Below are 115,343 nucleotides of genomic sequence, written 5' to 3' on the forward strand. Positions count from 1 at the left end.
TGCGCACCGGGGTGCTGACGTTCTGCGAGTAGAAGATCGCGGTCACGCCGTTCTTCGTGAGCGCGTTGCCGTGACTCTTGAAGTCAGGATCTGTCGTCCAACCGTCGGCTTGCAGCCGCCGCATCATGTCGGCGCGCTCGGCATCGGCCTGCTGGAGATCCTCGGCGAGTGGGTAGAACATTTCCACGGTCCCCCGGAACGGGGCTTCGCCCTGGTCGTTGCACGAAGTGTGGCGGAAGTTCGCAGTCATGCCGGGAATCTGCAGGGTCCTGGCGATGTCGCGGGCCGCATCGACCACCTGCGCTTTGGACTCTTCTGGTGTCATCGGGTTTGAATCTCCATCATTGAAGAAGGCCAGCCCACCGCAACTCGCGAGAACCAGCGCGATGGCCGGCACTATCACCGTCATCAGAAACCTTTTGTAGCGCAATGCCTTATCTCCGATGCTCAGTCATCTAGTGGTAGTGGCCGTCAGTCCCCGGACGGAACAGCTCCGGATCCCATCGAGGTGGCTGGACCACGGGGATCGGAATGACCGGCGGGAGAAGGCGTTCTCGATGGTCCGCAGTCATCCCATGATCTTCCAGCAAGTCGCCGTGCCCTGACGCGATATCGGCAATGCCATACAGGGATTCGGAGCCCCGCTCGAAGTAGGACGTGTGATCGGTGATGGGGTCGGTGAGCCCGGGCACCTCGGCCTTGAACCTCGTGGAGCCGTAGCCGTCCAGCGACGGGTCCTCGCCCAACCCGACGGTGATATCGGTGCCGGCGATGTGTGATTGATTGGGGCTGCCCAGCAAGGACACCGGGTCGGTCGAGGCCGCGCCGACGAACAAGTGGCCGCCCTCGGGTAGATGGAAATCCGCCGCGCTCTTGGCCAGGTCGGTCCCGGGGCAGCCGACCAGAACGATGTCGTCAGCCCGCATTCCGGATCCCGCGGCGGCATCGGCGACGGTCGTCGACCCGTACGAGTGACCGATCACGGTGACGTGGGAATCGCCGAGATTCGTCGTTTCGAGCGCGTTGACATCGGATGCCAACAGGTCGCCGCCCTGACGTGCGTTGCCGGTCTGCCCCACCTGCGGGTCGGCCATGCTGTCGGGAGCGTTGTAGCCCATCCACGCCACCACTGCGGTCTTCTTGGACGGGTCGGCTTCTGCAGTCTCCTTGAATACGTTGGCGGCATCGGGTGCGCTCAACCACCCGTCGCGGACACTGCTCGTCGTACCCGGCACCATCACCGCGGTGTTGTCCGCCTCATCGGGATTGCCGATCGCGATCGCCGCCCTACCCTGCCCGTCGAATGCCTCGGGCTCGTACACCTGCAGAAACGTTGTCTGCCCGGTGCTCTTCGAGTTCTCGGTGAGGCCCTTGCGCACCTGCGTGGCATTGGTGTGGCGGGTGATGTCCGACGGTGCGAGGCCGTACTTGCCGGGGTTGGCCGTGATTTCGTCGACGCTCACGTGGTATTTGGCGGCAGCGTCGTTGACCAGATTCAAGTCCTGCTGCATGACGTTCTTGTTGGCAACACTACGCGCCCACACCGGAACTCCATTGAGATTCCCGAGTTCCTTCGGGTACTTGGCCACCAACTCCTTGCGCTGTTCGGGTGTCAGAGAATTCCACCAGTCTCTGACTTGAACGGGGTCTTTCCCCAGTGGCAGTGGTGGATCGGGCTCCTTGCCGCCCGGCGATCCATTGTCGGGGCCGAAGTGCAACGGCTTGCCGTCCAAGCCGGCTACCGCACGACGCAGGCCCTCGTCGACCTTCCGGTCCGACCTTTCGAACTCCGCCAGGAGTTCCTTGACCGTCACACTGTTACGGGCCGCCAATGCCCGAATCATCATGGCGCCCACCGGGCTCAACATCGCGTACTGGTCCAGTGCACTACCTGGGCGCACCGACACCGCGCCGTCGGGGGCGACGCGCCATCCCTGCTGACCCAACTGCCCGACGGTGTTCATGATGGTCGACCGGGTTTGCGTGAGACTCGTGCCCCCATCGCGCATGACGGTCTGCGCGTGCAGCATCGCATCGCGCAACCGATCGAGCCGCGCCAGCGTGGGCTTGGCTTTCGCCGCGGCGGCCTCAGACGCTGTTCCCTGCCAGCCTGCCGACAGATTCTCAATGGCCGTCTGCTGCTTGGTGATCTGCGCGGCGAGGACACCGGTTTTGACACCGAGCTGGTCTGCAGCTTGGGTGAGCGACCCGGGGGTGGACGCTTCGACCTGCGGAATGGTGACAGTCATGCGGAAGCACCACCCCGGGCGGTCATTTCAATTCCATGATCTTCGTCAGCTGCTGACCCGACTCGGCGTCACGTTCCTCGTACTTCCGCACGGCACGCAGCAGGCTGTCGGAGTGCTCGGCCAGCTCGCCACTGGCCTGCGTGATGACGGCGTCGAACGACGTACCCGCGAACCGGCAACCTTCGGCGCTGCGCAGCCCAGCCATGGCGGACGCCGCAGCGGCCAACGGCGCGCCTGCATCGGTCCGGGAAACCTCGCCGCCCACCTGAGCCTCCGCGTGGGCCGTCGCGCGCACTGCGTCAAGGTTCACCTGCAGGAACGAAGACATGAAAGAAGACTAACCGCTGTGCAACACGGCTCCGTGCAGAGATTTTCCTGCCGGTCTGCTCCGCGAAGCTCAGGCGTCGCGCCTGTTCAGCACCACCACAGCGGCGATGAACACCGCGGCAACCCACGCTACGAAGTACACCAGAGATCCGACCTCACCCCACGGCATGCTGTAGGTCGGGAACAACCATTCCACGCCGAGAAACCGGAGCATGTTCGCGAACGGCAACCAGGGTCCGATCTCCAGGTTGGGCATGTTTCCGAGCAGTGGCTCGGCGACCAACGGCCACAACAACAGCGCCGCGACGGCACCTGCCGCGAATCTGACCAGCGCACCGACCCCTACCCCGAGCACCGCGGCAAGCGCGGCATACAGCGCGAAGCCGCCTGCCACCTGCCAGGTCGCCGGGTTGGTCGGCGACAGTTCGGCACCGACGACAGGTTCGGCGAACAACCGCGCCACCAGCACCGCACCCAGCACCATCACCACCGCGCACACCGAGGAAAACGCTGCGCACACAACGGCTTTCGCGATCAACACCGTGGTGCGATTGGGTGTGGCCAAGAACGTCGTCCGGATCAGGCCGGTGCGGTATTCGCCGGTAACGGACATCGACGCCAGGACCATCAGCACCGGCACACCGAACACCGCGACGCCCAGCGCGGCCTTCCCGGGCGCCAGTGGCGTGTAGCCGTAGGCCGACCAGCCCTGCAGTGCGGCCACGCCGAAGCTGAGCACGGCCGCCCCCACCACCGACCACAGCGGCGAGCGCGTGGTGGACAGTTTGATCCGTTCGGCGTCGAATGCCGCGAGCGCGCTCATGGCTGCACCGCCCGGTAGTCGACGGCGTCGTCGGTGAGTTTCAGGTACGCCTCCTCCAGAGAAGCCTGGCGCGCACTCAACTCGTGCAGGGTGATCGAGTTCCGGGCCGCCAGGTCACCGATCACCTCGATCGCGACGCCGTGCACCGTCAGCGCCGACCCGTCCGGCTCGGCAGCGATTTCCAGCCCGGCGTCATCGAGCAACTCGCGAAGGGTCTCCAACTGCGGGCTGCGCACTCGCACGGTGCCTGCTGCTGTGCCACTGACGAATTCGGCGACGGTGGTGGAGGCGATCAGCTTGCCCTGCCCGATCACCACCAGGCGGTCGGCGGTGTTGGCCATCTCGGCCAGCAGGTGGCTGGACACGAATACCGTGCGCCCTTCACCCGCCAACTGGCGCATGAGGGTGCGCACCCAGTGGATGCCTTCCGGGTCCAACCCGTTCACCGGTTCGTCGAACAGCAGCACCGGTGGATCGCCGAGCAGTGCCGCGGCGATCCCCAGCCGCTGGCTCATGCCGAGCGACAGCATTCCGGCGTTGCGCTCGCCCACCGCGGTCAACCCCACCATCTCGAGAACCTCGTCGACCCGGGCGGCCGGAATGCGGTTGGCGGCCGCGATCCAGCGCAGATGGTTGCGGGCACTGCGGTTCGGGTGCGCCTGACGCGCGTCGAGCAGTGCGCCGACTGTGCGCAGTGGGTCGTGAAGGTCCCGGTACCGCTTGCCGTCGATGGTTGCGCTGCCCGCGGTGGGATGGTCCAGGCCGAGGATCAGCCTCATGGTGGTGGTCTTGCCCGCGCCGTTGGGGCCGAGAAAGCCGGTGACCACGCCAGGTTCGACGCTGAAGGTCAGGTCGTCGACAGCGCGGTTGGATCCGTAGAGCTTCGTCAGCCCCGCAAGTTCGATCATCGCCCCCATGATCTCAGCCGGCCTGGTCTGCCACCAGGTCCGCGACCGCCCGCATACCGGCCGCATTGGGGTGCAACGGCGCCGGACGACCAGGCCACGGCAAACCCGGCCCGGTCGTCCAGGGCAGTGTTGACCAGGCGTGATGGCCACGACTGGCCTGGGCCGCGCGCACCCACCCGGCGCTGGTTTCGGTGGCCGCCGTACCGGTGTGCCTCTCCAGCGTGTCGGCGACGTGTCTGCCGAGTTCGACGTGTTCGGCGGCCAGTGGTGGCGCAGGCGCACCGGCCGGGGGCAACAGCGTGAGGTAGTCGACGAACAGCACCGTGGCGCGCGGGGCCCGCTCGCGGACGGCCTGCCCGACATCGACCAGCGATGCCGCCACCTGCTGCAGCGCCGTCTCCCGCGCACCGGCGTCGAGCAGGTCACGCAGCCGCGGCCCGAGTATCGGCAGCGCCCGCAGCAGCCGAGGCAGGCCGGCGGCCATCAGCAGTGGTACGTAGCCGACGTCGTTGCCACCGATGGTGACGGTGACGAGAGATTCGGAGCCGTCCAGCACGTCGATCTGTGGCGCCACGCCGTTCTGCTTGTCGCGCAGCACATGGGCGGTGGTGGCGCCCGAGTACGTCACGTCGACGAGGTTCAGTCCGAGCTGCGCTGCGACGAGGTGCGGATAGTTACGGGCCGAGCGGCCCGCCCGAAACGGCGCGCCCGCGGCCGACGGTTTGATTCCGGGCCCCGCAGCCATCGAACTGCCCAGGGCGACATAGCGTTTACCCTGCATGACGAGCGTGCGTACAGATCGTGTTTTCCCGCGGTTTCGCGATCTCACCGCACAGTCCACGAAGCATCACAGCGCGGGGCTCGATGCCTGGGCCCAGAACCGCTTCGGGATTCGGCCGGCTTGCCGCGCCAGGTATCCGGCGGTGACGGCGGCGGACATGGCCGCGGCCATAGTGGGCGGATCGGCGGCCCGGGTGACGGCGGTGGCCAGTAGCACCGCGTCACAACCCAATTCCATCGCAAGGGCAGCGTCGCTGGCGGTGCCGATACCGGCGTCGAGCACCACCGGCACCCCGGCCTGCTCGACGATCATCTCGATGTTGTGCGGGTTGGAGATGCCCAGCCCGGTCCCGATCGGTGAGCCCAGCGGCATCACCGCGGCACAACCGGTGTCCTCCAGCCTGCGGGCCAGCACCGGGTCGTCGTTGGTGTAGGGCAGCACGATGAACCCGTCATCAACCAATTGCTCTGCGGCCTTGACCAATTCGATGGCATCGGGCAGCAGTGTGCGGTCATCGGCGATGACTTCGAGCTTGACCATGTCGGTGCCCAGTGCCTCGCGGGCCAGCTGTGCTGTCAGCACGGCCTCGGCAGCGCCCCGGCAACCCGCGGTGTTGGGCAATGCCGCGATACCAAGCCGGTTGAGCAGATCCAGCACGCCGGTTCCGGCCTCGGCATCGACCCGGCGCATCGCCACCGTCGTCAGCTCGGTGCCTGAAGCGACCAGCGCCTCCTCCAGCACAGCGAGATTCGGTGCGCCGCCGGTGCCCATGATCAGCCGGGAGCCGAACTCGCGGCCGCCAATAGTGAGTTTTTGGGCCGATGAGCCGCTTGCGCGAAGAGCAACAGCACTAGCCACCCTGCACCGCCGTCACCACTTCCACCCGCGCCCCGTCGGACAGCGTGCGGTCCCACTCCGACCGCGGCAGCACCGACCAGTCCAGCGCGACGGCGATGCCGTTGTCCGGGAAGCCCCGGGTTTCCAGTAGACCCTCGACGGTGGTTTCTGCGTCCACCTCGATGGTCTCGTCGTTGACCGTGATGGTGATCATTTGGCTCCCACGCTCACCTCGAGTTCGGCCGCGATCCGCTCAGCGGTCCACGGCGCCAATAGAAATCCGTTGCGGCCGTGCCCGGCCGCCACCAATGTGCGATCGTCGACGCGTTCGACGATCGGCACGCCGTCGGGGGTCATCGGCCGCAGCCCGGCGGCGGCCTCGGCGAGCTCGTACTCGGCGAGCGCGGGTATCACCGCGCACGCGTCGTCGAGCAGATCGCGTACCCCGGAGACCACCGGAGCGGTGTCCCGGCCGTGTTCGTACTGGGTGGCACCGACCACGACCCCGTCGGCCCGGGGCACCAGGTACACCTGCCGACCGTGCACGCGGGCCCGGATCACCCGGTGTGGCACCGGCATACAGCCCTTGCGCCACCGCAGCCGCAGCACCTCACCCTTGACCGGACGCACCGGCAGACCAGGCCACAACCGCGGGGCGTCGATCCCGTTGGCGATCACCACCGCGTCCGCTTCCAGGTCTTTCAGATCGTCGACCCGTCCCGCCCAACGCACGGACAGCCGCTCGCATTGCGCGGCCAGCGCGTCGACCACGGCGCGGTTGTCCACGGCCAGCTCCGTCGTCGCCAGGAACCCGTGCCGGATTCCCTGCGCCAGCAGTGGTTCCACGTCGCGGGCCGCTGTGGTCACCTCGACGGGGTGGCCTTGGGCGGCCAGCCACTCGGCGACCGTGCGCAGGTCGGCAGCGTCGGCGCGGTCCACCGCGACCACCAGGGATTCCCGCGCGGTCACCACTTCGGGAGGCATGCCGTCCAGGAACCCCGAATGCCACAGCCGCAGCGATTCCAGGCCGATGCGCAGCAGTCGCTCCTCGCCGGGCCAGCCTTCACTGTGCGGCGCGAGCATGCCGCCCGCCACCCACGAAGCCCCGTGTTCGGTGGTGCAGTGCAGCCGCACCGTCCAACCGTCCAGCGCGGCGCGCCGGGCGATCGACAGCCCGATCACGCCGCCGCCGATGACGGCGAGTGTGCGTGCCATGTCTGCTCCCTTCGCCGGCATGACCCGGATCAGGTGTGACGGTAAGGGCTGGTCCGTTGGCCCACTCTCAGCCCCGCGTTCCCGGGACTCCCGTATTGCCTGTCCAGGGTACTCGGCGGGCACGCGCTACCGTCGCGGTGTGGAATCGCCCCGGAATCGACTGCAGCACGCCACGCTGTACCTGTGCACCGACGCCCGCCGCGAGCGCGGTGACCTGGCCGAATTTGCCGATGCCGCGCTGGCCGGCGGGGTGGATCTCATCCAGCTGCGCGACAAGGGCTCACCCGGGGAGCAGCAGTTCGGACCGCTGGAGGCACGTCAGGAGTTGGCGGCGCTGGAGATATTGGCCGACGCCGCCCGCAGGCACGGGGCATTGCTGGCCGTCAACGATCGTGCCGACATCGCCCTGGCCGCCGGCGCCGACGTGCTGCACCTCGGCCAGGACGATCTGCCGCTGGACCTCGCCCGCGGCATCATCGGTGACCGGCCGGTGATCGGCCGGTCCACCCATGACGCCGACCAGGTGGCCGCGGCTTTGGAGGGCACAGACGGAGGCGTCGACTACTTCTGCGTCGGGCCGTGCTGGCCGACGCCCACCAAGCCCGGCCGCCACGCCCCTGGGCTGGATCTGGTGCGGGCGACCGCCGCGCTGAACCCGACCAAGCCGTGGTTCGCCATCGGCGGAATCGATGAGCAGCGGCTGCCCGAGGTGCTCGCCGCCGGTGCCCGGCGCATCGTGGTGGTGCGCGCGATCACCGCGGCCGACGATCCGCGCGCGGCCGCCGAAGAGCTGAAAGCTCGCCTTATTGAAGCGGGTTGACCTGCAGCGGGATCGACGCCGTCACGGCTCGCAGCTGCTGCCAACTGGCCGCGAACCCGGGGTGCAACGGCAACTCGGCGACCTGATCCTCAGCCACCCAGCGCAGCTCCGAGCTTTCCCGATTGGGGATGGTGTCGAGCAACTCGGGAGCGTCGGCGATCACCGTCGTGTACGTCCACCGCGTGCCGCCCAATCCGGTGACCTCGGCGGTCACCACAGTGGTCCGCACGGTCAGCTGTTCAGCCGGTAATCCGGCCTCCTCGTGGGCTTCCCGGACTGCTGCCTGCTCTGCGGTTTCGTGGCTGTCGCGGGCGCCGCCGGGTAGCGCCCAGGTTCCGCCCTGGTGACTCCACGGCGCCCGGTGCTGCAGCAGTACCGCGGAAGATCCGTCGGGCGAGGGTGCCCGCAGGAGCAATCCGGCCGCGCCGTGGCGGCCCCAGAACCGGGCGCCGTTGTCCGACATCACCCAGCCGTCACCGTCGCCACGCACCCGTACAGGATAGGGAACGCCGCTCAAAAAGGTGGACCCCGAAACCAGCGCGAGCCGCCCACTAACTCTTAGAATTCTTTTATAGAGTTGAAACAGCCTTTACCTAGACCAAAGCAAAGTCGGAAGCACCGAAACTAAATGAGGTCCGCGCGCAGGTGACAGTGGAGTTGGCACATCCATCGACCGAACCGCTCGCGTCCAGGTCGCCGACCACTCCTGCCCATCCCCGCTGGTGGTTTCTGTGGACCACGCCCGGTCGCATTCTCACCATCGGGCTGGCACTTTCAGGGCTCGTGATCGCCAGCGCCTTCGCGACATCGACCACGATCAACGACCGTCAGCAGGCCCTCACCACGGTGCTCGACCACACCGAGCCGTTGGCGTTCGCGGCAGGCCAGCTCTACACCACGCTGTCCGTCGCCGATGCCGCCGCCGCCACCGCGTTCATCGCCGGCGCCGAGCCCCGCGATGTCCGGCAGCGCTATGAACAGGCGATCACCGACGCGTCCGTGGCGGTCACCCGGGCGTCGAGTGGGCTGACCGACGAAGCGCTGGTGCAATTGCTCGGCCAGATCAACGCCCGGCTGACGGTCTACACCGGGCTGGTCGAAACCGCCCGCACCAACAACCGGGCGGGCAACCCGGTCGGGTCGTCCTATCTCTCCGAGGCGTCGGCGATGATGCAGACGCAGATCCTGCCCGACGCGCAACGCCTGTACGAACAGACGTCGGCGCGCGTCGATGCGGAGACCTCGGCGTCCACCCAGATCCCGACGCCGGTGATGTTGATCGTGCTGGCGACGCTACTGTTCGGGGCTTTCGCGAACCGCTGGCTGGCGCGGCGCACCCGGCGGCGCGTGAACATCGGGTTCGTGGCGGGCGGTCTGGCCGTCCTGATCATGCTGATCTGGGTGACCACCGCCCTGGTGATCTCGACCTCGGACAGCCGCAGTGCCAAGGAAACCGCCGCACAATCGCTGAAGACCGTGACGAACCTGGCCATCACCGCGCAGCAGGCCCGCGCCGACGAGACGCTCGCGCTGATCCGGCGCGGCGACGAGAACGTGCGGAAGCAGTCCTACTACCAACGCATCGACATGATGAAGCAGCAACTCTCGGACTATCTGGCGCGCGACGTCGGGATCGACAAGAGCGATCTGGCCGGCGCCGAGCAGTTGCTCACCCGGTGGCGGGCAGCGGACGACCGGATCAACGCCTACATCGCAGTCGGCAACTATCAGGCCGCAACCCAGGTGGCGCTGGGGACCGGCGAGGACGATTCCACACCCGCGTTCGACAAGCTCGATGCCGCGCTGTCCAAGGGCATCGAGGAGAGCCGCAACCAGTTGCGCAGTGACATCGGCAATGCCCGCCGCGTGCTGTCCGGAGCGACCGTCGGCGCCGCGCTGCTCAGCGTGGCCGCGGCCGTCGCGGTGGCACTCGGATTGTGGCCCAGACTCAGTGAGTACAGATGATTCGCAAACTTCTCATTGTCCTCGCGACGGTTCTGATGGTGGCCGGTTGCGGTCACACCGCGCCCGCGCTGGTCCAGCCGACACTGACGCTGGCGCCGCCCACCCCAGCCGGCATGGATGAACTCCCGCCCGAACCGGTGCGCGCGCCGGTCCCCGAGGATGACGACTGCAACCGCACCGCGAGCCTGCGCCCGTTCAGCGACCAGGCAGAAGCCGACGCTGCCGTGGCTGCCATCAAGGCTCGCGGCAGGTTGATCGTCGGCCTCGACATCGGCAGCAACCTCTTCTCGTTCCGGGATCCGATCACCGGCCAGATCAACGGATTCGACGTCGACATCGCGGGCGAGGTGGCCAGGGACATATTCGGAACGCCATCCCAGGTGGATTACCGCATCCTGTCGTCGGCCGACCGGATTGCCGCCCTGCAGAACAAGCAGGTCGACATCGTCGTCAAGACCATGACGATCACCTGTGAACGCAAGAAGCAGGTGAACTTCTCCACCGTGTATCTGATGGCCAATCAGCGCATCCTGGCCGCGCGGGATTCCAACATCAACCAGGCTTCGGACCTGTCCGGAAAGCGGGTGTGCGTCGTCGACGGCACCACCTCCCTCGAGCGGATCCAGCAGATCAGCCCGTCACCGATCATCGTGTCGGTGGTGACCTGGGCCGACTGCCTGGTGGCGCTGCAGCAGCGACAGGCCGACGCGGTCAGCACCGACGACTCCATCCTGGCCGGGTTGGTCGCCCAGGATCCGTACCTGCACATCGTGGGACCGAGCCTCAACCAGGAGCCGTACGGGATCGGGGTGAACCTGCACGACACGGGGTTGGTGCGAGTTGTCAACGCGACGCTGGAGCGCATCCGCCGCGACGGCACCTGGTACACGCTGTACCGCAAATGGTTGACGGTGCTCGGCCCGGCGCCGGCCCCACCGGCTGCGAGGTACGTGGACTGATGACAGACCCCGAGAAAGACGACACCGACACCCCCGGCACCCACGACATCGACGAGGGACCGGGGACCCAACCGGCCAGCCTGGAAGACCTCGACTTCGACTCGCTGGCGACCTTGCGGCCGATGGCCACCCAAGCGGTGTATCGACCCGAGTTCGACGATTCGGACGGCACGTCGATGAGCTCGGGTGACACCGAACCGCACGACCATCCCACCATGGCCACCCGCATGCTGTCGCCGATCCGTCGGCTGGGTGGCGGGTTGGTGGAGATTCCCCGCGTGCCCGAACGGGATCCGTTGGCCGCGTTGATGACCAACCCGGTGGTGGCCGAGTCGAAGCGGTTCTGCTGGAACTGTGGAAAGCCGGTGGGCCGCTCCACCGCTGACGGCCGGGCATTGTCGGAGGGCTGGTGCCCGCACTGTGGCAGCGCGTATTCGTTTCTGCCGCAACTGTCGCCGGGTGAGATCGTGGCCGAGCAGTACGAGATCAAAGGCTGCATCGCCCACGGCGGGCTGGGCTGGGTGTATCTGGCTTTCGACAAGAACGTCAACGACCGCCCCGTCGTGCTCAAGGGTTTGGTGCATTCCGGCGACGCCGAGGCGCAGGCCATCGCCATGGCCGAGCGCCAGTTCCTGGCCGAGGTGACGCATCCGGGGATCGTGAAGATCTACAACTTCGTCGAGCATGACGACAAGCACGGCAACCCGGTCGGCTACATCGTGATGGAGTACGTCGGCGGAACATCGCTCAAACAGGCCAGGGGGCAGTGGCTTCCGGTGGCCGAGGCGATCGGCTACATGCTGGAGATCCTGCCCGCCCTTGGGTATCTGCATTCGATCGGGCTGGCCTACAACGACCTCAAGCCGGAAAACATCATGATCACCGAGGCGCAGCTGAAGCTGATCGACCTCGGGGCGGTATCGCGGCTCAGCTCTTACGGATACCTTTACGGCACACCGGGTTACCAGGCTCCCGAGATCGTGCGGACCGGCCCGACGGTGGCCACCGACATCTACACCGTGGGCCGGACAATCGCCTCGTTGACCCTGAATCTGCGCACGCGTCGGGGGCGGTACGTCGACGGCCTGCCGTCCGATGATCCGGTGCTGGCCACCTACGATTCGTTCAGCCGGCTGCTGCACCGGGCCATCGACCCCGACCCGCGGCGCCGCTTCGCCAGCTCCGACGAGATGTCCGCACAGTTGCTCGGCGTGCTGCGCGAGGTGGTCGCCAGCGACAGCGGCATGCCGCGCCCCGGCCTGTCGACGGTGTTCAGCCCGTCGCGGTCGACGTTCGGGGTGGACCTGCTGGTGGCCCATACCGACGTTTATGTTGACGGCCAGGTACATTCGGAGAAGTTGACCGCCCAAGAGATCGTCCGGGCGCTGCCGGTGCCGTTGGTCGACCGCGCAGATGTCGGGGCGCCGATGCTGGCGGCCAGTGTGCTCAGCCAACCCGTACACACGTTGGATCAGCTGCGGGCCGCCCGGCACGGCGCCCTGGATTCGGAAGGCATCGACCTTTCCCAATCCGTGGAGCTTCCGTTGATGGAGGTCCGTGCCCTGCTGGACCTCGGCGACGTCGCCAAGGCCACCCGCAAGCTCGACGATCTCGCTGTCCGGGCCGGCTGGCGTTGGCGGCTGATCTGGTTCCGGGCCGTGGCGGAGATGTTGTCCGCTGACTATGACTCGGCGATAAAGCATTTCACCGAGGTGTTGGACACCCTGCCCGGGGAGTTGGCTCCCAAGCTCGCACTGGCAGCGACGGCCGAACTGGCCGGCACTGCCGACGAGCTGAAGTTCTACAAAACCGTGTGGAGCACCGACAACGGCGTGATCTCGGCTGGGTTCGGGTTGGCCAGGGCCGAGTCGGTGGCCGGCGACCGCGATAAGGCGGTGCGAACGCTCGACGAAGTTCCGCCCACCTCAAGGCATTTCACCACCGCTCGGCTCACCAGCGCGGTAACCCTGCTGTCCGGCCGCTCGGCCAGTGAGATCACCGAGCAACAGATCCGGGACGCCGCGCGCCGGGTGGAGGCGCTGCCCGACTCCGAGCCGCGCGTGTTGCAGATCCGCGCACTGGTGCTGGGCACCGCGATGGACTGGCTGGCCGACAACTCCGCCAGCAGCAACCACATTCTCGGATTCCCCTTCACCGAGCATGGTCTCAAGCTCGGCGTCGAGGCCTCACTGCGGGCACTGGCCAGGGTGGCGCCCACCCAGGCGCATCGCTACGCCCTGATCGACCTGGCCAACAGCGTGCGGCCGATGAGTACGTTCTGATCTCCCGCGAGCGCTTAGGTGGTGACCACGTCGGCACACGCTCGGGCGATGGCCAGCTCCTCATTGGTGGGCACCACCAGCACCGCCGTCTGCGAGTCCGGCGTCGAGATGCGTCGCGCTTCCTTAGACCGTTCGGCGTTGAGCGTCTCGTCGAGTTCGATCCCCAGGCCGGTCAGGCCGGACAGCGCGTCGCGGCGGACCGCCTGATCGTTCTCGCCGACGCCCGCGGTGAAGCTGATGACGTCGGTGTGGCCCAACACCGCCAGATACGCGCCGACATACTTCCGCAGCCGGTGGATGTACACGTCGTAGGCCAATTGCGCTGACTCATCACCGGATCCGATGCGCTCGTGCAGCTTTCGGAAGTCGCTCTCCCCGCCGAGCCCGAGTACCCCGGAGCCGCGGTTGAGCATCGACTCGATGTCCTCGACACTCATCTTCGCGGTCCGCCACAGGTACATGATGATGCCGGGGTCGATGTCACCACTGCGGGTGCCCATCACCAGACCCTCCATCGGCGTCAGGCCCATCGAGGTGTCGACCGGCCGTCCGCCTGCGATCGCCGAGGCCGATGCACCGTTACCGAGGTGCAGCACAATCTGATTCAGCGAGTCGTATGGCCGCCCCACGAACGCCGCGGCCTGCCGGCTGACGTACTCGTGGGAGGTGCCGTGGAAACCATAGCGGCGGATCTTCCATTGCCGCGCCAACTCGTCGTCCATCGCATACGTGGCTGCGGCGGCAGGAAGATCATGGAAGAACGCGGTGTCGAACACCGCGATGTGCGGCAGGTCCGGCAGCAGTTTGCGGGCCACCTTGATGCCCAGCAGCGCGGGCGGATTATGCAGCGGCGCCAGCGGTCCGAGTTCCTCGACCTTGGCCAGTAAGGCGTCGTCGATGGGAGTAGGCCGGTAGAAGGTCTCGCCGCCGTGGACCACCCGATGCCCCACGGCCACCAGCCCCAGCGTGTCCAGGTCCAGCCCCTGGTCGGCCAGCGCATCGAACGCCGCCCGCAGCGCGGCATCGTGATCGGGCACCGACCCCGAACCTATCTCCTCGACGATCCCGTCGGCCAGGAACTCCCCCGAATCGGGCTTCACCACCGCATATTTCAGCGACGACGAGCCGGAGTTGACCACCAGGACCGTTGTTGTCATGGCTTGTCCTGCGCCTGGATCGCCGTGATCGCAACGGTGTTGACGATGTCCTCGACCAGCGCTCCCCGGGACAGGTCGTTGACGGGCTTCTTGAGGCCCTGCAGCACCGGGCCGATCGCGATGGCACCGGCACTGCGCTGCACCGCCTTGTAGGTGTTGTTGCCGGTGTTGAGGTCGGGGAAGATCAGCACCGTGGCCCGGCCCGCCACATCCGAATCGGGCATCTTGGTCTTGGCCACCGATGGTTCCACGGCGGCGTCGTATTGGATCGGGCCCTCCACCAGAAGTGCGGGGTCCCGTTGCCGCACCAATTGGGTTGCGGCCCTGACCTTGTCGACGTCGGCGCCGGTACCCGACGTCCCGGTCGAGTACGAAAGCATCGCCACCCGCGGGCTGATGCCGAACTGCGCCGCGGTGCGCGCCGAGGAGATCGCGATGTCGGCGAGCTGCTCGGAGGTCGGGTCCGGCACGATCGCGCAGTCGCCGTAGGCGAGCACGCGGTCCTCCAGGCACATCAGGAAGATGCTGGACACCGTAGACACATCCGGCAGCGTCTTGATGATCTCGAACGCCGGACGCACGGTATGTGCGGTGGTGTGCGTGGCGCCGGACACCATGCCGTCGACCATGTCGTTGTAGACGAGCATGGTACCGAAGTACGACACATCGTGGATGACCTCGCGGGCCTGCTCGACGGTCATCCCCTTGTGCTTGCGCAACTCGGCGTACTGCTGGGCGAATTGGTCGCACAGCTCGCTGGTTCGCGGGTTGAGCACCGTGGCCGCTGCCAGGTCGACACCGAGTTCTGCTGCTCTGGAACGGATCTGGCTCTCCTCACCGAGGATGGTGAGATCGGCGACGCTCCGCTGCAGCAGCCGCCCGGCAGCCTTAAGGATCCGGTCGTCTTCCCCCTCGGGGAGCACGATGCGCCGGCGGTCCGAGCGGGCGCGGTCCACCAGCTGATAGGTGAACATCTGCGGCGTGGTCACCGCGGGTATCGAAATGCGCAGCTGCGCAAGAAGATCGTTGACGTCGACGTGTTCGTCCATCAACGCCAGCGCGGTGTCGATCTTGCGTTGTGACGCCGCGGTGACCCGTCCGCGGGTGCCCGCCACGCGGCTGGCGGTCTCGAATGTGCCGTACGGGGTCGCCACGACCGGCAACCGCAGGCCCAGGCCGGAAACCAGCGCTGCGATGGCCGGATGCAGTTCCAGCCCGCCGTTCAGGATGATCCCGGACAGCGACGGAAACCCTTCGGCGGCATGGGCACTCACCACCGCGAGCACGACGTCCGACCGGTCTCCCGGGGTGATGACGGCGACGCCTTCGGTGAGCCGTTCCAGCACGTGCTCGGCGGTCATGCCTGCCACCAACACACCCATCGCCTCACGGGACAACAATTCCGGATCGCCCGCGATCACCGTGCCGTCGACCGCCTTCTGCAGTTCGGCCACCGACGGCGCGACCAGAAGCGGTTCCTCGGGCAGCACATACGCCGGGGGTCCTAGCGGTTGGAGCGCGTCGGCAACCGCCGTCAGCTGCGCCGGATCGCACCGGTTGGCGACCACGGCGGCCGCGTGGGCGTGCTGGCCAGCCAACTCGGCCAGACAGATCTCAACGACATGGGCGACCTCGCCGGGCGTACGGTCGGCCGCCTTCACCGCCAGCACCACGGGTGCCCCGAGGTTTACCGAGATCCGCGCATTCATGCTCAGCTCACTGGGAGTGGCCACGTCGGTGTAATCGCTGCCGACGATGAGCACCGCATCGCACTGCTCGGCGACCCGATGGAAGCGGTCCACGATGTCGGCGATCGCAGCGTCGGGATCCTCGTGAACCTGCTGGTAGCTGACCCCGACACACTCCTCATACGCCAGCCCGGCCGTCGTCCCGGCCAGCAACAGCTCCAGGATGTAGTCGCGCTCCTGCCCGCTGAGCCGAGTGATGGGCCGAAACACCCCGACCTTCGGCACGGTCGCAGCCAGCCGGTGCAGGATTCCCAACGCAATGGTCGACTTACCGGTGTCGCCTTCGGGTGAGGCAATGTAGATAGCGGTCGCGATGTTTCCATCCGGCACCGCCCCAGCATTCCTTACATCAGGGCAGCTCCGCCAGCGCTGCGGAGAACTCCGTGCAGAACCAGTCGACATCGGCCATCGAGAACACCAGCGGCGGCCGCACCTTGAGTACGTTGCCCTCCGTCCCGGACACGGAGATGAGCACGCGGCGATCCCGCATCGCGTTGACCAGATCATGGGCGCCGGCCCGATCCGGCGTAGCGGTATCGCTGTTGACCACCTCGACACCCACATACAGCCCGCATCCCCGCACATCCCCGATCCGGGGATGGCCCGCGCTGACGCGCTCGAGCTCGTCGCGCAGCGCGCCGCCGACCCGCTGTGCGTTCGACACGAGTTGCTCGTCCTCGATCACGTCGAGCACCGCGGCAGCGGCTGCCATCGACACCGGGTTGCCGCCGAAGGTGTTGAAGTACGGAACAGCGCGGGCAAATGACTCCAGCACGGGACTGCGGGCGGCCATCGCCGCCACCGGAAGGCCGTTGCCCATCGGCTTGCCCATGGTGACCAGGTCGGGCACCACACCGTGGCGGTCAAAGCCCCACATCCCCTCACCGGTGCGGCCGAACCCCGGCTGCACTTCGTCGGCGATGAACACTCCGCGCGCACCGCGCTCACCGCCGGGCCGAGCACCGACGGATCCGGATAGATGCCGTCGGACGCGAAGATGGTGTCGACGATCAGCGTGCTCACCCCGTGACCGGCGGCCTGCAGGTCGGCGATCGCGGCTTCCACGTCGGCGCGGAAGCGCTCGGCCACCTGCGCGCCGGCGCGGTAGCTGTCAGGGGCAGCCACTGTGCGGACATGCGGACCGATGACCGTGGCACCGCCGATGGACGGCGAAATCGCCGTCACCGCTTCGGTATTGCCGTGGTACGCATCGCGAGTCACGATGACGCCGGTGGCCCCGGTGTACATCCGCGCCACCCGCAGCGCGAGGTCGTTGGCCTCCGAACCGGTGCACGCGTACATCACCTGGTCCACTGCCTCCGGCATGGTGGCGAGCATCCGGCGCGAGTAGTCCACGATGCCCTCGTGCAGATACCGGGTGTGGGTGTTGAGGGTTTGCATCTGACGGGTCACCGCCGCGACGACGTGCGGATGGCAGTGCCCGACGCTGACGACGTTGTTGTAGGCGTCCAGGTAACGCACGCCGTCCACGTCGAACATGTGACTGCCCTCGCCGCGGACCAGGTGTACCGGCCGTTCATAGAACAGCCGGTACGCCGGTCCGAGCATGCGGGTGCGGGCCGCGATCAACTGTTGGGTATCGGGATCGGCCGACAGCTCTCCGGTGTAGCTGTTGGAATCCATGATGTTGGAAAACCCCATGCCCCCGACCCCTTTTCGGTGTGTTCAGCCGAGTTTGCGCAGCCGCGGCTCGAGGTCGTTCTTGAACAGATCGAGGAAACGACGCTGATCGTGGCCCGGCGCGTGGAACACCAGGTGGTTCAGGCCCCACTTCACGTACTGGCCGACCTTTTCGACGGCCTCGTCGGGGTCTGACGCGACGATCCAGCGCTTGGCCACCTGCTCGATGGGCAGTGCGTCGGCGGCCTTCTCCATCTCGATCGGGTCGTCAATGCTGTGCTTCTGCTCGGCGGTCAGCGACAGCGGCGCCCAGAACCGGGTGTTTTCCAGTGCTGCCTCGGGATCGGGGTCGTAGGAGATCTTGATCTCGATCATCCGGTCGATGTCGTCGGAGTTGCGGCCCGCGGCCTCGGCGCCATCTTTCACCGCGGGGATGAGCTTGTCCTTGTAGAGCTCCTCGCCCTTGCCCGAGGTGCAGATGAACCCGTCACCCGCCCGGCCCGCGTACTTGGCCACCACCGGCCCGCCCGCGGCGATGTACACCGGGATGCCGCCTTCGGGCACGTCGTAGATCGAGGCGCCCTTGGTCTTGTAGTACTCGCCCTGAAAGTCGACGCGGTCGCCCAGCCACAGCTCACGCATCAGCTTGACCGATTCCCGCAACCGCGCGAAGCGCTCTTTGAACTCCGGCCACTCGCCCTCATACCCGGTGGCGATCTCGTTGAGCGCCTCACCGGTACCCACGCCGAGGAAGATCCGGCCTGGGTACAGGCAGCCCATCGTCGCGAAGGCCTGCGCGATGACGGCCGGGTTGTACCGGAAGGTCGGGGTCAGCACCGACGTGCCCAAAACCAGCCGCTCGGTGCGCTCACCGACCGCGGTCATCCACGCCAGCGAGAACGGCGCATGGCCGCCTTCGTGGCGCCACGGCTGGAAGTGGTCGCTGACCGTCGCACTGTCCATACCGGCCGCTTCGGCGGCCACTGCCAGTTCGACCAGTTCGCGCGGGGCAAACTGCTCCGCTGATGCCTTGTATCCGAGTTTCAAGTCCACGAGTTCGTTTCTACTCCTGTGCCTAAACTCGCGGCATGGCAGCAGCCCTGAGCGCGATCACCGACCGGGTGCACTTCGCGTACACCGACCTGGTCAACTGGACGCTGGTGACCGACGGCGACGGAGTCATGCTCATCGACGCCGGGTTCCCCGGCCAGCGCGAGGACGTGTTGGGATCGGTGCGCCAGCTGGGTTTCGGGATCGACGACATCAAGGCGGTCCTACTCACCCACGCGCACATCGACCATCTCGGAACTGCCATCTGGCTCGCGAAAACCCATGGCACACAGGTTTTTTGCCACGCAAACGAAGTCGGGCACGCCAAGCGCGAGTACCTGGAGCAGGCGTCACCGGCCGATGTGGTGCGCCATATCTGGCAGCCACGCTGGCTCAAGTGGTCGGCCACCATCACCGCGAAAGGCGGGATGAACCACGCAGGCATCCCCAGCACCCAGGCACTCAGCTCCGAGGTGGCGGCCGGGCTGCCCGGCTCCCCGGTGGCCATCCCGACGCCCGGGCACACCGGCGGGCACTGCTCGTTCATCGTCGACGGAGTCCTGGTGAGCGGCGACGCCCTGGTCACCGGCCATCCGCTGCTGGGCCAGACCGGGCCGCAGCTGCTGCCAGCGCTGTTCAACCACGACGAGGACGGCTGCGTGCGCAGCCTCGGCGCGCTGGGCATGCTCGATACGGACGTGTTGCTGCCCGGGCACGGCCCGGTGTGGCGCGGGGCGATTTCCGAGGCGGCCCAACAGGCGACCGATCGGGCGTTATGACTTCTCACAACGTCACCTGCCCGCTGTGCGAGGCGATGTGCGGATTGCGCGTCACGGTCACCGACGGCCGGGTTGATGGCATCCGCGCCAACACCGACGACGTCTGGTCCCGAGGCCACATCTGCCCGAAAGGTGTGTCGCTCGGGCACATTCACGACGATCCCGACCGGCTGCGCCAACCCATGGTGCGCCGACCCGACGGGAGCCATGTCGCGGTGTCCTGGGACGACGCGTTCGCCGAGACCGAGCGGGTGCTGCGGCCCGTACTCGACAGCGACGGCGCTCGGGCGCTCACCGTCTACGTCGGCAATCCGGTCGCGCACAACAGCGACCTGTCGTCGTACATCGGTGCGCTGATCGGGTTCGCCGAGGCGGCAGGCATGAAGGGCTACTACTCGCCGGGCACCGTCGACCAGTGGCCGTTGAACGTCGTGAGCACACTGGTGTTCGGCGGCATGTGGAACGGTCCCATCCCCGACCTGCACCGCACCGATCACCTCGTGATCCTCGGCGCGAATCCGGCGGCGTCACAGGGTTCGATGCTGTCGGCGCCCGACATCATGGGATTGTTGTCCGACATCGCGAAACGTGGCCGCGTCGTGGTGGTCGACCCCCGGCGCACCGGCACCGCACAACGCGCCAGTGAGTGGGTGCCGATCCAGCCCGGCACCGACGCGCTGCTGTTGTTCGCGATCCTGCGCACCCTGGCGGAGAACGGCTGGGTGCGCCGTCCCGAGCACCTGCGCGGCAAGGTGTCCGGATTGGACGAGGTCATCGCGTTGGCCGAGCCGTTCACGCCCGAGCGGGTTGCGGCCGCCACCGGCATCGCGCCCGCCACGATCCGCCGGCTGGCCGCCGAGCTCGGCCAAGCGCACAATCCGGTGCTCTACAGCCGAATCGGTGCTTGCACACAGGAATTCGGGACGCTCGCCACCTGGCTGGTGTTCGTGATCAACACCGCCCTCGGTGCCCTGGACCGCCCCGGTGGGTCGCTGTTCGCCAAACCGGCCGTCTGGACGCCGATGTTCAGCAAGCCGCCCGACCAGGACGGCCCGGGGTGGCGGTTCGGCCGCTATCGCAGCCGCGTCCGCGGCGCGCCCGAGGTGCTGAACAGTTTTCCGGTGGGCTGTCTGGCCGAGGAGATCGACACCCCCGGCGAGGGCCGGATCCGCGCGCTGATCACCGTCGCCGGCAACCCTGCGGTCTCCGTTCCGGGTGCCGGGCGGCTGTCGGAGGCTTTCGGCCGGCTCGACGCGCTCATCGCCATCGACAACTGGCTCAACGAGACCACCCGGCACGCGCACGTGATCCTGCCGGGATTGTCACCGTTGGAACTTCCACACATCGACGACCTGTACTGGATGTATTCCGTCGCCTCGTGCATCAAGTACGCCGAGCCGGTCTTCGCCCCACCACCCGAGCGCCCGCGCGAATGGGAGCTGTTGCTGCGGCTGGGTGGCGCCATGTTCGGCACTGCGGTGCCCGACGTCGACGTCACCGCGCTCGACGAGCTCTATGTCGCGGGCATGGTGGCCACCATGTCGGCCATCCCCGACAACCCGCTGACAGGCCGCGATCCCGAGGCGGTGATGGCCGCGTTGCATGGAAGGGGCCCGGAACGCCTGGCGGATCTCGGCATCCGAGTCGGCCCCTGGGGCGATCAGCTCGGTGACCGACCTGCCGGCCTCACCCTCGCGGAGGTCAGGCGCCACCCCGACGGACTGCGGCTGGCCGAACTCGAAGGCGGACGGCTCGACGACACCGTCACGACACCCTCGGGGAAGGTCGAATTACTGCACGACCACCTGACCGACGACATTCCACGGCTCGTGGCACGCATGGGACGCACCAATCCCGAGCTCGTGTTGACAAGCCGGCGGCACCTGCGGTCCAACAACTCGTGGCTGCACAACGTGCCCGCGCTCATGCGCGGACGGGATCGTTGCACCCTGCTCATCAACCCGGTCGACGCCGCCCGCCTCGGCGTGGCCAGCGGCGCCGGCGCGCATGTCAAGACCTCCGAAGGTGCCGTCACCGTGATCGCCGAAGTGTCCGACGAGGTCATGCCCGGAGTGGTGTCCCTTCCGCACGGGTGGGGTCACGGACTCGACGGCACGAACCTGACCGTCGCCAACAGTCGTCCCGGGATCAACAACAACCTGCTCAACCCGACCGACATGATTGACATTCCCAGCAACACCCACGCCATCAACGGGGTGCCTTGCCAGGTAAGCCCCGCCGATTGAGTCCATCTTCGGGTGGCGTGCGAGAAGTCCGATGATGTCGAACAAGAGGGGGTCGGCCGAATGGCCTGTCCCCGTCCTGGGCACCTTCTCCCCCGGCAGACCCAGCAACGCGCCGAACGCGGCGTACTCGTCGTCGCCCCATCCGTCGGCGGCCAGCGGTACCAGGAGCGGCCCGTCGCTTTGCGCACCGGTCATGTCCTTCGCCCTCCGTTGACACCGATGACTTGCCCTGTCACATAGGAGGATTCGTCCTGACACAGGAAGATGGCAGCATTGGCGATGTCCTCCGGTCGGCCCGCGCGTCGCACCGGGGTGGCCTTGGCGAAATGGTCCAGTGACGCCGTGAACCGGCCTTCGTCGATCGCCTTCTCCAACATCGGGGTGACGACCATGCCGGGAGGAATGGTGTTCACAGTGATCCCCATCGGACCCAGTTCGAGGGCGAGGCTCTTGGTGAATCCGATGACCCCGGCCTTCGAGCTGACGTACGCGGCCATTCGCGACTGACCACCTTGAGCGCTCGACGACGAGATGTTGACGATGCGGCCCCAGTGGGCGTCCACCATGTCGGACAGCACCTCCTGGGTGCAGATGAACGGCCCCCTCAGGTTGATCGCCATCACTCGATCCCAATTTTCGTCGGTGATGTCGGTGAACTTGCCGAACTGCTCGATCCCGGCGTTGTTGATCAGAATGAGCACCCGACCCAGGTCGGTCCGCACCTGGCCGACTGCTGCCCTGACCTGTGTGCGGTCGGAGACGTCGACGGTGTAGCCGTTGACGGTGCCGCCCTGCCTTCGCAGTCGGTCGACCTCGGCGCAGATCTGGTCGGTGACGAGATCGAAGATGGCGACCTTGGTGCCGCGGGCGGCGAGCGCCTCGGCGATGGCGAGGCCGAGGCCCTGTGCACCGCCGGTGACGATGGCGGTGGTGTTTTCGAAAGGCATTGCTGCGGAACTCCTACGAGAACTCGATGTGCAGACGGGTGAGACCGCGCAGGATGAACGTGGGCAGATATCTGTAGCGCCGGGACCCGGGCGGTCCGTGCTTGTCCTCGTCGATCTTGATGTCGGAGGTTCGGTCCAGGAGGCGGTTGAGGCTGACCTTCGCCTCGGCACGGGCGAGTGGCGCACCGGGACAACTGTGCGGACCACGCCCGAAGGCGATGTGCTGTCGGGCATTCGGCCGTTGGAGGTCGAAGGTGTCGGGGTCGGCGAACCTGCGAGGATCCCGGTTGGCTGCCGCGTTGTTCAGCATCACCGTGGTCCCTGCGGGTAGCTCCACCCCGCCGACGGTGACCGGCACCTTGGACAGCCGGAAGTCGCCGCGGATCGGACTCTCGACCCGAAGCGCCTCCTCGATGAAGCCGGGGATCAGACTGCGGTCAGCCCGCAACTTCGCCTGCAGCTCAGCGTCGTCGGCGATCATCATCACCGCGGTGCTGAGCAGGCGGACCGTGGTCTCCTGTCCGGCAGCGAACAAGTTCGCCGCGACACACACGACATCGGTCACCGGTGGGGTCCGGCCGTCCGGGAAGAGCGCGGACGCGAGGCCGGTCAGCACGTCGTCGACCGGATTTGCGCGGCGGTCGGTGATGTACTCGGTGAATTTTCCGTAGAGGTATTCCAGCGGCGAGTGGTGCATCGCGTCTCCGCTGCTGCTGCCGATGGTGCCGGTGGAGGTGAGGAGTTGGTCCTTGAAGTCGTTGTGGTCGGATTCGGGCACACCGAGTAGATCGGCGATGACGAGCATCGCGAACGGATTGCCGAAGTCACCGACGAATTCGCAACGTCCATCGGTGAGCGCGTCGTCGTACTGCCGGTCGGCCAACCGCCACATGAACTCCTCGTTCTCCTTGAGGCGTTTGGGCGTGATCATCCGTGACAGCAGTGCCCGGTGATCGGTGTGCAGAGGCGGGTCCAGGGTCGGCAGCTGATCGTTGAACGGCAGCTCGTCACGGTGCCGCACAATCAGTTCCGAGACGTCGTTGCCCTCGAGGGGAACCGGGAAGCCCGGGAACGGACCGGTGACCGCGGTGCAGGAGGAGAATCGCACGTTGTCGTTGTAGACGGCGACGGCTTCCTCGTAGCCGGTGATCATCACGACGTCGTGGTGTGGCTCGCGACGCACCGGGCACTCGTTGCGCACCGCCGCCAAGTACTCGTACGGATCGTGCAGCACCGAGTCGTCGGTGAAGAAGTCGACTGCGTCGATGTTGGCCGGTGTCAGCTGGTCGGTCACTCAGTGCCCCCGGCATTGTCGAAACTGGGTAGCGCGGCCGGGTCCGGCAGTTGCATCTGGAGGTAGACCGCAACGTAGGTGATCTTGTCGTCCGCGTTGAACTCATACACCGAGGCGGTGTTGACGACGCTGCTGAAATCACCGATGGTGCTGCGCTCTTCGAGTTCGAGGAACGCCACGTCATCGGTCTCGGTGAGGCGCTTGAACGAGCAGTCCCAATCCGAGGACTTCGCCCAGTTGGTAAGGAACTCGGTGTATTCCGCCCAGCACATCACCTCCTTGAACGGGCCGATACGGACGAACTCTTCTACCGCGATCAACTCGGCCAGCGGCGCCCAACTGTCGACCGAGAAGCCGGGATCCTTCGCACTTTTCACCAGGCGGCTCATCGTTTGGCTGTACTCCAGCACCACCCGTGACCGTCCGGTGGTCTCGCCGATGGCATCGTCGATCGTCGTCACACCGTCACCCCCGCGGCGGCGAGTGTCCGCTCCAGGGCCTCGACGTACTCGCCGGTGCCGTGGAACGGCCCGTGCACACCGATGGCGACATCGAGGAAGGTGCTGTATTCGTCGTTGACGTGGGTCTCCCATCTGGTGAGTTCACCTTTGTCGTTCGTCTGTATGAAGCTGTAGGAGTAGAAGCCCATCTTCACCCCCGCTTCTGTGTGCCCCTCCCACCGTGTCTTCATGGTCAGGCCGTTCGACGCAGGCCAGTAGTCGAAGCCGGCCGGCTTCCAGTCCGGGAACTTCAGGGAGTAGGCCTTTGCCTCCATGGTCGAGGCTTTGGCGGTGTCGGTGGGGAACTCGCTGAACGGAAACACCTGGTCTCCGGTGAAGTACGGCGACACGTAGACGCCATCCTCGGCGAACTTCCATGTGTCAGCGAATGCTTCGCCGTCCTGCACGCCTTGGCGCAGATAGGCGTCGCGATACGCCTCGGCCATGCGGGCGTGATGGGCGATGCGTTGTTCGAGATTCAAGTCGTCCTTCTTCCAGAGCCGTAACGGGGATGGTGGGGGGTCAGCGGTTCGCGGTGTCGGCCATGTAGCGGTCGACGACCGAGTGGAAGTGCGCGATGACAACTTCCTCCTTGACCAGCGAGATGTGGTCGAGCCGGTCGTTACGCAGGCCCTTCTGCTGGCGAGGCATCTGCTCGTAATCCTGCTGAAGCGCCTCGAAATACTTGTGGCTCCCCGGCGTATCCACCACGATCGCCTCCGCCCGGACTGCGTCGCGGAACTCCTGCGGGAGATACATGTAGCTGGCCACATGCCAGATGCAGCGGTTCGGGTCGCCGTCGGGATGCGGCCTCGCCATGATGACGTGGCATTCGCCGGCGCGCACGGTCATGAAGTAGTTGGGGAAGAGCACCCAGCCCTGGTTGTCGACCATCTGACTGTCCGTCAGGCCGCTGACATCGAGCCCCATGCCGGTCAGCACCTCGCGGGTCGCTTGTTGCAGCAGTATGCGGGCGGTGATGCCGTCCGGGAACACCACGTTCCCGTCGGCGTCCTGGTAGGGCGCGATCAGCTCCTGGAAACGCGGAATCACCGCAACCGTCCCGGGGAAGGTTTCGGGTAGGGCCAGGATCCCAGCGACCTGATCCTGCACGCCGGCACCCACCACCTCGAACGGAGCCATTGCAGCGCTGTGGTTTTCGAAGAACCGGTACCGGGCCGTCCGCGGGTTGATGTGCAGCACCTGAAGCAACTGAGGATGGATGCCGTTGATGTGATAGCCCTCTTCGAAAGCATCCATGACGACTTTCCAGTTGCACTCGATCGCCTCCGTGACATCCATGACGGTGGTGAACGTCTCGATGTTGTAGGGCTCGAGAAGGGCGACGACTTCCTCGCCGAGGTAGTCACGCAGAGGAGGGGCCTCAGGATCCGGGTTGAGGAAGATGAAACCCGCGAAGGTGTCGACCGAGACCTGAAGTAGCGAGTTCTCGGTCTTGTCGATCGGGCCGGCGAGGTTCTCGCGCAGCATGCCCTTCAATCTGCCGTCGAGGTCGTAGGACCACAGGTGGTACTGGCAGAGGAACCCGCGCTTCGCGTTACCGGTCTCGGTGATGCACAGTGCGTTGCCGCGATGCCGGCAGGCGTTGACGAAACCTCGGAGCAGGTCGTCTTTTCCCCGGACGATGATGAAGGACTGGTCGAGAATCTCGTATTTTTTCCAGTCGCCGGGTTTGGGTAGGTCCTCGACCCGGCCCACGATCTGCCAGGTCCGCTTCCAGATCGCTTCCCGCTCGCGCGCAGCGTACTCCGGAGAGGTGTAGCGCTCGGTGGGGATGGTCATGTTCAACGTCCCGGACTGGACGTCATCCATTCCCAAGCCGAGGCCCGAAGCGGGGTCGACCCATTCTCCGGGCCGGGTTGATGCTGGCATCAGTGGAGTTCTCCTCAGTCGGCGGTGTCACGGAGTCGAGGGGTGCGTCGGACGAGGGCCGTCAGTCGAGCCAGTGAATGGCGCAGTTCCCATGTCCGCACTGTGTGTGACCCGACTCACGATATACACGTGTGTTTTAACGATGCAAGTGTGTATAAATGTGTGCAGCATCACGTCCGTGTACGAGAGAGGTCCACCGTGAATTATCAGCTCGACGTGGTCACCGCCGGAGTGGCGGAGGCGGTTCGCCGCGTCGGCGGGCTGATGTTTGACCGTGGCCTGGCGGGTTGGCGCGGGGGAACATGAAAACCGAGCCACCAGCGGAACTTCTCCTCTGGGGACGGCCTGCGAACAGTGAGCTGACCGGCCTCCTGCACCCCGTGCGGTACGGAATCAGCGTGGCAGCTAGGAGATTCAAAGAAGAAGCGCTTCGCTGCGCCGCCCTCGACGGCCCCGTCGAGCCCTGGGAGGAGTTCTGGGCGAGCGGCGTCCTCGACCAGCCCCCGTTGGGGCATCTCCGGCGCGCAGAGCCCGGGTTGGAAGGCGCCGGGCCTTGGAACGGCGTTGCAGCCCGCGCGCATGAGCCCTCAGCGAAAGTGGTGGGAGGATCCCCCCATGGCTGAACGATGGACCAAAGAGCGTCGAATCGAACACACCCGCCAAATCCTGCTCGACGCCGCTGAGGAAGTCTTCGCCCGCAAGGGTCTCACCGGTGCGGCGCTCGAAGAGATCGCCGATGCCGCGGGTTTCACCCGCGGCATCATCTACTCCCAATTCGGAGCCAAGGAGAAGTTGTTCCTCGCGGTCGTCGACCGCCAACGTCAGCGCTTCTTGGACGGGTTCTCCGAGGTGATGATGTCCTTTCATAGCCACAGTGACGTCGACGTCCAGGAACTTGCGCAACGATGGCGCGAATTGAGCAGCGGGACAGACCGTGCGGCACTGGGATACGAGCTGACGTTGTTTTTGCTGCGCAATCCCGACGCCCGCGACCGAGTGGCCGCCCAACGGCTCGAAACCATCCGCGCGCTCGGTGAATTCATCAGCAAGAACGTCGCCCGAATCGGAGGAACCCTGACCATTGATGCCGAGACTTTGGCCCGCGTGGTCCTAGCCGCCAACGATGGCATCACCCTCGACAGCCATATCGACGGCGAGGACCTCTATCGCCCCTATCTGCAGCTGGTGATGTCCGCCATCGAGGCTCCGCGATAACCGCAACCCGGCTACCCGCCGACCCGACACGAAAAGGCTACTGATAAATGCCGACGATCTGATTCTGGTGTGCATCGACGGCAAGGATCAGCGACCAAACTGCGGCGTCCCGATCAACTGAGCACCTTGTAGCCCAACAGAAAGAACCCGGTCAGGCACAGCCCGCACGCCAGCACGATGGTCGGCATCAGGATCATCTGGTCAAGTTCGTCAGGATCGAACACCTCGTCGTCGTCCACCGCTCCGAAGAACACCCGGGCGAACGCGGTCCGGCGGAACGCGTGCATGCGCCGACGCATACTCGCCGAATCCGCCCGCCGGCCGATGAACAGCCGCAGCGCCACTCCGGTCGCGAACACCGCCACCGCGCCTATCAGCAGCAGCGATCCCACGAGGACCTGCGAACTCGGCAAACGTACCTCCAGCCGGTGTCGGACACCTTCGGGCCAGCCTATCGGCCGAAATCGTCACAATCCCCAACGCTTGGCAATCAGTTCATGTGATCGCAGCCGGTCCTCGTGGCCATGTGTGACCGACGTGATGACCAGTTCGTCGGCGCCGCTGAGCCGCTGCAGCGCCTGCAACCGGTCCGCCACCTGATCCGGATCTCCCACGAACTGTGTTGCGGTGCGATCCTTCACCACCTCGAGTTGCTCATCGGTGAGCGCCGGGAGCTCGGCCGAGTCCGGGTAGGGCACCGCACCGTCGCCGGCCCGGATCGAATACACCCAGTGCCCGTAACCGGCGGCCAGTCGGCGGGCCGTAGCTTCGTCGTCAGCCACCACGACATCTGCCGAGACCACCACGTACGGTTCGGACAACTGTGCTGATGGGGTGAATCCGTTGCGGTACACCTCGATTGCCTCCAGCGCCGTGGCCGGGGTGAGGTGGTAGCTCGCGACGAACGGCAAACCGCGCGCCGCCGCGACACGCGCGCTCTGTCCCTTGCTGCTACCGAAAACCCATGGCGTCAGACCACTTCCGGCACCTGGAACCGCGGTGCCGACCTCATACCGGCCGTCCAGCATCGCCAGTATGTCGTCGACCTGATCCGCGAAATCCGGTGCGACTGCTTCGGGTTGCTGAAGCACCGCCATCTGGGCCCGCAGCCGAGGATTGCGCAGCAGCGCTGACACGTCGAACGGCGTCGGGATCACGACACCGTCAACCTCATGCCATTCCCTAGGCGGCCTGGGCACTTTCGGCTTCTCCCGGGCAGCTTCAGCGCGACGCTGCCCGGAACGGCCAATCCCCAAGTCGATCCGCCCAGGATGGAAAGCCGCCAGCGTGCCGAAGCTTTCGACCACCGCCACCGCGGTGTTATGACCGAGCTGGACGGCCGCGCTGCCGACCCGGATCCGGTCAGTGGCCGACGCGATCTGACCCACCAGCACCGCGGGCGACGAACTCGCCACCGCCACGAAATGGTGCTCAGCCACCCAAAACCGTTTGTAGCCCCACTGTTCGGCGTGCCGGGCCAGATCGACCGTGTTGCGCAGCGCGGTTGCGGCGTCGCTGCCCGCGCTGATCGGGGCGAGGTCGAGAATCGAGAGGGGCACGCTCATGTCGGCAGGACCTTCTCGAACGCAATCGGAAAGACGGCACCCTCGCCCTCGGCAGGCAGCGGCTCGCTCAGCCGGGTGTAGCCCGCTGACGTATACAGCGCCTCGGCCTCTGGCTGGAGATGCCCGGTCATCAGATAGATCCGCTGGTACCCGCGCGCGGCGATCTCGGTTTCCAGGTGCACCAGCAGTGTTTTGGCCAGACCACGCCTCCGGTGCCGGCTATCTGTCCAGATGCGCTTGAGTTCGGCGGTGTCGGCGTCGAAACGCTGGAACGCGCCGCCCGTGACCGGGAGTCCGTCGAGCAATCCGATGAACAGACCGCCCCCGGGCGGGGCCAGTTCATCCGGCGGCTCGCTGCGCAACCAGGCCATGACGCCCTCCGGCGTTCCGCCATACCGGTCCGAATACTCCACCGCCAACTCCGCCAGCAGCGGCGCGGCCAGTGGATCATCCAGGCCGACCGCGACGAACTGCACGGGTTCAGACATCACCACCGTTTCTATACGCACGGAAGGTTCAACGCTGACGGATCGCGGGTATGCCCGGCCGACTCAGCGTGATTTGAAATCTGGGTGTAGCTACGGGCCGGTCAGCACGTCCAACGAAAACTCAATTTCGGCGGGTTCGCGCACACGTATGCGGTCTCCGTCGAACGCTTCGACCCGTCGATAGATTTCACCGTCGAGGCGGTACGCGAAGAACCGGTCGCCAGTCGGCGCGTCGGGATCGACGATCCAGTAGTGCGGTATGCCCGCCTTGGCGTACTCGTGCAGCTTCATCACGTTGTCCGTTCCGCGCGAGCCTGGCGAGACGATTTCGATGACGAGCACAACGTCGGCTGCGGGGACCCGGGAAACGCGACGGCCGAACAGGCGATCCGGAATCACGGCGATATCGGGGTCGCGGACACTCGGCGGGAATGCGGCGCTCGTCGTCACCTCGATCTCGGGAACCGCTTCAAGTCCGTCCGGCAGGTGGTCGTCGAGGAGGCGGGTAAGCCGTTTCGAGATGCGTTGGTGCCCTAGTTGCGGACGGGGCGACATGATGAGGGTTCCCTCACTGAGTTCCCACCGTCGCGTCGGGTCGAGTTCGAGCGAGTCCCACTGCTCCAGGCTCAGCAGACCGCGTGGCAGGTGCGCGAGGTCGGTCACGGCGCACCTCCTTCCGACTCGAATAATTGCAGATTACGCGCACTGGCGATCGGATCGGAGTCTGCCGAGGCCCACCGACAAGTCGCCCTTCCCCGCAAAACTTGACACGTGTAAAGTTCGCCGCCATGGACAACATCAGGGGCAAGACCATCGCGATCACCGGCGCCGCTCGCGGTATCGGTTATGCCACCGCCAAGGCCCTGCTGGCGCGCGGGGCCCGCATCGTCATCGGCGACCGTGACGTCGCGCTACAAGAGTCGGCGGTCGTCGAACTCACCAAGCTCGGCCAGGTCTCCGGCTACCCGCTCGACGTCACCGACCGGGAATCGTTCGCGACGTTCCTGGACAAGGCCCGCACTGACGGTGGTGGCCACATCGACGTGCTCATCAACAACGCCGGAGTCATGCCGATCGGCCCGTTCCTCCAACAGAGCGAGCAGTCGATCCGATCCTCCATCGAGGTCAACTTCTACGGTGTGCTCGCCGGCTGCCAGCTCGCGCTGCCTGACATGGTCAAGCGTCGCAGCGGTCACGTCATCAATATCGCCTCGCTGTCCGGTCTGATTCCGGTGCCCGGCCAGGTGGTTTACGTCGGCGCCAAGTACGCCGTCGTCGGCCTGTCGACTGCGCTGGCCGACGAGATGGCCCCGCACGGCGTCGACGTCTCGGTGATCATGCCGCCGTTCACCAACACCGACCTGATCTCGGGAACGAAGTCCAGCGGTGCGCTCAAGCCGGTCGAACCGGAGGACATCGCCGCCGCGATCGTCAAGACGCTCGACAAGCCCAAGACGCACGTGTCCGTGCCGCCGCCGTTGCGGTTCACCGCCCAGGCTGCGCAGATGCTGCCGCCGAAGGGCCGCCGTTGGCTCAACAAGAAGCTCGGTCTCGACAACGTCTTCATGGAATTCGATTCCGCCAAACGCAAGAGCTACGAGGATCGCGCGCAGGCCGTGCAGGGCGTCATCGAGTCGGACGGCAAAAACTGACAACCGCGCCAGTAACGCGGTTGGCGGTTTGGGCCGCGATTTTCCGCCACAGCGTTACTGGCGTGGATTGCGCCTTCCGCATCAATACCGTTGGCTGTCAGAAATTGGCAGAAAGGATTGAGGTGACTCACGGAGTGGGCCAGCGTGGCTAGCGTTGCGCCTGAAGCGTATTCAGCGACTTTGTCACTAACAGCTCCTTGCAGTGCCCGACATTCCGTGGCGACCTAGGAAAACTCCGGCTGAGCACCACCGACGCGGTAGGCCTCGATCGCGTCGAGGTGTTCGAACAGTTCGTCATGGGTGAACTCGTACCGCTCGACGGTGCCGACGAACACGACCCGGACGATCGCACCGTCTTCGGCGGCATCGAGCCACAACGATGTGACGGGCAAGCCGTCGTCCACCTCGGCGCCGGACGGCTCGAAGAACCACACGGCGTAATCGTCGTTCGACTGTTCTTCGTCGAATTCCCAGCCGCGCTGGGTGATTCGCTCGTCGAACTCAGCCAGGTCGGCGACGACACCGTCCTCGACGGCCGCCATGTCCTGCACAATCTCATCGGGGACCCGGTGTACAGCGCGGGCCGCCTGCCGCTTCTTTCGGCGAGCCTTCTTCGCCGCGCTGTCCCGGGACACGGCTAGCCCAGCGCCTGTTCCAGATCGGCGATCAGATCCTCGGTGCCCTCCAGCCCGATGGAGACCCGTACCACGCCGTCGCCGAGGCCGATGGACGCGCGACCCTCCGGGCCCATGGCCCGGTGGGTGGTGGTGGCCGGGTGGGTGATCAGCGACTTGGCGTCGCCCAGATTGTTGGAGATGTCGATGAGGCGCAGCTTGTCGAGGACCTCGAAGGCGCGCGCCTTGCCATCGGCGGCATCCAGTTCGAAGGTGACGACGGTGCCGCCGCCGCGCATCTGGCGCTTGGCCAGGTCGAACTGCGGATGCGATTCCAGGAACGGGTATTTCACCCAGCTCACCGCGGAGTGGCCTTCCAGGAACTCAGCGACGCGCTGTGCCGAGCGGTTCGAGTAATCCACCCGAACGGCAAGTGTTTCAAGTCCTTTCAGCAGCGTCCAGGCGTTGAACGCACTGATCGCCGGGCCGGTGTGACGCATGAGTTTCTGCACCGGACCGTCGATGTACTCCTGGTCACCCAGGATCGCCCCGCCGAGCACGCGGCCCTGCCCGTCGATGTGTTTGGTGCCGGAGTACACCACCACATCAGCCCCGAGCGGCATGCCCTGCTGCAGCAGCGGAGTGGCGAAGACGTTGTCCAGCACCACCTTTGCGCCGGCCGCGTGGGCCATCTCGGACACCGCGGCAATATCCACCAACGACTGCATGGGGTTGGACGGTGTCTCGAAGAACACCGCCTGGGTCGGTACCGACAGCGCTTGCTCCCACTGTGAGAGATCGTCGCCGTCGACGAACACCGTCTCCACACCCCAGCGCGGCAGGATCTCGCTACACACCACGAAGCACGAACCGAACAGGCTGCGCGCGGCGACCAGACGATCGCCGGCACCCAGCAACGCGCCCAGCGACGTGAACACCGCGGCCATGCCGGTTGCGGTGGCGAAGCAGGCCGGCGCCCCTTCGATGAGCCGCAGCCGTTCCTCGAACATCGAGATCGTCGGGTTGCCGTAGCGCGAGTACACGTAGCGGTCGATCTCGCCGGTGAACGCCTTCTCCGCGTCGCCCGCCGTCTCGTAGACGTATCCCGACGTCAGATACATGGCCTCGGCGGTTTCCTCGAAACCGGAGCGCAGCAGGCCGCCGCGGACACCGATGGTGGCCTGGCCGACGCCGTCGGGCAACGCAGCCGGGGTCCGAACCGATGGCACGTCAGAACTCATGACTGCCTCCAGGGCAGGCCGACCGCCTTCCAACCCGTGCTACCGCGATGCCGGTTCTCGTCGAGGTTGCCCTCGAAACCGTCGAGCACGTTGTAGGACGGTCCGATACCCACCGCGGTCGCGGCCTCGGCAGCACCGATCGAGCGATTGCCGGAGCGACACAGGAAGACCACCGGCCGGTCCCCCGGCGTCACGCCGGACGCCTGCAGATCGTCGACGAATGCGTCGTTATGGCTGCCGTCGGTCCGGTTCCACTCGACGTACACCACGTCGCGCTGAATCGAGGCCAGATCCGGCACACCGACGAACCGCCACTCGGCATCGGTGCGGCAGTCCACCAGAACGGCCGCTGGATCCTCGCTCAGAAGTTTCCAAGCCTCCTCAGGCGTGATGTCTCCTGCATAGCTCACGGCGGTGAGTCTCCCACACTCGAACAGACCCGCCATTGGCCGTCCTCACGCACAAACGGCGTCTCGACGTTGACTTTGGTATCCGGCGCCTTGTCGAAGTGGTACACCACGGTGGCGGTGGCCCGGTCCCCGTCGATGCGCACGGAGGTGACGCCGTCGATGAATCGGGCACCATGTTCTGCCGTCGAATCACGTTGACGGGCAAGGAAATCGGCTTCGGTTCCGCGCTGCTCGGCGCAGGTGTAGTCGGCGAATTCAGAGTAACTCTCACGCTGGATGGCGTCGTTCTGCCCAACCGCCGCCCGGCCCACCTGTTGTTCGTCGGACAGCCCGTCGCCCTGGAACAGGTTGACCAGCGCAATGCCGATCACCACGAGCACAATGACGGCAAGGGCCGCCAAGAACGGCGTGATGGTGGGCCGATCCTGCGCCGAGTCCTCTGGGTTCGTTACGTCGTCGGCCATGACTACCAGAGCTTGCGCAGGGCGGCGCCCACCCGGCGGGCTCGGTCACGCGCAACGATCACGTCGGGAGCAGTGGCAATCGCCACGCCGAGCCGTCGGGGCGTGTCGGACTCGTCCGGGCGGCCGAACAGCCGAACGTCGCTTTCCGAGGTGGCCAGCGCCTCGGCCAGCACCGCGGTGGCGTTGGCGGTCAGCTCGCCGGCGGTTTCGGCATCGGCACCGCCGTAGGTGACCTCGGCGGCGGCCGGAGAAACCATGATGGTGTCGCAGGCCAGGCCGAGGATGGCCCTTGCGTGCAGCTCGAATTCGGAGAGCCGTTGGGACCGCAGGGTGACCAGGCCGCTGTCGTGCGGCCGGATCCGGACGTCGGAGAAATACACGTCGTCGCCCTGGACCAGCAGTTCGACACCGAACACGCCGCGCCCACCCAGCGAATTGACGATGCGCGCCGCGATGGACTTCGCGGCATCGAGGGCAGCGCGCGGCATCTGCTGGGGCTGCCAGGCCTCCAACACGTCACTGTCGACCTGCCGGTGCCCGATCGGCTCGCAGAACTGCACGCCCGGCCCGCCCGGCCCGCCGGTGCGGATCGCCAACAGGGTGACCTCGTAGTCCACCTCGACCACGGATTCGGCCAACACGCGGTTCTGCGCGATCCGGCCCGCGGTGGTCGCACGCTGCCATGCCGGCTCGATGTCCTCCGGGCGCAACAGCACCGATTCGCCGTCGCGCAGAGCGCCCACGACGGGCTTGACCACCAGCGGGTACCCGGCGTGCCCGGCGACGGCCGTCAGCTCCTCCACGGACCCCGCGAACCAGAACGGCACGGTCGGGAGGCCGAGTTCGTCGGAAGCCAGCCGACGCATGCCCTCGCGGTCCTGGCTGAGCCGGATGCTGCGCGGCGTGGGGAGCACCTCGGTGTCGCCACGCTCGGACGCCGAGAGCAATGCGTCGGCGGCGATCACCCCGGACTCGGCCACCACGTATTGCGGCTTCTCCCGCTCGATCAGCGCGGCGAGTTCCTCGGCGTCGTTCATCTTGATCACCGCCGACCGGTCGGCGACACCGTGCGCGGGTGCGTAGTACCGGTCCACCGCGACGACGACGCCACCCAGGCGCTGGAAAGCCAGCGCGAGTTCGCGGCTCAGCTCACCGGCGCCCAGCAACATCACGGTGGCCCTCGGATCTGCGGGCTTCCCGTCATCCTGCGGTTCCGGGGCGCCCGGCGGATCCGTGGCCGCCGCTTCCGGTTCGGTTTCCGCTATGGATTCCGCGGCCTCGGCCGGGTCATCCACAGTGCCGTCCTGCAGGGCATCCTCAATCGATTCACTCATCGCATCCCCCAGCCTGCCAGATCGTCAACCAACGCGATGGTCGATATAACACCACCGCCAACTCTCGCCGGGTTCGGCCGAACGCATGACGGGATGATCGCTCGACTGAAAGTGCTTGGTGGCATGTTGGTGCGGGCTGGAGTCACAGCAACCGACGTGACCGCATGTCATGCACATCCTCAGATGCGCCCAGTTACTCTCGCCGAGTTCCTCGCACTCCTGACAATGTCCCGGAGTGAGTGGTTGCGGCTCGGCGACTTCAGCGCGGAGGTGTTCACAAGTTCGAGGCGTCGAGCTCTGCTCGCGCCGGCGTGATCTCCTCAACATGTTGATCAAGGATAAGGACGGCACGCGAAGGAGGTCTGACCATGGGTGCCTCACTGCTGGCTGCACTGGTGGCGGCCGTGCTGCTGGCCGCCGTGGCACGCCGCTTCGACGTGTCGGCCCCGCTGGCACTGGTGGTTGCCGGGCTGGCCGGCAGCGCGATCCCCGGTCTGGACGATGTGCATCTCGAGCCGGAACTGATCCTGTTCGTGATCCTGCCCCCACTGCTGTGGTCGGCGGGTCTGGAAAGCAGCTATGTGGCGCTGCGCCGCAACATCCGTCCGATCGGATTTCTCGCGGTCGGACTGCCTCTGGCCACCACGTTCGTCGTCGGAGTCGTAGCCTTTCACACCGTGCCGGAGTTGACGCTCGCCGCGGCCCTGACCCTCGGTGCGATCGTGGCGCCGCCCGATGCGGTGTCGGCCACCGCCGTAGGCCGGCGGCTCGGTCTGCCCCGCCGCACCATGACCCTGCTGGGCGGGGAAAGTTTGCTCAACGACGCGACCGCGCTGACCGCCTACAAGGTGGCGCTGGCTGCAGCCATTGGAACGGCGACCGGCTGGGGCACCGCGCTTGGCACGTTCGCGCTGGCCGCGGTCGGCGGTGTGGTGGTCGGCGGCGCGCTCGGGATGGTGGTGCACTACATCCGGTTGCGGCTCGACGATCCACTGGTCGAGAGCGCCATCGGCCTGGTGGCCCCGTTCTTCATCTACCTGGTCGCCGAGGAGGTGCACGGCTCCGGCGTGATCGCCGTGGTGGTGGCGGCCTTGCTGCTCGGGCAGCGCGAGACCCAGGCCAGCTACGCCACCCGGCTACAGGACAAGGCCGTGTGGAAGGCGCTGCAGCTGATCCTGGAGTCGTTCGCGTTCCTGCTCATCGGTCTGCAGCTGCCGAAGGTCATCAGCGAACTCGCCGGCATCTCCGCGGCCACGCTGGCGATCTCGTCGGCCGCGGTGTTCCTCACGGTGATCGCGGTGCGGATGGTGTGGGTGTACGTCTCCACCTACCTACCGCGGCTTCTCTTCAGGCAAATCCGGGCACACGAGCCTGCGCCGCCGCCCGCCCAGGTGTTCGTTGTGGCGTGGGCGGGTATGCGGGGGGTCGTGTCGCTGGCGGCCGCATTCGCCGTACCGCTCACAACACTGTCCGGGGAGGCGTTTCCGGGTCGGCCGCAACTGGTGTTCCTGACCTTCGTGGTCGTGGTCGGAACGTTGCTGCTGCACGGATTGACGCTGCCGTGGTTGATCCGAGTGCTGGGTGCGCAGGGCGACGAGGCGCACAGCGACGCGATCGCAACCGCGGCTGCCCAGGACAAAGCGGCCAGGGCGGCCGCCGAACGACTCGACGAACTGCTGGCGGAGCAACCCGCCGGCGGCGATGTACCGGAACGCGCCGCGGACGTGTTGCGGGCGTGGAACACCCGGCGCCGCAACGCCGCATGGGAAAGGTTGGGACGCGATGACGAGGACATCGGCGAAAGCCCCACTTCGGCGTTCCGGCGGCTACGGCTGGAAATGCTTGCGGCTGAACGGGAGACGTTCATCGCCGAACGCGACGCCGGACATATCGACGACGAGGTGCTACGGGCAGTGCTGCATGGACTCGACTTGGAAGAGGCGACGCTGAACCGTGATTAAACTCCTCTCCTGGCTTGCCGCGCTGGTTGTCGTGGCCTCCGGTGTACTCCTGGGATTGCTCAGTGGCGGTGATGCGGCTTCACAATCTCCGGTGGCGGTTCCGGCCGACGCCGAATCGGCACGGGCGGATGCGTTGCGCGCCGATTTCCCGGGTGGTGACCAGGCCCCGGCGATCCTCGTGGTGACCCGGGCCGACGATGCCGCGCTCACTCCCGCCGACGTCAACGCCGTCGACCAAGCCCGCCAACGCATGTCCGACGAACCCGGCCCGCCCGTGCTGGTGTCCGAGGACAACAAGGCGGCCGTGGCCACAGTGCCATTGGACGGTGAACTGTCCGGGTTCGCCCTCAACGACGCGGTGCGTGAGCTACGGGGTGCTGCTGCCGACGGGCTGCCCGACGGCTTACGCGCCGAGGTCACCGGCGGCCCTGCATTCGGCGCCGATATCGCGAATTCCTTTGCCGGAGCGAATTTCACCCTGCTGGCCGTCACGGCGGCAGTGGTAGCGCTGCTGCTGATCGTCACCTATCGTTCGCCGGTGTTGTGGTTGGCGCCGCTGCTGGTGATCGGATTCGCCGACCGGGTGGGTTCGGTGGTCGGCACCGCGGTGGCATCCGCGTTCGGGCTGAGCCCGGACGGGTCGACGTCGGGCATCACCAGCGTGCTGGTGTTCGGTGCGGGCACCAACTATGCGCTGCTTCTGATTTCGCGGTACCGGGAGGAACTGGCGCGTGGCGATGAGCGCTCGCGCGAAGAGCAGAACCACCGCGTCGCCCTCGTCACGGCGGTCCGAGCGGCGGGTCCGGCGATCATCGCCAGTAATGCCACGGTGGTGCTGGCCCTGCTCACCCTGGTGTTCGCGTCGGCGCCGAGCAACCGCAGCCTCGGAGTGCAGGCCGCATCCGGTCTGGTGGTCGCGGCGGTCTTCGTCCTGGTGGTGTTGCCGCCACTGCTGGCACTGTGCGGCAAACGACTGTTCTGGCCGTTCATCCCGCAAGTCGGGGCAAAGCCCTTGACTGACAGCGGAATATGGCATCGTATCGCCGACTTCGTGGCACGACGGCCGGCCCGGGTCGCGATGATCTCGCTGGCCGGGCTGGCCCTGTTGTGCACGGGCCTGCTGACCACCCCGATCGGGCTGTCGCAGACCGAGCAGTTCCGCGTGCAGGCCGAATCGGTGACCGGGTACGAGACCCTGGCCGCCCACTTCCCCAGCGGCCTCACCGACCCTGCCCGCGTCATCGCCGCGACCGACAAGGCCGTCGACGTGCAACGGGCGATCACCGATACCGAAGGCGTCGTGTCGGCCAACCCGGCCGGCCAGTCGCCGACCGGGCTGAGCCAGTGGTCGGTGATCCTGAAAGCCGAACCCGCATCAGATGGCGCATTCGAAACCATTGACGCACTTCGTGATTCGGTACACGCGGTGGATGCTTCCGCGGTGGTCGGCGGTTCGGACGCCCAAGCCCGCGATGCCGCCTCGGCCGCCCAACGTGACCGGTTGGTGGTGATTCCGGCCATCCTCGCCGTGGTGCTGGCAGTGCTCTACATCCTGCTGCGCTCGGCCCTCGCGCCGCTGCTGCTGGTGGCCGTCACGGTGCTGAGCGCGCTGGCGGCCCTCGGGCTCGGCGGGTGGGCGAGCGTGCACGTGTTCGGGTTCCCCGCGCTGGACAACAGCACACCGCTGTTCGCGTTCCTGTTCCTGGTGGCCCTCGGGGTCGACTACACGATCTTCCTGATTACCCGCGCCCGCGAGGAGACCCCGCAGTACGGCAACCGGCAGGGCATCGTGCGGGCCGTGTCCGCCACCGGTGCGGTGATCACCAGCGCGGGCGTGGTGCTGGCAGCGGTGTTCTGTGTGCTGGGCGTGTTGCCCCTGATCGTGCTGACCCAACTAGGCATCATCGTCGGGTTGGGCATCCTGCTCGACACCTTCATCGTCCGCACGGTCATCATCCCGGCGCTGTTCACGTTGATCGGGCCGCGGATCTGGTGGCCGGGCCTGCGGAATGTCGGTACTTGACCCCGAGCGTGCACTCAGATCGCGTTTCGGGGCCACGTCGCGATCTGAACGCACGTTCGGCGCTGAACATGGGCATTCGTACCGCGCGCGTACCGTCGAAGCCATGACTGACGCCGATGCCGCGCTGCGCGACGACGTGGCACCCGTCCTGCCGCCGCTACACATGCGACGCAACGCCTTCGACCCGTCGCAGGAACTCTCCGAGATCCGCGAAACCGTGGGCGTGCGAACCGTCGTCAACGCCTTCGGTATGGAGGTCTACCTGGTCACACGGCACGACGACGTCAAGGCGATGCTGTCGGACCACGACCGGTTCTCCAACAGCAGGCCGCCGGGTTTCGTCTTGCCAGGGGCGCCCGAGATCTCCGACGCAGAGCAGGCCAACGCGCGGGCAGGCAACCTGCTGGGCCTCGATCCGCCCGAACACCAGCGGCTGCGCCGGATGCTCACCGCGGAATTCACCATCCGCCGCATGAAACGGCTCGAGCCGCGCATCGTCGAAATCGTCGATGCACATCTGGATGCGATGGAATCCGCCGGTCCGCCATCGGATCTGGTCGCCGACTTCGCCTTACCCATCCCGTCATTGGTGATCTGCGAACTGCTCGGCGTGCCCTACGAGGACCGCGACGACTTCCAGCAGCGGTCGACACGCCAGCTTGACCTGTCCGCGCCGGTCCCGGAACGCATTGCGCTGCAACGGCAGGGGCGCGACTACATGCAGGGCCTCGTCGAGCGTGCGCGCCGCGAGCCGGGCGATGACATCCTCGGCATGCTGATCCGAGAACACGACGACCTCAGCGACAACGAGCTCGTAGGAATCGCCGGGCTGCTGTTGCTCGCCGGGCATGAGACCACGTCGAACATGCTCGGCCTGGGCACGCTGGCGCTGCTGCGGCACCCCGATCAGCTCGCGGCGGTACGCGACGATCCCGACGCCATCGTCCCCGCCATCGAGGAACTGCTGCGTTGGCTGTCCATCGTGCAGACCGCAATCCCGCGCATCACCACCACCGACGTCGAGATCGGCGGGGTGCCGATTCCGGCCGGCCAGTTGGTGCTCGCGTCCCTGCCCGCGGCCAATCGGGACCCGGATTTCATCGACACGCCCGACGGACTCGACATCCGCCGCGGCGCACCGGGACACCTGGCATTCGGCCATGGTGTGCATCACTGTCTCGGCGCCCCGCTCGCCCGCATGGAGATGCGCATCGCGTTCCCGGCGTTGCTGCGCCGCTTCCCCGGTTTGACGCTCGCCGAGCCGTTCGAAGATGTGGGGTGGCGGTCCTTCCACTTCATCTACGGGCTGAAATCTTTGGCGGTAACCTGGTGACCCGATGAAGGTAGAAGCAGATCGTGACGCCTGCATCGCCTCGGGCAACTGCGTGATGGTCTCCGACGCGGTGTTCGACCAGGACGAGGACGGCGTCGTGGAGGTCCTCGTCGACGACGTGCCCGACGACGAGATCGAGCACGCGCGCGAAGCGGTCAAGCTGTGCCCGGCGTCCGCGTTGAAGCTGACTGGGGAATGACCGCCGCTACGTGGACCGCTCGTGTTCGCCGCCCGGTAGGTCGATCACGCCCGCGCGGATCAGTAGCAGCGAGCTGACGACCAGCACCCAGATCGGGAATGCCAATACGATCCACATGCTGACGTTGCCGGCAACCAGAAGCCCCACGGCGACAAGGTATGTCGTGTACACCAACGGCCGCGGCATCAGTCCGGTCTTCAACCAGATGGTGGCCAGCGAGATCATGAACACCGCCGCCATCCGCACGCCGTAGGTCTTGCTGAACGCCAACAGCAGCATCTGCCCGAATACGGCCACTTCCGAGTGCATGGCTGTGTCGACCGAACCGGCCTTGCTGGCGATCAAGCCCGCCCCCACCGCCGACGTCGCGAACATCATTGCCAGAAACAGGATGCCGCTCCCGAGGAACACCGATGCGAAAAACCGGTCCTCGAAACGGCCGAAGCCGTCGCGCACCACCCCGATGAACCAGAGAAATGCGATACCGGCGAACGGCATCAGGACTGACGCGATTCGCAGTCGGCTGCTGGCACCGTCGATCCACTGCGAACCCGGTTCGCCGCCCTCGGGTAACGCTGTACGGATCAGGACCAGCGCTGTGCCGAACAGGAGGGCGAACAACACCCCGGCGAGGGCTGCCGCTCGCGGCGTCGACAGGCGATGCAAATGCTGATCAACCACTGCGCCATGGTCGCATCTCGTCACCGAAACTTCGATGACATCGTGAATCGATGCGGAATCGCGACCTGCACGCAGTCTCGGCGTTGCGCGCGTCCTAGGGCTGGCCCGGCAGCAATTTGATCATCAGGCCGTTCGCCTCTGCCAGCAGATTCTCGTCGGGGTCACGCAATTCGGCGTTGACGAACGCCTTGCGGCCCTCGGCTTCGCGCACCCATCCGCGGGCGGTCAGCACGGTGTCGATCGGCGTGACCTTGCGGTAGTCCACATGCAGGAAGGCGGTTCGGCTGATCGGCCGGCCCGCGGCGTGGATGACCATGCCGAATACCGAATCGAACAGCAGCGGCAGGACGCCACCGTGCACGGCATGGTTGCCGCCCACATGGAAACGGCTGAACTGCACGTGCAATTCGACGCCGGCGGGCTCGAACTTCGACATGGTCCACGGCGGCATGAGCAGGCTGCCTGCACCGGGCAACGAAGGCACTCGGTTGGCCGGGCCCACCCCTTCGCCCGCCTCGTACGGGTCGAGCAGCTTGACCAGTTCCTCGGCCCGGTCGGCGGCGTCATCCCAGGTGCCGCTGTCCGGGTTGGCCGACACCGCGAGGTCCTGGGCGCGGCGCATCGCGGTGAGAAACCGCTCGAAGCCCGGTCCGGGCTCGGCGGGTTCGAATAGCGGGAAACCGCCGTGCCGGTCGTATTCGGGATCGCCGGTTTCACTCACTTGGTAGCCAAGACATCGCGGCGCACAATGGTCTGCTCCCGGCCCGGCCCTACACCGATGCACGAAACATGGGCTCCGGCAAGCTCTTCCAGCCGCAGCACGTAGTCACGCGCCTTGGCAGGCAGATCGTCGAACTCGCGGGCACCGGAGATGTCCTCCCACCAGCCGGGCAGCTCCTCATAGATCGGTTCTGCGCGGTGGATGTCGGACTGCGTCATCGGCATCTCGTCGGTGCGCTTGCCGTCCACCCGGTATCCGACGCACACCGGCACGGTCTCCAGGCTCGACAACACGTCGAGCTTGGTGAGGAAGTAGTCGGTGATGCCGTTGACCCTGGTGGCGTAGCGGGCGATGACGGCGTCGAACCAACCGCAGCGGCGGGCGCGGCCCGTCGTCACCCCGACCTCGCCGCCGGTCTTGGCCAGGTAGGCACCGTGTTCGTCGAACAGCTCGGTCGGGAACGGACCGGAGCCGACGCGCGTGGTGTACGCCTTGAGAATGCCCAACACCGTGGTGATCCGGGTGGGTCCGATGCCCGATCCCACTGCCGCGCCACCCGCGGTCGGGTTCGACGACGTCACGAACGGATACGTGCCGTGGTCGACGTCCAGCAGCGTGCCCTGCGAGCCTTCCAGCAGCACCGTCTCGCCGTTCTCCAGGGCCTGGTTGAGCAGCAGCCGGGAGTCGGCGATGCGGTGCTTGAAACCTTCGGCCTGCGCCAAGAGGTTCTCCACCACCTCGGCAGGCTCCAGCGCCTTGCGGTTGTAGATCTTGACGAGTACCTGGTTCTTGAACTCCAGTGCACCCTCGATCTTCTCCGCCAGCAGCGTCTCGTCGAGCACATCGGCGACCCGGATCCCGATCCGGGCGATCTTGTCCTGGTAGCACGGACCGATCCCGCGTCCGGTGGTGCCGATCTTCTTGCTACCCGCGTAACGCTCGACCACCTTGTCGGTGGCGACGTGATACGGCATCAGCAGATGCGCGTCGGCGGAGATCAGCAGGCCCGAGGTGTCGACCCCGCGCTCGTCCAGCCCCTGCAGCTCGCTGAGCAGCACGCCCGGATCGACCACGACACCGTTGCCGATGACGTTGGTGACCCCGGGGGTCAGGATGCCCGAGGGAATGAGGTGCAGTGCGAAGTTCTCCCCGGTCGGCAACACGACGGTATGCCCGGCGTTGTTCCCACCCTGGTAGCGAACCACCCACTGCACGCGGCCGCCGAGTAGATCGGTGGCCTTACCTTTGCCCTCGTCGCCCCACTGAGCGCCGATGAGCACGATTGCCGGCATGGCGTAATCTCCCGCCTGTCTCCGCACCTAAAGTGGTGCAGCCGGTAGGCCACAATATCCCAGCACACACGAGGAGCACATATTGTCCCGTCGCGAGGAGCGGGATGTCGTGATTGTCGGCACCGAGGTGCCCCGCCCGCTCCGTGGACTCCCCGTCGTCGATGTCAGCGAAATCGAGGCCCATCGCAGGGTCGTCGTGGCGGGTTCGGCGGCCGACCTGGCCGCGGTGTTGACCAGGCTGCTCAAGGCCGACCGGCTCGACGTCGAGGTCGCGCATGCCGCCACCAGCTGGTCCGCGCGGCGTGCGCTCAAGGCCCCGGCGCAGCGGGTGCCGTTGATTCGCGACGAGACCGGGACAGTCATCGCGTCGGCCGCAGAATGGCGCGGAGTCGACGGCCCTGACGGCGCGGCGCTGACGGGCGAGGCCGTGGTGGACGACACCGTGCTGTTCGACGGCGAGGTGCCCGGCCTCCGAATCGAGCCGACACTGAGCATGCCGGGATTGCGGGCATCCGTGCTTTCGGACCGCGGCCGGCCACGCGGCTGGGTGACCGGGCGCGCCGCACAGTTGGGCACCACCGGTGCGCAGCTGATCCGCGACGGAGTCCCGGCGCCACGGGCGGTGCGGCGCTCGACGTTCTACCGGCACACCGAGGGCTGGCTGCGCGTCGGCTGACGGTGGGCAACTGCCGGTAGCGTCGAACCGTGAACATCCGCCCGATGCGTCAATCGGTCCGACCGAGCCCGGTCTTCCTTGTGGTTGTCGCGGTCACCGTGGCCGGTGGCGTGCTGGCCTGGCTGGCGGCAGATTCCATCCGGCCGCTGTCCTACGCCGGGGTGTTCATCCTGGTGATCGCGGGCTGGCTGGTGTCGTTGTGCCTGCACGAGTTCGGCCACGCCTACACCGCATGGCGGTTCGGCGACCACGACGTGGAAGTCCGCGGCTACCTGACGCTGAACCCGCTGAAGTACTCGCATCCCATGTTGTCGCTGGGCCTGCCGGTACTGATCATCGCGATGGGCGGGATCGGGTTCCCGGGTGGTGCGGTGTACGTGCGCACCTCGTGGATGACGAAGCAGCAGAAGACTCTCGTGAGCCTCGCCGGGCCGACCGCGAACCTGGTGCTTGCGGTGCTGCTGCTCGGCACGGTCCGGTTGTTCGGAGACCAGTCACACGCGGTGTTCTGGTCGGGTCTGGCGTTCCTCGGCTTCTTGCAGGTGACCGCGTTGCTGCTGAATCTGCTGCCCATCCCGGGTCTGGACGGGTACGGCGCGTTGGAACCCCACCTGAGTCCCGACACTCAACGGGCTGTCGCACCCGCCAAACAGTGGGGTTTCATCATCGTGCTGGTCCTGCTGCTCACGCCGGTGCTCAACCAGTGGTTCTTCACCGCCGTCTACGGGTTGGCCGAAATGTCCGGGGTGTCGAGCTACGTGATGCAGGTCGGCGGGCAGCTGACGCGGTTCTGGTCGGCCTGGTTCTAGAGCTTTAAAGCTCGGCCAACACGGCGCGCAACGCGACCGAGAGTTCGCCCCTGCCGTCCCGGTATAGCGGGCCTGCGCCGTCGGACAACAGCATCCGCAACCGGGCGACGCCATGTGCGCGCACCGGCCGTGGCGCTTCCAGCCGTTCCCGGATCTCGTCGATGAGCGTGGCCGCCGATGCGACGGTGTCGTCTTCCAGGGGGATGCGTGACGAGTACAGCGCGGGGTCCTCATGGAGTTCGCGCAGCACGTACCGCATGGTCGACGCCAACTGGCGGCGCTGACTGCCGGATGTCGACCGCGCGACGTGCACTGCCAGTGCACTGCCCGGCTCCGGCGCCGCGCCTGCCAACAGCTGACGGTCGTATCGCCACGGAGCCACGCGCACGGCCAGCCGGGTCAGCGGCGTTCCGGGCTCACGGAGACCGGTCGGAGCCGCATCGTCGGCGGACCATGCGGGCTGCGGAAGAGCAGGGATGTTGTCGTGTGTCATGCCTCTCGGCCCAACGTTCCGCGCCTCGGGGCAATTCCGCCGGAAGGGGTGACACTTGCAACATATGCGAACTTCCGCATATATTGCGGGGCATGAGTGCCGGCCACGATCACAGCCATCGCGCGGACACGCGCGTCAGCAGGATGATCATCGCCGCCGCGATCCTCACCGTGTTCTTCCTCGTCGAACTCATCACCGCGCTGAAGATCAACTCGATCGCGTTGCTGGCCGACGCGGGCCACATGCTGACCGACCTCGTTGCGATGTTCATGGGGTTGACCGCGGTGCTGCTGGCGCGCCGGGGCAGCTCGTCGCCGGCACGCACCTACGGCTGGCACCGTGCCGAGGTGTTCACCGCCGTCGCCAACGCGACACTGCTGCTCGGCGTCGCCGCATTCATCCTCTACGAGGCATTCGAACGGCTGGGCCACGCACCGGCGGTGCCCGGCGTGCCGATGATCGTCGTGGCGCTCGCCGGGCTCGTGGCCAACGCGATCGTGGTGCTGATGCTGCGCTCACACTCCAAGGACAGCCTCGCGGTCAAGGGCGCCTACATGGAGGTGGTGGCCGACACCGTCGGCAGCATCGGCGTGCTGATCGCCGGCGTCGTCACCGTGACCACCCGATGGCCCTACGCAGACGTCGTGGTGGCAGTCCTGGTGGCGCTGTGGGTGCTGCCCCGCGCCTTCGCGCTGGCCCGCGCGGCCCTGCGAATCCTGTCGGAGTCCTCCCCCAGCCACATCGACGTCGAGGAACTCCGAACCGCACTGGGTGAGGTGGACGGCGTGACCGGCGTGCACGATCTGCACGTGTGGACGCTGGTGCCCGGCAAGGACATGGTGACAGCGCACCTGACCAGCAGCGCCGACACCGCCCGGGTGCTCGACGAGGCGAAAGCCGTGCTTACCGCGCGCGGTCTCGAACACGCCACCGTGCAGGTGGAGCCGCCGGACGCTGCCGGTGACTGCAAGTGCGAAGCGAAGTGGTGAGACTAAGCCAGGCCGAGTTCGACGCGCGCGGCCGGATCGCAGTCGTCGAGCAGGTCCAGGCACCGCTGGAACTCGTCGGTTTCGCCGATGTCGTCGGCCGCCTTCGCCAGTGCGGCCACACACCGCAGAAACCCCTGGTTGGGCTCGTGGCTGAACGGCACCGGGCCGAAGCCCTTCCACCCGTTACGCCGCAACTGGTCCAGCCCCCGGTGATAGCCGGTGCGGGCGTAGGCGTAGGCGGTGACGGCCTTGTCGGCGTCCAGTGCGCCCTCGGCCAGCACAGCCCACGCGATCGACGCCGACGGGTGGGCGGCAGCAACCACCGCCGCCTTCTCACCAGCAGCCAATTCGTCCTCGGCTTCGGGGTCGCCCGGAAGGAACACCGGCTCCGGTCCTAGCAGATCGCCCATCCGTGTCATGCGCCTATTCTGCACCGACCGATAAGCTCCACCGATAGCGACGTACGGGAGGACCGCAGCAGGGATGTCGAATCCATCTGGGCCGGACGAGGACCGCACGCCGGACGCGGCCGACGAACAGACCGGGTCACCCGCCGAACAAGCCGCCGCCGACGCACCGACCGAGCAGGTCGCGCTGCATCCGGATCACGAGCCGGCCACCGAGATCATCGGCTCGCCGACAGCCGTCACCGAGGCAGTGCAACAGGCCGAGGAGCGTCGTTTCACTGCACCGTCAGGCTTCGACGGGTCCACGCAGAAAATCGACAGCCCGCCGGACCCGGAAACCGAAGTGTTCGCGCCACAGGAGGAGACCACCGCGTCGGCCGTCGCCGCCGAACCGCCGAAAAGTGCGTCGCCACAAGTCATTCCGCCCCGCGAGGACGCGCCCCCGCCGCCGCCCCAGCCCGCCGCGAGGCGCAGTTGGGGCTGGGTGGTCGCGGTGGTTCTCGTCATCGCCGCCCTGGTGGCGATCGCGGTGCTGGGCACCGTGTTGCTCACCCGGGACTCGTCGCCATTGGGCTCCGAGGAGGACCGGGTCCGCGAGACGATCCAGAACTTCGACGTCGCGATCCAGCGCGGCGACCTGGCCACCCTGCGCTCGATCACCTGTGGCAGCACCCGCGACAACTACGTCAACTACGACCAGCGGGCGTGGGACGAAACCCACTCGCGGGTCGCCGCCGCCAAGCAGTACCCGGTGGTGGCCAGCATCGACCAGGTGGTCGTCAACGGTGACCACGCCGAAGCCAACGTGACGACCTTCATGGCATTCGCCCCGCAAACCCGCTCGACCCGCAGCTTCGACCTGCAGTTCCGTGACGATCAGTGGAAGATCTGCCAGGCGCCGGTCGGTTAGCTAACCGGCCGTCACCGACCGCCCGGCACTGTGCAGATCGTTGCAGGCCTCGACGACCCGCTCGGCCATCGACGCCTCGGCCTTCTTCAGGTAGCTGCGCGGGTCGTAGGCCTTTTTGTTGCCGACTTCGCCGTCGATCTTGAGCACCCCGTCGTAATTGGTGAACATGTGCGCCGCGATCGGCCGGGTGAACGCGTACTGAGTGTCGGTGTCGACATTCATCTTCACCACGCCGTATTTGAGCGAATCCTCGATCTCGGACTTCAGCGAGCCCGAACCACCGTGGAACACGAAGTCGAAAGGCTTTGCGTCGCTGGATAATCCGAGTTTCGCCACCGCTACGCGCTGCCCTTCGGCGAGCACCTCGGGCTTGAGCACCACGTTGCCCGGCTTGTACACGCCGTGCACGTTGCCGAAGGTCGCGGCCAGCAGATATTTGCCGTGTTCACCGGATCCGAGCGCGTCGATCGTCTTCTCGAAATCCTCCGACGACGTGTAGAGCTTCTCGTTGATCTCGGCTTCGACGCCGTCCTCCTCACCGCCGACCACGCCGATCTCGACCTCCAGGATGATCTTGGCGGCCGCCGCGGCCTTCAACAGTTCCTGGGCGATTGTGAGGTTCTCGTCGATCGGGACGGCTGACCCGTCCCACATGTGCGACTGGAACAGCGGGTTACGCCCGGCGGCCACCCGCTCGCCGGAGATCGCCAGCAGCGGCCGCACATAGGTGTCGAGCTTGTCCTTCGGGCAGTGGTCGGTGTGCAGCGCGACGGTGATCGGGTACTTCTCGGCGATCACGTGGGCGAACTCGGCCAGCGCGACGGCCCCGGTCACCATGTCCTTGACGCCCAGGCCGGAGCCGAACTCCGCCCCACCGGTGGAGAACTGGATGATGCCGTCACTGCCGGCATCGGCGAACCCTTTGATCGCGGCGTTGATGCTCTCCGAGCCGACGCAGTTGATCGCCGGGAACGCGAAGGAATGTTCTTTGGCCCGGCCCAACATCTCGGCGTAGACCTCGGGTGTGGCGATAGGCATGAGACGGTTCCTTCCGAGGCCGGTCATCGCAGCTGCGGGGCGTCGGGACGACCCAGGTACCCTTAGAAATCGTGATCGACGCCGCCCTACCAGAGGTTACGACCAATCTGGCGCTCATGCCGGACTATATGGACCCGCTGACCCTCATCGGGTACTTCGGGACCTGGGCTCTGGTGGGCTTGCTCGTGGTGGTGTTCATCGAGTCGGGGATCCTGTTCCCCGTCCTGCCCGGCGACTCGCTGTTGTTCGTCGCAGGCATGCTCGCGGCGGGAACCGCAGCCCATCCCACCGCGCAGCACGCCAGCTTCGGGCTCTGGCAGTTGCTGGTGTTCGTTCCGATAGCCGCGGTACTGGGCAGCCAGATCGGGTACTGGATCGGGCGCGGTATCGGAACGTCGATGTTCAAACCCGACGCGCGGTTCCTCAAGCAGAAATACCTCGAAGAAGCGCACCTGTTCTTCGAGCAACGCGGCCCGTTCGCCGTCGTGCTCGCTCGGTTCGTGCCGATCGTGCGTACGTTGGTGCCGATCACCGCCGGCGCGGCCCGCATGAACTACGGGGTGTTCACCCTTTTCAACGTGATCGGCGCTCTCATCTGGGGCATCGGTCTGACACTGCTCGGATACTGGCTGGGACAGTTCGAGATCATCCAGACGCTGTTGGAGCCGATCCTGGTTGGCATCGTGCTGCTCTCGATCGCCCCGATTCTTTACGAGTGGTTCAAACGGCGCCGCGCTGCAAAGCGGGCCGCAGCCCAAGAGGCCTAGGCGCCGAGCACGTCGAACAGCTCCCGCAGACCAGTCAGGGTGTTCGCGGGCAGGAAGTGATCGCAGTACGGCAGCGCAGCGGCCATCGAACCGGCCAGTGGTGCGTATCCGGGTGTCGCGGCCCGCGGGTTGAGCCAGACCACCAGGTGTGCCCGACGCCGCAGTCGACTCATCGCATGGCGCAGCAATTCAGGCGGATCGGCGTCCCAGCCGTCCGAAGCGATCACCACCACCGCGCCGCGCAGCGTGTTGCCGTACGGCATTGCCAGCAGGGTCCCCAGCGACCGGCCCAGCCGGGTGCCGCCATACCGGTCCAGCACCTTCTCGTTGGCCCGGGCGAGGGCGACCTCCGCGGAACGGTGCGACAGTGCCGCGGTCAGCCTGGTGAGCGTCGTGGCGAAAGCGAACACCTCTGGGCGTATCCCCTTGTGGCTCACCGCGGTCGCCCGCATGAGATGCAGATACACCGCGGCATACGGCTGCATCGAACCGCTGACGTCGCAGACGAGCACCACCCGCCGAGGCCGGAGGCGGTTGCGCGTTCTGGCCACCCGCAGTGGCTCCCAGCCGGTGGACCGTGATGCTCTGATCGTCTCCCGCAGGTCGACGTGACGGCCCGCCGGATGACGCCGGCGACGCAGCGTTCGCCGCCGCGGCCAGTGCGCTTCGACACCCTCCAACCAAATGCCGATGCGGCGCAGCTCATCGGCGTCGAACCGCTCGAATGGTTCGTCCAACCGGGCGACGAGCCGGCTGGGCAGCAGGTCCGGTATCGCCGTACCTGTGGGCGGATGAGCCCCCGAGGTGACCGACACCGGCCGGGTGGTCCAGGGCAGGCCGTCGCCGTCGTCTGCGGTGCCGTGGCCGGGCGAGCCTTGGGCGGGCGCCACCGGCGACACCTGCCTGCGCGTGCGACCCGGCGGATCCAGCCCGAGCACCGCGTCGGCGAACACCGCCTCGAACACGGCATCGAACGCCGGCAAGTCTTCGACCCGGCTCACCAGGGTCAGCCGCGCCGCCCAGTACAACTGGGAGCGCACCACCGGCGCGACGACGTGCATCGCCGCAACCAGGCCCGCCGATCCGACCGCCGAAACTGCCACCCCCGCCGAACGCAACCGGTCCACCAGCGCGACGGCGAAGGCGGCCAGATCGACTCCGCGCAGCAGCAGGGGGGCTGTGGTCATCATCGTCAGCGGTGACCGCGCAAGGCCTTTCGGGCCATCCGCAACCGACCGATGGTGAACAGCAGTGCCGCCAGCAGGAAGCCGCCGGCCACTCGCGGGGCGTATTTCTTCAGTGCGGTGCCACCGGCCAGGTCGAGCAGGTCGATGGGCTCCGGATCGGCCACGGTGGGCACCGCAGCAGGCGCCGCCGCCGTGGCGGCGGCGGGTTCCGCGGCAGGTTCGCCGCCGGCGAGCTTGGCTTCCAACGATTGGACGAACTGGCCCAGTAGCTTCTCGGACACCTGCTGCAACATGCCGCTACCGAACTGCGCGAGCTTGCCGACGACCTTGAGATCGGTATCGACGGTGACGCGGGTCGTTTGACCCGCATCGTGCAATCGGGCGGTGACGGTGGCAGCGGCATTGCCGGTTCCCCGCGTCTCCTTGCCCTTGGCGTCGATGACGGCCCGGTGCTCGTCGCGGTTCTGCTCGACGAAATGCACCTTGCCGTTGAACTCACTGGTTACCGGGCCTACCTTGACCTTCACCTTGCCCAGCACGTCCTCGCCGTCCTGGCCGGTCAGCTGTGCACCCGGCATCAGCGGTACCACCTGTTCGAGGTCGGTCAGCAGGTTCCACGCTTCGTCGATCGGCACGCTGACGGTGAACTCGTTCGCAATCTTCATATGGTGCTCCCTCTCAGTTCCATCAGTGCGTCGCTCAGCAGTCCGCTGTCGTCCGGGGTCTTGGCCAGTGCGCCCAGCGTGCCCAGGGCGGCGGGATCCACCAGGTCGCCGACCTTGAGCGCCACCAACGCGGCCACCCAATCGATCGTCTCCGCGACTCCCGGCGGCTTGTCGAGGTCGAGTTCCCTTACGCTGCCGACGAACTGGGCGGCACGTTCGACGAGCGCGTCGGTGGCACCGGGCACCGTACGACGCACGATCGCGACGGCCTGCCTGCGCTGCGGATACTCGATCCAGTGGTACAGGCATCGTCGGCGCAGTGCGTCGTGCAGGTCCCGGCTGCGGTTGGAGGTCAGCACGACGATCGGCGGTCGCTCGGCGACGAAGGTACCGAGCTCGGGCACGGTGACCGCGGCCTCGCCGAGGAACTCCAGCAGCAACGCCTCGAATTCGTCGTCGGCGCGGTCGATCTCGTCGACGAGCAGTACCGGCGGGGTGGGTCCGCGATGCCGCACACATTGCAGGATGGGACGGTCGATCAGATACGTCTCGGTGTACAGGTGGGCCTCGTCGAGCTCGTCGGCACCGTCGGCCCCGCGCGCCTCCGATAGCCGGATCGACAGCAGTTGGCGCTGGTAGTTCCAGTCGTACAGGGCCTCGCTCGCAGTCAGCCCCTCATAGCACTGCAATCGAACCAACGGTGTATTCAGCACGGCTGCAAGGGTTTTGGCTGCCGTCGTCTTACCGACGCCCGGTTCGCCCTCCAACAGCAGGGGACGGCCGAGGGTGGCCGCGAGATAGATGGCCGTCGCGGTGCCCTCGTCGAGCAGGTAGTCGTTAGCGTCGAACCGACGCACGACATCGTCGACACCGCTGAACGCGACGACCGGGTCACTGGCCATTGACCGCGAGCCCGCCGAGCCTGATTTCCCGGACCACCTCGGCCATGATCGAGACCGCGATCTCGGCCGGGGTCTTCGCGCCGATTGCCAGTCCGACCGGAGTGTGCACCCGGGCGCGTTCGGCCTCCGACAAGGCCATTGCGTCGAGAACGGCCGCGCCCCGCACCCGGCTGGCCACCAGCCCGATGTAGCGCACGCCGGCATCCAGGGCCGCTCGGATCGCCCCGGCCTCGGCGCCGCCGAGGCTGGCGATCACCACCGCGGTGGCCTCTGAAAGCTCAGCCTCGTCCGGCCCGCCCAGGCACACGTCGTAGCCGAGGACCGCACAGAGCGTGGCCATTGCCTCGGCGATCGGGGTGGCGCCCACGATGTGCACCAGCGGCGCGGGCACCTGAGGCTCGAGGAAGATCTCCAATGCGCCGCCGGACAGGCACGGGTTGACCACCACGCAGGCGCCCGGCGCATCTGGGAAATGCACCTCGCCGTCGGGCAATACCCGCAGCAACACACTCTCCCCGACCTGGAGTGCCCCCAGCGCTGCCTTGCGGACCGAGTTCTGAGCGCAGTGCCCGCCGACGAACCCCTCGATTGTTCCGTCGGCCAGCAGAATTGCCTCATCCCCGGGATGGGCGGAGGTTGGTTGCTGCGCGCGCACCACCGTGGCGTGCACGAACGGTGTCCGGGCCCGCCGCAGTTGCGCGACGCGTTCGGCCAGCGCCATCAGATTGGTGGCCTTGCATTGCCCTGCATGGCTTCCCACACCCGCGACGGGGTCAGGGGCATGTCAGCGTGCCGAACTCCGAACGGTGCCAGCGCATCCACCACGGCATTGACCACGGCGGGCGGCGATCCCACGGTCGCGGACTCGCCGATCCCCTTCGCGCCGATGGGGTGATGCGGTGACGGCGTGACGGTGTGGCCGGTCTCGAAATGCGGCACCTCCATCGCGGTGGGGATCAGGTAGTCCATCAACGACCCGCCCAGGCAGTTGCCATCGTCGTCGAACGCGATCATCTCCATCAGCGCCATCCCGATGCCGTCGACCAGGCCGCCATGGATCTGGCCCTCGATGATCATCGGATTGATCCGCGTGCCGCAGTCGTCGACCGCCAGGAACCGGCGCACCTTCACCACCGCGGTCCCCGGGTCGACGTCCACGACACAGAAGTAAGCGCCATATGGGTAGGTGAGACTCTCCGGGTTGTAACAGATCTGGGCATCCAGGCCACCCTCCAGGCCCTCGGGCAGGTCACCCGCGCCGTGGGCGCGCATCGCAATGTCCTGGATGGTGACCGACGCCGTGGGATCGCCCTTGACGTGGAAGCTGCCTTTCTCCCATTCGAGGTCGGCGACCGATGCTTCCAGCATTCCCGACGCGATGATCTTGGCCTTGTCCCGGATCTTGCGCGCCACCAGCGCAGCGGCCGCCCCCGACACCGGGGTGGACCGGCTGCCGTAGGTGCCCAGGCCGAACGGCGTCTGGTCGGTATCGCCGTGCACCACGTCGATGTCCTCGGGCGGGATGCCGAGCTCCTCGGCGACGATCTGCGCGAATGTCGTCTCATGGCCCTGCCCCTGGGACTGAACACTCAAGCGCACCACTGCTTTTCCGGTCGGATGTACCCGCAGCTCGCAGCCGTCGGCCATGCCCAGACCGAGGATGTCCATGTCCTTACGCGGACCGGCGCCGACAGCCTCGGTGAAGAACGACATGCCGATACCCATCAGTTCGCCGTTTTGCCTTCTGCACCTCTGTTCCTCACGCAATTCGTCGTAGCAGATCATGTCCATCGCCAGGCGCATGGTCTTCTCGTAGTCACCGGAGTCGTAGGTCCAGCCAGTCTTGGACGTGTACGGAAACTGCTCGGCTTTCAAGAGGTTTCGCAGCCGCAGCTGTGCGGGGTCCGTCTTCAGCTCGAACGCCAGGCAGTCCACCAGCCGCTCGACGAAGTACACCGCCTCGGTGATGCGGAACGAGCATGCGTAGGCCACCCCGCCGGGTGCCTTGTTGGTGAACACCGCGGTCATGTGGCAGTAGGCCGCCTCGATGTCGTAGCTGCCGGTGAACACCCCGAAGAAGCCGGCGGGGTACTTCACCGGGGCGGCGGTGCCGTTGAACGCGCCGTGATCGGCAAGCACATTGGACCTGATCGCGAGGATCTTGCCGTCGTTGGTCGCGGCAATCTCGCCGACCATGATGTAGTCACGCGCAAAGCCGGTGCTGGTGAGGTTTTCGCTGCGGTCCTCCATCCACTTCACCGGTTTGCCGAGCAGCAGCGAGCCGACGATCGCGCACACATAGCCCGGATAGATCGGCACCTTGTTGCCGAAGCCGCCGCCGATATCGGGTGAGATGACGCGGATCTTGTGTTCGGGCAGGCCCGCCACCAGCGCGTACAGGGTGCGGTGCGCGTGGGGGGCCTGCGAGGTGCTCCACAGCGTCAGCTTGCCGCTCACCGGGTCCAGATCGGCTACCGCGCCACAGGTTTCCAACGGAGCGGGATGCACCCTCGGGTACACGATCTCCTGCTTGACCACCACGTCGGCCTTGGCGAAGACGGCCTCGGTGGCGGCCGCGTCGCCGGTCTCCCAGTCGAAACAGTGGTTGTCGGTCTTGCCGTCGAGGTCGGTGCGGATCACCGGCGCGTCCGGGTCGAGCGCGTGCCGGGCATCGATCACCGGGTCCAGCGGGTCGTAGTCGACGTCGATGAGTTCCAGGGCATCTCGCGCCGAGTACCGGTCTTCGGCGACGACGAAGGCCACCTCCTGGCCCTGGAACCGCACCTTGTCCGTCGCCAGGACCGCCTGTACGTCATTGGACAGCGTCGGCATCCAGGCCAGGCCCTTCTCCGCCAGGTCCGCACCGGTGACCACGGCCTTGACCTTCGGATGCGCCTGGGCCGCAGTCACATCGATGCCGGTGATCCTGGCGTGTGCATAGGGCGAGCGCAGAATCGCCAGGTGCAGCATCCCGGGCAGCTTGACGTCGTCCACGTAGGTGCCGCGGCCGCGGATGAACCGCGGATCCTCCTTGCGCAGCATCCTGCCGTGACCGCACGGCTTCGCGTCGTTGTCGGCGATGTCCTCGGGCCGGCTCACCGGGTTCTCCAGCGTCGTCATGCGGTCGTCTCCTCACGGGCGTGCCGGGCGGCCCACAGCACGGATCGCACGATCGTGGTGTAACCGGTGCACCGACAAATCTGGCCCGAAATAGCCTCGCGGACTTCCTCTTCCGTCGGGTCCGGGTTGCGGTCCAACAGGGCGCGGGCGGTGATCAGCATGCCCGGGGTGCAGAACCCGCACTGCAGGCCGTGGCACTGCATGAACCCTTCCTGCACTGGATCCAGGCGGCCGTCGACCTCCAGGCCCTCGACCGTGCCCACCGCATGCCCCGACGCCATCGCCGCCAGCATCGTGCAGGACTTCACCGGTTCGCCGTCCACGTCGACGACACAGGTGCCGCAGTTAGAGGTGTCACATCCCCAATGCGTGCCCGTCAGGCCCAGTTGGTCGCGCAGGAAATGCACCAGCAGTGTCCGCGGCTCGATTTCGGCGTTCACCGCCTCGCCGTTGACGGTCATGTCGACCTGCATGTCAATTCCCTTCCAGCGCAGCGACTTTGTCAATCCGATCGACCGAAGTCCGCAACGTGCGGATGGTCAGTTCGGAGGCCAGATGACGTTTGTAGTCGGCACTGCCGCGCATATCGCTGACCGGTTCGCAGGCCTGCGCGGCGGCTTCGCCCGCCGCCGCGAAGGTCTCCTCGGTGGCGGGCTTGCCCACCAGGGAGCCGGCAAGTTCACGCAGCGCAGCGGCGTCGGCGTTCACCGCCGTCAAGCCGACCCGGGCGGCCGCAATCGAACCACCATCCAAAGTCACCTGCGCACCGGCCGCGGTGACAGCCCAATCACCCACGCGGCGTTCGACTTTCGCGTAGGCGCTGGAAGTCCGGTGCCGAACGGGAATCCGCACCTCGATGAGCATCTCGTTGTGCGCCAGCGCTGTTTCGTACGGCCCGGCCAGGAAGTCGTCGATCGGTACCTGCCGCTCCCCCGCCGGCCCGCGGGCCAGACAGATCGCATCGAGTACCCCGCACACCGTGGTCAGATCCTCCGCCGGGTCGGCCTGGCACAGCGACCCGCCGACAGTGCCGCGGTTGCGCACCACAGGGTCGGCGATCACCCGCTCGGCGTCACGGAAGATCGGGCACACCGCCGCCAGCGGATCGGACTCCAGCACCTGGCGGTGCCGCGCCATCGCCCCGAGGCGCACCAGGGTGGGATCGGTGACGATATATCCCAGCTCGGCGGCCAGGTCGTTGATGTCGACCAGGTACTCGGGGTTGGCGATGCGCAACTTCATCATCGGCAACAGGCTGTGGCCACCCGCGACGATCCTGGCGTCCTCACCCAACCTGTCCAGCAGACCGACTGCGTGGTCGACGCTGGTGGCGCGCTCGTACTCGAATGGCCCGGGAACTTGCATGTGAGATACCTCACACCACCCCGACGCCGGCGTCAATAGCGAGTTAAGCGATCACTTAACTCGCCGGCAACCGACGGTGTTCGCCCTGCTCATGATGGATCCGGCCACCGGTCTCGGTCAACGGCCGGCCGCCACCACCCCACCGCCGGGCGATGATCTCCGCCGCGATCGACACCGCCGTCTCCTCGGGTGTCCGCCCGCCGAGGTCGAGCCCGATCGGGCTGGACAACCGCTCCAGCTCGGCATCGGTGAGCCCGGCGGCGCGCAACCGGTCCAGCCGGTCGTCATGGGTCCGCCGCGATCCCATCGCGCCGATGTAGGCGATATCGGGCAGTCGCAGCGCCACCTCCAGCAGGGGTACGTCGAATTTGGGGTCATGGGTCAGCACGCAGATCACCGTGCGCGAGTCGACGGCGCCGGCCTCGACCTGCGCGGCCAGGTACCGGTGCGGCCAGTCGACGACGACCTCGTCGGCGGTCGGGAACCGCGCAGCGGTCGCGAACACCGGACGGGCGTCGCACACCGTGACGCGGTAGCCCAAGAATGTGCCCTGCTGGGCGACGGCCGCCGCGAAGTCGATCGCGCCGAACACCAGCATCCGCGGTCGCGGCGCATGGCTGGCGACGAACACCTCCATGCCCTCGCCGCGCCGCTGGCCATCGGGGCCGTAGGTCAGCACCTCACTGCGGCCCGCCGCCAACAGCCCGCGGGCATCGTCAGCCACCGCGGCGTCGGCGCGTGGTGAGCCGAGCGAGCCGTCCACGGTGTCGCCACGCACCACCAGCCGCCTACCGACCCACGACGTTTCAGGATGTGCGATGACCGTGGCGACCGCGACCGAGCGGTGCGCATCGATATCATCGGCGATGGCACTCAAATCACGAAAAGTCTTCTGCGACACCGGCTCCACGAAAACGTCGAGGATTCCGCCGCAGGTGAGCCCCACCTCGAATGCGTCGTCGTCGCTGACCCCGTACCGCTGCAGCACCGGGGCGCCGGTGGCCATCACCTCGGTGGCCAACTCGTAGACAGCACCCTCGACGCAACCGCCCGACACCGAGCCGCTGACGGAGCCGTCGGGGGCAACCACCATTGCCGCGCCGGCCGGGCGCGGGGCCGACCGAAATGTGCGCACCACCGTCCCGACACCGGCGGTGTCACCGGCCCGCCACACCGCTAACAGCGTGCTCAGCACATCTCTCACGCTCCCCAATCTAAAGCGTGTCGGACGGACGTTGCCCGCGAGCCCGGGCCGCCAGGAATATTCGTGAGGCTCAAAGCGCCGTACTCCGCATGCCAGAAACCCACGCAGCGCCCAAGGTCAGTATCTGGACCGACGCCAGGCCCGAACCCGGCGAAACCCACGGTAAGCAGCGCTACGCCGAACTGCTCGAGGAGGCCCGCCTCGCAGACACCTTGCCGTTTCACACGTTCGCCACCACCGAGCAGCACGGCGTCGACGACGGTTATCTGCCCGCGCAACTCCCCCTGATCGCGGGCCTCGGGGTCGCCACGGAGCGAATCCGGTTCATGACCAACGCCTTGCTGCTGCCGCTGCACCCGTGGCGCCAGGTGGTCGAACAGGCCATCGTGGCCGACCTGCTGTCCGGTGGACGGCTGGCGCTCGGTGTCGCCGCCGGCGGATACGCGCGCGAGTTCGACCTGTTCGGCGTCGACTTCGGCAAGCGTGCCGAACTGATGGAACGCGGCCTGGCGTTCATCCGGCAGGGCCTGCACGAGGGGTCTCTGCCCGACGGCCCAGGCGGAACGAACCTGCCCGTGTTGCCCCGTCCTGTTCAGAACCGCATCCCGGTCTATGTGGGCGGCGGCGCACCCAAGGTGCTTGATCGTGCGGTTCGACTGGCCGACGGCGTGAGTCCAGTCGACTTCTTCTCCCCTGACACGGCATTCGGCGATATGTGGGAGAACCGGCTTTCGCCCGCCCTGGCACGGCACGGTCGATCACTCGACGACTTCCGCTTCATCATCAACGTTCCGCTGTGGGCTGCAGAAGATCCCGAGCGCGACTGGCACCTCTTCTACAAGAACGCCATCGAGCACCAGTTCAACCAATACGCCGATTGGGCAGGCGACCGCTCGAAGGTCGGTGTGCCCACCGATTCCGACACCCCGTGGCAGCGCGAGACGATGCTGGTCGACACTCCGGAGAACATTGTTCGACGTCTCAAGGAGATCCGCCAGCGGGCGCCCTTCCATGAGGTCGTGTTCTGGTACCGCATCCCGCACATCGGCCACGAGCGGGCAATGGCGCACCTCGAACTGGTCGCCAAGCAGGTAGTCCCGTTTCTCACGGATTAACAGGTCGGTGCAACTAGGCTGCGTCCGTGACACCGGCGCAACTCCGCGCGTTTTCAGCAGTCGTCCGGCTCGGCTCGGTACGCGCCGCGGCCGAGGAACTGGGTGTCTCCGACGCCGGGGTTTCGATGCACGTCGCCCAATTGCGCAAGGAACTCGACGATCCGCTGTTCACGCGGACCGGATCGGGCCTGGCGTTCACTCCGGGTGGGCTGCGTCTCGCGAGCCGCGCCGTCGAGATCCTCGGCCTGCAACAGCAGACGGCGATCGAGGTGACCGAGGCCGCCCACGGCAGGCGACTGCTGCGCATCGCGGCGGCCAGCGCGTTCGCCGAACATGCCGCGCCCGGGCTCATCGAGCTGTTCTCCGCACGCGCCGACGACCTTTCGGTCGAGCTGAGCGTGCATCCGACCAGTCAGTTCGCGTATCTGATCGCGTCGCGCGCGATCGACATCGCACTTGGCCCACCGCCGGAAAGCGCTGAGACCCCGCTTGCCGTGCGCCCGTTCCTGAAGTACCAGGTCATCACGGTGACCAAGCCGGACAGCCCGCTGGCCGCCCGGCCCGCCAGCCCAGCGCTGCTACGCGAGCAGCACTGGATGCTCGGCCCGTCCGGTGGCAGCGTTGACGGTGAGATCGCCGCCATGTTGCGTCAGCTCGCGATTCCCGAAGCGCGGCAACGGATTTTCCAAAGCGACGCAGCCGCCCTCGAAGAGGTCCGACGGGTCGGCGGCATCATGCCGACGATCGGGTTCGCGGTGTCCAAGGACCTCAGCAGCGGCAGGCTCGCGCAGGTCAAGGGCGCCGGTCTAGCACTCTCCGGCGAATGGTTCGCCTCGACGTTGCCTGCGACGGCGCGTCAACCGGCCGTCTCCGAGCTGGTGCGGTTCATCACCACCCCGCGCTGCACCCAGGCCATGATCCGTGGCACCGGCGTGGGGGTCACCAGATTTCGCCCGAAAGTCCATGTGACCCTGTGGAGTTGACGCGCTAGCTCAGACCGAGGGCCGCGGCGAGTTCACGCAGCGCCTGCCGCGGATCGGCCATCGGATTGTCGCCGAGCACCTGCACCACAACATGGTCGGCACCGGCGTCCAGATGTGCCGTCACCGCGTTCGCAGCATTCTCCACCGAGCCCATCCCCACCACGCCACGGGCCAGCCGGTCAGAGCCGCCGCGCACCAGATCGGATTCGTCGAAACCCTGCCGCAACCACGAGTTCCGGTAATTCGGCAACCCGCTGTACACGTCGAGATGGCTGTGCGCCCTGCGCAGTTGGTCCTCGTCGTCGGATCCGATCGCCACGGCCTGCTCGGAGACGATCCATCTTCCGGTGCCCAGAATCTCTCTGGTGACGCGTGTCTGTTCGGGAGTGACCAGATACGGGTGGGCGCCGTCGGCGTGGCTGCCGGACAGCTCGATCATCTTGGGCCCCAGCGCCGCCAACAGCCGGGGCGGGCGCCCCGCGCCGGGTTCGATCTGCTCGGGCACCGCGGCCATCCGGTCCAGGTAATCGCGCATGGTGGCCAACGGTTTTCGGTAGGCCCCACCGAGAGCGTGTTCGACGAGCGGTGCGTGGCTGACCCCGAGGCCCAGTACGAACCGGCCCGGATACAGCGCGGTGAGCGTGCGGGCACCCGTCTCGGCCGCACTCGGCACCCTGACGTGGATGTTGGCGATGCCGGTGCCGATGACCAGACGTTGCGTAGCGGCCAGGAACGCCGCGGACTGCGTCAGACACTCCTTACCGCTGACCTCCGGCAAGAACAGTGAGCCGAACCCGAGCCCCTCGATCTCGGCGGCGACCTCCTGGGCGGCGGGCATGGACCAGGTCTCACTGGCCCACCACACACCGATCCGGGCTGGAAAGTCGATCCGGGCGCGTTCTTCGGTCACTGACTACTCCTCATCTCCGGCCACTGCGTGCGCGGCCTCCATCAACATCCAGCCCGACACCTGCACCGAGAGATCGCGTTCGGGTATCGCCGACGCGTTGACGGCGCCCTCCACGAACTGCGCCTCCTGGCCCGCCGCGGTGGGTATCTCGGCGGTGCGGTCCCAGAACGCGCTGAACAACGGTAGCCCGTCGACCGTCTGCCGGTTGTTCCACGCCGCCTCGGCCGATTTCAGCACGATTGCGCGTGCGGTGTCGCGGGCCGCCGCGTCGTCGGGCGATTCACCCGGCAGCGTCGTGGCCACCAGAGCCAGATAGCGCGCCGTGATGGCGTTGAACAGCCCGCCGTCGCCGCCGCCCGCACCCTTGATCACCCCGTCGGTCGTCATCTCCTTCTCGACCGCGGCAACCAGGCGGCGCACTCGCTCCGGATGCCTGGTGTCCTTTGTCCGGACCGCGAGTTCCGCCTCCAGCCCGAGCACCACGCCCTGGCAGTAGGTGTACTGCGCGCGGACCATCGAGCCGGCCTTGATGCCGTCGAACACCAGGTGGGTGTCGGGGTCGATCAGCGTCTCGTCGATCCAGTCCGCCATCTGCTGTGCACGACGCAGCCGATCGTCATAGCGGGCCAGAAAAATCCCCGCCGGACCATTGGCCGGCGCATTGAAGAACTGGTCCTGCTTGCGCCACGGGATGCCGCCGCCGTCCTCGGGAACCCAGGCATTGACGAACTGGTCGCACAGCGTCTTCAGCGCTCGGGACTTCTCCACCCCGGCGAGCCGCCCGGCGCGCTCCAGGGCCAGGGCCAGCCACGCCATATCGTCGTAGTAATCGTTGACCCATCCGGTGTTGCGCAGCCAGTGCGCCCGGATCTGATGTCCGATCCGCTCTATTCGCTCCGGCTGCGGGTCGCGCACCTGTGCGTCGACGAGGCAGTCCAGCAGGTGCGCCTGCCACCAATAGTGCCAAGTCCCGAAATTGCGGTACTTCTTCGTCGACGGCCAGGCCACCACCCCGAGCTGTGTGCCCGGCAGACCCCAGAGTTTCGACAGATGCCGTTGTGTGATCGCAGCTTCGGCGCTGGCCGCACGGTTAGCCCATAGCTGATCCATGCTCTTGATCCTGCCTTACCAGGCCGCCGAAATGTCGGCATGTCGAGTGATCCAGGCGTGCATCGCGATCCCGGCGGCGACACCGGCGTTGATGCTGCGGGTGGAGCCGAACTGTGCGATGGACACGGTCAGCGCGGCCCCGGCCTGCGCTTCGGGCGTGATCCCCGGACCCTCCTGACCGAAGACGAGCAGGCAATCCCGTGGCAACTCGGTCTCTTCCAACCGCACCGCGCCCGGGACGTTGTCCACTGCGACGACCGTCAACCCGGCCCCGGCGGCGAAGTCGAGCAACTCGGCGGTGCTGTCGTGATGGGATAGCCGCTGGTAGCGGTCGGTGACCATGGCGCCGCGCCGGTTCCAGCGCCGACGCCCGACGATATGCACGGTGTGCACAGCGAAGGCATTTGCGGTGCGCACCACCGCGCCGATGTTCGCGTCGTTGCCGAAGTTCTCGATTGCGATGTGCAGGGGGTGTCGGCGTTCGTCGATGTCGGCGATGATCGCATCATGTGTCCAATACCGGTACGCGTCAACGACATTGCGGGTGTCGCCGGTGCGCAGCAGCTCCGGGTCGTAGCGCGCGGCTTCGTCCCCGGAGGGAAGCGGTCCGTCCCAGGGCCCGACGCCCGGACTCTCTCCCCACTCGGTGGGGCCGAGGCTGTCAGTCACCGGTGGTCCACAGCGCCGCGTGCGTGCCGATCACCGACACCGTCGCGTACAGCAGCGCCGCGTTGATCTCGCCCTGGGTGCACAGTGAGGCCCGCACGTTCACCGCCTCCCGCGACGAGTCGGGCAGCACGAGCACCGAGGAGCCATACACCGAGCAGGCATGGCTGAGCCCAGGCGGCGGCAGAGTCGGGGCCGCCACCACCATCAGCGGGCCGCCCCGCTTCGCCGAGTCCTCCCGGTAACGCGCTGCCAGCCCACCGATTTCGAGCCCGAGCAGCATGTAGCCCTTGCCGGTGAACGCATCGGGAGCACCCAGCGCCGCCGGTGACAGCTGTGCACCGTCGGCACTGAAACCGTCGACACTGGTGGTCTTCACCGTGACGCCAGTGTCGTTGATGTTGGTGGGCAGCAGGCCGACCGGGAACGCAGCGGGGTAAGCCCTGGTCGTACCGGCGATCCGCTCACGCGGTGAATACACGTAGACTCCACGCACCTGGCTCTGATCCCGCAACGGACCCAAACACACTGTGCCGGTGAGCTTGTCAGGCGTCTCGGCGGACAACGGTTGGATACCCAGGCTCGTCACACCGCTGCAGCCGTCCAATCCGTTGGCTTCGATCGGGTGCGCCAAGGCGCCGTAGAGGCCGAACCGGATGTCCTCGGGTTTGGCGTGCTCGCCCGATGCCGAGGCGTCGACGTCGACCAGCACATGCTCGGCGTCGAAACGCAGATTGGACACCGAGACCTTCCAACCCAACACGTCCAGCGACTCGCCGAGCTGCGTGGTGAGCGCCTCGTACGTGCGGTCCGGCGTGCTGTCAGAGGAGCAGGCGGTGGCGATGACGAGAATCACCGCTGTCACCGCCGCGATCAGTGCGCGCACCGGTACTCAGGTTCTCCTTCAGGATCTCGCACGCGGCTAGCGCTGGTAGTGCGGTGCCTGACGCCCGTTACGGGCCTGCGGCGGTGGCCGACGGATCGAGTCCGACCGGCCGGGTTCCATACGCTGTTGGGTGTAGCGGCCCACGTCGCCGCGTCCGGGTGGGGCATCGGCGCGCCCGGGTGGCAACTCGCGGCGCCCGGCCGGGGTCGGTGCCAACGGACGGCTCGGCGACCCGGAGCGCCGGGCAAGGGCTGCCGGGCCGGGCTGGCCTGCTGCGGCCGCGCCGTTCTGCGGAACCGGGGGCAGCACCCGCAGCAGATCGTTGAACTGCCGCACCGTGCGCAGGCCCTCGTCCCATTGGGCGCGGGTGCTGGTGACGGGCATGCTGACCAGCGTCCAATGCTGCTCGTTCCACATGATCTCGGCGCAGTCGGGAGCGGTGTGGGCGAACGTCACCATCCGGCGGTCGCAGGCCCGGCGGGCGGCGTCGAGGTTGGTGGAGTACACCATCCGCGGGCCGATCGCGCCGAGCAGCCAGATGTCGTTCTCGCGGGGCTCCTTGATGCCTTTGAGCCGCAGGTCGACGACGACGTTGGTGCCGACCTTGCGGTGCAGCGCGATCACGGTGGCGACCTCGTCGATGTCGAAGATGAACACCGCCTCGCCGCGGATCTGGCCGAGCACGACATTGCGGGCCGCGACGTCGCCGACAGTCGACATAACCCCGCGCTTCCAGCGCTTCAGGATCTCGTCCGACTCGTGCTCGTAGTCGAAGCCATGCGACTTCGCCCACGACTTGCGACGCCGTCCCAGCCCGCGTCGACGGTCGATGTCGACATACAGCAACACGGCCGCACCCACGAAACAGAGTGCGGACAGCGTGAACCAGAGCGGGACCATCGGGCCTAGCCTACTTGTTGACGGCACGATTGCCTCAACTCTGGGAGGTCACAACCCGGTTACTGGTTGCTCAAATCTCTCCGGGCGGGACTCTTCCAGGTACATCACAATGGCGTTCGTCAGCCCCCGCCGGGCCATGTCCAGGTCGGAATACGTGCCGAGTTGCCGCTCGGAAGTGATGCCGCGCATGGCACCCGGGATGAACGACGCAACCTCTGCCACCCGATCGGGGTCCACGTCGAGGTCCGCGAAAGCTTGCTGGCAGGTTTGAAGCCAGCCTCGCCCCCATGACGACAGTTCCGCGGCCGTCAGTGGGTAGAGCCGTTCGAGTTCGGCGCGGTCCCGCGGCAACGCGGCGCGCAGATTCTCGATCGCCCGCGAATCGCTGGCGGTCAACCCGTCGTAGAGCAGGTCGATGATGCCGGCGACGCGCTGCTGCAGGGGCGCGGTGGTGTCGCGGCGTCCCAGCATGCCCGCGCGGCGTTCCGCGGTGCGGTGCAGCACCGCAGCCCACAGCCCGTCGATGTCGCCGAACTGGTATTTCACCGCGCCCCAGGTGGCGCCGATCTGTTTGGCGATCCGGTTGGCCGACACCGCACCCGGATCGCCGGTCGCCAACGCCTTGAGCGCCGCCTCGAGCATGTTCTCCCGGGTGGCCAGACCGCGGCGATTGGTCCGCCGCGCGGTGGCCTCGGTCATCTTCTCGATGCTAGTCCGAACCGCGCAGTTTCATAGAACCCTCTTCCAAAGTTCCACGGATGCTCATACGATTCAGCTCATGGCCAAGCCACCGTTGTCGATGAAACCGACGGGATGGTTCCAAGTCGCCTGGTCGGACCAAGTCGGCGTCGGCGACGTGCACGCGATGAAGTACTTCGGCGAGGAGATGGTCGCCTGGCGCTCGGAGGCCGGTCAGCTGACGGTCATGAACGCCTATTGCGAGCACCTCGGGGCGCACCTGGGATTCGGTGGCCACGTCGTGGGCGAGGTCATCCAGTGCCCGTTTCACGGCTGGCAATGGAACGCCGAGGGCCGCAACGTCTGCATCCCGTATCAGGATCGGCCCAACCGCGGCCGCCGCATGAAGACCTACCCCGTCGTCGAACGCAATGAAGTCATCTACATCTGGCATGACGTCGAGGGTCGGGAACCGTTCTTCGAAGCGCCCGATGTGTTCGCGTCGTTCAACGACGGCAGCAGCGCCGCCGACTACTACCCGCAGCAGCGGCTGTATCGCGAAGCGCTGGAACTGCATCCGCAGTACGTGTTGGAGAACGGCGTCGACTTCGCGCACTTCAAGTTCGTCCACCAGACCCCGATCGTGCCGGTGTTCACCCGGCACGACTTCGCCACACCGGTGTCCTACGTGGACTTCACCATCACCTTCGAGGGCGACGAGGACCAGACCATCGACGACGTGCGCAGCGGAGTCGAGGCGATCAACGGCGGTCTGGGCATCGCGGTGACCAAGAGCTGGGGCATGATCGACAACCGGACCATCTCGGCCGTCACGCCCGTCGACGGGTCCACCTCCGATGTGCGGTTCATGGTCTACATCGGCCGGACTCCCGGCCGCGATGACCAGCGGGCGGCGGCCAAGGCAACCGAATTCGGCGAGGAAGTGATCCGCCAGTTCACCCAGGACATCCACATCTGGTCACATCAGCGCTACTCCGATCCCCCGGCGCTGGCGACCGCGGAGTATGAGGGCTTCACCGCAATTCGTAAGTGGGCCATGCAGTTCTATCCGGACGGCAGGGGTGGCAGCGCCGCGGACCTGGCGTCATCGAATCAGAAGGGTTGAGCGTGACATCCAAGATCCGGGTCTTCCAAGTGGCCACCGGCAACGTCGGCACCGAGATGATCAAACGCATCAGCATGCGCGACGATCTCGAGCTGATCGGATTACATTGCTACACAACGGAAAAGATCGGCCGAGATGCCGGTGAGATTGCCGGTCTGGCCCCGATCGGGGTGACGGCGACGGGCTCGGTCGACGAGATCATCGCCGCGCGTCCTGACGTATTGACGTTCCACGGCGTGTTTCCCGATGAGGACCTTTACGTCAAAGTCCTTGAAGCGGGCATCAATATCGTCACCACCGCCGATTGGATCACCGGCTGGCACCGCGACACCAACCACCCCCACCCGTCCGGCAAGCCGGTCTCGCAACTGCTCGCCGAGGCCTGCGAAAAGGGTGGCTCGACCTTCTACGGCACCGGCATGAACCCGGGCGTCAATCAGATCCTCGGCGTGGTGTGCTCGGCCGATGTCGCGGAGATCGAGAACGTCACCACCATCGAATCCGTCGACGTGTCATGCCATCACAGCCGCGACACCTGGATCGAGGTCGGCTATGGCATGCCGGTCGACGACCCGTCGATCCCCGGCAAGCTGGAAAAGTACACGCGGGTGTTCGCCGACAGTGTCCTGATGATGGCCGACTGTTTCGGCCTCGAACTCGACGAGGTGAAGTTCAGCTACGAACTCGGGGCGTGCACGAAGGACGTCGACCTGGGCTGGTACAAACTGCCCAAGGGCTCGCTGGGCGGCAACTACATCAAGTATCAGGGCATGATCGACGGTGTGCCGCGCGTCGAGACGCACCTCGAGTGGCAGATGACCCCGCACACTGATCCGCACTGGGATATCAAGGGCTGCTACATCACTCAGATCCAAGGCGATCCGTGCATCTACAACAAGCACATGATCTTCCCCAAACCCGGTGTGGACCTGTCGGATCCGGCATCGTTCGCCTCGATCGGCATGACCGTGACGGGGCTGCCCGCGCTCAACGCGATCGCCTCTGTCGTCGCGGCCCCGCCCGGTCTACTGACGAGCGCCGACGTACCGCTGCGTGGCTTCGCCGGCCGGTTCACCCTCTAGCGCGAGCAGACGCAAAAGTGCCCAATTCCATTGGGGAAAGGGCAGTTTTGCGTCCGCTAGGGGAGCTAGGGCGTGCCTCATAGCGTTTCAGTGTAGCCACGATGTCGTCGCGGACGACGCCGCCTCGAAGGTAGAGGTTGTGCTTGTCGTAGCGGGCCGCGATTCCGCGCTGTTTGGTATCGCTGCAAGCCGTGTTTTAACGACGTTGTGGCCCTTGGTCGTCGGCGTCGAATGGCGGTGGCCGTCGCTGTCCCTGTGCCGCGCCGAAGGCTCGTCGCGTCATGATGCGCCCGATTTGACCGTCCAAATCCACATTGACCGCCCAATCGATCAGATCGGTGTCGGCGGCCAGGAAGTACACCGCGGCCAAGATCCTTCCCAGGTGCCGTTCTTACTGAACTGGTGACGGCGGCGCCAAGCAGTCTGCCGCGACCCGAACTCATTTGGCAGTTGCCGCCACGGCCCCCAGTTCAAAACCGCCAGATGACCGCGTCCACCACACGCCGATAATCGCCAAACGGCCTACCGCTCTTGGCCAATGCCACCCGCATCAACGACTCAATCCACGCCCACGTCACATCCGATGAACCTCGTCTTCGACATATCACCGAGACTGCCAAATCATCACCAAACCGTTATGAGACATGCCCTAGCCGAAGGATCGCATCGGAGTGGCCGGCACGGGCAGCCTTCTCGAACCAGCTGCGGGCGGCGGATGGGTCCGCCGGCTCCAAGAAGTCGGCTAGGAAGAGACCGCAGTTGTACATGCCGTCGGGATCGCCAGTGTTTGCGGCCTTTTCATACCATGTGCGGGCGTGTGAAAACTGGGGCGGATCGTACATTCGAAGGAATATCCAACCAAGATAGGACATCGATTCGGCACTACCTTTGTCGGCGGCTTTCTCGAGCCAGGCACGCGCACCGTCTCGATCGGGCGGATCCAAACGCTCGGCAAGCATATGGCCCAGCCAAATCATGGACTGCACGTCGCCCTCTTCGGCGGCTCGCTCCCACCAGGCGCGTGCCGCAACCAGATCGGTTGGGGCCAAACGGTATGCCAGCAGCCAGCCTAAATTCGACATGGCTCGCACGTCGCCTGCTTCGACTGCCCTCTCGTACCAGGAGCGGGCAGTGATGTAATCGGGCGGATTGTGCCTGGTGAGCAGCGCACCAAGATTGGTCATCGCACCGGTATGGCCGGCGGTGGCGGCCTTCTCGTACCATATGCGAGCCGTTGCCGGATCAGGTTGCGACGCATGGTCGGTCAGGACGACGCCGAGGTTGTACATCGCTTCGACGTGGCCGGCATCAGCAGCTCGGGCATACCACTTACGGGCCGCCCCGACCGCGGGTGGGTGCACCTGTGTCATGAGATGCGTGCCGAGCTGGTTCATGGCTTCTGCATCGCCGGCCCGCGCGGCTTTGAGCAGCCAGGTGCGCGCACCGGTGAGATCCTTTGGCTCCCAACGGTGAGTGAGCAGCAACGCCAGATTGATCATGGCGCCCGTGTCGCCACCGTCAGCAGCTTTGCGGTACCACCCGCGGGCGTCCGGTAGCTCCGCCTGATCCCAATGATTGATTGGTACGGAGCCGAGTCGTGCCAGGGCTTCGGCGTCGCCGGCGGCGGCAGCCTTGGCCCACCATCCCCGCGCGCCAGCGAAGTCCGGAGGCGTCTGACCGATGAGGAGGACTCCGACGTTGATCATGGCGTCGGTTCGTCCACGTTCGGCGGCCTGCTCCAGCCAGGTGCGGGCAGCGTCCGCGTCTGGTGGGTTTAATTTGGTCAGCAGCAGAAGACCGAGGTATGCCATGGCACGCGGATCGCCCGCCTTGGCGGCCTTCTCGTACCATGTCTGGGCTGCCGACAGGTCAAGAGGTTCCCAGTCGTTGCTGAGCAGGGATCCAAGGTTAGTCATAGCGTGAACGTTTCCGGCCGCGGCGGCCCGCTCCCACCAGTGGCGCGCCGCGATCACGTCGGGTGGGTCCGACCGGACTAGTAGGCATCCCAAGTTGGTCATGGCGTCGGTGTTGCCGGCCTCGGCCGCCCGTTCGTACCATCCGCGAGCCGCCGCACGATCGGGCGGATCCGTCTTTTCGGCGAGCAGTTTGGCGAGTTTGACCATGGCGTCGGTATCACCCATCTCAGCGGCCCTTTGCCACCACGTGCGAGCGGCCGACAGATCGGCGTCGTGGTCAGCGACAAATCGACCCAGTTGGACCATGGCGGCGGTGTTGCCGGCGGCAGAGGCCTGCTCGTACCACCTGCGGGCATGTGCTAGATCTCGTGGTTCATGATGCTCGGCAAGCGCGCCAAGGAAGTTCATGGCATCTGCACTACCGCCGTCTGCGGCCTTCTCCAGCCAGGCACGTCCCTTTTCGGGATGCGTTGGATCGCGGTGAAGCTCCAATATGCCCAGTAGGGGCATGACGGCAACCAAGCCTGTATCGGCGGCGCGGCCCCAGGCCTCGGCGGCCTCGGCGAGGCAGCCGCGCAGTAGCGCGACCATTCCGACGGCGAACAGGCCTACCGGGCTGGCATCTTGTATGGCCCGCTTCCAAAACCATGCGGGAATGGGACGCCTTGGGGGCGGGGTGTCATCGGCGGCGACGAGGTAGTCGAACGGACGGTAGCCGCGTTCTCCGTCGGGGAGCACCTGTGTGTCGATCATCGCCACCCGCCCCAGTCCGGCGGGCGGAGTCCGCGCAGTGACTATCGCCGCGAGGACCTCTGCGTGGTCAGTATCCAGATATGGCCAGCGGAGGAAGGCGGCCTCCTTGGCCAATTCGATCAGGGCGTGCTCCGAGATGGGATCTGGGCGACCGACGCGAGCCCAGTCAATCACCACTTCGGCCACGGCGCGCCGTAGTGGATCGGCGTGTTCGGCGTCGTCGTACTGCCGCAGCAGTTCAGGCGCTCCAGCCAACTCGGCGCCCAGTCCTGCACCAAGGCTCAAGCCCGGGTACGCACCTCGCGCCGCAGTGGTCTCGTCCTGGTCGTCGTTGGTAGAACCGAGTGAGATTTCGCACGCTTGCTCTAAGAGCATGCGTACTTCCCTGCTAAGTTCGCCACCGGCGCGAAGAAGTTCGCGTTCCTCAGATCGCAGCGTCGCGACCACTACGACACCTCCCGGTCGGGAAGTCAGGGCTGCTAGCCGCGATGTGGTCAGCGGATCGGTCGTGATGAATCGATTGAGGTCGTCGAGCCAAAGAACGACGGGATCTGGGCCGGATTGCCAATCGTGCCGGATGGCCAATCGGTCCAGGCTTCCTGGCAGCGGGATGACGAGGCGGCCTTGCGGCAGCACTCGGCGTAGTCCTTCGTACGCGGTTCGAGTCTTGCCCGCCTTCGACGGGCCAACCAGCACCACCATCGGGCCGCCATCGGTGGCGGCGGCGATGGCTCGGTCTAACCTCTCGTCGACGCCACCGGCAGTGCGACGCACATAGGGATCGTCCTGGCCATACCGTGTGCTGTCGCCCACCAGGGAGGTGGTGGCACCGATTCGGTAGGGATCCAGGTCGCGCACACGCGGAAGGTTGGCGTCCGCGCCGACCACTTCGAGCAAGGTGGTCAGGTCGGGCGTCGGCCCGGTGACTCCAGACAGTATTCCGTGCGGCAAGGCTAGCGTCTGGAGTGCCGACGCAGCGGGTTGGGAGGTCGTCGCAGACGCGGTGCCGCTGTCACTGTTGGCGTAAACGGTGAGGTGGATGTCGCGCCCAGCTTGGAAGTTGGCTGAACCTTTGCCCCCGACCTGCTTTTGGCTCATGATTTGACGATTAGTCCTGCCGGTCGCCTGCCCCGCCGTTGAATCGCAGGTCCCTGCCGGCTTGCCAATTTTGCGATCCCCGCCCGCCCCTTTGCTTCTGTCGGACAACAGTGGTGCGTTGCTCTCCGAGACTTCGGTGCTCCCAGAAGAATTGAGCGACGATGCCTATCAAGCCGACGGCCCCGAGTGAAATAAGAAGCCACTGTGGCCAAGAGTGGACCAAACCGAGGAGTCCCACCACGAGGGCGACTAGGGCTGCGGTCGCACCGCCTACGCGTGCCAAGCTGCCCATCTATCGCCTTTCGTCACCGTCTGCCATCGTAGTGGAACTTGGGTATTCGACACGACAGTCGGAGGGCGATGACTGCGCGAAAAAAAAGCGCAGTCACAAGGGTCGCCCGCGATGCCATCGCGGCCCCAATCGACGGTTATGGACATGCCTTGAATCAGTCTCTCCCGCGAGCAGACGCAAAAGTGCCCAATTCCACATGGGAAAGGGCACTTTCGCGTCTGCTCGCCGGGGAAATCAGCCCAGGACGAGCGACTCGCCGTCAGCGCTGACGTTGACCGGCACCACGTCGCCGTCGTGCACTTCGCCGGCCAGCAGCATCTTGGCGAGCTGATCGCCGATGGCCTGCTGGACCAGGCGGCGCAGTGGCCGCGCCCCGTAGAGCGGGTCGAAACCGCGCTCGGCGAGCCACTTCTTGGCCGGCAGCGACACCTCGAGGATGAGCCTGCGCTGCGCCAACCGCTTGGCCAACTGCTCCAACTGGATGTCGACGATCGACACCAGCTCCTCGGGTTTGAGCCCCTCGAAGATGATCACGTCGTCGAGCCGGTTGATGAACTCGGGCTTGAACGCCGAGCGCACCGCCGCCATCACCTGTTCCTCGGTTCCACCGGCGCCCAGGTTGGACGTCAGGATGAGGATCGTGTTGCGGAAGTCGACCGTGCGGCCCTGACCGTCGGTCAGCCTGCCCTCGTCGAGCACCTGCAGCAGCACGTCGAACACATCCGGGTGCGCCTTCTCGATCTCGTCGAACAGCACCACCGTGTACGGACGCCGCCGTACTGCCTCGGTCAGCTGACCGCCCTGGTCGTAACCGATGTAGCCCGGAGGCGCACCGACAAGGCGAGCCACCGAGTGCTTCTCGCCGTACTCGCTCATGTCGATGCGGACCATCGCACGCTCGTCGTCGAACAGGAACTCCGCCAACGCCTTTGCCAACTCGGTCTTACCGACGCCGGTCGGCCCGAGGAACATGAACGAGCCCGTCGGCCGGTTGGGGTCGGCGACCCCGGCGCGGCTGCGGCGCACCGCATCCGACACCGCGGCAACCGCGGTCCTCTGCCCGACGACGCGCTTGCCCAGCTCGTCCTCCATGCGCAGCAGCTTGGCCGTCTCGCCTTCGAGCATCCGGCCGGCCGGAATGCCGGTCCACGCCTCAACCACTTCGGCGATGTCGTCGGGGCCGACCTCCTCCTTGAGCATCACGTTCTCGCGTGCTTGGGCCACGGGCAGCGCCGCGTCGAGCTTCTTCTCGACCTCGGGGATACGGCCGTACCGCAGCTCGGCGGCCTTGGCCAGATCGCCGTCGCGCTCGGCCCGGTCGGCTTCGCCCCGCAAGGTGTCCAGTTGCTCCTTGAACTCACGGACGACGTCGATCGCGCTCTTCTCGTTCTGCCAGCGGGTGGTGAGTTCCGCCAATTTCTCTTTGTGGTCGGCCAACTCGGCGCGCAGCTTCTCCAGCCGATCCTTCGAAGCGTCGTCCTCTTCCTTTTCGAGTGCCATTTCCTCGATTTCGAGGCGACGCACGAGCCGTTCGACCTCATCGATCTCGACGGGCCGGGAGTCGATCTCCATGCGCAGGCGGGACGCGGACTCATCGACCAGGTCGATGGCCTTGTCGGGCAGGAACCGGGCGGTGATGTAGCGGTCACTCAGGGTGGCCGCGGCGACGAGCGCGGAGTCGGTGATGCGGACACCGTGGTGCACCTCGTAGCGATCCTTGAGTCCGCGCAGGATGCCGACGGTGTCCTCGACCGACGGTTCGCCGACGAACACCTGCTGGAAGCGACGTTCCAGCGCGGCGTCCTTCTCGATGTGCTTGCGGTACTCGTCGAGCGTGGTGGCGCCGACCAGGCGCAGCTCGCCGCGGGCCAGCATGGGCTTGATCATGTTGCCGGCGTCCATCGCCGACTCGCCGGTGGCACCGGCACCCACGATGGTGTGCAGCTCGTCGATGAAGGTGATGACCTGTCCGGCAGAGTTCTTGATGTCGTCGAGCACGGCCTTGAGCCGTTCCTCGAACTCACCGCGGTACTTCGCGCCGGCCACCATCGAACCGAGGTCCAGACTGATGACCGCCTTGCCCCGCAGGCTTTCCGGCACGTCGCCGGCCACGATCCGCTGGGCCAGGCCCTCGACGATCGCGGTCTTGCCGACGCCGGGCTCACCGATGAGCACCGGGTTGTTCTTGGTGCGACGGCTCAGTACCTGCACGACGCGACGAATCTCGGTGTCGCGCCCGATGACCGGGTCGAGCTTGCCCTCCCTGGCCGCGGAAGTCAGGTCGGTGGAGTACTTCTCCAGCGCCTGATAGCTGCCCTCGGGGTCCGGGCTGGTCACCCGCGCGCTGCCGCGCACCTTGGTGAACGCCTCGCGCAGTGCCTGCGGAGACGCGCCGTGCCCGGTCAACAGCTTGGCGACCTCCGAATCACCTGCGGGAGTGGAGCCTGCGGAACGACCCGAACCTCCAGCCAGGCCGACCATCAGATGCTCGGTCGAGACGTACTCGTCGTCCATCTCGGTCGCCAACTGCTGGGCGGTCGTGATCGCGGCCAGTGATTCGCGGGACAGCTGCGGCTGCGAGCTGGCGCCGCTGGCACTGGGCAGCTGATCGACCAGCCGTTGCGCCTCAGCACGAACGGTCGCGGGCTCGACACCGACGGCCTCCAGCAGCGGTGCGGCAATGCCCTCATTTTGGGTGAGCAGTGCCATCAACAGGTGGGCGGGTGTGATCTGCGGGTTGCCTGCGGTGCTGGCCGCCTGCAACGCCGAGGTCAGCGCCGCCTGAGTCTTGGTCGTCGGATTGAACGAGTCCACGACACCTCCCTTTGTGTATGGAAAATGCTTGTCGTGTTGTTCAACGCAGTCAAGGTTGAGTCTGTTCCGCTCAACTCTGATTAACTTCGAGCGGGCACAATCAGACCGTGCACATTGCCGTCGTCGCCGCATCCGCGCCCAGCCACATGTACCCGCACCTGGCGGTCGTCCGGGAGCTCGTCGACCGCGGCCACCGGGTGAGTTACCTGGTCGGCGGCCATCTGGCCTGGCTGGTCCACCCGACCGGCGCGGACGTCATCGAATGCACCTCGGTGTTGCCGGGCGCCCCGGGCGCACCCGAAGACTGGGACGAGAACGATCCCGTCAGCGGCATGCGGATGTTCCTCGATGAGGCCATCCACGTCCTTCCGCAGCTGCACGCGGCCCTCGACGACGACCGGCCTGACATCGTGCTCTACGACATCGGCGGCATGGCGGGCCCGGTGGCAGCCGATCACTGGGGCGTGCCGGCCGCGCAGTTGTCACCGAGCGAGGTCGCCTGGGACACCTACCACGACGACATGGCCGAGGTCCTGGACCCGATCCTGAACAGTCCCAGCGGCCTGACCTACCGCGAGGTCTTCGACGATTGGCTGGCGGATTCCCGATCGAGTCTGACCTTCGACGAGGTGACCGGCGTGCCAGGACGTTGTCTTGTGCTGATTCCGCGGGTGATGCAACGCCACGCCGACCGGGTCGGCGACCGCTACCGCTTCGTCGGGCCCTGTATCGACCCGCGCCGCGAAGATCTACGCGACTGGACCCCACCACCGGGCGACGGACCGCTGGCGCTGCTGGCGTTCGGCACGGCCTACACCCAACGCGTTGACGTGTATCGCAATGTCATCGACGCACTCGACGGGCTGGGCTGGCGGCTGGTCCTGGCGACCGGCCGAGCCAGAGATCTCGGCGAGGTACCGCCATGGGTGCAACTCCGCGACACCGTCCCGCAGCCCGCGGTCCTGCAGCTCGCGGACTGCTTCATCACCCACGCCGGCATGGGTTCGTGCACCGAAGGGCTGTGGTACGGCGTGCCCATGGTGGCCATTCCGCAGGCCGTCGATCAACCGGCCAACGCCGACCGGCTGGAGGCCGTCGGAGTCGGGCGGCACCTTTCGGCCCAGCTGCCCAGCCCCGAACAGATCCGGGACGCCGCGCTCGCCGTGTCGTCCGATGAGCAGGTCAGGTTGCGACTCAACGCGGTTCGTGACGAGATCCACGCCAGCGGCGGACCGGCCCACGCTGCCGACGCGGTCGAGGACATCGTGGCCGGGCGTTGGTGAGCCTGGATTACAGGTGCAGAGACCCGCGTCAGACGCTGACGTTCGACAACTGCCGGGCTACGGTCTACCCATGTCCGAATCCGGCTTCGGTGATTTCGAATTCGAGCGGAAGTTCTTCGTCCGTGAAATGCCCGCCGTGGCGGCATCGGACCCCTCACCTGTGCTGATCGTGCAGGCATACCTGTTCGCGTCCGACGGCTACGCGGTCCGCGTCCGGGTACAGGGCACTGCCCCTGCCGAATTGGACGCCGATCCCGGCCGTCTGGTGGAGGCGATGGACGAGGATTCGATCGGGACGATGACAGCGAAAGGCCCGGCCGTCGGAGGTACCCGCTACGAGGCCGAGCGTGAGCTCGACCCATTGGTCGCAGCGCAGATTGTGCGCAGGGCCGACCAGGTGGTCGCCAAGATTCGGTACTCGATGTGGCTGGGCGAGGACGGCTGGATCATCGACCGGTTCCTCGGCGGCAACGCGCCACTGGTGCTCTCAGAGGTTGAACGGGGCGGCCCCGTGGTCGATCTGGAGATCCCCGCCTTTTGTGCGACGGAGGTGTCCGAGGACGACCGATTCCGCAATGAATACCTGGCACACCAACCGTTCGGCACGTGGGCTGATGCATATCTGACCGAGCTCGACCGGCTCGGGCCCACGTTCGTCGACACCCTGGGCCGAAACCAGTTCGAACGCCGCTAAGTTCTGATCGACCGATACGACGAGAGGGTGGGCCATGCCGGATGTTTTGGTGTCGTTGCTGACGGAACTCATCCCGCTGGCATTGGTGGTGGCGTTGTCGCCGCTGTCGATCATTCCCGGCATCCTGGTCTTGCATACGCCACGCCCGCGACCCACCGGGCTGGCGTTCCTGTTCGGCTGGCTAGTGGGTCTGGCCGTGCTCGCCGCGATCTTCGTCATGGTCTCGGATCTGTTCGGGCGGCTCGACCAACCGCCGACCTGGGCGTCCTGGCTTCGTATCGTGATCGGCGCCGCGCTGATCGTGTTCGGCGCCTACCGCTGGCTCAACAGAAAGCACTCAGAGCATTCGCCGGCATGGATGCGCAGCCTCAGCAATATCAGCCCGGGCCGAGCCGCCGTCACCGCGATGGTCCTGACCATCGTCAACCCCAAGGTGCTGTTCGTCAGCGCAGCAGCGGGTTTGGCGATCGGCACCGCCGGTCTGGGCCGGACGGGTGCGTGGGCGTCGGTGATCTACTACGCCCTGGTCGCCGGGTCTACCGTCGCAATTCCGATTGTGGCTTATGCGATTTCGCCTGACCGCCTTGGCGCACCGTTGACGCGACTCAAGGAATGGATGGAACGCAACCACGCGAGCCTGGTCGCGGGGATCCTCATCGTGATCGGACTTCTGGTGTTGTACAAAGGCATTCACGCCCTATAGGTCGGGCAGGCCCAATTCCTCGGCGTCGGCGGTCAGATAGCGCGTCACCGCCGGCGCGATCAACCGCACCACCTCGTCCCCGGTCAGGGTCGCCAGTGGCGGCACCGCCATCACGTAGCGCAGCATCGCGGTGCCCACAAGGTTCGAGGCGGCAAGCATTGCCCGTAGGCGGGCCTGTTCGCCCCCGCCGAGCACACCGGACACCGTTGTCAGTACGTATTCCTGCATGAACGACCGGAACGCCTCATGGGCATCGGAGTTCGAGGTGGCCGACTGCAACATCGCGCGCATGCTGGCCGCGGTCTCGGGCGACTCCCAGATCTTCAGATACGTGCGCACCATGCGGATGCCGACCTCGTCGGCCGGGCCTTCCAGCGCGGCGACCAGCAGGCCGGGGTCGAGGATCAGCTGCAGCGATTCGCGGAACAGGTCCGCTTTCGACCCGAACAGGTAGAGCACCATCGACGGGTCGACGTGGGCGTCCTCGGCGATGGCCCGGAGCGTCGTCTTTTCATAGCCCTCCGTGGCGAAGCGCTCTTTCGCGGCGCTCAGGACCGCGTCCCGCGATACCGGATCGCCCTGCCTGCGGCCCCGCTTCTTCGCTGTTTTCCCTGGTGAAGCCATCCGCCGACACTATCATTTCAATAATCGTTGAAATACGGTTGGCACGGCGTTACGCTCAGCGCATCATTAATTCAACACTAGATGAAAAGGCAATCGCATGACCACGCAATCGCTACCCGCTCACGACACGACGTCCGAGCACGAGCCGCCGGCCGCCCTGCGCGCCATCGGCATCATCGCGGTGCTGACCGTCGCGATCGCACTCGTCGCAATCGCCTTCGCCCTACCGGCGTCGCGGTCCAAACCGCACGACGTGCCCATCGGCGTGGCGGGCCCGCAGGCCGCCACCAGTCAAATCGCCGAGCGGCTCGAACAGCAGGCTCCCGGCGCCTTCGCGGTCACCTTCTACCCGGGCGAGCAGGCATTGCGTGATGCCATCCTCAACCGGAATGTCTACGGGGGCATTGCATTGGGCCCTGACCGCCCAGCTCTACTGACTGCTACCGGCGCCAGCCCGGCCGTCGCGCAACTGCTCAACCAGATCGGGTCAGGCCTCGCCCAGCAGTCCGGTGCACCACTACGGACCGAGGATCTCGCCCCGCCCGCCGAGAAAGACCCGCGGGGCGCCGGGCTCGCCGCCTCGGCACTGCCCATCACGTTGGCCGGCATCCTGCCCGCGATTCTTCTGACGCTCGCCCTCAAACGCGAGGTGTGGACCCGGCTGGCCGCCGTCGTCGTGTTCTCCGGAGTCGCGGGCATCACCATCGCCGCGCTACTCTTCTTCGTCTTCGGTTCCATCGAGACGAATTTCTGGGGCGCGGCCGCCGCGCTGGCCCTCGGTGTGGCCGCAGCCGGCCTGTTCATGCTCGGCCTGGGGTCGCTGTTCGGCAAGGTCGGCCTGGCCTCAGGGGCATTGCTGGCCCTGTTGCTGGGCAACCCGCTGTCGGGGCTGACGACGGCACCGGAGATGCTGCCCAGCGGTTGGGGCCAGCTCGGCCAACTCTTGCCCCAGGGCGCCAGCGCCACCCTGCTGCGGTCCGCGGCATACTTCGACGGCGCAGGGTCCGCCACCGCCATCATTGTGCTGGGATGCTGGGCGCTCGCCGGGGCAATAATGGTGGTCACCGCCGCGGTGCGGCAATCCAGCAAGCGCGCGGTGCGGCAGCGCAGGTTGACGCGCGCATAGAATGCAGCCGCGTGGGGCTTGATGACCGGGATGCGCTGCAGCAACTGCAGCATGCCGTCGACCCACAAAACGGTTCCGGCGCGGTGATCCGCGACTTCTACACCACCTGGTTCGCCACCGACCTCTCGGCCCGTGACCTGTTTCCCCCGGACCTCGACAACCAACGCAGGGCCTTTGGCCAGGCCCTGACCTGGCTGTTCGGTGAGTTGATCGCCCAACGGGCAGAGGAACCGGTGGCGTTCCTCGCCCAACTTGGGCGCGATCACCGCAAATACGGTGTGACGCAACGTCATTACGACACCATGCAGGATGCGCTGTACACCGCGCTACGCAAACATTTCACCGCTGGGTGGACCGACAGCCTGGCCGAGGCCACCCACGACGCGGTTGCGTTGATCGTCGGGGTGATGCGCGGTGCGGCCGATGCCGAGCAATCGCCTGCCTACTGCGACGGCACCGTCGTCGAGCATCATCGGGTTACCCGGGACGTCTCGGTGATCCGGCTGCAGTTGGACCAGCCGCTCTTCTACCACCCCGGTCAGTACGTGACGGTCGAGGTCCCGCAGTGGCCACGCCGTTGGCGCTTTCTCAGCCCGGCGGTCCCCGCCGACCGCTCGGGAGCCATCGAATTCCACGTGCGATCGGTCCCCGGCGGCATGGTCAGCACCGCGATCGTCGGCGAAACCCGGCCGGGTGACCGCTGGCGGATCTCGAGTCCGCACGGCGGCATGCAGGTCGACCGCGACGGCGAAGACGTGCTGATGGTGGCGGGCAGCACCGGCCTGGCACCGCTGCGGACGCTGATCATGGATATGACGCTGCACGGTGTGAATCCGCGCGTGCACCTGTTCTTCGGCGGGCGCTTTCCGTGTGACCTCTACGACCTGAAAACGCTGTGGACGATCGCCTCGACCAATCCGTGGCTGTCGGTGACACCGGTATCCGAATACAGCACCGACCCACCGTGGGCCCGCGACTACCCCGACGTCCAGCCACCGCGCGGCCTGCACGTCCGGCAGACCGGCCAGTTACCCGAAGTGGTCACCCGATACGGCAGCTGGGGCGACCGCCAGATCCTCATCTGCGGCGGCCCTGCCATGGTCGAGGCGACGAAGGCCGCGCTGATCGCGAAGGGCGCGCCACCGGAACGCATTCAGCACGATCCGCTGACGCGCTGACCGTGACAAACTTGGGCAATGGCCGGCTACCAACCCGTCACGCTGCGTGACCCCGCCTCATCGCTGTGTGCCACCTACGTACCGGATGCGGGAATGGTCTGCACCTCCGTGGCCGACGACGGTGTCGAGTTCCTGGGTCAGCGCCGCGGACTACAGGCGTACATCGCCGACGGCAAGACGCTGGGCATCCCTATTCTGTACCCGTGGGCAAATCGGCTCAGCGCCAACACCTATGACGTCGACGGCACCGCGGTCACGCTGACCCCGGGTGTCGCAGGGGTGCGTGTCGACGAGCGTGGCTCGCCGATTCACGGTGTGCTGGCGGCCAACCCGGGTTGGCGGGTCACCGAGCAGTCCGAGAACACGCTCGTCGCGACGCTGGATTGGGGCGCGATGCCCGACCTGCTCACGACGTTCCCGTTCCCGCACCTGCTGACCATGGCGGTGACGCTCGCCGACCACACCCTGACGGTGGACACCACCGTGACGCCGTCGGCGGCAGCGGCGGTCCCGTTGTGCTACGGCTATCACCCGTACTTTCAGCTTCCGGATGTCCCCCGTGAAGACTGGCAACTACAGACACCGACCATGCGGCATCTACCGGTGGACGATCGGGGCATTCCGACCGGTAAGACGTCGGAGTGGGCCGGCGGAACCGAGCAACTGGGCGGTAGGCAGTTGGACCACGGATTCGATCAGGTCCCAGACGGTGCGCAGTTCTCGGTCTCGGGTGGCGACCGCCGCATCGACGTGACGTTCCACCGCGGCTACCACGCCGCGCAGCTCTTCGCACCCCGCAGCGACGACGTCGTGTGCTTTGAACCGATGGCCGCACCGACCGACGCGCTGCGTCGCGGGACCTATCCGACCGCGGTCCCCGGAACGCCTGAGACCGCTACCTTCTCGATCATGGTCGGCTAGCGGCTGCCCCTCCTCGGCTGCCACAGGACGACCGCCTTGGACGCCATCGCAACATCGTGGCGTTGGCGGGCGGCACTGAGCTGCTCTACTTGCTGAGTCAGCTCGGCCACCCGGGCACGCAGCGCGTCGACCTGATTGGTGAGCTCGATGATGCGCTTGATGCCGGCCAGGTTGACGCCCTCGTCCTGGGAGAGCCGCTGCACCTCACGCAGCAGGTCGACATCGCGCTCGGAGTAGCGCCGCCCGCCGCCGGAACTGCGCTGCGGGCTGACCAAGCCGAGGCGGTCGTAGGTGCGCAGGGTCTGCGCATGCATGCCTGCCAGCTCGGCTGCCACCGAGATCAGAAACGTTCGGGCTTCCTCTTTTCGCTTACTCATAGGTTGCCTGCCCATCCGGCCCGTGGGTCGAATCCGCTGGCCCGTTCGGCTTTCGCGTAGGCCTCAAGGGCTTCGGCCGCTTCGCCTTCCAGGTTCGGCGGCACAGCGACCTTCACCGTGACCAACAGGTCCCCGTGGCCACCGGAGCGCTTGGGGACGCCACGTCCGCGCACCCGCAGGATCCGGCCGTCCGAGGTGCCCTTGGGTACCCGCACGCCGACTTTGCCTTCCAGTGTCGGCACGGAAAGTGTTGTCCCCAAGGCCAATTCGTGGAAGCTCACCGGCACGCTGACTGTCAGGTCGTCACCGTCGCGCCCGAACACCTTGTCCGGCCGCACATGCACGGTGACATAGAGGTCACCGGACGGCGCGCCGCGCAGCCCGGCCTCACCCTGGCCGGGCAGGCGAATGCGTTGGCCGTCCTCAACACCCGGCGGGATCCGCACGTTGATGGTGCGGGTCCGTGTCGTGACACCGGTACCTTGGCACTCGCCGCAGGGGTGCTCGATGATCGACCCGCTGCCCCGGCACTCGGTGCACGGTTCGGAGAAGCCGAACGCCCCCTGGTTGCGGTTGATCACCCCGGAGCCATTGCAGTTCGGGCATACCTTCGGGCTGGTGCCCGGCCGCGCACCGCTGCCATGGCAGTTGGTGCACGGTGCCGGACTGGTCAGCCGCAGCGGCATGGCCACGCCCTTGGTGGCTTCCAGGAACGACAACTGGGTTTCGGTTTCCAGATCGTTGCCGCGGCGCGGCCGGCTGGGCCGGGCTTGCGCGCCCCGACCGAACAACCCACCGAAAAGATCGCCGATGTTGGCGCCACCGGCCTGGCCGGCCGCGTCGAACAGGTCGCCGAGGTTGAATTCGCCCCCGTCGGTGGTGAATCCACCACCGCCGAAGTTCCCGGCGCCCGGGTTGAACCGGCGGCCGAAGCCGCCGCCGGCGAACAGCCGCCGGGTTTCGTCATACTCCTTGCGCTTCGCGGGGTCCGACAGAACACTGTTCGCCTCGGACACCGCCTTGAACCGTTCTGCGGCTCCAGGCTCGGAGTTCCGGTCGGGGTGCAGTTCGGAGGCCAGTTTCCGGTAGGCCTTCTTGATCTCGTCGGCGCTGGCGTCAGAGGAGACGCCGAGTTCTTTGTAGAAATCCTTTTCGACCCATTCGCGTTGGGCCATGCTGCGTCACCTCCTTGCCTCTAGTTGTTCTGTCTAGTTGTCTGATTCTGCGGTCTGCGGACCGCCGGCGTCAGTGTTATCCGTGGGTTCGGCCGCTGTGTCGACCTCTTCCGGCACGGTGTCGACCACGCCGACCATGGCGTGGCGGACCACCTGTTCGCCGACCTTGTAGCCGCGGCGCATGACGGTTCCGACGACGGGATGCGTTCCCTCGCCCTCATGCTGCACGGCCTCGTGAAGCGATGGGTCGAACTCGTCGCCCTCCTCGCCGAACCAGGAAAGGCCCAGGCTCTCAAGAGCATTGACGAGCTTGTCCGCGACCGACTTGAGCGGCCCGGACTCCAGGTCGCCATGGCTGCGGGCCCGATCCAGGTCGTCGAGCACACCAAGCAACTGGGTGACGACGGTGGCCTTGGTGCGGTCCGCGGTGGCCTGCTGATCGCGCAGCGTGCGTTTGCGGTAGTTGTCGTACTCGGCCTTGACCCGCTGCAGTGTGGCCTTGAGTTCGGCGACCTCGTCGCTATCGTCCGCCAACTCCACGGCGTCGGCCGCGGCCGGCGCCGCCCCCTCGGGGGTCGGCGCCGACTCGCGAACCTCACCGGTGTCCGGATCGATGCGCCGTTTGTCGGTGATGGTCACCGGCTCGTGCGAATCGTCTTGACTCACTTGTTCTCCCGGTCATCGTCAACAACTTCGGCGTCAACCACGTCGTCGTCCGAGCTGGCGGAACCTCCGCCTGCCCCGGCGCCGGCGCCGCCGCCGGTCTGCTCGGCCTGGGTGGCCTCGTAGATAGCTTGACCCAGACCCTGGCTCTCGACACCCAGCTTCTCCATCGCGGACTTGATCTCGCCGATGTCGGTGCCTTCCAACGCCTTCTTGGCATCGGCGATCGCGGCATCGACCTTGGTCAAGGTGTCCTCGGGGACCTTCGAACCACCCTCGGCTTCGCGCTGTTCCTTGACGAACTTCTCCGTCTGGTACACCAGCGACTCGGCCTGGTTACGAACGTCGGCCTCTTCTCGACGCTTGCGGTCCTCCTCGGCGTGGGCCTCGGCGTCCTTGATCATCCGGTCGATCTCCTCCTTGGACAGGCCGGAGCCTTCCTGGATCTTGATCGTGTTTTCCTTGCCGGTGCCCTTGTCCTTGGCGGTGACGTGCACGATGCCGTTGGCGTCGATGTCGAACGTGACCTCGATCTGCGGCACGCCACGCGGGGCCGGCGGGATACCGGTCAGCTCGAAGGAGCCGAGCAGCTTGTTGTGCGAAGCGATTTCGCGCTCACCCTGGAACACCTGGATCTGCACCGACGGCTGGTTGTCGTCCGCGGTGGTGAAGGTCTCACTCCGCTTGGTGGGGATGGTGGTGTTGCGCTCGATGAGCTTGGTCATCACGCCGCCCTTGGTTTCGATACCGAGGCTCAGCGGGGTGACGTCAAGCAGCAGAACGTCTTTCACCTCACCCTTGAGCACACCGGCCTGCAGGGCAGCACCCACAGCGACGACCTCGTCCGGGTTGACGCCCTTGTTGGGCTCCTGGCCGCCGGTCATCTCCTTGACCAGTTCGGAGACCGCGGGCATCCGGGTGGACCCACCCACCAGCACGACGTGGTCGATCTCGGACACCGAGATACCGGCGTCCTTGATCACCGACTGGAACGGCTGCCGGGTGCGGTCCAGCAGATCCTGCGTGATCTTCTGGAACTCGGCGCGCGTCAGCTGCTCGTCGAGGAACAGCGGGTTCTTGTCCGAGTCGACGGTGATGTAGGGCAGGTTGATCGAGGTGCTCTGGCTGGAGCTGAGCTCGATCTTGGCCTTCTCGGCCGCTTCACGCAGCCGCTGCATGGCCATCTTGTCCTTGGTCAGGTCGATGCCTGAGGTGCTCTTGAACTTGTCGACGAGCCACTCCACGATCCGGTCGTCCCAGTCGTCACCGCCGAGGTGGTTGTCACCCGAGGTGGCGCGGACCTCGACGACACCGTCGCCGATCTCCAGCAGCGAGACGTCGAACGTGCCGCCACCCAGGTCGAACACCAGGATGGTCTGTTCCTTCTCGCCCTTGTCCAGGCCGTAGGCCAGGGCGGCCGCGGTCGGCTCGTTGACGATGCGCAGCACGTTGAGGCCGGCGATCTGGCCGGCTTCCTTGGTGGCCTGACGCTGAGCGTCATTGAAGTAGGCGGGCACGGTGATGACCGCGTCGGTGATGTCCTCACCGAGGTACGCCTCTGCGTCACGCTTGAGCTTCATCAGCACGCGCGCGCTGATCTCCTGCGCGGTGTACTTCTTGTCGTCGATTTCAACGGACCAGTCGGTGCCCACGTGTCGCTTGACCGAACGGATGGTCCGGTCGACGTTGGTCACGGCCTGGTTCTTGGCGGGCTGGCCGACCAATACCTCGCCATTGCGCGCGAACGCGACAACCGACGGGGTGGTCCGGGAGCCCTCGGAGTTCGCGACGACGACAGGGTCGCCGCCTTCCAGAACCGCCACGACGGAGTTGGTGGTCCCGAGGTCGATGCCGACCGCACGAGCCATGGTGTTGCCTCCTGATAGACATATAGGGGTCTGAGCGGACTGCGCTCAAGCCTGCTCCGGCCGACTATACGTTGTCAACCTAGACTTGAGTCTGTATCACTCAACTTGCTGTCGATCTGCTCAACGGAGCCGATGGCGGTTTTGTTCCCGGGCCCACAAACTTCGCCGACGAGTTCAGCGCCTGGCGCGCGGGTCGGGTTACCTTGACCCATCGTGGCGACCATTTTTGTTTACGGGCCGCTTGGGGCTGGGCACATCAATCCCACGCTCGGAATCGTGGCCGAACTCGTACGGCGGGGGCACCGGGTGACCTATTGGGCGCCCCGTATGTTCGGGGACCGAATCGCCGAGACCGGTGCCCGGTTCGAACCGGTCGTCTCCACCTGGGAACAGCTCGATGGCGGGCCACCGCAGATGCATGGCAAGGAACTGATCCGTGCGATGGGACTGCTGCTGGACGAGACCGCGGCCGTGGTGCCGATACTCGCCGAGACGCCACCACCCGATCTGGTGCTGCACGACGGCACCCTCGCCTGGTGGGGGAGGATCCTGGCTCATCGGTGGGGTGTGCCCGCGGTGGAGATCTGGCCGAACTTCGTCAGCAACAGGCACTGGTCGATGAACGCCTACGCCAAGATCAACCCCGTCAGCCCGCGGTTTCTGTGGCAGATGTTCCGGATCGGCCGCTACCTGCGCAGCCAGGGCATCACCGAGATCGGTGACTTCCTCCAGGGCAGATCCGCGGCCGCGCGGCTCGTCACGCTGCCGCGCGCCTTCCAGTACGCCGGCGACACCTTCGACGGATGGCACTTCGTCGGGCCGTGCCTGACCGAGCGGGCGTTGCACGCCGACTGGTCGCCACCAGCTACCGGTCGGCCGGTGCTGCTGGTCTCGCTCGGCACTGCCTACAACGCCCGGCCCGAGTTCTACCGGATGATCATCGAGTCGGCCGTCAACCGCCCCTGGCATGTGGTGCTCGCGATCGGCGACCAAGTCGATCCCGGCGGGCTCGGACCCATCCCAGACAACGTCGAGGTCCATGAGCAGGTACCACAATTGGCGGTCCTCCGGCACGCTCAGGCTTTCGTCACCCACGGCGGGATGGGCAGCACCATGGAGAGCATCTACCAGCGGGTTCCGCTGGTAGCGGTGCCGCAGATGGCCGAGCAACGGGCGAACGCCGATCGGATCGCCGGACTCGGTCTTGGCTTCGCTCTCGACCCTGAGCACCTGAACGCGGATGCCATCTGGACAGCGGTGACCGCGGCGGCTGACGATGCCGGCCTACGTGATCGACTGGCTCAGATGCGTGCCGAGATGGACACTGCCGGAGGCGCAACCACGGCTGCGGGCGTGATCGAACGAGTGCTGGACGAACATTGAGCCGCTGGTCGGGATCAGCAGCATCGCCACTCGCCGGGGCCGTTGTGTCGATCCGGAGCACACCCGCAGGTGTCGCCGATCCGTAGCGACGGCTCCATATCCGGTCCGGCCACCGTTGCGCCGTCCAGCAGATTGCTGAGCGCCCGGTGGGCGATGGTGTCGACGGGTTGCTGCGCTGCGGTGAGACGGAACTGCCCGTAGTCGTTATCGCTGCCGTCGAAGCCGACGACGCGGATGTCGTCGGGAATCTGCAGCCCCGCATCGATGATCGCGCGCACCGTCGCCGTGGTCTGCCCGTATGTCCCGACCACGAATGCCCCAGGGGCGCCGGCACTTCGCAGGAACGCGCCGACGGCAGCGTAGGCCCCGGCCGGGGTCAGATCGGTGCGGATGAGCGGGACGTCATCTCCGACGACGGAGGTGACGCCGGCGAAGCGTTGCCGCACGGTTTCACGGTCACCGTGGCGGACGTCGGCCTCGGTGAAGCCCCCGACCAATGCGATGTCGGCGCACCCGTGCTGGTCGACGAGGTGCCGCGTGACGAGCTCACCGGCGCGGGCATGGTCCACGCCGATGATGTCGACAGCCACCTCGCCACGGATGTTGTGCATCCATACCACCGGAATGCGCTCCTGCCGGCAAAGTTTCGCGGTTTCCTGCGCATTCGCGGCGCCGATCACGACGAGACCGTCGATCCCGACTTCGGCGAACGCGGTCGCGAACTCGAGCTCGCGTTCCGGGTCGTATCCGGTGTTGCCGATCACCGTGAGGTGGTCGCGCGCACGGGCCTCGACTTCGATCCGCCCTACGAACTCGCCGAACAGCGGCAGCGTGAGATCTGGGACAAGTAAGCCGATCTGGCGCCAGCGCCGGGGCCGACGAAGTGCTCGCGCGCGGAGATCGGGCCGATAGTTCAACTCATCGATAGCCGCAATCACTTTGGCCCGCAACGACTCCGACACCGGACGCGGGCCGTTGTTCAGCACATAACTCACCACCGCCGTCGAGGTCCCGGCGCTGCTCGCCACGTCAGCCAGTGTCGGCCGTTTCCCACTCACGCAGGGACACCTTTCGGTCGTTGGAAACGCTGTCGCCAGCCTTTGAATCACGTCGATTGTGACGGTTCCGCCGGCGCTCTCGCTCGTTACGCTAATCGATTAGAACCTTTACGAGGAGGACCCATGGTTGTAACAGGACATTGGTGGAGTAGCTGACATGGCATTCGTACGACACTCCGGGGTCACGTACCTCGACCCTGAACTCGCATACGACAGTTACGTCCTGTTCACCGGCGCCGATTCTGTCACCCGCCTGATCGACCTGAACGGCACGGTCGTGCACGAGTGGCCCTACGCCGGGGTTCCGCCGCGAATTCTCGATCCGGCACTCAACGGCGGCCGCATTGGCGACGTCGGAGTGCAACTCTCCGACAGCGACGACGCGCGCGGCGGCATCTACGCCAATGGCACGGTCGGACAGCTCGATTGGGACGGCGAGCGGGTGTGGGAGTGGGGCGCCCAGGCACCCGCCGGTGCCGCCCGACAGAACCACGACTGGGAGCTACTCCCCAACGGCAACCGGCTGATCCTCGTGACGGTTCCGCGGGTGGTGCCCGCCCTCGGCGACCACGTCGTGGGCGATCAGGGCCTCTATGAAGTCGACCCGGACGGCGGGATCGTGTGGCAGTGGCTGGCCGGCGACCATCTCGATGAGTTCGGGTTCTCCGAGGCCGGGTGGGCGGCGCTGCGGGAGACCGTCGCACGCGACCCCGAAGACCCGTGGGGCTACCTGGAGATGAACAGCGCCAAGTCGCTCGGACCCAACCGATGGCACGATGCCAAGCCCGACAGCGTCTTTCATCCCGACAACATCGTGGTCAGCTTCCGCAAGGCCAACATCATCGCGCTGATCGACAAAACCTCCGGGGCGATCGCGTGGAAGCTGGGCCCCTATTACGCCGCCGAAGCGGGCGCGCAGCATCAGCGGATCAGCGTGCACAAGGTGCCCCGCCCACTGGACCAGACGTCCGGCCAGCACAACCCGCACATGATCGCCGCCGGACTCCCCGGCGCAGGCAACATCCTGGTTTTCGACAACCAAGGTGGGGCCGGATATCCCCCGGCCTCGATCGGCATCTACGCCGGCTCTCGCATACTCGAAATCGATCCTGTCACTGAAGAAATCGTCTGGCAGTACACCGCCGAAGACTCCGGCTTGCCGCCCTGGACATTCTTCAGCTCGTTCGTCAGCAACGCGCAGCGGCTACCCAACGGCAACACCCTCATCACCGAAGGCATGCAGGGCCGGCTGTTCCAGGTGACGCCCGACGGTGATGTGGTCTGGGAATACCACAGCCCGTACCAGGGATACGGCGTGGCCGGCGAGCCTGAGGTCAAGCAGACCAGGGTCCCCGGAGTCGACCGGCTCACCCTGACTGCACTGGTGTACCGCTCCCAGGCGGTCCCGTTCGACTGGACACCCGCCGGGACCCCGCGCGCACCACTTCGGGAAATCGATTTGCGCCCATGACGACACGTCTAGAAACAGCAACGGTCGGTTCGCGCTCGCCGGCACCGGCGATCCAACCCCCTCGACGCACGTTCGGCCGGCCAAAGTGGCTACGGCCGCTCGGCTGGACGGTCGCCGGGCTGGTGCTCGCGTCAGCAGTGTGGTCAGTCGTCGTGGCGTCGGGGCGGTTCCCCCGGGAGTTGTTTCCGAGTGTGCCGGAGATCCTCGCCGCGGGCCACACCCTGTGGACCGAGGGCTTGCTGGTTGACGACATCAGCGCCAGCTTACGCAGGGCTGCAGTGGGATTCATGATCGGCGCCATCGCCGGGATCGTGGTCGCGGTGATCACTGCGACCACCACTGCAGGCCGTAACCTGCTGCAGCCCGTCCTGCGAGTCTTCTCGCCCATCCCGACGATCGGTCTTGTCCCGCTTGCCATCCTGTGGTTCGGATTGGGCGAGAACAGCAAGACCCTCGTGATCGCGCTGGGTGTGTTCGTGCCGGTGTGGATCAACAGCCATGGCGGCCTGGCCAGTACACCGATCGATTATCTCAAGGCCGCCCGATGCCTCGGAGCCGGACGTTGGCAGACGCTGCGCAAAGTCGTGCTGCCGGAAGCAGGCCCCGACATCGCCTCGGGTCTACGCGTCGGAGCCGCGATGGCGTTTGTGCTGATCGTGGTAGCTGAAATGACCGGCACCACATCGGGTATCGGGTACCGGATCTATCAGGCCCAACTGTTCTCCCAGGCCGACCGGCTCATCTTCTGTCTGATCATCCTTGGCATCGTGGGCGCAATCTGCGACCTTCTCGTCAACTCGATCACTTCCCCGTTCACACGCTGGGCCAAGGAGGAACGCTGACATGGCCATTCACACCAACGATCTGGTCGTACAGTTCCCGGGTAAGCAAGAACCAACTCTCAAGGGCATCTCCCTGACCATCCCCGACGGATCTTTCACGGTACTCGTCGGCGCTTCGGGAAGCGGCAAATCGACGCTGCTGCACTGCCTGGCGGGCCTCATCACCCCGACATCGGGCATCGTGACCGACAACGGGGAAACCGTCACCGCGCCGCATCCCCGCCGGGGCGTCGCATTTCAGCGCGACGTGCTCTTCCCCTGGATGAGCGTCGCCGACAACATCGAATTCGCGTTGACGGCCCGACATTTGGCCAAAAGTCAGCGGCAGGCGAGGATTGCAGAACTGCTCGATCTCGTCGGGCTCCGCAACGAAGTAGGCCGCCAACGCCCCACCGAACTGTCCGGTGGCATGCGTCAACGGGTGAGCATTGCCCGCGTCCTGGCCGGCGAACCGACCGTGATGCTGATGGATGAACCGTTCGCGGCGCTTGACGCACTCACCCGCCTGCGGATGCAGGACCTGCTGATCGACCTGTGGACCCGGCTCAATCGCACGATCGTGTTCGTCACGCATGACATCGACGAGGCGATACGTCTTGGTGACACCGTCAGCGTGCTGCGGGACGGGCAGATCGTCGACCACATCACCAACCCGCTGAGCCGACCGCGACCGGCTGATGCACTTGCGGATCAGCTCGGCTACAGCGACATTCGCAAAACCCTGCACCACGAACTCGGCATCGACCACGCCGTGCACTGACCCCGCTCACAAAGGACCAACACCATCGTGAAGACATCTCTTCGGCGGTTTCTTACCGCCGCCCTGACCGCTGTGGCGCTCACCGGGTCGATCACCGCGTGCACGGATTCCGGTACCGGAAACCCTGACGAACTGACGGTCGGATTCGTCGTCGATCCCTCCTGGGCGCAAATCCCGGTGGCCGCCGATACGGGCTTGTTCACCAAGCACGGCGTCAACGTCAAAGTCGTGAACTTCTCGTCCGGGGTCGAAGCCTTACAGGCCGCAGCAGCCGGTCAGGTCGACATCACCACTGCCGCAGACGTACCGACGTCGGCCGCCCTCACCCGGACGCCGACCCTGCGGGTCGTCGGAGACGGCTCACGCTGGGAAGGTTCGCGAATCATCGCCCGACGTAGCGCCGGTATCAACACCATTGCCGATCTCGCGGGCAAGTCGATCGGCACCCCGCTCGGCACCAGCGCCGCCTACTACATCTCAAATGCTCTGGCGCAAAGCAACATCGAAGCCCAGCTGATCCAGGTCGCACCGTCGGCCATGGTTACCGCGGCAACACAACGCAACGTCGACGCGGTGTCCATCTTCCAGCCCTACCAAGCCCAGACAATCCAGGCACTCAACAGCGATGCCGTCGAACTGACCGGCGGCACGTACAACCAGCACAGCCTCTTCCTCGCCACCCAGACTGCGATCACGGCGAAGGGGAAAGCCATCACCGGGTTCTTCGCCGCCCTCAACGACGCCGGAGCCGAACTGTCCCAGCAGAGCGGCGCCGCGGTCGACGCCGTCGCCAAGGCCACCCAGCTGGACCCAGCGCTCCTGCGCACCGTACTCGAAGAGTTCGACTTCACGCTCCAACTGAATCCAGACCTCGCCACCAAGCTGACCGAGCTCGGGGAGTGGGCCAAGACGCAGAAGTCCATCGAACCGTCGACTCAGTTGCCGGACTACGCCACGTTCCTCGACAACCAGTTCCTGGAGAAGCCGGTGTCCTAGGCAGACCTTCTCTACATCTCTGGCGCAGTGGGAAGGTCTGGGCATACCTCGACATAGTCGATGTCGGGTGACACCGACTCGCTCCATTGTTCGCGGCTCATATTGTTCGTGAGCTTGTCGCACAGATCTGATGCCCTCGCCACCCCCGGCCAGACCCGCAGGGTGCCGTCGGTGCTGCCGGACACGATGCGCGTGCCGTCCGGGCTGAACGCGACACTCTCCACCACGTCAGTGTGTCCGATCAGCGGATCGACCACGGGCTCACCCGATTCGGCATCCCACACCCGCACCGTCTGGTCGACGCCGGCCGATACGATCCGCGTCCCGTCCGGACTGAATGCCACGCTCGTCACATCGCCGGTATGCCCGGTCAGCGGATCACCGACAGGCTCGCCGCTATCGGCGTCCCACACCCGCAGCGTTTGATCAGCGCTACCAGACACGATCCGTGTTCCATCAGGACTGAATGCCACGCTGTCCACCACGTAGGCGTGGCCCGCAAGCGGGTCGCCCACAGGGTCACCAGAATTGGCGTCCCACACCCGCACTGTCTGGTCGTAGCCGCCCGACACGATCCGCGTGCCATCCGGGCTGAACGCCACACTCGTCACCGTGCCGGTGTGCCCCGTGAGCGGATCACCAACGGGCCGTCCGGTGCCCGCATCCCACACCCGCACAGTGTGGTCGTAGCCGCCCGAGACGATCCGCGTGCCATCCGGGCTGAACGCGACACTCTTGACCGCGCCGGTATGTCCTGCCAACGGATCACCCACCGGCTCACCGCTGCCCGCATCCCAGACGCGCACCGTCTCGTGGCCACCTGACACGATCCGCGACCCGTCCGGGCTGAAGGCCACACTCTCCACACCGTCGTGCTCCATTGGGGCACCCACCGGTTGTCGGCTGTCCACATCCCACATCCGCACCGTGCTGTCGCCGCCGCCTGAAACAATGCGCGACCCATCAGGACTGAACGCCGCACTCATCACAGCGCCGGCGTGCCCGGTCAATGGATCGTAGGGATCCCAAACTCGGACCGTCTGGTCGCTGCTGCCAGATTCGATGCGCGCCCCGTCCGGACTGAACCCGACACCCGTCACCCAGTCCGTGTGCCCGGTCAGCGGAGCACCCACCGGCTGACCGGAATTGGCGTCCCACACCCGCACCGTCTGGTCCCGGCTGCCCGACACGATCCGCGTGCCATCGGGGCTGAACGCCACACCCGTCACCCAGTCGGCGTGCCCGGTCAGCGGAACACCCACCGGCTGACCGGAATTGGCATCCCACACCCGCACACTCTGGTCGGCACTGCCCGACACGATGCGCGACCCGTCCGGGCTGAACGCCACACTTTGTACGTCGCCGGTGTGCCCGACCATCGCAGCACCCACCGGTTGCCCGGTGTTGGCATCCCACAACCGAACCGTGTGGTCACCGCCGCCGCCTGACACGATGCGCGATCCATCCGAGCTGAACGCCACGCTCACCGCCCAGGGGGTGTGCCCAGTCAGTGGAGCACCTACCGGTTGCCCGCTATCGGCATCCCACGCCCGCACTGTCCCGTCCCGGCCGGCCGATGCGATGCGCGTGCCATCGGGGCTGAACGCCGCTGTCACCACCACGTCGGTATGCCCTGTCAACGGATCACCCACCGGCGCACCTGAATTGGCATCCCACACCCGCACCGTCTGGTCGGCGCCGCTCGACACGATGCGCGATCCATCCGGGCTGAACGCCACACTCCACACCTCGCCGGTGTGCCCGGTCAACCGAACACCCACCGGCTGACCGGTACCGGAATCCCATATTTGGATGGTTCCCTCGCGGGTCGCGGTGGCGAACCGTTGGAGTCCTGAAGCTACGCCGACCACCGGCGCCGAACCTGCGATGACCTTGTGCAGGTCCACGTTCTTGACAACGGCGCTGTAGAGCGCGCTGGATGCCGGCGACGCGGCGATCGAGTCGGCGGCCGTCAACAGCTGGAAGCCCCGTACATCACCGCCGGGACGGGTGCGCGCGAACGCCCCCTGCGCGTCCGAGACCAGCCGCGCACTGGTGGCCTCGAAGAACCGATTCTGGGCCTGGCTGCGGGCATTCCGGGCTTGGCCGAAGGCCACCAGGGCGACGACGGCCACCACCGCGGTTAGCACTGCTATCGCCGCCGTGATCCGGGAGCGCTTGCGCAGCGTCGCGCTGTGAGCTTCTGCGGTGGCCTGCCGTTCTTGGGCATTCCGCAGTTCGGCTTGCCGGTGTTCTTCCTCGGCACGGATACGTTCGTTCTCGGCTTGCCGGGATTCGGCGAGATAAAGCCGGACAGGGCTAAGCCGTTGCGCGAAAGCATGTGTACCTATCAGGCTTTCAGCATCTGCGAGCCGGGTTCCGGTCAGCAGCCATGCCGGGTCTTGGCGGTTGGTGCGCCATGCGCTTTCCGCACGTTCCAGCTCATCGGCGATCTTGAGGTTGTCGCGTTGATCGTGCAACCAGCCGGCAAGTTCCTCCCACCGCCGCAGCAGGCTTTCCAGTGCTACCTCCACCACCACCTGCCCGTCGCGGTGGTCTTTCACCATCAGCCGCTTGGCAACCATCTGGTCAATCAGCGGGCGACTCTGTTCGGGCAACTCGTCCCACTTGGCCACGCGCCGCATCGGCTGATCGTTGTCGGGGTTGATGGTGGCCAGCCATGGGACGAAAGCCGCATGCAGACAATCGAGTTGGCGTTGGCGTTCGGTGGGATCGGCAGACAGGATCTCGTCGATCTCGGTCTGCACCACTTGGTGCATGCCGCCCATCGCCTCGTACTGCTCGGTGGTCAGCTCGCCGCTAGACCCGTAATCTGCGTAGAGCCGGGCCAGCGTCAGTGACAGCATCGGCAACGTGTCTGCGCCTTCGGCGGCGTCAACCAGCAAGCGCTGCACCAGATCCGGGGCCACCTCGAGCCTATGGCCGCCTTCGGTGGCGCGCTGCGCCGGACCCGTGATGATTTCCTTGAACTGGGTCGGCGGCATAGGTTTGAGGTCGTCGAACACCCGGGTCTCGATGCCGGCCAATTCCGGGTGGGTCTGCATCACTTCATAGCGATCGGTGCGGATGGTCGCCGCCGTGATCAATCCCAGGCCGGTGCCATCCTGTTTGTCCGTCAGGGAGTTGATCAATGCGAGAAGCTGCGGCCCCTGCGCTCCGGCGTCTGCAGAGAACAACTCCTCGGCCTGGTCCAACGGCAGAATCAGCGTTGGCGGATCCGGCTTTTCGTCGCCGCCATCAGCAGCGGGCAGCCGGGCGGCCGCGGCCTGCTGAATCTCGACCAAGAGGTCGCGCACCCGTCCCACATCGCCGGTGCACGCCGTCTTGATCTCGCCGAGGCTGGGCTGGGAGAGCCCCAATTTCTCTCTGGTACTGCGAATAGCCACCGCGAGCCCGGTGTCACCGGTAAGCGCTTGGCGGCCCGGACGCACGGTGCCCAACAGCACGAAGCGGCGATCCTCGCGGGCCAGCCGGGGCAACAGGCCCGCGCGCAGAAACGACGACTTGCCCGCGCCCGACGGACCCAGAACCACGAACAGCGACCGAACGCCGGTCAATCGCATCCCGCGCAGCTCATCGAGCGCGCGCACGATGGCGGCGTCGCGACCGAAAAACACTGCGGCATCGACTGGCTCAAACGGTTGCCACCCACGGTACGGCGCGCGGTCCGGATCGCCGGGCGGCGGCCAGACGAACGACAGCGCACTGATGCCCGCGCCCCGGATCGCATCCCGTAACCGGTACAACCCGTCGGTGGCGAATTCCACCGGCGGACCGCCATCAAGTTCGATCTTCGTTTTCGCGCCGTCGCCGAACAGGTCGCAGCGCTGCCACTCGGCAGTGAGGCCGTCACCGGCCGAGGGTTCCAGCCGCGCGCACAGTATCTGCTTGTTCAGATTCTCCGCGACGCGGTATTCCACCCGACACTCGTGCGAAGCCTCCCAATTGGCCGAGAGCAGGCAAATCACGGCCTCACAGCGGGCGGTCGCGCGCTGCAGCGCGTCCTTCCACCGCTGCCCCGGCTGCAACCCGACCTCGGGATCCACGTCTACGAAGATCTCGTTGGCCAAGGCCGGCTCCTGGTTGACGAGCCACTGCTTAAGCGCCACCGCTTGACGCAGATCCAAACTAGAATGACTCAAAAAGAGACGCGACAACGACCCACTCCCCTGTACTTCCCGATCCCACGTCGGCCGCAGGTGCCCACCTGGCCAGGCGTTACCCGACCCATGGGCAACACGAAGGCTCATGCTATCGAGCCATCGCTATCGGTGGGCGGTTGCCGTTGCTGGTGACGTGAGAGTTACCGCTGCGCAACGCACTCCAGTTGGTTAGCTGTTCACCTTGCTGTACTCACGCCGGGCAGCGCCATCGTCGTCGTTTGTCCCAACGTGACCGGTCGCGAGGATTAGCTGCACCGAATGTCAATCTACTTCCGGTGCACCCCAACCAATTTCGATGCGGTGGTCACTTTTGTAGGTGCATAGCCCACATACTCCCTGTGTTACCGTCGCGACGGCAGTTCAGCCGGAGTCGCCCCGAGGAGAAATACGCCGAATGCGCGCCGCGGTCACGCCGATTCGGATAGCGCTCATGGCGTCGTCAGTCGTGGTGGTCGTGCTGGTCGCCGCGCTGGCGGTCCGGGCGAATGTCCCATCGGTGGCGGCGAAGGTGCCGGGCTGGCCCGACTGGTACGGGAAGCCGGGGTCGGCCGCCTCCATCCTGATCGCCATCACGGCCCTGGTTGTCGTGTGCCTGCTGTTTCTTCGTTCGCAGCGGGTGCGTCGCGCCGGGGCGCCGGTCGCGGTCGTCGCCGGACTCGTCGTGGTGAGCGTGACCCTCGGCATGGCGTCCTACTGGCGCTGTCACGACGACCGCGAAAACCCGTTCTTCTTCACCGCTTTGATGTGGACGGCTTCGCTGATCAAAGGCAACATCGGCGACCCGTCGGTCAACGGTGCACGTTGCCCGGTCCCCGCTCCTGTATCGCTGGACGTGGCACGGTTGACCGCATTGGGCGTGCTGTTCATCACCGTGCTGGGCGTGGTGGCGGCACTTTTCCGGGACCGACTCGACCGGCTGCGGGTGATGCTGGCGCCCTCGGTGACCGTTGTGGTGGGCGTGGACGACGATGCCCAGTCGATGGTGCGTGCCATCACCAGCGACAAGCGGGGCTTCGGCACAGTGGTGATCGTCACCGCCAACCCAGACAGACCCTGCGTGCAAGAACCACGCAGCAAAGGCGCTCGGGTCGTCACCGTGGACTTCGATCGTCCGGAGACCTGGACATCATTGTCCTTCTGGCACAAGATGAACCGGCTCTATCTGCTTTCGCCCGACGCGTCGACCAATCTGGTGCGCCTCAACCTGATCAAGCACCGCGTCGATCTCGCGGGCGGGTCTGGCGACAGGCATGGTCGACACGTCCCCCTGATCGTGCGCATCGACGACCCCTGGCAGGCTGAGGCGTGGCGCGCCCAGCAGATGGGCGCCGATGACAGCTGGGCGCCCGACGCAGTGGGCAAATACGAAGTGACGGCGGGTCGATTGCTCGACCGAATCATCGAGGAAGACAAGGTTTCTCAGTTAATCATCTGTGGAACATCGCAACTGACGCTGGCGCTGTGTGCGGACATGGCGCAGCGACGACTTGAGTACGAGTACTACCCGGGCGACGCCGAGCCACCGAAGCTCATCCTGGTCGGCGAACACTCTGCGGAGTACAAACACGACCACGAATACCACCGCAAGCAACTCGGGCTCCAGCCCGAACGACTTGTCGTGGAGGCTATCCCGCAGGCTCCCACCGTTCCATTCCTCAAATCGCTGCTCACAGACAACCGCGGGGTAGTGCAGACGGCGACTGCCGTCGTTCTGGTCGACAGCGATCCCGTCGGAGGCTCGTCGATGGATTCCTCGACCGGCACCCGCCTGGCTGCCCAGCTTCCTACCGTTCCCATATACGCCTGGGATCCAAAGTCCTATGACTGGGGCGGTGGTGCGCGGCTCACCGGCGACGAGACCGAAACAGAAATGTTTCTTGTAGGCCGGCTCCACACCTTCGGGTTGTCCATGGATCTGCCCAAGGGCCAAGCGCAGGACGCCTGGGAACGCGCGGCGCGCCTGATCCACAGCCGCTACGCCGCGACGGTTCAAACGCCCAGCGCCTCGTCGGTGCCCTGGGACAGACTCGATCCGTTCTACCAGGGCTCCAACCGCCGGCTGGTGCTGAACACACTATGGATCGTCAGGACATACGGCGGCCACACCTGGGACACCTGGGGCAGCGCGACCGAATCCGCCACCCCTTCGCGCTTCGCCGATTTGCCACCGATCAAACAGCTGGAGGCACTGGGATTCACAGCGCAGGCGGCGATGACGATGGCCGAACAGGAGCACACCAGCTGGTACGAGTACTACGTCAATGCCGGCTGGCGTCCGGGGGAAACGCGTGATGACGCCCGAAAGATCCATCCCCGGCTGATGTCGTGGCACGATCCGCGAGCCAAGGACGCGGTGCATGGTGCGACCTTGCGAAGCTTGGCGAACACGCTTGTCGCACTTCGCCAACTCGGCTACAGGTCACGTCCGAAGTGGCAGCGGTTCGACCGCACCGGCACAGTCACTGCCCGGCAGCGTCACGAGCCGTGGACGTGGATCTCCCACACCGGTGACACCATGCGTGCCGAAGCCGGCGATTGGGAGGTATCCGACGGCAACGGCACGACGTGGTCGGTGAAGAAGGAGCGATTCGCCGACAGCTACGAGCGCGTCGACGAGAACGGTCAGTGGCGGCGAACCGGAAATGTCCTGGCCCGCTTGGCTGTGGCCGGCGAGATCGTCGACACGCTCGAGGGGCCCGAACGAGCCCAGGCAGGCGACTGGATCGTGAAGGGCGAACGCGGGGAGCTATGGCCGGTACCGCCGGCGGATTTCGCGAAGAACTACCGCGGCCCGTTCTTGCGCGAGCAGACGCAGAGTCGCACGTTCAGCGCCTGAAATATGCGAGTCTGCGTCTGCTCGGCGATACCTGCGATCTTCAGCCAGTTCCTACTGACCGGCTAGGAAATGACAGGCGCCGTCGTCAGAGTTGTCCAGCCATGGATTGTGCCTGCGCCATATGGCCTTCGAAGCCGCACGCCTCTGCCATCGCGCGGTATCGACGCACGCAATCACGGGCGACATCCTGATCACCCTCAGCCTTGGCCGTCATCGCACCCAACCTCAACAGCGGCAGTTCGTGCATGACGTAACCCGAAGTGGTTGGTACCGCTGCCAACCGCTCAATCGCCCGCCGCGCTGCGGCGACGTCGGCGTCTGTACTTCGCTGCAGCAGTGCTTCGACCAGCACGCACGTGGCGGCACCCCGAGAAATCATTGCACCGGTGTCGAACTGCTCGTCCACGAGCAACCCGGCTGTGGCGATAGCGTAGTCAAGATCACCCGTTCTGGCCTTGTGCGCGGCGATCTCGATATCGGCGAACCGTCGAAGTCCATCAGAGAGATGCGCCAAGGCCTCGTGCACCTCTTCGAGCACGCGCACTCCGGCGTCTCGCTGTTCAGCTGATTGGTAGATCAACGTCATGCCGCGAATAAGGCCTACCAGTGCGACTGCCGTGTCGCTGCGAGACTGCGCACCAATCTGGAGCCACTCCGCTGTCAAGTCCATATCCCGGGAATCTGGCACAACGGCGCCGTTCTGTGTCCCGGCCACATACTTGTAAAGCGCGGAGTTGCAACGAGTTTGAATGTCGAACGGAAGCCCCAGTCTGATGCCATCATCCAGATCAGTTCGCCAGCCGGCGCGCCCGGAGCACATTTTCGCCGTACCCCGCAACGCCACCGCCCACGCCAGCGGAGACGCCACCATGATGTTGCCCATTGCGGCGTCACCGTTAGCCAGATCAATGACCCGCTGGGCGAACTGGTGACACTCTGTTATCTCGCCGGCTTCGAACTTCGCTTGTGCAGCAGCGCAAAGTAGGCCCACCGTCATCGCTGGATCACCAATCGACTCGACGAGTGTCACGAAGTCGGAGGCCAGCCTAGCTGCCTCCCGATGGTGCGAAGTGAACGCGAGCGTTGTGAGATAGCCCGCCGTGCCAATCGCCAATGATGTCTTGTCACCTGCCGCACCAGTGAGCTCGTTCAGTTCGTCGAAGCCGGTGTCGGTCGGCCCGCCACCGATCCGGAATGCGGTCGCACAGATCAGGGTTCGGGGGGCGATCTGCATGGCGAGCCGATTGGGGATGTCGGCGGGTAAGAGATCGGCGACCGCACGAGCCCGCTGCCAGCTCATCCACGCTGCGGTGGGATGACGGTAGTTCAACCAAGATCCGGCTCGCATATGCCAGTCGTAGGCTTCGCGGTACTCGCCGGCGGCCTCCCAATGAGCGGCAATCATTGCCGCGTTCTCATCGACGGCCTCCGGATTATTGGTTTCCATGGCGGTGGCCAGTCGCCGATGCAGATCGGAGCGGCTTGATTTCAGTTGGGATTCGTAGGCGACTTTCTGGATGAGTGGGTGTCGGAACGCATACTTGATGCGTGACGACGTCGCCAGTTGGTCGATCAATTCGGCCTGTATCAAAGCTGTCACGTCCACCTCTGACGTCAGCTTGTCGAGAAGTTCGGTGTCGAAGCGCGCTCCGATTACGGCCGCGGCGTGCAGCGTCCGCTTTGAACCCGGAGCAAGTCGGTCAATGCGGGCTCCGATCGTTGCCTGCAACGTCGCTGGCACCTCAATATTGCTCACCTCTCGGCTGCAGATATAAGCGCCTGGGCCACCCTCCAGCTCACCCCTCTCGGCCAGATCGCGCACAATCTCTTCAGCGAAGAAGGGAATGCCGGCTGCTCGGTCAGCGACCATCCTCGACAGCCGACTGACCGACGGATCGGTGCCGAGCAGATCGTCGATCAACTCGGCAAGATATGAATCCTGAAGAGGCGCAAGAACAATATGATCAGCGCCGGCCAGCGTCGACAACGCACCATGGTACTCAGGACGGTACGTGACAAGCATCGTTGCAGACGTCCCGGGAAGCCCCGAAGCAAAGTCAGCAAGCATCGACTCACTGGCCTCATCGATCCAATGCGCATCTTCAATCACGTACAACGCGGGTTGGTCTCGGGCCAGCGATACGGTCTTGAGGGCGTCGACGATGCGTCGGCGTCGGGCATCTGGGCTGACATCGGGTACATGGGTCAGCGGATCGCGAATGGCGAGTAGATCGTGGAGCAGCAGCGTGTCGTCGTCCGCTGCATTGGCGAGCCTCTCCTGCATCCGCGCCCGCGCGATGTCGGGGGCTAACCCACCGATATCGAACATTGAGCGCAACAGCCGTGCAACGACTTTGAATACGATTGTCTGCGTGTGGGATTCGCAGTATGTCGAGAACACGCCGAACTCGCGATCGACTGCCGCGCCAGTTGCTTCGTTGACCAAGCGGGTCTTTCCCACACCCGGCGGACCCGCCACGGTGATAGCTGATCCCTTGTAGTAGACGGATCGATCGAGAACGCCGGCGATCCGCTTCGTCTCAGAATCTCTTCCGACAAGTCGAGTTTGATGAGGGCCGCTGAGTCTTTCTGGCGCAACGGATAGCAGCCGACGAGCTGGCACTGCACTGTCAGAGCCCTTGATGTACACCAACTCCAGCTCACCTAACGCGAAGTCGTTCGCGACGAGGCGGGCGGTGGACTCGCTCAGCATCACGCCCGCCGGCGGCGCAACAGACTCCATCCGCTGAGCGAGACCAACGTGTTGCCCGATCGCGGTGTAGGCAATCGGACCCGCACCGAGATCGCCTGCAACCACCATGCCCGAGTTGAGACCCACCCGAAGCTGCAGCGCAACTCCGTCATGACTGGCCACCTCTGCAGCGAGACTGCGCGTTTGCGTCTGGAGGTCCAGCGCCGCCAAACATGCCCGCCGAGCGTGATCCTCTAACGCTCTGGGTGCACCGAACAATGCCATGATGCCGTCGCCGGTGAATTGGTTCAGCGTGCCGCCATATCTACGTACCACCACCGCAGATCGACTCACCAGGTCGGTCATCAATTCATGCAAGCGTTCTGGACCCAAATCGACAGCGAGATCCATCGACCGCACCACGTCGGCGAACAACACAGTTACCTGCTTGTACTCAGCCGTCTCCGCCACCGCCAGCGACGCCCCACAGGCGTCACAGAAGCGGGCCTGCTGCCGCGCCTCCGTCCCACATCGCTGACACTTCGACGGTCCCGTCCTCATAAGCCTCACCGCCAAAGTTCCGCTCACCGGTAACCACCTCAAAGTCTCCGCATTGTCACGGCATGGCGTGCCACTTTGCTCGAATCGCGCGCGTCACTGCAATAACTTCCGCCACACGCTGAGTAGCCTTGACCCCGATGAAAGGGTGGCTACTCCTGGGATGCCTGCTGACCGCGGGCGTCGTGTTGACCGGCTGCCGATCCGATATCGAGGGTTCACCCGTCACCAGCCCACAGTCCCCGACCGAGCCGAGCTTCCCGACCGCCCGCCCGACGCGGTCCAGCCCCGCTCCACCGCCCAGCACGACCGTCGCGGCGCCGCCGAGCGCCAAGCCCCCGGCCGGAGCCACCCCGCTGGATCCGGAGAACGGGTACGTCTTCATCCAGACCAAATCCGGCAAGACCCGCTGCCAGCTGTCCAAACAGGACGTCGGCTGCGAGTCGGACTTCACGAACGCACCCGACATCGACGGATCGCCGGCCAACGGGGTGAGGGTCAGCGCTGACGGTGAAATGCAATGGGTGCTCGGGAATCTCGGCGCCATCCCGGCCGTGACGCTCGACTACCGCACGTACACCGCGGTGGGCTGGACCATCGAGGCCAGCAGCGAGGGCACCCGCTTCACCAACGACAGCAGCGGCCACGGAATGGTCATCGCTGTCGAGGGGGTCGAAACCTTCTAGAGTTGAGGCTATGACTTCAAGCGAGGAGCCGGAGGCGGATCGCGCATGTCAATAGCCCAGCGGGAACGTGCCGCACTCGTCGAATCCATGCGCGCCGCCGGCCCGGACGCCCCCACCCTCTGCGAAGGCTGGACGACCCGTGATCTGGCCGCCCACCTGGTGGTCCGGGAGCGCCGGCTGGATGCCGCACCTGGCATCATGGTGCCGCAGCTGGCCGGCTACACCGCCAAGGTCCAGCAGCAGGTGACCGACTCCACCGACTGGTCCACGCTGGTAGACCGCATCGCCGCGGGGCCACCCCTGTACTCGCCGTTCAAACTGCTGGACCCTCTGGTCAACGTCGCGGAGATGTTCATCCACAACGAGGACGTCCGCCGCGCGCAACCAGGCTGGGAGCCAAGGGTTCTCGACAACGCCACAGTGAACGCACTGACCCGGCAGGTCGCAACGATGGCGCGCATGGCGATGGGAAAGTCCCCGGCGCGGGTGAAGCTGACCGCGCCCGACGGCAAGACCCTGGCCACCGTCGGGAACGGTCCAGAGGTGACGGTCACCGGGGCGCCTGGGGAACTGCTGATGTTCGCCGCCGGCCGCGAGCAAGCCCAGGTGACATTCGCCGGTGACGACGACGCCGTCGCCGCGCTGCGCTCTGCGCGACGGGGGCTCTAGAGATCGCCGACTTGGCGCACGAATTGGATTCGCGGTAGTCACAGCGGGTTGACCTGTCGGATCGCGGCGGCACCCAAACTTGTCGTACCCCCCTGCGACAATCAGGTTATGTCATCGGCCGCAGCCTCTTTCCCCACTGAGGCGTGCCCCAATCAACGTTTGGAGACGTTGTTCGACGAGATCTCGGAGTTGTGCGGTCAGCGCAACGCGATCGACGCTCGCATCGTGGAGATCGTCGCCGAAATGGAACGCGACGAGCTGTGCGGCTCCACCGGCGCCCGCTCGATCCCCGCATTGGTGGCCTGGAAAACCGGCGTCACACCGCGCAACGCCGAGACCGTCGTCGCGGTCGCGCGTCGGCTCGAGGAATTCCCCCACTGCGCGCAAGGCATGCGGGAGGGCCGACTGTCGCTCGATCAGGTCGGCGTCATCGCGCAGCGCGCCGCCGATGGATCCGATGAGCACTACGCCGAACTGGCCGCCGTGGCCACCGTCACCCAACTGCGCACCGCAGTCAAGCTGGAACCACGCCCCGAACCCGAACCGAAACCCGAACCGCAGCGGTCGTTCACCCGAACCGAGGGCGACGGCTACACCACCTACACAATCCGGCTACCACGAGTGGAGGCGGCGAAATTCGATGCCGCCCACGCATCGCACCGGGACGCCCAGATCGCCGACTGGAACCGCGATCACCAGGCGGGTGACCCGGCAACAGAGCAGGCGCCCCCGTTCCCCGACACCGTCGATGCGTTCATGAGCCTCATCGAAGCCGGCTGGGACACCGACGTGGCCCGGCGCCCCCACGGCCAACACACCACCGTCGTCATGCACCTCGACATCGACAAGCACACCGCCGCACTGCATCTGGGTCCGCTGCTGACCGACGACGACCGCCAATACCTGAGCTGCGATGCCACCTGCGAGGTCTGGTTCCAACGCCACGGCCAAGTGATCGGATCAGGACGGACCACCCGAACCGTCAACCGCCGGCTGCGTCGCGCCCTCGAGCATCGCGACCGCTGCTGCGCGGTACCCGGCTGCGCCGCCACCCGCGGTCTACACGCCCACCACATCGTGCACTGGGAGGACGGCGGTCTCACCGAACTCGACAACCTCGTACTGGTGTGCCCCTACCACCACCGGGCACACCATCGCGGAGTCATCACCATCACCGGACCCGCCCACCACCTCGTCGTCGCCGACCATGCCGGGCGGCCACTGAGCGGCGGATCGCTGGCACGTCCACCGACCACACTCCCACCTGCAGTCGCGCCCTATCCCGGACCCACCGGCGAACGCGCCCAATGGTGGTGGTACCAGCCCTTCCAACCGCAGGCACCACCGACCAACAACTAGGTGGCTCGCGGAAGCAGGCCGATACCGGGCGAGGGATCGACGCGCGGGGTTTGCGATCGCCGATAGGCTGGCATGCGTGGATTTCCGTGTATTCGTCGAACCCCAGCAAGGTGCTACTTACTCCGATCAGCTCGCGGTTGCCCGCGCAGCTGAAGCCCTCGGCTACTCGGCCTTCTTCAGGTCTGACCACTATGTGGCGATGAGCGGTGACGGCCTGCCCGGGCCCACTGATTCATGGGTCACGCTGGCCGGGATCGCACGCGAGACCACGACGGTCCGGCTCGGGACAATGGTCACCTCCGCCACCTTCCGCCATCCAGGACCGCTGGCCATCTCCGTGGCTCAAGTCGACGAAATGAGCAGTGGCCGTGTCGAATTAGGCCTCGGCGCCGGGTGGTTCGAGGAGGAGCACCAGGCTTACGCGATCCCGTTCCCGCCGCTGGGCGAACGCTTCGACCGGCTCACCGAACAGCTGCGCATACTCACCGGCCTGTGGACCACACCCGTCGGCGAGACCTTCAACCATGACGGCCAGCACTACACCGTCGCGAACTCCCCCGCGCTCCCCAAGCCCGCGCAGACGCCGCATCCGCCGATCATCATCGGCGGGATGGGCGCAAAGCGGACCCCGGCACTGGCGGGCGAATTCGCCGCCGAGTTCAACGTGCCGTTCGTGCCCCTGGACACCGTCAAGACCCAGTTCGAGCGCGTGGCCGCCGCGGTCGCCGACGCCGGCCGCCCCGCCGACTCGATGACGTACTCGGCCGCGTTCGTGGTGTGCGCGGGCCGCGACGAAGCAGGCATCGCCAAACGCGCCGCCGCCATCAACCGCGAGGTGGACGAACTCCGCAGCAATTCACCGCTGGTCGGGACGCCCGCGGAGATCGTCGACAAGCTGGGCCCGTTCATCGAGGCCGGCGTCGAGCGCGTCTACCTGCAACTGCTCGATATGGGCGATCTGGACCACTTGGAGATATTCGCCACCGAGGTCGTGCGTCAGCTGAGCTGAGCTGAGCGGAGCTGAGCGGAGCCGGGCACAGGACCCGGCATTAGTATCGGAGCCCGTGACCGGTGACCGCGATGACCAAGGGCAAACACCCGAACCGCCCTGGCATCACTCGACACCGGCGGTGCTCAGCGCGAGCGTGGCCGCGCTCACCGTGATCGCCCTGGTGGTGTGGGGCCTGGTGACCCTGACAAGCAATGCGGACCAGCCGCAGCAAGCGCCCACCGAGTTCATCGATCCGACGTTTCGGTCCACCACGACGACGAGCACGACAGCCACGACGACCGGAACCATCACCAGCACCAGGCTGCCGATCACCACCGACATCGACCCGCCCACCGATGTTTCCGGCACGACGTCCGGGACCTCGCCATCGGAGACGTCGCCATCTACCACCCCGGAGTCGTCGACCCCGACGGTGCCGCCGCGCACCCGCACGGAAACTGAAGAGGGCGAATCCCCGACCAGTCGAAGCCGGCCGCGCACAAACGTGACACGCACGCTGTATCCGGGGTCCGTCAACTGACGACGCCTAACATCGGTCTGCGTGTCGAACAACTACTCCGACGACGAGCCGACTCAGTATTCACCGAGCTACGGCGACTACGGCGCACAGCCGACTGAACCGCTCGAACCCGAACCCGAACCCTGGTATCGCAAACCCGCCGCACTGGTCGGCTTGGGTGCCCTCGGCGCGGTGATCGCCGCCCTGGTCATCTACGCGCTGGTGCAGCTGTTCTCCTCGGACACGCCCTCCACCACTACGACGACAACGACGTCGACCACCCCGACCACCACCACGTCGGCCGTCGTGCCAGTGGCTCCGCCGCCTACGGAGACCGTCACCGAGACCGTCCCTCAGACGACGACGTCGGTCGCCCCGACCACCACCACGACGACCCCGCCGCCAACTACGACTACGACGACCGAGCCGACCACCACGGTCACGACGACCACCGTCACCGAAACGACGACAGCACCGCCCGAAGAGGGTGGCGCCTGACAAGGATGGTCACACCGAACGGAGGTGTTCTCCGAGACGCATCTACGCCGAGGATTCGTGCTTGATAGTGACCGCAACCCGCGGCGTAGTGACGATGTTCCTACGTGTTGACGTGCTCTAACTGGCGCTCACGGTGATGGCGGAGTAGACGTCGCCGTTGGCTCAGGTGCGGGCTCAGGCGCTTGCGTGGCCTCAGGTTCGGGAGGGGGCTCCGGTGCGGGCTCGGGTTCTTGCGTCGGCTCCGGCTTCGGTTCCGGGGCCACAGTCGGCTCCGGTTCCGGGGCCACAGTGGGCTCCGGCTCCGGCTCGGGCACTTGCGTTGGTTCCGGTTCGGGCGCTTGCGTGGGCTCGGGTTCCGGCACCGGCGTCGGAGTAGGTGTAGGTGACGGCGCAGGCACCGTTGACGTCGGCGGCACAAAAGTCGGGATCGGCAACTGCGGCAGCTGCGGCATCGGCAACTGCGGCACAGGTAGCTGTGGCAACGGCGCAGGCCGCCATGCGGGCGGCGGGGCGACAGGCCGCGGAGCAGCAGGCCGGGGAGCCGGCCGGGGCGCGGCAGGCGCCGGACGTGGCACTACCCGTGGGGCCGGTGCGGCTTGTCCGCTCTGGACCAACCGCGGAGCGGCCGCGGCGCGGGGCGCGGTCTGTGCGGCGGGCGCCGAGCCGGAAGGATCCCGCACAACCACGGTCCGTGTCGGCGGGCCGGGCACAGACTGCGCAAGTGGCGACTCGGCGGGCACGGTCTGCGGCGTCAACGCTGCAGTCGACGACGCTTCCAGCCTGTCGGCACGCGCGGACAGGACCAGGCCGACGGTTCCGACCACGGCGAGGAACACCGCGGCGTACAGCACCACACCGCCGCGGCGGTACCACGGCGAACCCGGTTCTGCGGCGACGTCGGGTTCGACGTCGGAGAACACGAACTCGGGACGGGCCGAATCCGCCGACACGGATTCCGGGATGAATTCGGAGACCTCGGCGACGTTGTCGACCGCCGACCACGCCAGCGCGGCCGGCGCCGCCACAGTCGCGGTGCCGGCCTCCAGCGAGGGCGCCACCACGGCCTGCCGGGTCGCAGTCTCGTCCTCGCCGCGGCGCGCCAGGAGCCCTGCCCCGACGGCTGCGATCACCTGAGCTTGCGGAACGGTCGTCACCGGCATTCGGAGAGCTTCTGAAAGTCGTTGGGTGACAACGGGTATCCGCGCTCCGCCACCCACGGTGACCAATGCAGACAACGCGGCCGGATGAATGCCGTTGCGGCGCAACAGGTCCAGCAAGGCATCGATCACACCGGCCAGCGGTTCGGCGACCACGGCCTCCAGCTCGGCGCGGGTCAGCCTGATCGTGCTACCCGGCACCGGGCCGATCAGACCCGCGGCGCTCTGATGGCTCAGCTGTTCCTTGGCGGTTCGGCATTGCTCGCGCAGGCGCGTCAGCGCGGCGACTGCAGCGGTGCCCGACGGCTCCGCGTCCAATGCGGCCAGGACGTGACGCAGCACCTCCTGGTCGATCAGATCACCGGAGAAATCGTGGTATCGCACGGTCTGGCCGATGGTCGCAAACCCCGCTTCGGCGTCGGCCAGGGTGAGGCTGGTACCGGATGCTCCGAAGTCGCACAATGCGACCACTCCCCGGGCCGGCAGACCCGGGTGTGCCTGGATCGCCGTCAGTGCCGCCACGGAGTCGGCGACCACGCGCACCCCCGGCAGTGCTGCCCGCGCCGCGGCGTACGCCGCGGGCCGCCAATGCGCCGGCACCGCAAGCACAGACACGTCCGGGCGTCGGACCGGGCTCACCGCGCGAGTCATCGCCTCGACGGCATCGGCCAACAGATGCTCACCGCGGTGTGCCGAACCATCGGCCGCGACGATCGGCACGGGATCACCGACACGGTCGACGAAGTCGCTGATCTCCAAGCCCGGCCCGGCAACGCTGACAACGGACGGCCAGACGATCGGCCCCTGGTCGGTGACCGCTACAAGATTGGTCGCCCCAACCGACAACCCCAGGCAATCACGCATACCTTCTATGTCGCCGGGGCGGCCCGATTCGTTAATGGCGGGTCGAATATTCGGCGACCAGCGCCTCGGCGCTGCGCACCGCCGCCCGGCAGGCGCGGGTGGTGAACGGATCGTTGAGCGGATGCTCGGCGCGCCGTCGCCAGCGTTGCGCCGCGGCGAAGGCGGCCCGCGGCCCGTCGTATGGCGTGTCGGGCTGCAGCCCGAGCCTGCTGGCGGCGTCGGTGCCCGAGCCGCCGATGATGCGGCGCAGCGAGGCCATCTCGTCGTCGGTGAGCGTCGTCGGCCGGGACCGCAGCTGACTCAGCAACCGCAGTTCTTCGAACGCGTGAGTATCGGCCAGCAGCGGGTCGATGTCGGCGAGGATGTACGGCGTGGCGTAGATGGGGTTGTGCTGCACGAACTGTCGCAGCGACAGCAGCGCCGTGTGTGCCTTCAAAAGCTCGGACCGTTGCGCGAACTGCTGGTCGATGACGTCACGCAGGGCGATCAGGCCGCTGCGTTCCAGCAGTTCGTCGGCCAGCGCGACGGAGTCGGACACCCCGGCGCGCAGCACCGCGATCGAGATCCTGATGCCGAACATGCCGAACCGGTCCAGCAGCGCTGCCCGCGTCGCGGCGTCCACGGGAAACGAGCTGTCCTCGCGCACAAAGCGGTCTACCGACAGCATCGCCTTGGCCAGCTCGCCCGCGTCGGACCCGGCCAGTTTTTCCAACGCGACAAACTCGCTCTGCCGCAGCGTGCGGGCGGTCAGCGCGAGTAGCCCGGAAACCGGCACGACGGCTTGGCAGATTCCGGTCTTGTCCATCTCCGCGGTGAACCGCTTGGCGACGTCGGAGGCCGACATCATCGCGTCGATACGGCCCGCGCCGATCTCGTCGGCCCGCGACGCCACCCCGATGACGCCGAGCGCACCCGACGAGCCGCCGACCAGTTCACCGATCTGCTTGAGCAGCGCGATGTCAGCGGCATTGAGCGTGCGCAGCAGAAACACCACGGCGTCGACGCGGGGCACGCCGTCCTCGGGTACCAACAGCCGGTGCGTGCGTTCGGACACATCCCGCGACAGCGACGAGGTGCCCGGGGTGTCGATGATCGTGGTGTCGATCAGCTCGGCAGCCGGCCACTCCACGTCGAGGTCGACCACATCGACCGGGTCCAGTCCGGCGAAGCTGAACGTCAGCCCCCGGTCGTGGGGGTCGCGGGCGATCGGCACGTTGGAGCGTCTGCCGCCGCGGTGATTGGCCGTCACCTTCGGCGTGGGGCCGTGTCGGAACCAGGTGACGATGCGGGTCGCCTCGGTGGCGTCGGTGGGTGCGATGTCCTCGCCGACAAGAGCATTGACCAAGGTGGATTTGCCGGCCTTCAACGTCCCGGCCAGAGCGATGCGGATCGGTTGGTTGAGCCGGCGCCCGATGCGGTCCAGCTCGTTGTGCACGTCAGGACGGTTCCGGTAGGCCGGGTCGCCTCGATACGCCTGGATGGTGCCACCCAGAATCGCGCGCACCTGATCGCCCGTGCTCACGCTGTGGAACCCAACCTTTCAACGGCGATTAACCCTTCGAGCTTAATTGGGGCTCGTTCGCCAGCTTCTGGGCGTGGTCGACGACCTGCTTGAGGATGTTGCGCTGCCGCTCCAATTCCTTGACGCGGGTGTTGCGTTCGTTCTCCTCAACCTTCGCCGCGGCCAGCGTGGCCTGCAGCGACTCGTTGAGCGAGCGGGTGGTCTGGTTGGCGATCTCGCGGTAGTGGTCGCGAAGTTGACGTTGGATGCCCTTGAGCCGGTCGCGGGATTCCTTGCCGACGACGAACGCGACATCGTCGACGAACTTGCGCATGTTGGTCTTCGCCTCGTTGCGCACCCGCAGCATGCGGTTCTCCATGTCCTCCTTGTAGGCCTTGCGGCCCAGCACCAGGCCGGCGCCCAGGGACAGCGGGTTGAACATGCCCAGCCCGGCGAACGAGGTGAGCATGCCGAACATCAGCACGCCACCGTAGGACCCGCGCATCCCGGTGACCACCTTGTGGCCCGCCTTGATCGGCTTGGCCTCCAACTTGGCCAGAGACTTGAACTCGCCGAACCCCGCACCCATATCGCGGGCGTCGATCTGCGGCATCTGCACTGCATCCAGACCCGCCTCGGTGAAGGTCCTGGCCACCTCGGCGGCCAGCGCTTCGGCCCGCTGATAGGCCCACACGAAGTTGTCCCCGACCGCGGTGGCCACCGCCTCCTCCAGCTCGGCGCCGATCTCGGCCCAGTGCAGGGTCGGATCGGTGGTGTCGATGACCTTCTCGGTATGGGCGGTGATGTTCCGGAACCGGTGTCGCAGATCGTGGTCGACGTCCGCGGTCAGGTCGGCGATACCGTCGCTGAGCACCTGCTGCCACAGGGCCGTCTGCTGCAGCGCGTCCTGGGCTTCCTGCTTGCGACGCTCCAGGTCCGCGGTGAGGCGCTCGCGGGCACCGGGATCGTTGAACGACGACAATTCGGACTCCACCGCGAGCAGCAGATGCTCTGCGGCCGAATGGACTTCGGCGACCACGTGATCGCGGATGCGGTCGTTCTCCCGGGACAACACCCGCTCGGAGAGGAACTTCACGATCGCCGGGAAGTTCGATTCCTCGTTGAGTTCCTTGTCGTTGAGCTGGATGGCATGGCTGCGCAGTGCCGAAGAAACTGGCGTCACTGGGGTCGATATGCCCGCCCGCTGCAGGTGCGCGGTATTCGCGTCGACGATCTGGCGCCAGTGCGGGTAGAGGTCGGTCTTGGTCGCGACAATCGTTGCCAGCGGACAGATTTCGAGCGCCTGCCGGATGAACGTCATCTCCGGCTCGGTGAACTCCTGGCTGGTGTCGCTGACCATCAGCATGGCGTCCGCGTCGGGCAGCAGGCCCAGTGTCGCCGACAAGTGTGGCTGGCCGTGTCCGCCCACGCCGGGGGTGTCGACGAACGCCAACCCGCCCTTGAGCAACGGGCTGGGGGCGGTCACTTCGATCCGCAGCACCTCGCGCCCGCCGGCTTGCGGGGCGCGGCGCAGGTCTTTGGTGACGTCGGACGGGGGGATCTCGATCAACTCGGGTTCGGCACCGTCGGGCCGGGCCACCACGAGCCGCGCGGACGCCTGCTCGCCGTAGGACACCACGGTCGCCAGCACAGTGCTCTCGTCGTCCCCGACCCGGGCGACGGGGATGTTCAGCAGCGAGTTGAGCAGATGACTCTTACCCTGCTTGAGCTGGCCGGCGATGACCACACGGATCTGCGGGTCGTTGATCCGGTCCTTTGCCGCCCGCAGCCGCTCGACCAGATCGTGGCGGTCGTTCGCAGCGGCGATCTTGCCGGCATGGTCGATGAGCTCGACGATCACCTTGACCCTTCGCGGGTCATTCGCCTGCGTCATGGATGTTCCCTCCTGCCGGCCTCAACGGTAAGCGCGCGAACTGGCGGGGACCACCTCGGATGGTCCCCGCCAGCTGCGTTATTCGGTTGTGTCGGATCAGAACGGGTCGAACGCGGTGTTGTTGTCGGACGCGATCTCGGTGTTGGTGTTCGTCTCGTTACCCGAGGCGAACGCCGTCTCGTTGCCCGACGCGAACGCCGTCTCGTTATCGGAGGCGATGTCGTTGCCCGACGCGATCGCGGTCTCGTTGCCCGACCCGATGTTCGACTCGTAGCTCGAGGAGTTGTCCTCGACGGTCGTGGTCGTTTCGGTCTCGACAGCGGTGTTCACCGAGTTGTCCTGGGTGTTGTCGCTGCCCCAGTCCCCGCCGACCTCGGTCTGGTTTCCACCGACCAGGTTGGTGTCGTTGTCATCGATGATGATCGAGCCGGCGTTGCCGCCGTCGCCACCGACCGCGGTACCGCTGCCGATGCCGATCAGGCTGTCACCGCCGCTGGCACCGCCACCGTGGCCGCCGCTCATGTCGACGTCACTGATGACCGGACCCTCGTTGTCGGAGATCAGATCGCCACCGGCGGTCTGCGAGTTGTCCTCGACCTCGTTGTCCTTGCCGACGACGACGTTGGAGCCGGAGCCGGCCAGGATGTCGCCGTTGTTCATGGTGTTGCCGTCACCGAGCACGGCGCCGTCGCCGCTGACGATGTCGCCGTCGTTGTCGCCGTCGACCACCACGCCGCCGTTGGTTGCGGTGTTGGTGCTCTTGTCGCCCAGGGTGATGTCACCGAAGCCGAGGTTGAACGCACCCTGCTGGGCGTTCGCACCGGCGTCCTGGTTGGGGCTCATGATCGGCACGTCGTTGTTGCTGGCGAAGTCGGTGTCGTTGTGGCTGGCCACATCCGGGGCGAACTGCGTCTGCGGCGAGAACGGCGAGGCGATCGGAGCCGAGAACTGTGCCGGGATGTTGTGGTGGTCGGCGACTGCGCGCTGCAGGCCCACCACCGGGTTGCCACCACCGAGCAGCACGCCGGCCGGGGCCGCGGTGGCCGCGACGGCGTGCAGCTGGGCCGCGGTCACGTTCGGCAGGCCGGCGTCACGCAGGCTGCCGTCCGGGTCGGCGATGAACGATGCCGCCGAGGCCGGGCTGCGGAACAGGTCGAGGATGAAGTCGATCAGAGAGGTCATTTCTCCAACCTTTCGGATGTTGCTGGGAAAACCTTTGGAGTTCCCCGCCGGGCCTTCCGGCGATCTGGAGACCACGTTATGGACTCGCCAGCCCCCCGGAAACGGGGCCCGATCCCCTCCTCGCCTCAGGGCGGTCCGGGGTGTGTGGCGGCACCCCGTTAGGGGATTAGGGGGTTTGTAGGGGATTGGCGTTTGCGCAGGTGAAAACAACAAAGCGCACGACCGGATGGCCGTGCGCTTTGTGTTGGTGCGTGTCGGGTCAGTCGAAGATGTCGAATCCGGCCGCGTCGGGGTGGGATGTCTCGTCGACGACGGGCTGCGCCCAATCGTCTGCGATCACCGGATCCTCGATCGGGACCTCGCCGATGACCGGTTCGCTGATCTGCAGAGACGCCTCGTCGAACGCGCCGTCGGTGAGCCCGGCGTCGGCCAGGGCCTCGAGTCCCGAGGACACCGCCTCCTGTGGCTGCTCGATGATCTGTCCGATCGATTCCTGGCCGACATCGGCCGGAATGTGGTCGCCGAACGCATCGAACGCGGCCGTCGCGGCACCGCTCGCCCAGACATTGCCGCCCGGCTCGGCGCCGAACGCATCGAGCCCGCCGGTGGGCGCCGACATCGACAACGATTCCGATACCACCGGAATCAGGTTGTTGACATCGGCACTGGTCACATCGGTCAGGTCGGCAGCGGCGATAGCCTGAGCCGGATCGGCCGCGTAGCGGGCAGCGGCCTCCGGATCACGCACCAGCGACATGACAAAGTCGAGCAACGTATTTGCCATGACTTACCTCCTTGTTGAATCGATGCTATCCAGCGGCGGCCCCGCTGGGATCGGTGCCGAACCCACCCCTCACGCAGAGGCATTAGGGGACTCGGCGTTAGGGGATTTAAGCCACTAGGGGAACAATCCCGGGCCGTGGGGGGACCAGCCGCTATGGTGAGGGACGGCCCAGACAACAGGAGTGACGCCTGATGACCGACTCACTGGGGTTGTCGATCGGGATGACCAACCTGGTGGCAGCCCGCGAAGGCCGCACACCGGTGATTCGCCGATCGATCCTCACCCTGTCCCACGACCGCGCCCCCGAAGTCGGCGAGCGTAGCGGCGATGGCTTGGCGCTGACCGGCTTCGTCGAGCGAGTGGGCGATCCGGTGCCCATCGTGGCGGCCGACGGATCCCAGCATCGCGGCGAGTTGGTGCTGGCCGAGGCGCTCGATGTGATGGCCCGGGCGGCCGGCGGCGGCGCGCCCGTCGTGATCGCGGTGCCCGCCCACTGGGGCGCTGGCACCGTCGGCGCGCTGCGCGCAGCATTGCGCGGCAAGCCTGCCTTGGCGCCCGACGGCGTCCCCGCGGCACTGGTCCCCGATTTCCTGACGGCACTGGAAGCGTTGCGCGTCAATCCCGGTCTGCCCGCAGAAGGTGTCGTGGTGCTGTGCGACTTCGGCGGCAGCGGCACCAGCGTGACGCTGGCAGATGCGGGCGCCGGTTTCGGCGTCATCGGCCAGACCGTGCGCTACCCGGATTTCTCGGGCGATCAGATCGACCAGGCCCTGCTCAACCATGTGCTGAGCGGCATCGCGTCGGCCAATGATGCCGACCCGGCAGGTACCGCCGCGGTCGGATCATTGGCCCGCCTGCGCGGCGAATGCCGTCAGGCCAAGGAACGGTTGTCCGCCGAAACGGCTGCAGTGGTGTCCGCTGAACTGCCCGGGTTCACCTCCGATGTCCGGGTGACCCGCCCCGAGCTGGAACAACTCATCTCCGACCCGCTCGCAGGATTTCTCGCTGGCGTCGAAGACACCTTGCAGCGCAACAACATTGCCCTGTCGAGCGTGGCCGCGGTGGCGACCGTCGGGGGCGGTGCCGCGATCCCGCTGGTAACCCAGCGCCTCTCCGAGCGGTTGCGGGCGCCCGTGGTGACCACCCCGCAGCCCCAGCTCGATGTGGCGACCGGGGCGGTGCTGCTCGGCGATCACGTCGCCGAGGCGGGTGCGCCGACCGGTATGGCTCCCGGAGTGGCTGCCGCCGATGTCCCGACCGGGTTGGCTCCGGCCGCGTGGGGGGCAGGAGCAGCCGGCGCGGCTGCAGCGGCGGCCGCCGCGGCAGGTGCAACCGCAGCGCAATCGGCCGCCGACAGCCCCGACTCGGCGA

The 115,343-nt window shown here is 66.4% G+C and carries 104 protein-coding genes and 2 pseudogenes (2 of these 106 only partly in view); 40 read left to right on the forward strand and 66 right to left on the reverse strand.

Features of this window, described 5'->3' with window-relative positions; translation table 11 throughout:
- From ABQF30_RS27465 to thiO, 9 genes are all read right to left on the reverse strand, one after another.
- On the reverse strand, positions 1-409 hold the 5' portion of the coding sequence (locus tag ABQF30_RS27465; protein WP_448469823.1) for a lipoprotein LppJ family protein. Its footprint begins 80 nt before the window's first position; the window shows 409 of its 489 coding nt (coding positions 1-409); its start codon is at positions 407-409; its stop codon lies off the left edge, out of view.
- Positions 410-455: 46 nt separating this feature from the next.
- Positions 456-2,249 (reverse strand): alpha/beta hydrolase, encoded by a 1,794-nt coding sequence (locus ABQF30_RS27470; protein ID WP_448469825.1) that lies wholly within the window; start codon positions 2,247-2,249, stop codon positions 456-458.
- A gap of 22 nt (positions 2,250-2,271) precedes the next feature.
- Positions 2,272-2,577, reverse strand: a complete 306-nt coding sequence (locus tag ABQF30_RS27475; RefSeq protein WP_448469827.1) for a hypothetical protein — start codon at positions 2,575-2,577, stop codon at positions 2,272-2,274.
- A 69-nt stretch (positions 2,578-2,646) separates the two neighbouring features.
- On the reverse strand, positions 2,647-3,399 hold the full coding sequence (locus tag ABQF30_RS27480; protein ID WP_448469829.1) for an ABC transporter permease: 753 nt from the start codon (positions 3,397-3,399) through the stop codon (positions 2,647-2,649).
- Positions 3,396-4,307 carry an ATP-binding cassette domain-containing protein gene (locus ABQF30_RS27485; protein WP_448469831.1) on the reverse strand — a complete coding sequence of 304 codons (912 nt, stop codon included), beginning with the start codon at positions 4,305-4,307 and terminating at the stop codon, positions 3,396-3,398. Before ABQF30_RS27485 ends, ABQF30_RS27480 begins: the two co-directional genes overlap by 4 nt.
- Before the next feature lie 13 nt (positions 4,308-4,320).
- Positions 4,321-5,088 carry an SGNH/GDSL hydrolase family protein gene (locus ABQF30_RS27490; protein WP_448469833.1) on the reverse strand — a complete coding sequence of 256 codons (768 nt, stop codon included), beginning with the start codon at positions 5,086-5,088 and terminating at the stop codon, positions 4,321-4,323.
- 66 nt (positions 5,089-5,154) lie between these two features.
- On the reverse strand, positions 5,155-5,946 hold the full coding sequence (gene thiG, locus ABQF30_RS27495; protein WP_448469835.1) for a thiazole synthase: 792 nt from the start codon (positions 5,944-5,946) through the stop codon (positions 5,155-5,157).
- A complete protein-coding gene (thiS, locus tag ABQF30_RS27500) occupies positions 5,939-6,139 on the reverse strand; it encodes a sulfur carrier protein ThiS (RefSeq protein ID WP_448469837.1) in 201 nt (66 codons plus the stop codon). The genes thiG and thiS overlap by 8 nt, the downstream gene beginning before the upstream one ends.
- Positions 6,136-7,140, reverse strand: coding sequence for a glycine oxidase ThiO (thiO, locus tag ABQF30_RS27505; RefSeq protein WP_448469839.1), 1,005 nt, complete (start codon positions 7,138-7,140; stop codon positions 6,136-6,138). Before thiO ends, thiS begins: the two co-directional genes overlap by 4 nt.
- A 139-nt stretch (positions 7,141-7,279) precedes the next feature.
- Here thiO and thiE point away from each other — a divergent pair, with 139 nt between their 5' ends.
- On the forward strand, positions 7,280-7,960 hold the full coding sequence (gene thiE / locus ABQF30_RS27510) for a thiamine phosphate synthase (protein WP_448469841.1): 681 nt from the start codon (positions 7,280-7,282) through the stop codon (positions 7,958-7,960).
- Here the strand turns inward: thiE and ABQF30_RS27515 are convergent.
- Positions 7,944-8,450 (reverse strand): NUDIX hydrolase, encoded by a 507-nt coding sequence (locus tag ABQF30_RS27515; protein ID WP_448469843.1) that lies wholly within the window; start codon positions 8,448-8,450, stop codon positions 7,944-7,946. The genes thiE and ABQF30_RS27515 overlap by 17 nt on opposite strands.
- Before the next feature lie 155 nt (positions 8,451-8,605).
- On the opposite strand from ABQF30_RS27515, the gene glnX reads away from it, so the two are divergent.
- The 3 genes from glnX to ABQF30_RS27530 are packed head-to-tail and all read left to right on the forward strand — an operon-like array spanning position 8,606 to position 13,166.
- Positions 8,606-9,925, forward strand: coding sequence for a protein kinase G-activating protein GlnX (glnX, locus tag ABQF30_RS27520; RefSeq protein WP_448469845.1), 1,320 nt, complete (start codon positions 8,606-8,608; stop codon positions 9,923-9,925).
- Entirely contained in the window at positions 9,922-10,884 is a 963-nt protein-coding gene (locus ABQF30_RS27525) for a glutamate ABC transporter substrate-binding protein (protein WP_448469847.1), read from the forward strand. Before glnX ends, ABQF30_RS27525 begins: the two co-directional genes overlap by 4 nt.
- Complete coding sequence (locus ABQF30_RS27530) at positions 10,884-13,166, forward strand: serine/threonine-protein kinase PknG (protein WP_448469849.1); 2,283 nt, start codon at positions 10,884-10,886, stop codon at positions 13,164-13,166. The genes ABQF30_RS27525 and ABQF30_RS27530 overlap by 1 nt, the downstream gene beginning before the upstream one ends.
- A gap of 14 nt (positions 13,167-13,180) precedes the next feature.
- Here the strand turns inward: ABQF30_RS27530 and ABQF30_RS27535 are convergent, their stop codons facing one another.
- The 4 genes and pseudogenes from ABQF30_RS27535 to fgd all read right to left on the reverse strand — a co-directional run bounded on the left by ABQF30_RS27535 (position 13,181) and on the right by fgd (position 18,807).
- Positions 13,181-14,323, reverse strand: coding sequence for an acetate kinase (locus tag ABQF30_RS27535; RefSeq protein WP_448469850.1), 1,143 nt, complete (start codon positions 14,321-14,323; stop codon positions 13,181-13,183).
- Complete coding sequence (pta, locus tag ABQF30_RS27540; RefSeq protein ID WP_448469851.1) at positions 14,320-16,401, reverse strand: phosphate acetyltransferase; 2,082 nt, start codon at positions 16,399-16,401, stop codon at positions 14,320-14,322. Before pta ends, ABQF30_RS27535 begins: the two co-directional genes overlap by 4 nt.
- 19 nt (positions 16,402-16,420) lie before the next feature.
- Positions 16,421-17,733 (reverse strand): annotated as a pseudogene (locus tag ABQF30_RS27545) (aspartate aminotransferase family protein).
- 24 nt (positions 17,734-17,757) lie between these two features.
- Positions 17,758-18,807 (reverse strand): glucose-6-phosphate dehydrogenase (coenzyme-F420), encoded by a 1,050-nt coding sequence (gene fgd / locus ABQF30_RS27550; RefSeq protein ID WP_448470082.1) that lies wholly within the window; start codon positions 18,805-18,807, stop codon positions 17,758-17,760.
- On the opposite strand from fgd, the gene ABQF30_RS27555 reads away from it, so the two are divergent.
- Both ABQF30_RS27555 and ABQF30_RS27560 read left to right on the forward strand, forming a co-directional pair.
- Positions 18,801-19,541, forward strand: coding sequence for an MBL fold metallo-hydrolase (locus tag ABQF30_RS27555; protein ID WP_448469852.1), 741 nt, complete (start codon positions 18,801-18,803; stop codon positions 19,539-19,541). The two genes, fgd and ABQF30_RS27555, sit on opposite strands and share 7 nt — an antisense overlap.
- Complete coding sequence (locus ABQF30_RS27560) at positions 19,538-21,787, forward strand: molybdopterin-dependent oxidoreductase (protein WP_448469853.1); 2,250 nt, start codon at positions 19,538-19,540, stop codon at positions 21,785-21,787. Before ABQF30_RS27555 ends, ABQF30_RS27560 begins: the two co-directional genes overlap by 4 nt.
- Positions 21,788-21,790: 3 nt before the next feature.
- Here ABQF30_RS27560 and ABQF30_RS27565 read toward each other — a convergent pair.
- The 6 genes and pseudogenes from ABQF30_RS27565 to ABQF30_RS27590 all read right to left on the reverse strand — a co-directional run.
- Positions 21,791-21,982: pseudogene (locus ABQF30_RS27565) on the reverse strand (carboxymuconolactone decarboxylase family protein); the annotation flags it as partial.
- The gene (locus ABQF30_RS27570; protein WP_448469855.1) at positions 21,979-22,734 is read right to left on the reverse strand and encodes an SDR family NAD(P)-dependent oxidoreductase; all 756 of its coding nucleotides are present in this window, start codon (positions 22,732-22,734) and stop codon (positions 21,979-21,981) included. The pseudogene ABQF30_RS27565 and the gene ABQF30_RS27570, both read right to left, overlap by 4 nt.
- 13 nt (positions 22,735-22,747) lie before the next feature.
- Positions 22,748-24,028, reverse strand: a complete 1,281-nt coding sequence (locus ABQF30_RS27575) for a cytochrome P450 (RefSeq protein ID WP_448469857.1) — start codon at positions 24,026-24,028, stop codon at positions 22,748-22,750.
- The gene (locus ABQF30_RS27580) at positions 24,025-24,489 is read right to left on the reverse strand and encodes a hypothetical protein (protein ID WP_448469859.1); all 465 of its coding nucleotides are present in this window, start codon (positions 24,487-24,489) and stop codon (positions 24,025-24,027) included. The genes ABQF30_RS27575 and ABQF30_RS27580 overlap by 4 nt, the downstream gene beginning before the upstream one ends.
- On the reverse strand, positions 24,486-25,010 hold the full coding sequence (locus tag ABQF30_RS27585) for a hypothetical protein (protein WP_448469861.1): 525 nt from the start codon (positions 25,008-25,010) through the stop codon (positions 24,486-24,488). The genes ABQF30_RS27580 and ABQF30_RS27585 overlap by 4 nt, the downstream gene beginning before the upstream one ends.
- A 40-nt stretch (positions 25,011-25,050) precedes the next feature.
- Complete coding sequence (locus ABQF30_RS27590; RefSeq protein WP_448469863.1) at positions 25,051-26,421, reverse strand: aromatic ring-hydroxylating oxygenase subunit alpha; 1,371 nt, start codon at positions 26,419-26,421, stop codon at positions 25,051-25,053.
- Positions 26,422-27,036: 615 nt separating this feature from the next.
- Between ABQF30_RS27590 and ABQF30_RS27595 the strand changes: the two genes are divergently transcribed.
- Positions 27,037-27,636 carry a TetR/AcrR family transcriptional regulator gene (locus ABQF30_RS27595; protein ID WP_448469865.1) on the forward strand — a complete coding sequence of 200 codons (600 nt, stop codon included), beginning with the start codon at positions 27,037-27,039 and terminating at the stop codon, positions 27,634-27,636.
- A gap of 113 nt (positions 27,637-27,749) precedes the next feature.
- Here the strand turns inward: ABQF30_RS27595 and ABQF30_RS27600 are convergent, their stop codons facing one another.
- From ABQF30_RS27600 to ABQF30_RS27615, 4 genes are all read right to left on the reverse strand, one after another.
- Positions 27,750-28,061 carry a ferredoxin reductase domain-containing protein gene (locus tag ABQF30_RS27600; RefSeq protein ID WP_448470084.1) on the reverse strand — a complete coding sequence of 104 codons (312 nt, stop codon included), beginning with the start codon at positions 28,059-28,061 and terminating at the stop codon, positions 27,750-27,752.
- Positions 28,062-28,103: 42 nt separating this feature from the next.
- Positions 28,104-29,201, reverse strand: a complete 1,098-nt coding sequence (locus ABQF30_RS27605; RefSeq protein WP_448469867.1) for an LLM class flavin-dependent oxidoreductase — start codon at positions 29,199-29,201, stop codon at positions 28,104-28,106.
- On the reverse strand, positions 29,198-29,689 hold the full coding sequence (locus ABQF30_RS27610) for a GNAT family N-acetyltransferase (protein ID WP_448469869.1): 492 nt from the start codon (positions 29,687-29,689) through the stop codon (positions 29,198-29,200). The genes ABQF30_RS27605 and ABQF30_RS27610 overlap by 4 nt, the downstream gene beginning before the upstream one ends.
- Positions 29,690-29,779: 90 nt before the next feature.
- Positions 29,780-30,352 carry a Uma2 family endonuclease gene (locus ABQF30_RS27615; RefSeq protein ID WP_448469871.1) on the reverse strand — a complete coding sequence of 191 codons (573 nt, stop codon included), beginning with the start codon at positions 30,350-30,352 and terminating at the stop codon, positions 29,780-29,782.
- 125 nt (positions 30,353-30,477) lie between these two features.
- Here ABQF30_RS27615 and ABQF30_RS27620 point away from each other — a divergent pair, with 125 nt between their 5' ends.
- A complete protein-coding gene (locus ABQF30_RS27620) occupies positions 30,478-31,341 on the forward strand; it encodes an SDR family oxidoreductase (RefSeq protein WP_448469873.1) in 864 nt (287 codons plus the stop codon).
- 224 nt (positions 31,342-31,565) lie between these two features.
- Here the strand turns inward: ABQF30_RS27620 and ABQF30_RS27625 are convergent, their stop codons facing one another.
- Genes ABQF30_RS27625 through ABQF30_RS27650 form a run of 6 tightly spaced genes read right to left on the reverse strand, consistent with a single transcriptional unit; the run spans position 31,566 to position 35,731 of the window.
- Complete coding sequence (locus ABQF30_RS27625) at positions 31,566-31,976, reverse strand: hypothetical protein (RefSeq protein WP_448469875.1); 411 nt, start codon at positions 31,974-31,976, stop codon at positions 31,566-31,568.
- A 2-nt stretch (positions 31,977-31,978) separates the two neighbouring features.
- On the reverse strand, positions 31,979-33,196 hold the full coding sequence (locus ABQF30_RS27630; protein WP_448469877.1) for an O-succinylhomoserine sulfhydrylase: 1,218 nt from the start codon (positions 33,194-33,196) through the stop codon (positions 31,979-31,981).
- Positions 33,193-33,606 carry a rhodanese-like domain-containing protein gene (locus ABQF30_RS27635; protein ID WP_448469879.1) on the reverse strand — a complete coding sequence of 138 codons (414 nt, stop codon included), beginning with the start codon at positions 33,604-33,606 and terminating at the stop codon, positions 33,193-33,195. The genes ABQF30_RS27630 and ABQF30_RS27635 overlap by 4 nt, the downstream gene beginning before the upstream one ends.
- The gene (locus ABQF30_RS27640) at positions 33,603-34,070 is read right to left on the reverse strand and encodes an Rv0361 family membrane protein (protein ID WP_448469881.1); all 468 of its coding nucleotides are present in this window, start codon (positions 34,068-34,070) and stop codon (positions 33,603-33,605) included. The genes ABQF30_RS27635 and ABQF30_RS27640 overlap by 4 nt, the downstream gene beginning before the upstream one ends.
- Positions 34,071-34,072: 2 nt before the next feature.
- The gene (gene purT, locus ABQF30_RS27645; RefSeq protein WP_448469883.1) at positions 34,073-35,404 is read right to left on the reverse strand and encodes a formate-dependent phosphoribosylglycinamide formyltransferase; all 1,332 of its coding nucleotides are present in this window, start codon (positions 35,402-35,404) and stop codon (positions 34,073-34,075) included.
- 24 nt (positions 35,405-35,428) lie between these two features.
- A complete protein-coding gene (locus tag ABQF30_RS27650; RefSeq protein ID WP_448469885.1) occupies positions 35,429-35,731 on the reverse strand; it encodes a UBP-type zinc finger domain-containing protein in 303 nt (100 codons plus the stop codon).
- Positions 35,732-35,772: 41 nt separating this feature from the next.
- Between ABQF30_RS27650 and ABQF30_RS27655 the strand changes: the two genes are divergently transcribed.
- The 4 genes from ABQF30_RS27655 to ABQF30_RS27670 all read left to right on the forward strand — a co-directional run bounded on the left by ABQF30_RS27655 (position 35,773) and on the right by ABQF30_RS27670 (position 40,920).
- Entirely contained in the window at positions 35,773-37,365 is a 1,593-nt protein-coding gene (locus ABQF30_RS27655) for a Na+/H+ antiporter (RefSeq protein ID WP_448469887.1), read from the forward strand.
- Positions 37,358-39,388, forward strand: a complete 2,031-nt coding sequence (locus ABQF30_RS27660; RefSeq protein WP_448469889.1) for an MMPL family transporter — start codon at positions 37,358-37,360, stop codon at positions 39,386-39,388. Before ABQF30_RS27655 ends, ABQF30_RS27660 begins: the two co-directional genes overlap by 8 nt.
- A 103-nt stretch (positions 39,389-39,491) precedes the next feature.
- Positions 39,492-40,721, forward strand: a complete 1,230-nt coding sequence (locus tag ABQF30_RS27665) for a cytochrome P450 (RefSeq protein WP_448469891.1) — start codon at positions 39,492-39,494, stop codon at positions 40,719-40,721.
- Between the two features lie 4 nt (positions 40,722-40,725).
- Positions 40,726-40,920 (forward strand): ferredoxin, encoded by a 195-nt coding sequence (locus ABQF30_RS27670; protein WP_448469893.1) that lies wholly within the window; start codon positions 40,726-40,728, stop codon positions 40,918-40,920.
- Positions 40,921-40,926: 6 nt separating this feature from the next.
- On the opposite strand, the gene ABQF30_RS27675 is transcribed toward ABQF30_RS27670, so the two are convergent.
- The 3 genes from ABQF30_RS27675 to ABQF30_RS27685 form a co-directional block, all read right to left on the reverse strand.
- The gene (locus tag ABQF30_RS27675) at positions 40,927-41,601 is read right to left on the reverse strand and encodes a hypothetical protein (RefSeq protein WP_448469895.1); all 675 of its coding nucleotides are present in this window, start codon (positions 41,599-41,601) and stop codon (positions 40,927-40,929) included.
- Between the two features lie 94 nt (positions 41,602-41,695).
- The gene (locus ABQF30_RS27680; RefSeq protein WP_448469897.1) at positions 41,696-42,322 is read right to left on the reverse strand and encodes a PaaI family thioesterase; all 627 of its coding nucleotides are present in this window, start codon (positions 42,320-42,322) and stop codon (positions 41,696-41,698) included.
- Complete coding sequence (locus ABQF30_RS27685; protein ID WP_448469899.1) at positions 42,319-43,614, reverse strand: adenylosuccinate synthase; 1,296 nt, start codon at positions 43,612-43,614, stop codon at positions 42,319-42,321. Before ABQF30_RS27685 ends, ABQF30_RS27680 begins: the two co-directional genes overlap by 4 nt.
- Before the next feature lie 82 nt (positions 43,615-43,696).
- Here ABQF30_RS27685 and ABQF30_RS27690 point away from each other — a divergent pair, with 82 nt between their 5' ends.
- Together ABQF30_RS27690 and ABQF30_RS27695 are read left to right on the forward strand one after the other, a co-directional pair.
- Positions 43,697-44,290 (forward strand): hypothetical protein, encoded by a 594-nt coding sequence (locus tag ABQF30_RS27690; RefSeq protein WP_448469900.1) that lies wholly within the window; start codon positions 43,697-43,699, stop codon positions 44,288-44,290.
- A 29-nt stretch (positions 44,291-44,319) separates the two neighbouring features.
- Entirely contained in the window at positions 44,320-45,099 is a 780-nt protein-coding gene (locus ABQF30_RS27695; protein WP_448469902.1) for a site-2 protease family protein, read from the forward strand.
- 4 nt (positions 45,100-45,103) lie between these two features.
- Here the strand turns inward: ABQF30_RS27695 and ABQF30_RS27700 are convergent, their stop codons facing one another.
- Complete coding sequence (locus ABQF30_RS27700) at positions 45,104-45,592, reverse strand: hypothetical protein (RefSeq protein WP_448469904.1); 489 nt, start codon at positions 45,590-45,592, stop codon at positions 45,104-45,106.
- Between the two features lie 92 nt (positions 45,593-45,684).
- Here ABQF30_RS27700 and ABQF30_RS27705 point away from each other — a divergent pair, with 92 nt between their 5' ends.
- A complete protein-coding gene (locus tag ABQF30_RS27705; RefSeq protein WP_448469906.1) occupies positions 45,685-46,581 on the forward strand; it encodes a cation diffusion facilitator family transporter in 897 nt (298 codons plus the stop codon).
- A gap of 2 nt (positions 46,582-46,583) precedes the next feature.
- Here the strand turns inward: ABQF30_RS27705 and ABQF30_RS27710 are convergent, their stop codons facing one another.
- Positions 46,584-47,000 carry a DUF3151 domain-containing protein gene (locus ABQF30_RS27710; protein ID WP_448469908.1) on the reverse strand — a complete coding sequence of 139 codons (417 nt, stop codon included), beginning with the start codon at positions 46,998-47,000 and terminating at the stop codon, positions 46,584-46,586.
- Positions 47,001-47,064: 64 nt separating this feature from the next.
- Between ABQF30_RS27710 and ABQF30_RS27715 the strand changes: the two genes are divergently transcribed.
- Positions 47,065-47,898, forward strand: coding sequence for an Rv0361 family membrane protein (locus ABQF30_RS27715; RefSeq protein WP_448469910.1), 834 nt, complete (start codon positions 47,065-47,067; stop codon positions 47,896-47,898).
- Here ABQF30_RS27715 and fbaA read toward each other — a convergent pair whose 3' ends face one another.
- Entirely contained in the window at positions 47,899-48,936 is a 1,038-nt protein-coding gene (gene fbaA, locus ABQF30_RS27720) for a class II fructose-bisphosphate aldolase (RefSeq protein WP_448469912.1), read from the reverse strand.
- 71 nt (positions 48,937-49,007) lie between these two features.
- Here fbaA and ABQF30_RS27725 point away from each other — a divergent pair, with 71 nt between their 5' ends.
- The gene (locus tag ABQF30_RS27725) at positions 49,008-49,703 is read left to right on the forward strand and encodes a DedA family protein (RefSeq protein ID WP_448469914.1); all 696 of its coding nucleotides are present in this window, start codon (positions 49,008-49,010) and stop codon (positions 49,701-49,703) included.
- Here ABQF30_RS27725 and ABQF30_RS27730 read toward each other — a convergent pair.
- Genes ABQF30_RS27730 through ABQF30_RS27765 form a run of 8 tightly spaced genes read right to left on the reverse strand, consistent with a single transcriptional unit; the run spans position 49,700 to position 58,146 of the window.
- Complete coding sequence (locus tag ABQF30_RS27730) at positions 49,700-50,890, reverse strand: vWA domain-containing protein (RefSeq protein WP_448469916.1); 1,191 nt, start codon at positions 50,888-50,890, stop codon at positions 49,700-49,702. The genes ABQF30_RS27725 and ABQF30_RS27730 overlap by 4 nt on opposite strands.
- A 5-nt stretch (positions 50,891-50,895) precedes the next feature.
- Entirely contained in the window at positions 50,896-51,555 is a 660-nt protein-coding gene (locus ABQF30_RS27735) for an SRPBCC family protein (protein ID WP_448469917.1), read from the reverse strand.
- Positions 51,552-52,457, reverse strand: coding sequence for an AAA family ATPase (locus ABQF30_RS27740; RefSeq protein ID WP_448469919.1), 906 nt, complete (start codon positions 52,455-52,457; stop codon positions 51,552-51,554). Before ABQF30_RS27740 ends, ABQF30_RS27735 begins: the two co-directional genes overlap by 4 nt.
- Entirely contained in the window at positions 52,447-53,178 is a 732-nt protein-coding gene (locus tag ABQF30_RS27745; protein WP_448470086.1) for an XdhC family protein, read from the reverse strand. The genes ABQF30_RS27740 and ABQF30_RS27745 overlap by 11 nt, the downstream gene beginning before the upstream one ends.
- Positions 53,178-55,577: an aerobic carbon-monoxide dehydrogenase large subunit gene (locus ABQF30_RS27750; protein WP_448469921.1), complete on the reverse strand. Its 2,400-nt coding sequence runs from the start codon at positions 55,575-55,577 to the stop codon at positions 53,178-53,180. Before ABQF30_RS27750 ends, ABQF30_RS27745 begins: the two co-directional genes overlap by 1 nt.
- Positions 55,574-56,050 carry a (2Fe-2S)-binding protein gene (locus tag ABQF30_RS27755; protein WP_448469923.1) on the reverse strand — a complete coding sequence of 159 codons (477 nt, stop codon included), beginning with the start codon at positions 56,048-56,050 and terminating at the stop codon, positions 55,574-55,576. The genes ABQF30_RS27750 and ABQF30_RS27755 overlap by 4 nt, the downstream gene beginning before the upstream one ends.
- 1 nt (position 56,051) lies before the next feature.
- A complete protein-coding gene (locus tag ABQF30_RS27760) occupies positions 56,052-56,942 on the reverse strand; it encodes an FAD binding domain-containing protein (protein ID WP_448469925.1) in 891 nt (296 codons plus the stop codon).
- Positions 56,943-56,997: 55 nt separating this feature from the next.
- Positions 56,998-58,146, reverse strand: a complete 1,149-nt coding sequence (locus ABQF30_RS27765) for an XdhC family protein (RefSeq protein WP_448469927.1) — start codon at positions 58,144-58,146, stop codon at positions 56,998-57,000.
- An 89-nt stretch (positions 58,147-58,235) separates the two neighbouring features.
- Between ABQF30_RS27765 and ABQF30_RS27770 the strand changes: the two genes are divergently transcribed.
- A complete protein-coding gene (locus ABQF30_RS27770) occupies positions 58,236-59,261 on the forward strand; it encodes an LLM class flavin-dependent oxidoreductase (protein WP_448469929.1) in 1,026 nt (341 codons plus the stop codon).
- A 26-nt stretch (positions 59,262-59,287) separates the two neighbouring features.
- A complete protein-coding gene (locus tag ABQF30_RS27775; RefSeq protein ID WP_448469931.1) occupies positions 59,288-60,244 on the forward strand; it encodes a LysR family transcriptional regulator in 957 nt (318 codons plus the stop codon).
- Positions 60,245-60,248: 4 nt separating this feature from the next.
- On the opposite strand, the gene ABQF30_RS27780 is transcribed toward ABQF30_RS27775, so the two are convergent.
- The 6 genes from ABQF30_RS27780 to ABQF30_RS27805 are packed head-to-tail and all read right to left on the reverse strand — an operon-like array spanning position 60,249 to position 65,415.
- Complete coding sequence (locus ABQF30_RS27780; RefSeq protein ID WP_448469933.1) at positions 60,249-61,154, reverse strand: LLM class F420-dependent oxidoreductase; 906 nt, start codon at positions 61,152-61,154, stop codon at positions 60,249-60,251.
- Positions 61,155-61,157: 3 nt separating this feature from the next.
- Positions 61,158-62,264, reverse strand: coding sequence for a glycoside hydrolase family 76 protein (locus ABQF30_RS27785; RefSeq protein WP_448469935.1), 1,107 nt, complete (start codon positions 62,262-62,264; stop codon positions 61,158-61,160).
- Positions 62,265-62,279: 15 nt separating this feature from the next.
- Entirely contained in the window at positions 62,280-62,933 is a 654-nt protein-coding gene (locus ABQF30_RS27790) for a TrmH family RNA methyltransferase (RefSeq protein WP_448469937.1), read from the reverse strand.
- Entirely contained in the window at positions 62,926-63,816 is an 891-nt protein-coding gene (locus ABQF30_RS27795) for a hypothetical protein (RefSeq protein ID WP_448469939.1), read from the reverse strand. The genes ABQF30_RS27790 and ABQF30_RS27795 overlap by 8 nt, the downstream gene beginning before the upstream one ends.
- A 36-nt stretch (positions 63,817-63,852) precedes the next feature.
- Positions 63,853-64,716 carry a trehalose monomycolate transport factor TtfA gene (ttfA, locus tag ABQF30_RS27800; protein ID WP_448469941.1) on the reverse strand — a complete coding sequence of 288 codons (864 nt, stop codon included), beginning with the start codon at positions 64,714-64,716 and terminating at the stop codon, positions 63,853-63,855.
- Positions 64,717-64,764: 48 nt separating this feature from the next.
- Positions 64,765-65,415: a TetR/AcrR family transcriptional regulator gene (locus ABQF30_RS27805; protein ID WP_448469943.1), complete on the reverse strand. Its 651-nt coding sequence runs from the start codon at positions 65,413-65,415 to the stop codon at positions 64,765-64,767.
- Between the two features lie 79 nt (positions 65,416-65,494).
- On the opposite strand from ABQF30_RS27805, the gene ABQF30_RS27810 reads away from it, so the two are divergent.
- The 3 genes from ABQF30_RS27810 (at position 65,495) to ABQF30_RS27820 (ending at position 68,008) form a co-directional block, all read left to right on the forward strand.
- A complete protein-coding gene (locus tag ABQF30_RS27810; RefSeq protein WP_448469945.1) occupies positions 65,495-66,520 on the forward strand; it encodes a Rieske 2Fe-2S domain-containing protein in 1,026 nt (341 codons plus the stop codon).
- A gap of 2 nt (positions 66,521-66,522) precedes the next feature.
- Positions 66,523-67,602 carry an NAD(P)H-dependent amine dehydrogenase family protein gene (locus ABQF30_RS27815; RefSeq protein ID WP_448469947.1) on the forward strand — a complete coding sequence of 360 codons (1,080 nt, stop codon included), beginning with the start codon at positions 66,523-66,525 and terminating at the stop codon, positions 67,600-67,602.
- A gap of 139 nt (positions 67,603-67,741) precedes the next feature.
- Positions 67,742-68,008, forward strand: a complete 267-nt coding sequence (locus ABQF30_RS27820; protein ID WP_448469949.1) for a hypothetical protein — start codon at positions 67,742-67,744, stop codon at positions 68,006-68,008.
- Between the two features lie 229 nt (positions 68,009-68,237).
- Here ABQF30_RS27820 and ABQF30_RS27825 read toward each other — a convergent pair whose 3' ends face one another.
- Entirely contained in the window at positions 68,238-70,856 is a 2,619-nt protein-coding gene (locus ABQF30_RS27825) for a tetratricopeptide repeat protein (protein WP_448469951.1), read from the reverse strand.
- Positions 70,857-71,895: 1,039 nt separating this feature from the next.
- Positions 71,896-74,475, reverse strand: a complete 2,580-nt coding sequence (clpB, locus tag ABQF30_RS27830) for an ATP-dependent chaperone ClpB (RefSeq protein ID WP_448469953.1) — start codon at positions 74,473-74,475, stop codon at positions 71,896-71,898.
- A gap of 107 nt (positions 74,476-74,582) precedes the next feature.
- Between clpB and ABQF30_RS27835 the strand changes: the two genes are divergently transcribed.
- From ABQF30_RS27835 to ABQF30_RS27845, 3 genes are all read left to right on the forward strand, one after another.
- The gene (locus ABQF30_RS27835) at positions 74,583-75,758 is read left to right on the forward strand and encodes a macrolide family glycosyltransferase (protein WP_448469955.1); all 1,176 of its coding nucleotides are present in this window, start codon (positions 74,583-74,585) and stop codon (positions 75,756-75,758) included.
- Between the two features lie 70 nt (positions 75,759-75,828).
- On the forward strand, positions 75,829-76,452 hold the full coding sequence (locus ABQF30_RS27840) for a CYTH domain-containing protein (RefSeq protein ID WP_448469957.1): 624 nt from the start codon (positions 75,829-75,831) through the stop codon (positions 76,450-76,452).
- Positions 76,453-76,486: 34 nt separating this feature from the next.
- Positions 76,487-77,155 carry a GAP family protein gene (locus tag ABQF30_RS27845; protein ID WP_448469959.1) on the forward strand — a complete coding sequence of 223 codons (669 nt, stop codon included), beginning with the start codon at positions 76,487-76,489 and terminating at the stop codon, positions 77,153-77,155.
- On the opposite strand, the gene ABQF30_RS27850 is transcribed toward ABQF30_RS27845, so the two are convergent.
- On the reverse strand, positions 77,150-77,779 hold the full coding sequence (locus ABQF30_RS27850) for a TetR/AcrR family transcriptional regulator (protein WP_448469961.1): 630 nt from the start codon (positions 77,777-77,779) through the stop codon (positions 77,150-77,152). The genes ABQF30_RS27845 and ABQF30_RS27850 overlap by 6 nt on opposite strands.
- A 97-nt stretch (positions 77,780-77,876) precedes the next feature.
- Between ABQF30_RS27850 and ABQF30_RS27855 the strand changes: the two genes are divergently transcribed.
- From ABQF30_RS27855 to ABQF30_RS27865, 3 genes are read left to right on the forward strand one after another with little or no spacing between them, the layout of a single operon-like run.
- Positions 77,877-78,905, forward strand: a complete 1,029-nt coding sequence (locus tag ABQF30_RS27855) for an ABC transporter permease (protein WP_448469963.1) — start codon at positions 77,877-77,879, stop codon at positions 78,903-78,905.
- 11 nt (positions 78,906-78,916) lie between these two features.
- Positions 78,917-80,083 carry an FAD-binding oxidoreductase gene (locus ABQF30_RS27860; protein ID WP_448469965.1) on the forward strand — a complete coding sequence of 389 codons (1,167 nt, stop codon included), beginning with the start codon at positions 78,917-78,919 and terminating at the stop codon, positions 80,081-80,083.
- A gap of 18 nt (positions 80,084-80,101) precedes the next feature.
- Positions 80,102-81,004 carry an aldose 1-epimerase gene (locus ABQF30_RS27865; protein ID WP_448469967.1) on the forward strand — a complete coding sequence of 301 codons (903 nt, stop codon included), beginning with the start codon at positions 80,102-80,104 and terminating at the stop codon, positions 81,002-81,004.
- On the opposite strand, the gene ABQF30_RS27870 is transcribed toward ABQF30_RS27865, so the two are convergent.
- From ABQF30_RS27870 to dnaK, 4 genes are read right to left on the reverse strand one after another with little or no spacing between them, the layout of a single operon-like run.
- Positions 81,001-81,381, reverse strand: coding sequence for a heat shock protein transcriptional repressor HspR (locus tag ABQF30_RS27870; protein ID WP_448469969.1), 381 nt, complete (start codon positions 81,379-81,381; stop codon positions 81,001-81,003). The genes ABQF30_RS27865 and ABQF30_RS27870 overlap by 4 nt on opposite strands.
- Entirely contained in the window at positions 81,378-82,556 is a 1,179-nt protein-coding gene (dnaJ, locus tag ABQF30_RS27875) for a molecular chaperone DnaJ (protein WP_448469971.1), read from the reverse strand. Before dnaJ ends, ABQF30_RS27870 begins: the two co-directional genes overlap by 4 nt.
- 33 nt (positions 82,557-82,589) lie before the next feature.
- On the reverse strand, positions 82,590-83,222 hold the full coding sequence (gene grpE / locus ABQF30_RS27880; RefSeq protein WP_448469973.1) for a nucleotide exchange factor GrpE: 633 nt from the start codon (positions 83,220-83,222) through the stop codon (positions 82,590-82,592).
- Complete coding sequence (gene dnaK / locus ABQF30_RS27885) at positions 83,219-85,087, reverse strand: molecular chaperone DnaK (RefSeq protein WP_448469974.1); 1,869 nt, start codon at positions 85,085-85,087, stop codon at positions 83,219-83,221. The genes grpE and dnaK overlap by 4 nt, the downstream gene beginning before the upstream one ends.
- Before the next feature lie 213 nt (positions 85,088-85,300).
- Between dnaK and ABQF30_RS27890 the strand changes: the two genes are divergently transcribed.
- A complete protein-coding gene (locus ABQF30_RS27890) occupies positions 85,301-86,470 on the forward strand; it encodes a macrolide family glycosyltransferase (RefSeq protein ID WP_448469976.1) in 1,170 nt (389 codons plus the stop codon).
- A 14-nt stretch (positions 86,471-86,484) separates the two neighbouring features.
- On the opposite strand, the gene ABQF30_RS27895 is transcribed toward ABQF30_RS27890, so the two are convergent.
- Positions 86,485-87,528, reverse strand: a complete 1,044-nt coding sequence (locus tag ABQF30_RS27895) for a LacI family DNA-binding transcriptional regulator (protein WP_448469978.1) — start codon at positions 87,526-87,528, stop codon at positions 86,485-86,487.
- Between the two features lie 157 nt (positions 87,529-87,685).
- Between ABQF30_RS27895 and ABQF30_RS27900 the strand changes: the two genes are divergently transcribed.
- Genes ABQF30_RS27900 through ABQF30_RS27915 form a run of 4 tightly spaced genes read left to right on the forward strand, consistent with a single transcriptional unit; the run spans position 87,686 to position 91,597 of the window.
- Positions 87,686-88,999 (forward strand): aryl-sulfate sulfotransferase, encoded by a 1,314-nt coding sequence (locus tag ABQF30_RS27900; RefSeq protein WP_448469980.1) that lies wholly within the window; start codon positions 87,686-87,688, stop codon positions 88,997-88,999.
- Positions 88,996-89,841 carry an ABC transporter permease gene (locus ABQF30_RS27905; RefSeq protein ID WP_448469982.1) on the forward strand — a complete coding sequence of 282 codons (846 nt, stop codon included), beginning with the start codon at positions 88,996-88,998 and terminating at the stop codon, positions 89,839-89,841. The genes ABQF30_RS27900 and ABQF30_RS27905 overlap by 4 nt, the downstream gene beginning before the upstream one ends.
- Position 89,842: 1 nt before the next feature.
- On the forward strand, positions 89,843-90,601 hold the full coding sequence (locus ABQF30_RS27910) for an ABC transporter ATP-binding protein (RefSeq protein ID WP_448469984.1): 759 nt from the start codon (positions 89,843-89,845) through the stop codon (positions 90,599-90,601).
- 27 nt (positions 90,602-90,628) lie between these two features.
- On the forward strand, positions 90,629-91,597 hold the full coding sequence (locus tag ABQF30_RS27915; RefSeq protein WP_448469986.1) for an ABC transporter substrate-binding protein: 969 nt from the start codon (positions 90,629-90,631) through the stop codon (positions 91,595-91,597).
- 11 nt (positions 91,598-91,608) lie between these two features.
- On the opposite strand, the gene ABQF30_RS27920 is transcribed toward ABQF30_RS27915, so the two are convergent.
- On the reverse strand, positions 91,609-95,775 hold the full coding sequence (locus tag ABQF30_RS27920; RefSeq protein WP_448469988.1) for an nSTAND1 domain-containing NTPase: 4,167 nt from the start codon (positions 95,773-95,775) through the stop codon (positions 91,609-91,611).
- Between the two features lie 436 nt (positions 95,776-96,211).
- Between ABQF30_RS27920 and ABQF30_RS27925 the strand changes: the two genes are divergently transcribed.
- Positions 96,212-98,617, forward strand: coding sequence for a hypothetical protein (locus ABQF30_RS27925; protein ID WP_448469990.1), 2,406 nt, complete (start codon positions 96,212-96,214; stop codon positions 98,615-98,617).
- A gap of 85 nt (positions 98,618-98,702) precedes the next feature.
- On the opposite strand, the gene ABQF30_RS27930 is transcribed toward ABQF30_RS27925, so the two are convergent.
- Positions 98,703-101,870, reverse strand: coding sequence for an ATP-binding protein (locus ABQF30_RS27930; protein WP_448470088.1), 3,168 nt, complete (start codon positions 101,868-101,870; stop codon positions 98,703-98,705).
- 137 nt (positions 101,871-102,007) lie between these two features.
- On the opposite strand from ABQF30_RS27930, the gene ABQF30_RS27935 reads away from it, so the two are divergent.
- The 4 genes from ABQF30_RS27935 (at position 102,008) to ABQF30_RS27950 (ending at position 105,590) form a co-directional block, all read left to right on the forward strand.
- Positions 102,008-102,553 (forward strand): hypothetical protein, encoded by a 546-nt coding sequence (locus ABQF30_RS27935; protein ID WP_448469992.1) that lies wholly within the window; start codon positions 102,008-102,010, stop codon positions 102,551-102,553.
- 45 nt (positions 102,554-102,598) lie between these two features.
- A complete protein-coding gene (locus ABQF30_RS27940; protein WP_448469994.1) occupies positions 102,599-103,222 on the forward strand; it encodes a TIGR03085 family metal-binding protein in 624 nt (207 codons plus the stop codon).
- Positions 103,223-103,330: 108 nt separating this feature from the next.
- Positions 103,331-104,581, forward strand: coding sequence for an HNH endonuclease signature motif containing protein (locus ABQF30_RS27945; RefSeq protein ID WP_448469996.1), 1,251 nt, complete (start codon positions 103,331-103,333; stop codon positions 104,579-104,581).
- A 76-nt stretch (positions 104,582-104,657) separates the two neighbouring features.
- On the forward strand, positions 104,658-105,590 hold the full coding sequence (locus ABQF30_RS27950; RefSeq protein WP_448469997.1) for an LLM class F420-dependent oxidoreductase: 933 nt from the start codon (positions 104,658-104,660) through the stop codon (positions 105,588-105,590).
- A 105-nt stretch (positions 105,591-105,695) separates the two neighbouring features.
- On the opposite strand, the gene ABQF30_RS27955 is transcribed toward ABQF30_RS27950, so the two are convergent.
- Positions 105,696-106,088 (reverse strand): hypothetical protein, encoded by a 393-nt coding sequence (locus ABQF30_RS27955; protein WP_448469999.1) that lies wholly within the window; start codon positions 106,086-106,088, stop codon positions 105,696-105,698.
- A gap of 46 nt (positions 106,089-106,134) precedes the next feature.
- Between ABQF30_RS27955 and ABQF30_RS27960 the strand changes: the two genes are divergently transcribed.
- On the forward strand, positions 106,135-106,590 hold the full coding sequence (locus ABQF30_RS27960) for a hypothetical protein (protein ID WP_448470001.1): 456 nt from the start codon (positions 106,135-106,137) through the stop codon (positions 106,588-106,590).
- A gap of 128 nt (positions 106,591-106,718) precedes the next feature.
- Here ABQF30_RS27960 and ABQF30_RS27965 read toward each other — a convergent pair whose 3' ends face one another.
- The 5 genes from ABQF30_RS27965 to ABQF30_RS27985 all read right to left on the reverse strand — a co-directional run bounded on the left by ABQF30_RS27965 (position 106,719) and on the right by ABQF30_RS27985 (position 113,972).
- Positions 106,719-108,611: an Hsp70 family protein gene (locus ABQF30_RS27965; protein ID WP_448470003.1), complete on the reverse strand. Its 1,893-nt coding sequence runs from the start codon at positions 108,609-108,611 to the stop codon at positions 106,719-106,721.
- A 31-nt stretch (positions 108,612-108,642) separates the two neighbouring features.
- Positions 108,643-110,133 carry a dynamin family protein gene (locus ABQF30_RS27970; RefSeq protein WP_448470005.1) on the reverse strand — a complete coding sequence of 497 codons (1,491 nt, stop codon included), beginning with the start codon at positions 110,131-110,133 and terminating at the stop codon, positions 108,643-108,645.
- A gap of 28 nt (positions 110,134-110,161) precedes the next feature.
- The gene (iniA, locus tag ABQF30_RS27975) at positions 110,162-112,006 is read right to left on the reverse strand and encodes an isoniazid-induced dynamin-like GTPase IniA (RefSeq protein ID WP_448470007.1); all 1,845 of its coding nucleotides are present in this window, start codon (positions 112,004-112,006) and stop codon (positions 110,162-110,164) included.
- 96 nt (positions 112,007-112,102) lie between these two features.
- On the reverse strand, positions 112,103-113,188 hold the full coding sequence (locus ABQF30_RS27980; protein WP_448470009.1) for an IniB N-terminal domain-containing protein: 1,086 nt from the start codon (positions 113,186-113,188) through the stop codon (positions 112,103-112,105).
- 259 nt (positions 113,189-113,447) lie between these two features.
- On the reverse strand, positions 113,448-113,972 hold the full coding sequence (locus ABQF30_RS27985) for an Rv0340 family IniB-related protein (protein WP_448470011.1): 525 nt from the start codon (positions 113,970-113,972) through the stop codon (positions 113,448-113,450).
- Between the two features lie 191 nt (positions 113,973-114,163).
- Here ABQF30_RS27985 and ABQF30_RS27990 point away from each other — a divergent pair, with 191 nt between their 5' ends.
- Positions 114,164-115,343: the 5' portion of an Hsp70 family protein gene (locus tag ABQF30_RS27990; protein ID WP_448470013.1), read on the forward strand. 614 nt of this gene lie beyond the right edge of the window; only the first 1,180 of its 1,794 coding nucleotides appear in the window; it begins with the start codon at positions 114,164-114,166; its stop codon lies beyond the right edge, outside the window.

This window comes from Mycolicibacterium sp. XJ870 (genome assembly GCF_053483975.1).

Excerpts from the sequence above, each read along its gene's own strand:
- ABQF30_RS27470 (WP_448469825.1), bottom strand. The coding sequence starts at position 2,249 with ATGACTGTCACCATTCCGCAGGTCGAAGCGTCCACCCCCGGGTCGCTC.
- ABQF30_RS27475 (WP_448469827.1), bottom strand. The coding sequence starts at position 2,577 with ATGTCTTCGTTCCTGCAGGTGAACCTTGACGCAGTGCGCGCGACGGCC.
- ABQF30_RS27480 (WP_448469829.1), bottom strand. The coding sequence starts at position 3,399 with ATGAGCGCGCTCGCGGCATTCGACGCCGAACGGATCAAACTGTCCACC.
- ABQF30_RS27485 (WP_448469831.1), bottom strand. The coding sequence starts at position 4,307 with ATGATCGAACTTGCGGGGCTGACGAAGCTCTACGGATCCAACCGCGCT.
- ABQF30_RS27490 (WP_448469833.1), bottom strand. The coding sequence starts at position 5,088 with ATGCAGGGTAAACGCTATGTCGCCCTGGGCAGTTCGATGGCTGCGGGG.
- thiS (WP_448469837.1), bottom strand. The coding sequence starts at position 6,139 with ATGATCACCATCACGGTCAACGACGAGACCATCGAGGTGGACGCAGAA.
- thiO (WP_448469839.1), bottom strand. The coding sequence starts at position 7,140 with ATGGCACGCACACTCGCCGTCATCGGCGGCGGCGTGATCGGGCTGTCG.
- ABQF30_RS27525 (WP_448469847.1), top strand. The coding sequence starts at position 9,922 with ATGATTCGCAAACTTCTCATTGTCCTCGCGACGGTTCTGATGGTGGCC.
- ABQF30_RS27530 (WP_448469849.1), top strand. The coding sequence starts at position 10,884 with ATGACAGACCCCGAGAAAGACGACACCGACACCCCCGGCACCCACGAC.
- ABQF30_RS27535 (WP_448469850.1), bottom strand. The coding sequence starts at position 14,323 with ATGACAACAACGGTCCTGGTGGTCAACTCCGGCTCGTCGTCGCTGAAA.
- ABQF30_RS27555 (WP_448469852.1), top strand. The coding sequence starts at position 18,801 with ATGGCAGCAGCCCTGAGCGCGATCACCGACCGGGTGCACTTCGCGTAC.
- ABQF30_RS27560 (WP_448469853.1), top strand. The coding sequence starts at position 19,538 with ATGACTTCTCACAACGTCACCTGCCCGCTGTGCGAGGCGATGTGCGGA.
- ABQF30_RS27570 (WP_448469855.1), bottom strand. The coding sequence starts at position 22,734 with ATGCCTTTCGAAAACACCACCGCCATCGTCACCGGCGGTGCACAGGGC.
- ABQF30_RS27590 (WP_448469863.1), bottom strand. The coding sequence starts at position 26,421 with ATGCCAGCATCAACCCGGCCCGGAGAATGGGTCGACCCCGCTTCGGGC.
- ABQF30_RS27595 (WP_448469865.1), top strand. The coding sequence starts at position 27,037 with ATGGCTGAACGATGGACCAAAGAGCGTCGAATCGAACACACCCGCCAA.
- ABQF30_RS27605 (WP_448469867.1), bottom strand. The coding sequence starts at position 29,201 with ATGAGCGTGCCCCTCTCGATTCTCGACCTCGCCCCGATCAGCGCGGGC.
- ABQF30_RS27610 (WP_448469869.1), bottom strand. The coding sequence starts at position 29,689 with ATGTCTGAACCCGTGCAGTTCGTCGCGGTCGGCCTGGATGATCCACTG.
- ABQF30_RS27620 (WP_448469873.1), top strand. The coding sequence starts at position 30,478 with ATGGACAACATCAGGGGCAAGACCATCGCGATCACCGGCGCCGCTCGC.
- ABQF30_RS27630 (WP_448469877.1), bottom strand. The coding sequence starts at position 33,196 with ATGAGTTCTGACGTGCCATCGGTTCGGACCCCGGCTGCGTTGCCCGAC.
- ABQF30_RS27640 (WP_448469881.1), bottom strand. The coding sequence starts at position 34,070 with ATGGCCGACGACGTAACGAACCCAGAGGACTCGGCGCAGGATCGGCCC.
- purT (WP_448469883.1), bottom strand. The coding sequence starts at position 35,404 with ATGAGTGAATCGATTGAGGATGCCCTGCAGGACGGCACTGTGGATGAC.
- ABQF30_RS27650 (WP_448469885.1), bottom strand. The coding sequence starts at position 35,731 with ATGTTGAGGAGATCACGCCGGCGCGAGCAGAGCTCGACGCCTCGAACT.
- ABQF30_RS27655 (WP_448469887.1), top strand. The coding sequence starts at position 35,773 with ATGGGTGCCTCACTGCTGGCTGCACTGGTGGCGGCCGTGCTGCTGGCC.
- ABQF30_RS27665 (WP_448469891.1), top strand. The coding sequence starts at position 39,492 with ATGACTGACGCCGATGCCGCGCTGCGCGACGACGTGGCACCCGTCCTG.
- ABQF30_RS27670 (WP_448469893.1), top strand. The coding sequence starts at position 40,726 with ATGAAGGTAGAAGCAGATCGTGACGCCTGCATCGCCTCGGGCAACTGC.
- ABQF30_RS27685 (WP_448469899.1), bottom strand. The coding sequence starts at position 43,614 with ATGCCGGCAATCGTGCTCATCGGCGCTCAGTGGGGCGACGAGGGCAAA.
- ABQF30_RS27700 (WP_448469904.1), bottom strand. The coding sequence starts at position 45,592 with ATGACACACGACAACATCCCTGCTCTTCCGCAGCCCGCATGGTCCGCC.
- ABQF30_RS27705 (WP_448469906.1), top strand. The coding sequence starts at position 45,685 with ATGAGTGCCGGCCACGATCACAGCCATCGCGCGGACACGCGCGTCAGC.
- ABQF30_RS27710 (WP_448469908.1), bottom strand. The coding sequence starts at position 47,000 with ATGACACGGATGGGCGATCTGCTAGGACCGGAGCCGGTGTTCCTTCCG.
- ABQF30_RS27715 (WP_448469910.1), top strand. The coding sequence starts at position 47,065 with ATGTCGAATCCATCTGGGCCGGACGAGGACCGCACGCCGGACGCGGCC.
- fbaA (WP_448469912.1), bottom strand. The coding sequence starts at position 48,936 with ATGCCTATCGCCACACCCGAGGTCTACGCCGAGATGTTGGGCCGGGCC.
- ABQF30_RS27730 (WP_448469916.1), bottom strand. The coding sequence starts at position 50,890 with ATGACCACAGCCCCCCTGCTGCTGCGCGGAGTCGATCTGGCCGCCTTC.
- ABQF30_RS27735 (WP_448469917.1), bottom strand. The coding sequence starts at position 51,555 with ATGAAGATTGCGAACGAGTTCACCGTCAGCGTGCCGATCGACGAAGCG.
- ABQF30_RS27740 (WP_448469919.1), bottom strand. The coding sequence starts at position 52,457 with ATGGCCAGTGACCCGGTCGTCGCGTTCAGCGGTGTCGACGATGTCGTG.
- ABQF30_RS27745 (WP_448470086.1), bottom strand. The coding sequence starts at position 53,178 with ATGGCGCTGGCCGAACGCGTCGCGCAACTGCGGCGGGCCCGGACACCG.
- ABQF30_RS27750 (WP_448469921.1), bottom strand. The coding sequence starts at position 55,577 with ATGACGACGCTGGAGAACCCGGTGAGCCGGCCCGAGGACATCGCCGAC.
- ABQF30_RS27755 (WP_448469923.1), bottom strand. The coding sequence starts at position 56,050 with ATGCAGGTCGACATGACCGTCAACGGCGAGGCGGTGAACGCCGAAATC.
- ABQF30_RS27760 (WP_448469925.1), bottom strand. The coding sequence starts at position 56,942 with ATGCAAGTTCCCGGGCCATTCGAGTACGAGCGCGCCACCAGCGTCGAC.
- ABQF30_RS27770 (WP_448469929.1), top strand. The coding sequence starts at position 58,236 with ATGCCAGAAACCCACGCAGCGCCCAAGGTCAGTATCTGGACCGACGCC.
- ABQF30_RS27785 (WP_448469935.1), bottom strand. The coding sequence starts at position 62,264 with ATGGATCAGCTATGGGCTAACCGTGCGGCCAGCGCCGAAGCTGCGATC.
- ttfA (WP_448469941.1), bottom strand. The coding sequence starts at position 64,716 with ATGGTCCCGCTCTGGTTCACGCTGTCCGCACTCTGTTTCGTGGGTGCG.
- ABQF30_RS27805 (WP_448469943.1), bottom strand. The coding sequence starts at position 65,415 with ATGACCGAGGCCACCGCGCGGCGGACCAATCGCCGCGGTCTGGCCACC.
- ABQF30_RS27810 (WP_448469945.1), top strand. The coding sequence starts at position 65,495 with ATGGCCAAGCCACCGTTGTCGATGAAACCGACGGGATGGTTCCAAGTC.
- ABQF30_RS27840 (WP_448469957.1), top strand. The coding sequence starts at position 75,829 with ATGTCCGAATCCGGCTTCGGTGATTTCGAATTCGAGCGGAAGTTCTTC.
- ABQF30_RS27845 (WP_448469959.1), top strand. The coding sequence starts at position 76,487 with ATGCCGGATGTTTTGGTGTCGTTGCTGACGGAACTCATCCCGCTGGCA.
- ABQF30_RS27850 (WP_448469961.1), bottom strand. The coding sequence starts at position 77,779 with ATGGCTTCACCAGGGAAAACAGCGAAGAAGCGGGGCCGCAGGCAGGGC.
- ABQF30_RS27855 (WP_448469963.1), top strand. The coding sequence starts at position 77,877 with ATGACCACGCAATCGCTACCCGCTCACGACACGACGTCCGAGCACGAG.
- ABQF30_RS27865 (WP_448469967.1), top strand. The coding sequence starts at position 80,102 with ATGGCCGGCTACCAACCCGTCACGCTGCGTGACCCCGCCTCATCGCTG.
- ABQF30_RS27870 (WP_448469969.1), bottom strand. The coding sequence starts at position 81,381 with ATGAGTAAGCGAAAAGAGGAAGCCCGAACGTTTCTGATCTCGGTGGCA.
- dnaJ (WP_448469971.1), bottom strand. The coding sequence starts at position 82,556 with ATGGCCCAACGCGAATGGGTCGAAAAGGATTTCTACAAAGAACTCGGC.
- dnaK (WP_448469974.1), bottom strand. The coding sequence starts at position 85,087 with ATGGCTCGTGCGGTCGGCATCGACCTCGGGACCACCAACTCCGTCGTG.
- ABQF30_RS27900 (WP_448469980.1), top strand. The coding sequence starts at position 87,686 with ATGGCATTCGTACGACACTCCGGGGTCACGTACCTCGACCCTGAACTC.
- ABQF30_RS27905 (WP_448469982.1), top strand. The coding sequence starts at position 88,996 with ATGACGACACGTCTAGAAACAGCAACGGTCGGTTCGCGCTCGCCGGCA.
- ABQF30_RS27910 (WP_448469984.1), top strand. The coding sequence starts at position 89,843 with ATGGCCATTCACACCAACGATCTGGTCGTACAGTTCCCGGGTAAGCAA.
- ABQF30_RS27925 (WP_448469990.1), top strand. The coding sequence starts at position 96,212 with ATGGCGTCGTCAGTCGTGGTGGTCGTGCTGGTCGCCGCGCTGGCGGTC.
- ABQF30_RS27930 (WP_448470088.1), bottom strand. The coding sequence starts at position 101,870 with ATGAGGACGGGACCGTCGAAGTGTCAGCGATGTGGGACGGAGGCGCGG.
- ABQF30_RS27935 (WP_448469992.1), top strand. The coding sequence starts at position 102,008 with ATGAAAGGGTGGCTACTCCTGGGATGCCTGCTGACCGCGGGCGTCGTG.
- ABQF30_RS27940 (WP_448469994.1), top strand. The coding sequence starts at position 102,599 with ATGTCAATAGCCCAGCGGGAACGTGCCGCACTCGTCGAATCCATGCGC.
- ABQF30_RS27945 (WP_448469996.1), top strand. The coding sequence starts at position 103,331 with ATGTCATCGGCCGCAGCCTCTTTCCCCACTGAGGCGTGCCCCAATCAA.
- ABQF30_RS27965 (WP_448470003.1), bottom strand. The coding sequence starts at position 108,611 with ATGCGTGATTGCCTGGGGTTGTCGGTTGGGGCGACCAATCTTGTAGCG.
- iniA (WP_448470007.1), bottom strand. The coding sequence starts at position 112,006 with ATGACGCAGGCGAATGACCCGCGAAGGGTCAAGGTGATCGTCGAGCTC.
- ABQF30_RS27980 (WP_448470009.1), bottom strand. The coding sequence starts at position 113,188 with ATGACCTCTCTGATCGACTTCATCCTCGACCTGTTCCGCAGCCCGGCC.
- ABQF30_RS27985 (WP_448470011.1), bottom strand. The coding sequence starts at position 113,972 with ATGGCAAATACGTTGCTCGACTTTGTCATGTCGCTGGTGCGTGATCCG.